General features: G+C 72.8%; 97 protein-coding genes, 2 tRNA genes and 1 pseudogene. 72 read left to right on the top strand and 28 right to left on the bottom strand.

Annotated elements, in window-relative coordinates:
- From K7787_RS11390 to K7787_RS11450, 13 genes are all read left to right on the top strand, one after another.
- On the top strand, positions 1-3,692 hold a 3,692-nt coding region (locus tag K7787_RS11390; protein WP_223001339.1), incomplete at its 5' end, for an Rne/Rng family ribonuclease.
- 458 nt (positions 3,693-4,150) lie between these two features.
- Positions 4,151-4,471 (top strand): 50S ribosomal protein L21, encoded by a 321-nt coding sequence (gene rplU / locus K7787_RS11395; protein ID WP_009188585.1) that lies wholly within the window; start codon positions 4,151-4,153, stop codon positions 4,469-4,471.
- Positions 4,472-4,485: 14 nt separating this feature from the next.
- Positions 4,486-4,740 (top strand): 50S ribosomal protein L27, encoded by a 255-nt coding sequence (gene rpmA / locus K7787_RS11400; RefSeq protein ID WP_009188584.1) that lies wholly within the window; start codon positions 4,486-4,488, stop codon positions 4,738-4,740.
- A 103-nt stretch (positions 4,741-4,843) separates the two neighbouring features.
- Positions 4,844-6,280, top strand: coding sequence for a GTPase ObgE (obgE, locus tag K7787_RS11405; RefSeq protein ID WP_223001340.1), 1,437 nt, complete (start codon positions 4,844-4,846; stop codon positions 6,278-6,280).
- A gap of 277 nt (positions 6,281-6,557) precedes the next feature.
- Positions 6,558-8,312 (top strand): stealth family protein, encoded by a 1,755-nt coding sequence (locus tag K7787_RS11410; RefSeq protein ID WP_169439282.1) that lies wholly within the window; start codon positions 6,558-6,560, stop codon positions 8,310-8,312.
- Positions 8,312-9,307 carry a hypothetical protein gene (locus tag K7787_RS11415; protein ID WP_231573724.1) on the top strand — a complete coding sequence of 332 codons (996 nt, stop codon included), beginning with the start codon at positions 8,312-8,314 and terminating at the stop codon, positions 9,305-9,307. Before K7787_RS11410 ends, K7787_RS11415 begins: the two co-directional genes overlap by 1 nt.
- 8 nt (positions 9,308-9,315) lie before the next feature.
- Positions 9,316-12,141: a stealth family protein gene (locus K7787_RS11420; protein WP_223001341.1), complete on the top strand. Its 2,826-nt coding sequence runs from the start codon at positions 9,316-9,318 to the stop codon at positions 12,139-12,141.
- A 228-nt stretch (positions 12,142-12,369) separates the two neighbouring features.
- Positions 12,370-13,341 carry a UDP-glucose 4-epimerase GalE gene (galE, locus tag K7787_RS11425; RefSeq protein ID WP_223001342.1) on the top strand — a complete coding sequence of 324 codons (972 nt, stop codon included), beginning with the start codon at positions 12,370-12,372 and terminating at the stop codon, positions 13,339-13,341.
- Positions 13,342-13,561: 220 nt separating this feature from the next.
- Positions 13,562-14,668, top strand: coding sequence for a glutamate 5-kinase (gene proB, locus K7787_RS11430; protein ID WP_019982348.1), 1,107 nt, complete (start codon positions 13,562-13,564; stop codon positions 14,666-14,668).
- Between the two features lie 133 nt (positions 14,669-14,801).
- The gene (locus K7787_RS11435) at positions 14,802-15,389 is read left to right on the top strand and encodes a DUF8830 family protein (RefSeq protein WP_164388888.1); all 588 of its coding nucleotides are present in this window, start codon (positions 14,802-14,804) and stop codon (positions 15,387-15,389) included.
- A gap of 253 nt (positions 15,390-15,642) precedes the next feature.
- The gene (locus tag K7787_RS11440; protein WP_019982346.1) at positions 15,643-16,929 is read left to right on the top strand and encodes a glutamate-5-semialdehyde dehydrogenase; all 1,287 of its coding nucleotides are present in this window, start codon (positions 15,643-15,645) and stop codon (positions 16,927-16,929) included.
- Positions 16,930-17,052: 123 nt separating this feature from the next.
- Positions 17,053-17,613, top strand: coding sequence for an SCO2584 family spore wall biosynthesis protein (locus K7787_RS11445; RefSeq protein WP_019982345.1), 561 nt, complete (start codon positions 17,053-17,055; stop codon positions 17,611-17,613).
- Positions 17,614-17,724: 111 nt separating this feature from the next.
- On the top strand, positions 17,725-18,795 hold the full coding sequence (locus tag K7787_RS11450; protein ID WP_009188575.1) for an SCO2583 family membrane protein: 1,071 nt from the start codon (positions 17,725-17,727) through the stop codon (positions 18,793-18,795).
- Positions 18,796-19,060: 265 nt separating this feature from the next.
- On the opposite strand, the pseudogene K7787_RS11455 reads toward K7787_RS11450, so the two are convergent.
- Positions 19,061-20,204 (bottom strand): annotated as a pseudogene (locus tag K7787_RS11455) (M48 family metallopeptidase).
- A 190-nt stretch (positions 20,205-20,394) separates the two neighbouring features.
- Here K7787_RS11455 and K7787_RS11460 point away from each other — a divergent pair.
- From K7787_RS11460 to K7787_RS11490, 7 genes are all read left to right on the top strand, one after another.
- On the top strand, positions 20,395-20,559 hold the full coding sequence (locus K7787_RS11460; protein WP_019982342.1) for a hypothetical protein: 165 nt from the start codon (positions 20,395-20,397) through the stop codon (positions 20,557-20,559).
- 148 nt (positions 20,560-20,707) lie between these two features.
- Entirely contained in the window at positions 20,708-20,857 is a 150-nt protein-coding gene (locus tag K7787_RS11465; protein ID WP_019982341.1) for a hypothetical protein, read from the top strand.
- A gap of 91 nt (positions 20,858-20,948) precedes the next feature.
- Positions 20,949-21,623, top strand: coding sequence for a nicotinate-nucleotide adenylyltransferase (gene nadD / locus K7787_RS11470; protein WP_009188571.1), 675 nt, complete (start codon positions 20,949-20,951; stop codon positions 21,621-21,623).
- A gap of 16 nt (positions 21,624-21,639) precedes the next feature.
- Entirely contained in the window at positions 21,640-23,583 is a 1,944-nt protein-coding gene (locus K7787_RS11475; RefSeq protein WP_223001343.1) for an LCP family glycopolymer transferase, read from the top strand.
- A gap of 76 nt (positions 23,584-23,659) precedes the next feature.
- Positions 23,660-24,106 carry a ribosome silencing factor gene (gene rsfS, locus K7787_RS11480; protein ID WP_009188569.1) on the top strand — a complete coding sequence of 149 codons (447 nt, stop codon included), beginning with the start codon at positions 23,660-23,662 and terminating at the stop codon, positions 24,104-24,106.
- Positions 24,097-24,774, top strand: coding sequence for a histidine phosphatase family protein (locus K7787_RS11485; RefSeq protein WP_019982338.1), 678 nt, complete (start codon positions 24,097-24,099; stop codon positions 24,772-24,774). Before rsfS ends, K7787_RS11485 begins: the two co-directional genes overlap by 10 nt.
- 127 nt (positions 24,775-24,901) lie before the next feature.
- Positions 24,902-24,974, top strand: a tRNA-Ala gene (locus K7787_RS11490).
- A gap of 23 nt (positions 24,975-24,997) precedes the next feature.
- Here the strand turns inward: K7787_RS11490 and K7787_RS11495 are convergent.
- On the bottom strand, positions 24,998-25,975 hold the full coding sequence (locus tag K7787_RS11495) for a helix-turn-helix transcriptional regulator (protein WP_247720785.1): 978 nt from the start codon (positions 25,973-25,975) through the stop codon (positions 24,998-25,000).
- Positions 25,976-26,236: 261 nt separating this feature from the next.
- Here K7787_RS11495 and K7787_RS11500 point away from each other — a divergent pair, with 261 nt between their 5' ends.
- The 4 genes from K7787_RS11500 to K7787_RS11515 all read left to right on the top strand — a co-directional run bounded on the left by K7787_RS11500 (position 26,237) and on the right by K7787_RS11515 (position 28,356).
- On the top strand, positions 26,237-27,646 hold the full coding sequence (locus K7787_RS11500) for an MFS transporter (protein WP_223001384.1): 1,410 nt from the start codon (positions 26,237-26,239) through the stop codon (positions 27,644-27,646).
- 69 nt (positions 27,647-27,715) lie between these two features.
- Complete coding sequence (locus K7787_RS11505) at positions 27,716-27,889, top strand: hypothetical protein (RefSeq protein WP_019982335.1); 174 nt, start codon at positions 27,716-27,718, stop codon at positions 27,887-27,889.
- Between the two features lie 3 nt (positions 27,890-27,892).
- Positions 27,893-28,126, top strand: a complete 234-nt coding sequence (locus tag K7787_RS11510; RefSeq protein WP_003976229.1) for a hypothetical protein — start codon at positions 27,893-27,895, stop codon at positions 28,124-28,126.
- Between the two features lie 157 nt (positions 28,127-28,283).
- Positions 28,284-28,356 (top strand) — tRNA-Ala (locus K7787_RS11515).
- A 139-nt stretch (positions 28,357-28,495) separates the two neighbouring features.
- Here K7787_RS11515 and K7787_RS11520 read toward each other — a convergent pair.
- Together K7787_RS11520 and K7787_RS11525 are read right to left on the bottom strand one after the other, a co-directional pair.
- The gene (locus K7787_RS11520) at positions 28,496-30,106 is read right to left on the bottom strand and encodes an NADH-quinone oxidoreductase subunit NuoF family protein (protein WP_019982333.1); all 1,611 of its coding nucleotides are present in this window, start codon (positions 30,104-30,106) and stop codon (positions 28,496-28,498) included.
- Complete coding sequence (locus K7787_RS11525; RefSeq protein WP_223001344.1) at positions 30,103-31,386, bottom strand: ferric reductase-like transmembrane domain-containing protein; 1,284 nt, start codon at positions 31,384-31,386, stop codon at positions 30,103-30,105. Before K7787_RS11525 ends, K7787_RS11520 begins: the two co-directional genes overlap by 4 nt.
- Before the next feature lie 440 nt (positions 31,387-31,826).
- On the opposite strand from K7787_RS11525, the gene leuS reads away from it, so the two are divergent.
- From leuS to holA, 15 genes are all read left to right on the top strand, one after another.
- A complete protein-coding gene (gene leuS, locus K7787_RS11530) occupies positions 31,827-34,709 on the top strand; it encodes a leucine--tRNA ligase (protein ID WP_019982331.1) in 2,883 nt (960 codons plus the stop codon).
- Between the two features lie 381 nt (positions 34,710-35,090).
- Entirely contained in the window at positions 35,091-35,873 is a 783-nt protein-coding gene (locus tag K7787_RS11535) for a hypothetical protein (protein ID WP_223001345.1), read from the top strand.
- Between the two features lie 71 nt (positions 35,874-35,944).
- Positions 35,945-36,790, top strand: a complete 846-nt coding sequence (locus K7787_RS11540; RefSeq protein WP_009188561.1) for a DegV family protein — start codon at positions 35,945-35,947, stop codon at positions 36,788-36,790.
- A gap of 613 nt (positions 36,791-37,403) precedes the next feature.
- Positions 37,404-38,198 carry a ComEA family DNA-binding protein gene (locus tag K7787_RS32420; RefSeq protein ID WP_372456636.1) on the top strand — a complete coding sequence of 265 codons (795 nt, stop codon included), beginning with the start codon at positions 37,404-37,406 and terminating at the stop codon, positions 38,196-38,198.
- Positions 38,195-40,762: a ComEC/Rec2 family competence protein gene (locus K7787_RS11550; protein ID WP_247720787.1), complete on the top strand. Its 2,568-nt coding sequence runs from the start codon at positions 38,195-38,197 to the stop codon at positions 40,760-40,762. Before K7787_RS32420 ends, K7787_RS11550 begins: the two co-directional genes overlap by 4 nt.
- Before the next feature lie 65 nt (positions 40,763-40,827).
- Positions 40,828-42,078, top strand: coding sequence for a helix-turn-helix transcriptional regulator (locus tag K7787_RS11555; protein ID WP_197073760.1), 1,251 nt, complete (start codon positions 40,828-40,830; stop codon positions 42,076-42,078).
- Positions 42,079-42,405: 327 nt separating this feature from the next.
- On the top strand, positions 42,406-42,966 hold the full coding sequence (locus K7787_RS11560) for a hypothetical protein (protein ID WP_223001348.1): 561 nt from the start codon (positions 42,406-42,408) through the stop codon (positions 42,964-42,966).
- Complete coding sequence (locus tag K7787_RS11565) at positions 42,956-43,321, top strand: DUF6415 family natural product biosynthesis protein (protein WP_223001349.1); 366 nt, start codon at positions 42,956-42,958, stop codon at positions 43,319-43,321. The genes K7787_RS11560 and K7787_RS11565 overlap by 11 nt, the downstream gene beginning before the upstream one ends.
- A gap of 109 nt (positions 43,322-43,430) precedes the next feature.
- On the top strand, positions 43,431-43,649 hold the full coding sequence (gene tgmA, locus K7787_RS11570) for a putative ATP-grasp-modified RiPP (RefSeq protein ID WP_308036330.1): 219 nt from the start codon (positions 43,431-43,433) through the stop codon (positions 43,647-43,649).
- Positions 43,646-44,596, top strand: coding sequence for an ATP-grasp ribosomal peptide maturase (gene tgmB / locus K7787_RS11575; protein WP_223001350.1), 951 nt, complete (start codon positions 43,646-43,648; stop codon positions 44,594-44,596). The genes tgmA and tgmB overlap by 4 nt, the downstream gene beginning before the upstream one ends.
- Positions 44,589-45,707 carry an ATP-grasp peptide maturase system methyltransferase gene (gene tgmC / locus K7787_RS11580; protein WP_223001351.1) on the top strand — a complete coding sequence of 373 codons (1,119 nt, stop codon included), beginning with the start codon at positions 44,589-44,591 and terminating at the stop codon, positions 45,705-45,707. Before tgmB ends, tgmC begins: the two co-directional genes overlap by 8 nt.
- Positions 45,708-45,781: 74 nt before the next feature.
- Positions 45,782-46,606 (top strand): arylamine N-acetyltransferase family protein, encoded by an 825-nt coding sequence (locus tag K7787_RS11585; RefSeq protein WP_223001352.1) that lies wholly within the window; start codon positions 45,782-45,784, stop codon positions 46,604-46,606.
- A gap of 156 nt (positions 46,607-46,762) precedes the next feature.
- Positions 46,763-47,644: a YceI family protein gene (locus K7787_RS11590; protein ID WP_169439569.1), complete on the top strand. Its 882-nt coding sequence runs from the start codon at positions 46,763-46,765 to the stop codon at positions 47,642-47,644.
- 53 nt (positions 47,645-47,697) lie between these two features.
- On the top strand, positions 47,698-47,952 hold the full coding sequence (locus tag K7787_RS11595; RefSeq protein WP_197073759.1) for a hypothetical protein: 255 nt from the start codon (positions 47,698-47,700) through the stop codon (positions 47,950-47,952).
- A gap of 209 nt (positions 47,953-48,161) precedes the next feature.
- Positions 48,162-49,151, top strand: coding sequence for a DNA polymerase III subunit delta (holA, locus tag K7787_RS11600; protein ID WP_223001353.1), 990 nt, complete (start codon positions 48,162-48,164; stop codon positions 49,149-49,151).
- 285 nt (positions 49,152-49,436) lie between these two features.
- Here holA and rpsT read toward each other — a convergent pair whose 3' ends face one another.
- The gene (gene rpsT, locus K7787_RS11605; protein WP_009188551.1) at positions 49,437-49,703 is read right to left on the bottom strand and encodes a 30S ribosomal protein S20; all 267 of its coding nucleotides are present in this window, start codon (positions 49,701-49,703) and stop codon (positions 49,437-49,439) included.
- Between the two features lie 365 nt (positions 49,704-50,068).
- On the opposite strand from rpsT, the gene lepA reads away from it, so the two are divergent.
- The 4 genes from lepA to hemW all read left to right on the top strand — a co-directional run bounded on the left by lepA (position 50,069) and on the right by hemW (position 57,674).
- Positions 50,069-51,937, top strand: coding sequence for a translation elongation factor 4 (lepA, locus tag K7787_RS11610; RefSeq protein WP_009188550.1), 1,869 nt, complete (start codon positions 50,069-50,071; stop codon positions 51,935-51,937).
- 320 nt (positions 51,938-52,257) lie between these two features.
- On the top strand, positions 52,258-54,132 hold the full coding sequence (locus K7787_RS11615; RefSeq protein ID WP_043260815.1) for an AMP-dependent synthetase/ligase: 1,875 nt from the start codon (positions 52,258-52,260) through the stop codon (positions 54,130-54,132).
- A 353-nt stretch (positions 54,133-54,485) separates the two neighbouring features.
- A complete protein-coding gene (locus K7787_RS11620) occupies positions 54,486-56,375 on the top strand; it encodes an ATP-binding SpoIIE family protein phosphatase (protein ID WP_043260814.1) in 1,890 nt (629 codons plus the stop codon).
- Between the two features lie 66 nt (positions 56,376-56,441).
- The gene (gene hemW, locus K7787_RS11625; RefSeq protein ID WP_169439575.1) at positions 56,442-57,674 is read left to right on the top strand and encodes a radical SAM family heme chaperone HemW; all 1,233 of its coding nucleotides are present in this window, start codon (positions 56,442-56,444) and stop codon (positions 57,672-57,674) included.
- A gap of 108 nt (positions 57,675-57,782) precedes the next feature.
- Here hemW and K7787_RS11630 read toward each other — a convergent pair whose 3' ends face one another.
- Complete coding sequence (locus tag K7787_RS11630) at positions 57,783-58,601, bottom strand: DUF3097 domain-containing protein (protein ID WP_223001354.1); 819 nt, start codon at positions 58,599-58,601, stop codon at positions 57,783-57,785.
- Between the two features lie 31 nt (positions 58,602-58,632).
- Complete coding sequence (locus K7787_RS11635) at positions 58,633-59,364, bottom strand: MBL fold metallo-hydrolase (RefSeq protein WP_223001355.1); 732 nt, start codon at positions 59,362-59,364, stop codon at positions 58,633-58,635.
- Positions 59,365-59,501: 137 nt separating this feature from the next.
- On the opposite strand from K7787_RS11635, the gene hrcA reads away from it, so the two are divergent.
- From hrcA to K7787_RS11695, 12 genes are all read left to right on the top strand, one after another.
- Positions 59,502-60,518, top strand: coding sequence for a heat-inducible transcriptional repressor HrcA (gene hrcA / locus K7787_RS11640; RefSeq protein ID WP_009188544.1), 1,017 nt, complete (start codon positions 59,502-59,504; stop codon positions 60,516-60,518).
- Positions 60,519-61,655, top strand: coding sequence for a molecular chaperone DnaJ (gene dnaJ, locus K7787_RS11645; RefSeq protein ID WP_009188543.1), 1,137 nt, complete (start codon positions 60,519-60,521; stop codon positions 61,653-61,655). It abuts the gene before it with no gap.
- 145 nt (positions 61,656-61,800) lie between these two features.
- Complete coding sequence (locus K7787_RS11650) at positions 61,801-62,892, top strand: nitronate monooxygenase (protein ID WP_223001356.1); 1,092 nt, start codon at positions 61,801-61,803, stop codon at positions 62,890-62,892.
- The gene (locus K7787_RS11655; protein WP_164391792.1) at positions 62,889-63,647 is read left to right on the top strand and encodes a 16S rRNA (uracil(1498)-N(3))-methyltransferase; all 759 of its coding nucleotides are present in this window, start codon (positions 62,889-62,891) and stop codon (positions 63,645-63,647) included. The genes K7787_RS11650 and K7787_RS11655 overlap by 4 nt, the downstream gene beginning before the upstream one ends.
- Positions 63,648-63,683: 36 nt before the next feature.
- A complete protein-coding gene (locus K7787_RS11660; RefSeq protein WP_009188540.1) occupies positions 63,684-64,076 on the top strand; it encodes a VOC family protein in 393 nt (130 codons plus the stop codon).
- Positions 64,077-64,242: 166 nt separating this feature from the next.
- Complete coding sequence (locus K7787_RS11665) at positions 64,243-67,452, top strand: S41 family peptidase (protein WP_308036331.1); 3,210 nt, start codon at positions 64,243-64,245, stop codon at positions 67,450-67,452.
- 136 nt (positions 67,453-67,588) lie between these two features.
- A complete protein-coding gene (locus K7787_RS11670; RefSeq protein WP_009188538.1) occupies positions 67,589-67,942 on the top strand; it encodes a histidine triad nucleotide-binding protein in 354 nt (117 codons plus the stop codon).
- A gap of 6 nt (positions 67,943-67,948) precedes the next feature.
- Entirely contained in the window at positions 67,949-68,854 is a 906-nt protein-coding gene (locus tag K7787_RS11675) for a ribonuclease Z (RefSeq protein ID WP_223001357.1), read from the top strand.
- Positions 68,855-68,874: 20 nt separating this feature from the next.
- The gene (locus tag K7787_RS11680) at positions 68,875-69,867 is read left to right on the top strand and encodes an adenosine deaminase (protein ID WP_223001358.1); all 993 of its coding nucleotides are present in this window, start codon (positions 68,875-68,877) and stop codon (positions 69,865-69,867) included.
- Between the two features lie 212 nt (positions 69,868-70,079).
- Entirely contained in the window at positions 70,080-71,369 is a 1,290-nt protein-coding gene (locus K7787_RS11685) for a glucarate dehydratase family protein (RefSeq protein WP_223001359.1), read from the top strand.
- 189 nt (positions 71,370-71,558) lie between these two features.
- Positions 71,559-72,905 carry a carbohydrate kinase family protein gene (locus tag K7787_RS11690; protein WP_223001360.1) on the top strand — a complete coding sequence of 449 codons (1,347 nt, stop codon included), beginning with the start codon at positions 71,559-71,561 and terminating at the stop codon, positions 72,903-72,905.
- Positions 72,906-73,153: 248 nt separating this feature from the next.
- Positions 73,154-75,244, top strand: coding sequence for a glycoside hydrolase family 31 protein (locus K7787_RS11695; RefSeq protein ID WP_308036332.1), 2,091 nt, complete (start codon positions 73,154-73,156; stop codon positions 75,242-75,244).
- Between the two features lie 71 nt (positions 75,245-75,315).
- Here K7787_RS11695 and era read toward each other — a convergent pair whose 3' ends face one another.
- Positions 75,316-76,269 (bottom strand): GTPase Era, encoded by a 954-nt coding sequence (era, locus tag K7787_RS11700; protein ID WP_027758134.1) that lies wholly within the window; start codon positions 76,267-76,269, stop codon positions 75,316-75,318.
- 345 nt (positions 76,270-76,614) lie between these two features.
- On the opposite strand from era, the gene K7787_RS11705 reads away from it, so the two are divergent.
- On the top strand, positions 76,615-77,907 hold the full coding sequence (locus K7787_RS11705) for an ammonium transporter (RefSeq protein WP_223001387.1): 1,293 nt from the start codon (positions 76,615-76,617) through the stop codon (positions 77,905-77,907).
- Complete coding sequence (locus K7787_RS11710; protein WP_019982297.1) at positions 77,904-78,242, top strand: P-II family nitrogen regulator; 339 nt, start codon at positions 77,904-77,906, stop codon at positions 78,240-78,242. The genes K7787_RS11705 and K7787_RS11710 overlap by 4 nt, the downstream gene beginning before the upstream one ends.
- Before the next feature lie 63 nt (positions 78,243-78,305).
- On the opposite strand, the gene K7787_RS11715 is transcribed toward K7787_RS11710, so the two are convergent.
- Together K7787_RS11715 and K7787_RS11720 are read right to left on the bottom strand one after the other, a co-directional pair.
- Positions 78,306-78,659: a cytidine deaminase-like protein gene (locus K7787_RS11715; protein WP_009188529.1), complete on the bottom strand. Its 354-nt coding sequence runs from the start codon at positions 78,657-78,659 to the stop codon at positions 78,306-78,308.
- Positions 78,660-78,797: 138 nt separating this feature from the next.
- Positions 78,798-79,619 carry a helix-turn-helix transcriptional regulator gene (locus tag K7787_RS11720; RefSeq protein ID WP_199294348.1) on the bottom strand — a complete coding sequence of 274 codons (822 nt, stop codon included), beginning with the start codon at positions 79,617-79,619 and terminating at the stop codon, positions 78,798-78,800.
- Positions 79,620-79,767: 148 nt separating this feature from the next.
- Here K7787_RS11720 and K7787_RS11725 point away from each other — a divergent pair, with 148 nt between their 5' ends.
- The gene (locus tag K7787_RS11725) at positions 79,768-81,204 is read left to right on the top strand and encodes an MFS transporter (protein WP_009188527.1); all 1,437 of its coding nucleotides are present in this window, start codon (positions 79,768-79,770) and stop codon (positions 81,202-81,204) included.
- A 140-nt stretch (positions 81,205-81,344) separates the two neighbouring features.
- Here the strand turns inward: K7787_RS11725 and K7787_RS11730 are convergent, their stop codons facing one another.
- From K7787_RS11730 to K7787_RS11770, 9 genes are all read right to left on the bottom strand, one after another.
- A complete protein-coding gene (locus K7787_RS11730; RefSeq protein ID WP_009188526.1) occupies positions 81,345-81,704 on the bottom strand; it encodes an MmcQ/YjbR family DNA-binding protein in 360 nt (119 codons plus the stop codon).
- Positions 81,701-83,014 carry a hemolysin family protein gene (locus K7787_RS11735; protein WP_009188525.1) on the bottom strand — a complete coding sequence of 438 codons (1,314 nt, stop codon included), beginning with the start codon at positions 83,012-83,014 and terminating at the stop codon, positions 81,701-81,703. The genes K7787_RS11730 and K7787_RS11735 overlap by 4 nt, the downstream gene beginning before the upstream one ends.
- 7 nt (positions 83,015-83,021) lie before the next feature.
- On the bottom strand, positions 83,022-83,519 hold the full coding sequence (gene ybeY, locus K7787_RS11740; RefSeq protein ID WP_009188524.1) for an rRNA maturation RNase YbeY: 498 nt from the start codon (positions 83,517-83,519) through the stop codon (positions 83,022-83,024).
- 12 nt (positions 83,520-83,531) lie between these two features.
- Positions 83,532-84,611 (bottom strand): PhoH family protein, encoded by a 1,080-nt coding sequence (locus K7787_RS11745; RefSeq protein ID WP_009188523.1) that lies wholly within the window; start codon positions 84,609-84,611, stop codon positions 83,532-83,534.
- A 129-nt stretch (positions 84,612-84,740) separates the two neighbouring features.
- A complete protein-coding gene (locus K7787_RS11750) occupies positions 84,741-85,139 on the bottom strand; it encodes a PIN domain-containing protein (protein WP_223001361.1) in 399 nt (132 codons plus the stop codon).
- Positions 85,136-85,375: a type II toxin-antitoxin system CcdA family antitoxin gene (locus K7787_RS11755; protein ID WP_223001362.1), complete on the bottom strand. Its 240-nt coding sequence runs from the start codon at positions 85,373-85,375 to the stop codon at positions 85,136-85,138. Before K7787_RS11755 ends, K7787_RS11750 begins: the two co-directional genes overlap by 4 nt.
- 186 nt (positions 85,376-85,561) lie before the next feature.
- A complete protein-coding gene (locus K7787_RS11760; RefSeq protein ID WP_223001363.1) occupies positions 85,562-86,884 on the bottom strand; it encodes a GH1 family beta-glucosidase in 1,323 nt (440 codons plus the stop codon).
- A gap of 90 nt (positions 86,885-86,974) precedes the next feature.
- Entirely contained in the window at positions 86,975-87,241 is a 267-nt protein-coding gene (locus K7787_RS11765; RefSeq protein WP_009188519.1) for a protealysin inhibitor emfourin, read from the bottom strand.
- Between the two features lie 21 nt (positions 87,242-87,262).
- Positions 87,263-88,336 (bottom strand): M4 family metallopeptidase, encoded by a 1,074-nt coding sequence (locus K7787_RS11770; RefSeq protein ID WP_009188518.1) that lies wholly within the window; start codon positions 88,334-88,336, stop codon positions 87,263-87,265.
- Positions 88,337-88,725: 389 nt separating this feature from the next.
- On the opposite strand from K7787_RS11770, the gene leuA reads away from it, so the two are divergent.
- Complete coding sequence (leuA, locus tag K7787_RS11775; RefSeq protein ID WP_009188517.1) at positions 88,726-90,447, top strand: 2-isopropylmalate synthase; 1,722 nt, start codon at positions 88,726-88,728, stop codon at positions 90,445-90,447.
- A 183-nt stretch (positions 90,448-90,630) separates the two neighbouring features.
- On the top strand, positions 90,631-91,329 hold the full coding sequence (locus K7787_RS11780; protein WP_223001364.1) for a tellurite resistance TerB family protein: 699 nt from the start codon (positions 90,631-90,633) through the stop codon (positions 91,327-91,329).
- A gap of 51 nt (positions 91,330-91,380) precedes the next feature.
- Here K7787_RS11780 and K7787_RS11785 read toward each other — a convergent pair whose 3' ends face one another.
- The gene (locus K7787_RS11785; protein WP_027758133.1) at positions 91,381-91,941 is read right to left on the bottom strand and encodes a GNAT family N-acetyltransferase; all 561 of its coding nucleotides are present in this window, start codon (positions 91,939-91,941) and stop codon (positions 91,381-91,383) included.
- A 335-nt stretch (positions 91,942-92,276) separates the two neighbouring features.
- On the opposite strand from K7787_RS11785, the gene K7787_RS11790 reads away from it, so the two are divergent.
- The 6 genes from K7787_RS11790 to K7787_RS11815 all read left to right on the top strand — a co-directional run bounded on the left by K7787_RS11790 (position 92,277) and on the right by K7787_RS11815 (position 99,214).
- Positions 92,277-93,029: an SCO2525 family SAM-dependent methyltransferase gene (locus K7787_RS11790; RefSeq protein WP_043260807.1), complete on the top strand. Its 753-nt coding sequence runs from the start codon at positions 92,277-92,279 to the stop codon at positions 93,027-93,029.
- A 97-nt stretch (positions 93,030-93,126) separates the two neighbouring features.
- Positions 93,127-94,971 (top strand): SCO2524 family protein, encoded by a 1,845-nt coding sequence (locus K7787_RS11795; RefSeq protein ID WP_223001365.1) that lies wholly within the window; start codon positions 93,127-93,129, stop codon positions 94,969-94,971.
- Between the two features lie 3 nt (positions 94,972-94,974).
- Positions 94,975-95,892 carry an SCO2523 family variant P-loop protein gene (locus K7787_RS11800; protein ID WP_019982285.1) on the top strand — a complete coding sequence of 306 codons (918 nt, stop codon included), beginning with the start codon at positions 94,975-94,977 and terminating at the stop codon, positions 95,890-95,892.
- A 22-nt stretch (positions 95,893-95,914) separates the two neighbouring features.
- A complete protein-coding gene (locus K7787_RS11805) occupies positions 95,915-96,880 on the top strand; it encodes an SCO2522 family protein (RefSeq protein ID WP_223001366.1) in 966 nt (321 codons plus the stop codon).
- A gap of 1 nt (position 96,881) precedes the next feature.
- On the top strand, positions 96,882-97,895 hold the full coding sequence (locus tag K7787_RS11810) for an SCO2521 family protein (RefSeq protein ID WP_223001367.1): 1,014 nt from the start codon (positions 96,882-96,884) through the stop codon (positions 97,893-97,895).
- A gap of 74 nt (positions 97,896-97,969) precedes the next feature.
- Complete coding sequence (locus K7787_RS11815) at positions 97,970-99,214, top strand: apolipoprotein A1/A4/E family protein (RefSeq protein ID WP_223001368.1); 1,245 nt, start codon at positions 97,970-97,972, stop codon at positions 99,212-99,214.
- A gap of 185 nt (positions 99,215-99,399) precedes the next feature.
- Here the strand turns inward: K7787_RS11815 and K7787_RS11820 are convergent, their stop codons facing one another.
- The gene (locus tag K7787_RS11820; RefSeq protein WP_223001369.1) at positions 99,400-100,956 is read right to left on the bottom strand and encodes an alpha/beta hydrolase; all 1,557 of its coding nucleotides are present in this window, start codon (positions 100,954-100,956) and stop codon (positions 99,400-99,402) included.
- 190 nt (positions 100,957-101,146) lie between these two features.
- Here K7787_RS11820 and recO point away from each other — a divergent pair, with 190 nt between their 5' ends.
- Complete coding sequence (gene recO, locus K7787_RS11825) at positions 101,147-101,893, top strand: DNA repair protein RecO (RefSeq protein WP_019982280.1); 747 nt, start codon at positions 101,147-101,149, stop codon at positions 101,891-101,893.
- A 25-nt stretch (positions 101,894-101,918) separates the two neighbouring features.
- Positions 101,919-102,758, top strand: a complete 840-nt coding sequence (locus K7787_RS11830) for an isoprenyl transferase (protein WP_009188506.1) — start codon at positions 101,919-101,921, stop codon at positions 102,756-102,758.
- Positions 102,759-102,946: 188 nt separating this feature from the next.
- On the opposite strand, the gene K7787_RS11835 is transcribed toward K7787_RS11830, so the two are convergent.
- The 4 genes from K7787_RS11835 to K7787_RS11850 all read right to left on the bottom strand — a co-directional run bounded on the left by K7787_RS11835 (position 102,947) and on the right by K7787_RS11850 (position 106,078).
- Positions 102,947-103,357: a Fur family transcriptional regulator gene (locus K7787_RS11835; protein WP_009188505.1), complete on the bottom strand. Its 411-nt coding sequence runs from the start codon at positions 103,355-103,357 to the stop codon at positions 102,947-102,949.
- A gap of 62 nt (positions 103,358-103,419) precedes the next feature.
- Positions 103,420-104,322, bottom strand: a complete 903-nt coding sequence (locus K7787_RS11840; RefSeq protein ID WP_019982278.1) for a metal ABC transporter permease — start codon at positions 104,320-104,322, stop codon at positions 103,420-103,422.
- Complete coding sequence (locus K7787_RS11845; RefSeq protein ID WP_223001370.1) at positions 104,322-105,083, bottom strand: metal ABC transporter ATP-binding protein; 762 nt, start codon at positions 105,081-105,083, stop codon at positions 104,322-104,324. Before K7787_RS11845 ends, K7787_RS11840 begins: the two co-directional genes overlap by 1 nt.
- Before the next feature lie 35 nt (positions 105,084-105,118).
- Complete coding sequence (locus K7787_RS11850; protein WP_223001371.1) at positions 105,119-106,078, bottom strand: metal ABC transporter substrate-binding protein; 960 nt, start codon at positions 106,076-106,078, stop codon at positions 105,119-105,121.
- 239 nt (positions 106,079-106,317) lie between these two features.
- Here K7787_RS11850 and K7787_RS11855 point away from each other — a divergent pair, with 239 nt between their 5' ends.
- On the top strand, positions 106,318-107,700 hold the full coding sequence (locus K7787_RS11855) for a glycine--tRNA ligase (RefSeq protein WP_019982275.1): 1,383 nt from the start codon (positions 106,318-106,320) through the stop codon (positions 107,698-107,700).
- A 177-nt stretch (positions 107,701-107,877) separates the two neighbouring features.
- Here the strand turns inward: K7787_RS11855 and K7787_RS11860 are convergent, their stop codons facing one another.
- Positions 107,878-108,969 (bottom strand): chitinase, encoded by a 1,092-nt coding sequence (locus tag K7787_RS11860; RefSeq protein WP_223001372.1) that lies wholly within the window; start codon positions 108,967-108,969, stop codon positions 107,878-107,880.
- Between the two features lie 182 nt (positions 108,970-109,151).
- On the opposite strand from K7787_RS11860, the gene K7787_RS11865 reads away from it, so the two are divergent.
- Both K7787_RS11865 and K7787_RS11870 read left to right on the top strand, forming a co-directional pair.
- Complete coding sequence (locus K7787_RS11865) at positions 109,152-110,162, top strand: aldo/keto reductase (RefSeq protein WP_223001373.1); 1,011 nt, start codon at positions 109,152-109,154, stop codon at positions 110,160-110,162.
- Positions 110,163-110,757: 595 nt separating this feature from the next.
- Complete coding sequence (locus K7787_RS11870; RefSeq protein WP_223001374.1) at positions 110,758-111,345, top strand: TetR/AcrR family transcriptional regulator; 588 nt, start codon at positions 110,758-110,760, stop codon at positions 111,343-111,345.
- A gap of 74 nt (positions 111,346-111,419) precedes the next feature.
- Here K7787_RS11870 and K7787_RS11875 read toward each other — a convergent pair whose 3' ends face one another.
- The gene (locus K7787_RS11875; protein WP_223001375.1) at positions 111,420-112,571 is read right to left on the bottom strand and encodes a serine hydrolase domain-containing protein; all 1,152 of its coding nucleotides are present in this window, start codon (positions 112,569-112,571) and stop codon (positions 111,420-111,422) included.
- 185 nt (positions 112,572-112,756) lie between these two features.
- Positions 112,757-114,187 (bottom strand): MFS transporter, encoded by a 1,431-nt coding sequence (locus K7787_RS11880; RefSeq protein WP_223001376.1) that lies wholly within the window; start codon positions 114,185-114,187, stop codon positions 112,757-112,759.
- A gap of 101 nt (positions 114,188-114,288) precedes the next feature.
- On the opposite strand from K7787_RS11880, the gene K7787_RS11885 reads away from it, so the two are divergent.
- On the top strand, positions 114,289-115,260 hold the full coding sequence (locus K7787_RS11885) for a helix-turn-helix transcriptional regulator (protein WP_247720790.1): 972 nt from the start codon (positions 114,289-114,291) through the stop codon (positions 115,258-115,260).
- Positions 115,261-115,343 lie beyond the last annotated feature (83 nt).

Here is a 115,343-nt window from a genome sequence, read left to right on the forward strand (position 1 = left end):
AGACTCCGGCCGCGCCCGTCGAGGCCGCCGCCGAAACGCCGGCCGCCGAGGCCCCCGCCGCTGTCGCCGAGGCCCCCGCCGAAGAGGCCGCGCCCAAGGGCCGTACGCGCCGCCGGGCCACCCGCAAGACGGCCGCGCCCGCCGACCAGCCGGTGACCGAGGCCCCGCAGGCCCCCGCCGCCGAGGCCGCCGAGCCCGTGACCGAGGCCCCCGCCGCCGCGGAACCCGCGGCCGAGGAGCCCGCCGCCGAGGCCGCCCCGACGCGCACCCGCCGCCGCGCCACGCGCCGCGCCACCGCGCCGGCCGGTACGCCGGAGACCGCCGCGGGCGAGCAGGCCCCCGCCGCGGAGGCCGCCGAGCCCGTGACCGAGGCCCCCGCCGCCGAAGCCCCGCAGGCCGTCAAGGCCCCCGAGGCCGCGCCCGTCGAGGCCGCGGCCCAGGAGCCCGCCGAGGACGCCGGGCCGCGGCGCGGCCGCCGCCGGGTCGTACGGCGTGCGGCGACCGGGTTCTCCGAGCCCGCCGCCAAGACCGCCGCCGCGCGGGCCGAGGCCGCCGAGGCCGACTCGCCGCGCCGTCCGGCGCGCCCGTCCGTGGCCGTGTTCCAGCCGCCTGTCTTCGCCGAGCCGAAGTTCCAGACCCCGCAGCGCGCCGCCGCCGAAGCGGCCGCCGAGGCCGCGGAGACCGAGGAGCCGGAGGAGACCGAAGAGGTCGCGCAGGTCGCACAGGAGCAGGCGGAGCAGCCCGAGCAGACCGGGACCCGGCGTCGCCGCCGGCGTCGTGGCGCCGCGCAGGACGAGGAGCCCGAGGCCGCCCCGGTTACGGCCCCGGCCGTCGCGGCGGACGAGCCCGAGGCCGAGGAAGCCGACGAGACCGAGGAGCCCGAGGACGCCGCCGAGGGCGAGGACGGCGAGGAGGGCGCCTCGCGCCGCCGTCGCCGTCGTGGCGGCCGTCGCCGCCGCCGGGGCGAGAGCGCCGAGGCCGGCGGTGACGAGGACGCCGAGGAGAGCGGGGAACTCGCCGCCACGCAGGCCGCCGAGGACGCGGAGGACACCGCCGAGCAGATCGAGGAGGACGCCGAGGACGCCGAGGAGTCCGCCGACGACGAGGACCACGCGGGCGGCGGCAGCAACAGCAGCCGGCGTCGCCGCCGGCGCCGTCGCCGCGCCGGTGACAGCGCCCCGGAGGCCGAGCCGTCCGCCGACGACCCCGAGCGCACCGTCGTCAAGGTCCGCGAGCCGCGCAAGAAGGACGAGCGGCCCTCCGACGAGGTGCAGTCCATCAAGGGCTCGACGCGGCTGGAGGCCAAGAAGCAGCGCCGCCGCGAGGGGCGCGAGCAGGGCCGCCGCCGGGTGCCGATCATCACCGAGGCCGAGTTCCTGGCCCGCCGCGAGGCCGTCGAGCGCGTGATGGTGGTCCGCCAGCACGGCGACCGCACCCAGATCGGCGTCCTCGAGGACGACGTGCTCGTCGAGCACTACGTCAACAAGGAGCAGGCCGTCTCCTACGTCGGCAACGTCTACCTCGGCAAGGTGCAGAACGTCCTGCCGTCGATGGAGGCCGCCTTCATCGACATCGGCAAGGGCCGCAACGCCGTGCTGTACGCGGGCGAGGTCAACTTCGAGGCGCTCGGCATGTCCGGCGGCCCGCGCCGGATCGAGTCCGCGCTGAAGTCCGGCCAGTCGGTGCTGGTGCAGGTCACCAAGGACCCGATCGGCCACAAGGGCGCCCGCCTCACCAGCCAGGTCTCCCTGCCGGGCCGCTACCTCGTGTACGTGCCCGAGGGCTCGATGACCGGCATCAGCCGCAAGCTGCCCGACACCGAACGGGCCCGGCTGAAGACCATCCTCAAGAAGATCGTCCCCGAGGACGCGGGCGTCATCGTGCGCACCGCCGCCGAGGGCGCGAGCGAGGAGGAGCTGCGCCGGGACGTCGAGCGGCTCCAGGCGCAGTGGGAGGAGATCAAGAAGAAGTCGAAGAACGGCGGCAGCGCGCCGACGCTGCTGTACGGCGAGCCGGACATGACCGTCCGGGTCGTGCGCGACATCTTCAACGAGGACTTCTCCAAGGTCATCGTCAGCGGCGACGAGGCGTGGGAGACCATCCACGGCTACGTCTCGCACGTCGCCCCCGACCTCGCCCCGCGTCTGTCGCGCTGGACGAGCGAGGTGGACGTCTTCGCCACGTACCGGATCGACGAGCAGCTCGCCAAGGCGCTGGACCGCAAGGTCTGGCTGCCGAGCGGCGGTTCGCTGGTGATCGACCGGACCGAGGCGATGGTCGTCATCGACGTCAACACCGGCAAGTTCACCGGCCAGGGCGGCAACCTGGAGGAGACGGTCACCAGGAACAACCTGGAGGCGGCCGAGGAGATCGTGCGCCAGCTCAGGCTGCGCGACCTCGGCGGCATCATCGTGATCGACTTCATCGACATGGTGCTGGAGTCCAACCGGGACCTGGTGCTGCGCCGGCTGCTGGAGTGCCTGGGCCGGGACCGGACCAAGCACCAGGTGGCCGAGGTGACCTCGCTGGGCCTGGTGCAGATGACCCGCAAGCGGGTCGGCCAGGGTCTGCTGGAGTCCTTCTCCGAGACCTGCGTCCACTGCAACGGCCGCGGTGTCATCGTCCACCTGGACCAGCCCTCGGCCGGTGCGGCGGGCGGCAAGCGCCGCAAGCGCGCCCGGGCCGGCGCCGAACCGCACGAGCACGAGGCCGTGACGGCCGCCCCGGTGAGCGCCGAGGAGGAGGCCGAGACGGAGGCGGAGGTCGCCGCCGAGGTCGCCGAGCCGGCCGCGCTGCCCGCGCCCGAGATGGCGCCGGACGAGGAGCTGTACAGCAGCATCGCCGAGGCGGAGGCGGCGGCCTCCCGGGGCCGTGGCCGGCGCCGGGCGAGCCGTCGGGCGTCCGCTCCGGCGGGTGCGCCGAGGGCCCTGGCCGACGGCGCCGCCCCGGCGCCCGCGGCGCGGGAGGTCACCGCGGAGCGGGAGGCCGAGCGCCCGGTGCGGCCGGAGCAGGCCGCCGAGGCGCAGACCGAGCCGGTGGCCGTCGAGGACCCGGTGGTCCCGGCCGCCGTGACCGAGGCGACCGAGGCGACCGAGGCGCCCGCCGAGGAGGCCGCGCCGAAGGGCCGTACGCGCCGTCGGGCGACCCGCAAGGTGTCGGCGCCGGCCGGTTCCCCGGCGGGGGCCGAGGCGGCGGTCGTGACGGTGCCGGAGACGGCCCGTCCGCAGGAGGCCCCCGAGGCCCCGGCGGAGCCCGAGGCGTCGCAGGCCGTGACGGAGGCCGTGGCCGAGCCGGTGGCCGAGGCCGCCGCCCCGGCGCGTCCGCGCCGCCGGGCGGTGCGCAAGGCGACCGCGCCGACCGCGCCCGAGGAGACGGCCGTCGTGGTCGTCCCGTCGGCGCCGGCGGAGGTCCGGCCGGAGCCCGAGCCGGAGCCGGCCGAGGCCACCGAGGCCACCGAGGCCGGTGACGAGGACGCCGCCCCGGCCAAGAAGACGGCCCGCAAGGTCGCCAAGAAGGCCACGGCGAAGAAGGCCGCCACCAAGAAGACGGCGGCCAAGAAGACGGCCGCGAAGAAGACCACGGCCAAGAAGGCGGCGAAGACCGCCAAGACGGCCACGGCCGCGAAGAAGTCGGCGGCGAAGAAGACGGCGGCGGCGCAGTCGGCGTCCGTCCCGTCCTCGGCCGACGAGTGACCGGCTGAGCGACACGCCCACGGCGGGCCCGGGACGCACACCGTCCCGGGCCCGCCGCGGTTCACGGCCGCGAGGGCGGCCGTGGTGCGGGCGCCGACACGGGCATAGGCACAGGCACGGGCACGGGCGCGGGCACAGGCACGGCTCGGTGGGGCACGGGTCGCCGGGGCTCCTGGCCCCGCACAGCACCTGCGGCGCCCGCGAGCCCGCGAGGTCCGGCGTCCGCGGCGTCCGCCGCGCGTCCCCGCGTGAGCAGCCGCACACCCGCCGCGCCTCGCCCGGTTTGACCCCCGAGTGGGCGGGCCCGTAACCTTGACCGTCGGCGTGTCCGTTGCACATGCCACATCCCCGTAAACCTCTTCCTCCCGGGCACACGGCTGGCCGGGAGAGGTCGCCCGTGTGTTTCAGGGCGGCTGGCCTGCGGGGGTGCCGTTTCTTCGAGCGAAAGAGAGATCCGCGTGTACGCCATCGTGCGCAGCGGTGGTCGCCAGCACAAGGTTGCTGTCGGCGACATCGTTGAGGTTGACAAGATTTCCACCGCCAAGGTTGGCGACACGGTCGAGCTCTCGACCCTGCTCGTTGTCGACGGCGACGCTGTGACCAGCGACCCGTGGGTGCTGGCCGGCATCAAGGTCCAGGCCGAGGTCGTGGACCACCACAAGGGCCAGAAGATCGACATTCTGCGCTACAAGAACAAGACCGGCTACCGCCGTCGGCAGGGCCACCGCCAGCAGTACACGGCGATCAAGGTCACGTCGATCCCCACGGCTGCGAAGTAAGGGACTGAGGAGACATGGCACACAAGAAGGGCGCATCGTCCACCCGGAACGGTCGCGACTCCAATGCCCAGCGGCTCGGCGTGAAGCGCTTCGGCGGTCAGGTCGTGAACGCCGGTGAGATCATCGTCCGCCAGCGCGGCACCCACTTCCACCCCGGCGCGGGCGTCGGCCGTGGCGGCGACGACACGCTGTTCGCGCTGCAGGCCGGTGCGGTGGAGTTCGGCTCCCACCGCGGCCGCAAGGTCGTGAACATCGTCCCGGTCGCCTGACCGGAGGCTTTCGCGAGGCGGACCTCACTTCCCGGTCGGGAAGGCGGGTCCGCCTTTCGCGTGTTACGCAAGAGACATCCCCGTAGTTCTGGAGGCACCTACCATGACCACCTTCGTGGACCGCGTCGAGTTGCACGTCGCCGCGGGTAACGGAGGCCACGGCTGTGCCTCCGTACACCGCGAGAAGTTCAAGCCGCTCGGCGGCCCGGACGGCGGCAACGGCGGGCGCGGCGGCGACGTGATCCTCACCGTCGACCAGTCCGTGACCACGCTGCTCGACTACCACCACTCGCCGCACCGCAAGGCCACCAACGGCAAGCCCGGCGAGGGCGGCAACCGCTCCGGCAAGGACGGCGCCGATCTGGTCCTGCCGGTGCCGGACGGCACCGTCGTGCTGGACCGGGCGGGCAACGTCCTCGCCGACCTGGTCGGCCACGGCACCTCCTACGTCGCCGCGCAGGGCGGCCGCGGCGGCCTCGGCAACGCGGCGCTGGCCTCGGCCCGCCGCAAGGCCCCCGGCTTCGCGCTGCTCGGCGAGCCGGGCGACGTCGGCGACATCGTCCTGGAGCTGAAGACCGTCGCCGACGTGGCCCTCGTCGGCTACCCGAGCGCCGGCAAGTCCTCACTGATCTCGGTGCTGAGCGCGGCCAAGCCGAAGATCGCCGACTACCCGTTCACCACCCTGGTGCCCAACCTCGGTGTGGTGACGGCCGGTTCGACCGTCTACACGGTCGCCGACGTGCCCGGTCTGATCCCGGGCGCCAGCCAGGGCCGGGGCCTGGGCCTGGAGTTCCTGCGCCATGTGGAGCGGTGCAGCGTCCTCGTGCACGTCCTGGACACCGCGACCCTGGAGTCCGACCGCGACCCGGTCTCCGACCTCGACGTCATCGAGGAGGAGCTGCGGCAGTACGGCGGCCTGGGCAACCGCCCGCGCATCGTCGTCCTGAACAAGATCGACGTCCCGGACGGCAAGGACCTCGCGGAGATGGTCCGCCCGGACCTGGAGTCGCGCGGCTACCGCGTCTTCGAGGTGTCGGCGGTGGCGCACATCGGCCTCAAGGAGCTGTCGTACGCGCTGGCCGAACTGGTCGCCGGCGCGCGTGCCGCCCGCCCCAAGGAAGAGGCGACGCGGATCGTCATCCGGCCCAAGGCCGTGGACGACGCCGGTTTCACCGTCACCCGCGAGGAGGACGGCCTCTACCGCGTGCGCGGCGAGAAGCCCGAACGCTGGGTGCACCAGACCGACTTCAACAACGACGAGGCCGTCGGCTATCTCGCCGACCGCCTGAGCCGCCTCGGTGTCGAGGAGGAGCTGATGAAGGCGGGCGCCCGCTCCGGCGACGGCGTCGCCATCGGCCCCGAGGACAACGCGGTCGTCTTCGACTGGGAGCCCTCGGTGATGGCCGGTGCGGAGATGCTGGGCCGCCGCGGTGAGGACCACCGCTTCGAGGCGCCCCGGCCGGCCGCGCAGCGCCGCCGCGACCGGGAGGCCGAACGGGACGAGGCCCAGCAGGAGTTCGACGGCTTCGAGCCGTTCTAGCCGCCGGCTCCCGGCGGGGAATTCGCAGGCCGTGCCTGCCGGGGCCGTCCAGACCGCGTACGCAGCCGCCTCGCCGATGTCCGGCGGGGCGGCTGTGACTTACTCAACGCCCGGCGTGCGGTATGTCGGTTACGCGGCATTCGAGGCAGTTGAGGGTATGGCACAGTCATGCAGACGTGAGGTAAACACACTGCATACTTGGTATCGCCTTATTTTTGCCTCATGGCCTAGGGGAGCGGGCCGTTCGCCAAGCCGTTCCCGTCAAGGAGTACCCGCAGTGCGAAATCCTGAAGCATCCCGATTGGTCGGTGTGTACCGGCGGGCGGTTCCGGTGGGTGCGCGACGTGTCATCGCCGAGCACGTCGGCACCGACTTCCGGGAGCAGCTGAAGTCGGGAATCGCCGCCGCCGCCGAGATGCGCAACCAGGCCAAGCGGGTACGGGTCGTGCGCCGGAACCGGGAGCTGCTGGCTCGCCACGACCGGCAGGTCGTCACCGTGGACGGTGCGCCGCGCATCGCCCATGTCGTCCCCGACGTCACTCCGCTCCAGGCCCGCAGGGCGAACCGTGACGAGGTGGCCGCCGCGCTGCGCGCCGCCGGCGTCGATTTCTTCTGCGTGCGCGCCTCCTCCGAGACGTCGGCCGCGATAGCCGTCCGCGCGGACGACCGGGAGCGGGTCCTCACCGCGCTGCGCCAGGCGTGCCGAATAAGACCCGGATACGTGGTCCCGATCCGCAAGGGCCAGCCGCACGAGGAGGCCGCACTGCCCGGCTACGGGCCCGGTCCGTGGAAACGGGTCGCCAACGCCGACGTCTTCCGCTGCACCTGGTACCTCACCGACCAGACCGGCCGGCTGATACTCGGCCTGCGCTACGGCTGCGACATCGAGTTCTGGCGGCAGGAGGGCGACCGGCTGGTCTCGCCCCGGCGCAACGCCGTCGCCGACTCCGTGCCCCTCCACGAGGCGGCGGTGGAGGCGGACGACAGCCTCTTCACCGATCTCGCACCGCTGCCCGAGCAGGAGAGGGAACCGGTGCGAGTACGCACCCGCCCCGCCTTCGCCGCAGCGGCCGTCGGGCGCAGGACCTTCCCCATCGACGTCGTGTACACCTGGGTGGACGGCTCCGATCCGGAGTGGCTGCGCCAGCGGGCCAGCTTCTCCGACATCCCGTACCACGACGAGGCGGCCAACGCCGCGCGCTACCTCAGCCGGGACGAGCTGCGCTACTCACTGCGCTCGCTGCACCTGTACGCGCCCTGGGTGCGCAACATCTACCTCGTCACCGCCGACCAGACACCGCCGTGGCTGAACACGGACCACCCGCGGATCAAGGTCGTCAGCCACAAGGACATCTTCCGGGACCCGGCGTCGCTGCCGACGTTCAACTCGCACGCCATCGAGAGCCAGCTGCACCACATCGACGGCCTCTCCGAGCACTTCCTGTACTTCAACGACGACGTGATGCTCGGCCAGGAGATCCTGCCGCAGCAGTTCTTCCTGCCCAACGGCCTCGGCAAGTTCTACCTCTCGCCCGCCCTCGTCCCCTTCGGCGACCCCTCCCCGGAGGACCCGCCCGTGGCGGCGGCCGGCAAGAACAACCGCAGGCTGATCGCGGAGCGCTTCGGCGACAACATCTTCCAGAAGATGAAGCACGTCCCGCACGCTCTGCACCGCAGCGTTCTGGAGGAGATCGAGCGGGAGTTCCCCGAGGAGCACCGGCGCACCGAGGCGAGCCGGTTCCGCAGCACCGGCGACATCTCGGTGGCCTCCTCCCTCCACCACTACTACGCGTTCCACACGCAGCGTTCCTTCTCTGGCGAGGGGCTGGTCTACCGGTACTGCGACGTCGGCAAGCCCGGCGTCGAACGGGTGCTGGGCCGGCTGCTGGCCGCCCGTGACGCGCATGTGTTCTGCCTCAACGACACGACCTCCACGGAGGCCGAACTCAGCCGGCAGCAGTCCCTCATGGCCCGCTTCCTGGACGAGTACTTCCCCTTCCCCAGCCCCTACGAGCGTGGTGCGGACAACTGATGAGACAACTTCCTACCCCGCACAAGGTGATGCGCAAGGGGTACGACGTGGTGCGCTCGGCACGGTCGCGACTGGACAGTCTCGTTCTGGTACCGCCGAGCGCCGATGACTGGCCGCGGGTCACCGCCGAGCACCTCTCCCTGCTGGACGGCCGGACCCTCAACTTCTGCGTCCGCGTCCCCGAGGGGATCTCCGTCTCGGCGGCCTCCCTGCTGCTGGGCGGCTCCTCCTCCCCGGTCGTCGTGCCGCTGACGCTCGTCCAGCGCGGTGACGGCTCCGTCGAGGCCTCGGGCACCGCCGTCCTCGATCTGATGGAGGCGGACGCCGACCCGCACCGGCCGGTGCCGGTGCCCGCCGGGGTGCGCAGGTTCCTGCTGGCCTCCGGGCAGTGGCGGCTGTCCGTCGTCTTCACGGACGCCTCCGGGGAGGACCGCCGGTTCGCCGTCGCCAAGGCGCCGCGGATCATGCCCGACGGCCCGACCGACCCGGAGCCGGTCCGCGAGGACGGCACCTACTGCCGGCTCATCGCCTCCGGCACCGGCCGCGCCTACGTCTCCCTGGGCCGGGGCGACGCCGAGGCCGAGCTGATCGCCGTACGGATCGGCTGGTCCGAGGTGACCGTCGAGGGCCGGCTCGTCAACGCGCCGGCCGACGAGTGCCACGGCGACATCGAACTGGTGCGCAGGAACGGCCGGATCACCCGCGTCGTGCCGGCCACCTGGCAGGGCGACACCTTCGTCTGCTCGATCCGTGCGGCCGACTTCGGCGACTTCAGCACCAAGGAGCAGATCTTCGACGTACGGCTGCAGCGCCCGCGCCGCCGGTCGCTGAAGGTGTCCCGGCAGCGCACCGACGTACGCAGCCCGCGCGACGTCTTCCGGATGCCGCACCGGCTGCTGACCTCGGAGGGCGACGACGCCGTGCTGAGGATCAACCCGTATTACACGCCCATCGGAAGCCTGGCCTTCCGTGCGGCCCACCTCCCCACTGGATGATGACACCAATGAAGATCACGTTTCTGCTCACCTGGGGCGACGAGATGGGCGGCACGGAGCAGGCCGCCTACACCCAGGCGGCGCACCTGGCGCCCCGGCACACCGTCGAGGTGCTGAGCGTCTACAAGACGCGCGAACGTCCCTTCTTCGCCGTGGACGAGCAGGTCTCGGTGCGGTACCTGGTGGACCGCACCGGCAAGACCCAGCGCCCGGTGCGTGAGAGCGATCTGAGCCCCGAGGAGTGCCGCCGGCTGGCCGGGCTGCCGAGCGAGCTGATCAGCCCCAAGTGGGAGGGCACCTTCGACGCCCTCTCCGACGTCGAGATGAGCCGCGCCCTGCGCACCATCGACACCGACGTCCTCATCAGCACCACGCCCGCCCTGATGTCCGCCGTCGCCGACCTGGCGCCCTCCCGGGTGATCACCATCCACCAGGAGCACCGGTCCTCGCAGTCGCGCGGCAGCACGGGCGAGCCGCTGCTGCAGCGCGCCCCCGAACTGGACGCGCTCGTGGTGCTGACGGAACGCACCAAGGAGTGGCTGGAGGAGTCGCTCGGCAAGGCCGCCCCGCGGCTGGCGGCCATCCCGAACGCCGTCCCCGAGGGCTTCCGGCCCCGCTCCAGCCTCACCGGCAAGAGCATCGTGATGCCGAGCCGGCTCGTTCCCGAGAAGCAGGTCGACCACGCCATCCAGGCCTTCGCCAAGGCCCTGCCCGACTGTCCCGGCTGGCGGCTGCGCATCTTCGGCGACGGCCCGCAGATGTCCCGGCTACGCAACCTGGTCCAGGGCCTCGGGGTGCACGACTCCGTCGAGATCCTCGGCTCCACCCAGCACATGACCGCGGAGTGGGCCAAGGCGAGCATCGCCCTGCTCTCCTCCAAGGGCGAGGCGTTCCCGCTGGTGCTCCTGGAGGCCTTCGCAGCCGGCGTCCCAGCGGTGGCGTACGACGTCGTCACCGGGCCGGCGGAGATCATCCGGCACGGCGTGGACGGACTGCTCGTCCCGCCCGGCGACACCGAGAGCCTCACCGCGGCGATCACCACGCTGATGACGGATGAGGACCTGCTGCGCTCCTACGGCGAGCAGGCCTACGAGGGCTCGTCGCGTTTCGCCGCCGACGTGGTCGTCAAGCAGTGGGAAGAGCTGTTCACCGAACTCGTGCTGCGCCGCGACGACCCCAAGCGGATGGCGGAGCGCGCCGACCGCATGGCCCACCGCGTCACCCACGGCGGGGCCGGGCGCTTCCACGTGGCGGTCACCGCGGACCGCACCGCCCCCTCCACCGGCGACCAGCGCGCCCGCGAGCTGGTGATCGGCGCCGCCAACCGCTCCCTGGTCCGGGCCAGCGGCCGGCTCTCCGAGGTCCGCGACGACCTCCAGGGCGCGGACATCCTGCAGCGAAACTTCGAGACGGTCGTCGCCGCGCTGGAACACCACGACGTCCCCTACGTGCTGCTGCGCGGCGGTGACGACATCCAGCGCTACCGCGTGGCCGTGGACGCCAAGCACCAGCTGCGCACCCGCAAGGCGCTCGCCGCCGAGTACGAGGGCAAGGCGGTCTACGCCGAACTCCTCAAGCCCCGCACGCACGCCCCCGGCGTGCTCCTGGCCGAACGCCTCGAACCCGTCGGCGACGTGGCCGGGTTCCGGGTGTTCCGTCCCGTCGTGACCTCCAGCCGGACGCTGCGCTTCGGCCCCGCCTACGGCTGCGACATCGAGTTCTGGCGCCAGGTGCCCGAGGAGGAGGGCGGCGACGGCCAGTTCGTCGCGCCGCTGCGGCCCAGCGCGGCCGGCTCCCGGCTGCCGTCGCTGACCGCGGACGCCCGGCTGCGCGTCCGCGACCGCGAGTACCCCACACTGGAGCCGTTCACCAAGAAGCTGGTGAACGACATCACCTTCCCCATCGACGTCGTCTACACCTGGGTCGACGACACCGACCCGGCGTGGGCCGAACGGCGCGCCCGGCGGCGTGCGGACCTCGGGCTCGCCCCCGCGGCGTCCGGCGACGAGGCGGCCCGGTTCCGCAACCGTGACGAACTGCGCTACTCGCTGCGCTCGCTCGCGATGTTCGCGCCCTGGGTGCGCAAGGTCTACCTCGTCACCGACGACCAGCAGCCCGCCTGGCTGAACACCGCGCACCCGGGCATCGAGGTGGTCTCGCACCGCGACATCTTCTCCGACCCGAGCTGCCTGCCGAGCTTCAACTCGCACGCCATCGAGAGCCAGCTGCACCACATCGACGGCCTGGCCGAGCAGTTCCTGTACCTCAACGACGACTTCTTCATCGGCCGCCCGATCGGCCCGCAGAAGTTTTTCCAGTCCAACGGCAGGACCCGCTTCTTCTGGACCTCGACCACGGTCCCGATCGGCGAGGCGACCGAGGAGGACGAGGGCTACTTCGCCGCGGCGAAGAACAACCGCCGGCTGCTGGAGGAGCGCTTCGGGGTCACGGTCACCAACAGCTTCGCGCACGCCCCCTACGCCCTGCGCAGGAGCGTGCTGGAGCAGATCGAGGCGGACTTCCCGGAGAGCGTGGCACGCACCGCGGCCAACCCGATGCGCGGCTGGCAGGACGTGTCCATGGTGTCGTCGCTGCACCACCACTACGGCTACCTCACCGGGACGGCGGTGCCCAGCGGCATCCGATGCGCCTACATCGACGTCGGCAGCTACGACCGCCACCCCGAGCTGACGCGTCTGCTGACGGCTCGCGGGCACGACGTGTTCTGCCTCGCCGAGTCGCCGACCGCCGAGGTGCCCGCGGAGGAGCAGGCCCGCATCATCGAGGCGTTCCTGCGCGCCTACTTCCCGGTGAAGAGCCCCTACGAACTCTGAGGGAACCCTCGCGTACAAGGGCGTTGCCCCGGCACCGGACAGGTGCCGGGGCAACGCCCGTTCCTCCGGTCGCGTGAACCCGGCCGTCCGGTTGCGTGAAACGGCGGAGAGGTTCTTCACAGCGACCTTCGAGCGATTCGTCACGCAATGCCCTGGTGTGCGGAATTCGATTTTCCCCGGGCCATCGGCCAAGGTGGTCGAAACGGTACGGACAGAGGAGACGGGACCATGAACTGGCTGGTCACGGGAGGCGCCGGTTACATCGGGGCGCACGTGGTACGCGCCCTCACCGAGGGCGGCGAGAGCGTGGTCGTCTACGACGACCTGTCGACCGGCTCGGCCGACCGCGTGCCCGACGGCGTGCCGCTGGTCGTGGGCACCGTGCTGGACGCGGAGCTCCTGGAGCGCACCCTGCGCGACCACGACGTCTCCGGTGTCGTGCACATCGCGGCCAAGAAGCAGGTGGGGGAGTCCGTCGAGCGGCCCCTCTACTACTACCGGGAGAACGTCACCGGTCTGCAGACCCTGCTGGCCGCCATGACCGCCACCGGCGTCGACCGGATCGTCTTCTCCTCCTCCGCCGCGGTGTACGGCATGCCGGACGTGGACCTCGTCACCGAGGACACCCCCTGCGTGCCCATGAGCCCCTACGGCGAGACCAAGCTGGTCGGCGAGTGGCTGATCGCCGCCGCCGCCCGGGCGCACGGCCTCAAGGCCGCCGCCCTGCGCTACTTCAACGTGGCCGGCGCCGCCACGCCCGAGCTGTCCGACTCGGGCGCCTTCAACCTCGTCCCGATGGTGTTCGAGCGGCTGGAGGCCGGCCGTGCGCCCCTGATCTTCGGCGACGACTACGCCACGCCGGACGGCACCTGCGTACGCGACTACATCCACGTCCAGGACATCGCCTCCGCCCACCTGGCCGCCGCCCGCCGCCTCGCCGACGCCCCCGAGGGCACCTCGCTCGTCCTCAACATCGGCCGGGGCGAGGGCAGTTCGGTGCGCGAGATGGTGGACCTCATCCTCAAGACGACCGGCCGGGAGGACATCGCCCCCGAGGTGACCGACCGCCGCCCCGGCGACCCGGCGCGCGTCGTCGCCTCGGCCGACCGCATCCGCGCGGAACTGGGCTGGAGCGCCCGGCACGGCCTGACCGACATGATCGAGTCCGCCTGGCAGGGCTGGCGCCACCGGCACGGCTGAGACGCCGCGTGTTCCGTTGTCGTCTCTGAGGCACGTGGCCGGCAGACCGGCAGCCGATGGCCCGGGGGCCGATGGTCCGGTGGTTGAAACGGACGGGCGTCGGCCCACCCCCTTCGCGTAGATTCGGCGTGGACTGCCGGTGCGGCGGCCGGATCGACGCGAAGGGCAAGAGGACAAGGTGGCAGGGGCAAGGCAGGGCGGGACCGCGGCCAGGCAGCCGGTGGTCGGGGCCCGCAGGATCGTCGTCAAGGTGGGCTCCTCGTCGCTGACCACCGCGGCCGGCGGCCTGGACGCCGACCGCGTGGACGCGCTCGTGGACGTGCTCGCCAAGAGCCGGGACGGCGGCGAGAAGGAGATCGTCCTCGTCTCCTCCGGCGCCATCGCCGCCGGACTCGCCCCGCTGGGGCTGCGCCGCCGCCCCAAGGACCTCGCCCGCCAGCAGGCCGCGGCCAGCGTCGGCCAGGGCCTGCTCGTCGCCCGCTACACCGCCTCCTTCGCCCGCTACGGCGTCCGCGTCGGCCAGGTGCTGCTGACCGGCGACGACACCAGCCGCCGCGCCCACCACCGCAACGCCTCCCGCACCCTGGACAAGCTGCTGGCGATGGGCGCCCTGCCCGTCGTCAACGAGAACGACACCGTCGCCACCGACGAGATCCGCTTCGGCGACAACGACCGCCTCGCCGCCCTCGTCGCCCACCTCGTCCACGCCGACCTGCTCGTCCTGCTCTCCGACGTCGACGGCGTCTACGACGGCGACCCCAGCAGGCCCGGCACCTCCCGGATAGCCGAGGTGCGCGGCCCCGCCGACCTGGCCGGCGTCGAGATCGGCAGCGCGGGCAAGGCCGGCGTCGGCACCGGCGGCATGGTCACCAAGGTCGAGGCGGCCCGGATCGCCGCCGCCGCCGGCATCCCCGTGGTGCTCACCAGCGCCGTCCACGCCGCCGACGCCCTGTCCGGCGGCGACACCGGCACCTACTTCCACCCCACCGGCAAGCGCTCCGCCGACCGGCTGCTCTGGCTCCAGCACGCCTCCACCCCGCAGGGCTCGCTCACCCTCGACGACGGGGCGGTCCGCGCGGTCGTCGAGGGCCGCAAGTCGCTGCTGCCGGCCGGCATCGCCGCCGTCGAGGGCGACTTCACCGCCGGCGACCCGGTCGAGCTGCGCGACGGGCGGGGGCGCGCGGTGGCCCGCGGCCTCGTCAACTTCGACGCCAAGGAGATCCCCCGGCTGATCGGCCGCTCCACCCGCGAACTCGCCCGCGAGCTGGGACCGGCGTACGAACGCGAGGTCGTACACAGGGACGGTCTGGTGGTCCTGGAGCCGTAATGCCCCGAAACGTCCGGACAGCCGGGCGTGGAATGCGGGGACGTTCCGTAAAACCGCCCCATGAAGCCGTGCGGGCTGCTGCACTTTGTCCGAGGGACACATTCCGCACGAGCACTGGGTGAAGGAGGCCGTCGTGAGACGAGTACGCCCTGGGGCGGCGGCGTCCCGCGGTGGTGCCGGCGGGTCCCCCTCCCGTACGACCGGCGGGGAACGCGCCCTGACCAGCGTGGCGACCGGCGACCGCCACGACCAGGAGCGCGAGGCCGGCCAGCCGCGCGGCCCGGAGCGCACCGCCGAGGACGCGCGGGAGGCGCGCGAGCCGGGCCGGACGGCGCACGAGACGGGACCGGCGTGCGACGGCCGCGCACAACCGGCGGACCTGCCCCGGCTGTGGCACATCACCCTGCGGGTCTCCGGCGCCCGGACCCCGGTCCAGGAGGTCCGGCGCGGTCTGGAGCAGCTCGCCCACGACCACCCCTTCCTGCTGACCAGCCGCTACGCCGACGACCACGCGGAGGTCCGCTACTGGGAGGAGGCCCGCGACCTGCACGACGCCGCCGCCGTCGCCCTCCGGCTGTGGGGCGAGCACCGGCGCACCGCCCAGCTGCCGCCCTGGGAGATCGTCGGTCTGGAGGTCGTCGACCGCGACGCCTACCACCAGCGTCTCGCCGAGGGCTACGGCCCGCCCCCGGCCACCCCGGTCGGCGTCCACCCCTTCTGAGGGCGCGAGCAGGCAGCCCGGCTTCTCGGGGCGCACGCCGGTGGCCCGGCTTCTGGGGGCGCACGCCGGTCGCCCGGCTTCTGGGGGCGCGCCGGTCGCCCGGCTCCTGGGGGCGCGCGCCGGTCGCCCGGCTTCCGGGAGCGCGCGCCGGTGGCCCGGACGTCTCCCGCCGGTCCCTTTTGACCCGTCTCGCGGCGTCTCGGGGTGTGGGACGTCCGGTGAACGGGCGCGCGCCGCGCACTACCCTTCCCCCATGACCACGCTCTCGCCGTACGACTCGATGTCCCCGGTCGCCCAGGCCGCCTACCGGGCCAAGGCCGCCGCCGCCGACCTCGCGCCGCTGCCGCGCGCCGAGAAGGACGACGCGCTGCTCGCGGTCGCGGACGCCCTGGAGGTCCGCACCGGCGAGATCGTCGAGGCCAACGCCAAGGACGTCGCCAAGGCCCGCGCGGCCGGCACCGGCGAGGCCATCGTGGACCGGCTCACGCTCACCCCGGAGCGGGTGCGGGCCATCGCCGCCGACGTGCGCGACGTGGTGGCGCTGCCCGACCCGGTCGGCGAGGTGGTCCGCGGCTCCACCCTGCCCAACGGGCTCGACCTGCGCCAGGTCCGCGTCCCGCTCGGCGTGGTCGGCATCATCTACGAGGCCCGCCCCAACGTCACCGTCGACGCCGCCGCCCTGTGCCTGAAGTCGGGCAACGCGGTGCTGCTGCGCGGCTCCGCCTCCGCCTACGAGTCGAACACCGCCCTGGTCCGGGTGATCCGCGACGCGGTCGGCGGTGCCGGGCTGCCCGCCGACGCCGTGCAGCTGGTGCCCGGCGAGAGCCGGGACAGCGTGCGCGAGCTGATGCGCGCCCGCGGCCTGGTCGACGTGCTGATCCCGCGCGGCGGCGCCTCCCTGATCCGGACCGTCGTCAACGAGTCCACCGTCCCGGTGATCGAGACCGGCACCGGCAACTGCCACGTCTACGTCGACGCCCAGGCCGACCTCGACATGGCCGTGGACATCCTGGTCAACTCCAAGGCGCAGCGCCCCAGCGTCTGCAACGCCGCCGAGACCCTCCTCGTCCACCAGGACATCGCCGCCGAGTTCCTGCCGCGGGCCCTGGACGCGCTCGCCGACGCCGGGGTCACCGTGCACGCCGACGAGCGGGTGATGGCGTACGCCAAGGACTCCCGGGCCACGGTCGTCGAGGCCACCCCGGAGGACTGGGACACCGAGTACCTGTCCTACGACATCGCCGCCGCCGTCGTGGACTCGCTTGACCGGGCCGTCGCGCACATCCGGCTGTGGTCCTCCGGCCACACCGAGGCGATCGTCACCACCTCGCAGCAGGCCGCCCGCCGGTTCACCCAGCTGGTCGACTCCACCACGGTCGCCGTGAACGCCTCCACCCGCTTCACCGACGGCGGCCAGTTCGGCTTCGGCGCGGAGATCGGCATCTCCACGCAGAAGCTGCACGCCCGCGGCCCGATGGGGCTGCCCGAGCTGACCAGCACGAAGTACATCGTCACCGGCGACGGGCACATCCGCCGCTGACGGTCCGGGGCCGCGAGGGGCCGCCGGACGGCCCGCCGGCGACGGCCGGAAACCGCGTCTCAGCAGGTGGATGAATTTCCGTACCGTCTGCCCAAATTGACCCCCCAGGTCTACTCTGGGTCTGTGCCGGAGGACGTGGGGGGCACGCCGTTCCCTGACGGCTGGGAGCCCGACGACGACCACGACCGCGGGGTGTCGGACGAAGAGTTCGCCTCCGTGGTCTTCGACGAGGCCTTCGTACAGGCGGCCGTGATCCACGAGCCGACCGCCGTGGAACGCCTCCTGGCCGCCGCGCAGGCCAGAGCCGAGGCCTCCGAGGCCGAGGCCCGAAGAGCCCACGCCCGCGGCGAGCGCTACGACGACGCCTACGGCCGCCGCGGCTACGGACCCGAACACGATTTCGACGACCTGGACGATCCCGACGTCCTCGACGGCCCCTACGGCGGCCCGGGAGCCTTCGGGAAGCAGGTCCGCTGGCATCGCCCCGTCGCCTGGGTGCTCGCCCTGGTGATGGGCATCGGCATGGTCGCGCTGGCCTTCGCCGCGGTCTACCGGGGCGGTTCCTCCGGCGACCGGGACCAGGTGCCGCCGCCCGCCTCCGCCGGCCTGGAGCAGGGCACCGCCGCCGCGCCCTCCGCCGGCCACTCGCGGCCGCCCGTCCCGGCGGCGCCGCCCACCCGCTGACGGCCGGGGCGCGGTCCCGGGGGAGCCGGGCCGTCGTCTGGGTGAGGGCATGTCAGAAGTTGGCCTGCGGTGGGGTGTTTACCCGCGCTGCGCGGAACCCACCCTGAAAGTATGGGAGGGCGTGGAGAGCCGCCCGATGGGCCCCCCGAGGGCGCCTTCTCGGGCGCGGAGGACGAATACCGGTCCGTCGTCTTCGACGAGTCGTTCGTCCGTGCTGCCCGCCTCCAGGAGTACTCCGCCCAGGAGCGGACGATCGACCACACGCCCGCCGTGCGCCGCCGCCGCACCCCGCACACCGGGCTGTCCCGGCAGGCGCTGGCCCTCCTGCTGGTGATCGCGCTCGCCTTCGCCACCGCGATCTTCATGGGCATCCGCACCCCCTACCGCAGCACCCTGGCCGAACGGCCCGTGGAGGAGCTGCGCACGACCGTCGTCCCGCTCGCCCCGCAGGGCCCGGTGCCCGGCGCCGCCGACCCCCAGGAACTGTACGCGCACAGCCGGGCCGCCGACTTCGAGGTCGGCGCCGAGGGCATCCCGTGGCCCGCCCACGGGAGCACCGCCCACTTCTCCGACAGCCAGGTCGTCGCCGCGCTGACCTACGCGCGGGACTACATCGTCGCCTCGTCCCTCGACCCGGCGGTGCTCGCCGGCGGCTCCCCGGACGCCGTGCGCTCGCTGCTCGACCCGGGGCAGCTCGACCAGTTCGACCAGAGCTTCGCGCACCCCGCCGCCGACGGCCGGCATCTGCCCACCGGCTGGCTCGTCCGCTTCGACCCGGCCCGCGTCCGGCTCGCCGACCCGCGGATCCGGATGCGGGGCAGCCTGCGGACAGCGGAGACCGACGCCGACACCCTGGAGGTCGCCGCGGACCCCACGGTCGTCTACGCGCTGAGGCCGGCCGGCGCCGCCGCCGACGCGCGGGCCTCGCTGTTCACCGTGCGGCGCGAGCTGCTGTTCCGCTTCGACCGCGACGACCTGCGGCTGCACCAGGTCCAGCTGGTCTCCAGCAGCGTCCAGGCCGGGCCGCTGTCCTGCCCCGGGGACAGCGCCGAGCGCTTCCGGCCGCTGCTGGCCGGGCAGAGCGCGCAGGCGGGCGGCCCCGCTGCCACGGACCCGTACGCCCCGGACGCCGCCCCAGCCCTGTGCGGCGCCCTGGCCCCGGACGCCGAACCGAAGCCGTGAGGCCGCGCGGCGGGGAGCGCGGCGCTTGTCACCCGGTCGCGGGCCGGCCGTCGCGGGCCGGCCGTCGCGGGCCGGCCGACCGGGCGCGGTCGGGGGGCCGGGGGAGCCCCAGGGGCCCGGAGACCCGGGGAGTCCCGGAGGCCCGGGGGAGGCCCGGGACCCGCAGGTCGGAGACCCCGGCCCGCAGGCCCGGGACCCGCAGGCCCGGCCCGCAGGTCCGGGACCCGGAGGCCCGGCCCGGGGGTCCGGCCCGGAGGTCCGGTGGTCAGTCCCGGTCGTCGGACGGGGTGCCGTCCGTGGGCGGCCGGTCCTTCGGGCCGGCCTCGGGGCCGTCCCCGGAGTCGCCCTCGGCGCTGCCCTTGGGCGGGGCCGACGCGAAGCCCTCGAACCCGCGCCGCACCCGGCCGCCCAAGTCACCGGCCCCGCCCGCCAGATCGCTGACCAGCTTCATCAGCGGGTCCTTGGAGCTCTTCACATGGTTGGCGTAGTGCGCGGCCGACTCGCGGAACGAGTCGCCGACCGAGGTGTCCTTGTCCTCGTTGCGCCGCGGGTAGTGGCCGTCCAGGATCCGCTGGTAGTCGCGCGACTCCGACCACTTTTTCAGCTCGGCCGCCCGCACGGTGGCGAACGGGTGGCTCCGGGGCAGCACGTTGAGGATCTTCAGCACGGAGTCGCGCAGGTCGCCGGCCTCCTCGTACTCCTCGGCCTGGCGCAGGAACGCGTCCACGTTCATCTCGTGCAGATGGTTGCCGCCCGCGATCTTCATCAGACCGCGCATGGAGGCCCGTGGGTCCTGCCCGACCAGCAGCCCGGCCCGGTCCGCCGACAGCTCCGACTTGCGGAACCACTCGCGCAGCGCCGTCACGATCGCCGTGATCGCCAGAGTGCCCAGCGGGATCCACGCCACCCGGACGGCCAGGCTGGTCAGGAACAGCAGGATCGTGCGGTACACCGCGTGGCCGGACAGGGCGTGCCACCTCGTGCCCGATGACCGCCCGCATCTCCTCCTCGTCGAGCAGTTCCACCAGACCGGTGGTCACGACGATGACCGGCTCGTCCAGACCGACGCACATGGCGTTGGGCTGCGGGTCCTGGTTGACGTACATCGGCGGGACCTTCTCCAGGTCCAGGATGTAGCAGGCGTCCAGCAGCATGTCGTGGAGGTGGGTGAACTGCTGGTCGGAGACGCGCACCGAGTCCGACAGGAACAGCAGCCGCAGGCTGCGCTCGGGCAGCAGACCGCTGAGCGCCTTGAACACCGTGTCGAAGCCGCTCAGCTTGCGCAGCGCGACCAGCGCGGACCGGTCGGCCGGGTGCTCGTACGCACGCGAGGAGATCCCCGGGAAGCGGCTGCGCCGCCGGCTCGGCACCTTCTCGTGCCCGTTGTGCTGGCGACCGTCGTCGGACATGTCATCCCCCATGTGCGTCAGATGCGTCTGTGTGTACGCCTGTGTACGTGTATGTGTGGCCGTGTACGGCTGTACGGCCGCTGTAAGGCATGTGCGGCCCTTTGCCGCTCATGTCGCCGATGCGCCCCCGAGGCGGGAGCCGGCCCGGGCGGGGATACCGTGGACGGGCAGTCAGCGAAGGAGTCCCGCCATGGAGCACCATCCCGCAGTCGTCCGGCTCACCGAGGCCGCGAACACCACGGCCCAGCATCAGGGATCGGGGGACCTCCTTCGGATCGTCCTGGTCGTGATGGTCCTGGGGTGCGTACTGACCGGCTGGTTCCTGTTGCGCGGCTACAAGCGCAACGACGACTGAGCCGCCCGGAAGGTTCCCCTCCGCCGACGGCCGCCGCCCGGGACCCTGTGCGGGCCGCAACGGCGGAGTCGGCGTGAGCGGTGCGGAGGGGGCCGCTTACGATGGGCCGACATCTTTATCCCGCCCACACCTGGATAGGTCTGCCGAGATGAGCCTCCACCGCGCCGCCGCCCCGCTGGTCAACCTCGCCGAGGGCGGCAACCACGAAAGTCTCAACCCCGCGGTGACCGGCGGAGCCGCGCTCGTCATCCTGCTGCTCCTGCTGTGGATCACCACCCGCTTCAACCGCGACCGCTGAGCACCGCCGCAGCCCCTGCCGGGCCGGGCGGAACCGCTCCCGGTGATCTCCCGGACGGGGACTACAGGCCGGGCCGGTAGGGTCTGCACGCATGGGAGAGCAGGACATGCCTACCGGTCCGGCGAGTGACACGGTGAAACACCCCGGACCCGGGCCCGGCGGCGGCCCCGCGACGTCGGGCAAGCGCCGCCTCGGCGTCATGGGCGGAACGTTTGACCCGATCCACCACGGCCACCTCGTGGCGGCCAGCGAGGTCGTCGCGCAGTTCGACCTGGACGAGGTGGTGTTCGTCCCCACCGGCCAGCCCTGGCAGAAGAGCCACCGCCAGGTCTCCCTGGCCGAGGACCGCTACCTGATGACGGTCATCGCGACCGCCGAGAACCCGCAGTTCTCCGTCAGCCGTATCGACATCGACCGCGGCGGCCCCACCTACACCGTCGACACCCTGCGCGACCTGCGCGCCCTCAACCCGGACACGGATCTGTTCTTCATCACCGGCGCCGACGCGCTCGGCCAGATCCTGACCTGGCGCGACTCCGAGGAACTCTTCTCCCTCGCGCACTTCATCGGCGTCACCCGGCCCGGCCACCACCTCAGCGACCCCGGCCTGCCCGAGGGCGGCGTCTCGCTGGTCGAGGTCCCGGCCCTCGCCATCTCCTCCACGGACTGCCGTGCGAGAGTCGCCAAGGGCGACCCCATCTGGTACATGGTGCCGGACGGAGTCGTGCGCTACATCGCCAAGCGCCAGCTGTACCGCGGCGAGTGAGCCGAGAGGGGCACCGGTGAACGACCGATACGACGCTGGGTACGGGGGCGACGCGGGGTACGGCGGCGAGGAGTACGAACTCGTCGGCTACGACGAGTACGGCCGGCCGGTCTACCGCCCGGTCCCCGCACAGCAGACCCCCGAGCAGACGTACGACGCGTACGGGCAGCAGGGCTACGGCCAGCAGAACCACCCACAGCAGTCCTACGGCTACGACCCGTACGCGACGGGCGGGCAGCAGCAGGGCGCGCCGTCCGGCTACGGCGGCTACGACACCGGTCAGCAGGCCCCCGTCCCCGCCTACGACCCCTACGGCGCCCACACCGCCCAGGGCACGCACACCGGCTACGACCCCTACGGGACCGCCGCCCCCGCCGCCCCGTACGACCCCTACGGCCAGAACGCAGGCGGGCAGCAGCCGCGCCCCGGCGGCCAGACCGCGCACATCCCGCAGCAGACCGGCCCGGCGCAGCACCCCGGCCCGGCCCAGCCCTACGCCCCGGCCGGGACGCACGGGACGGCCGACGACGACCGGACGGCCGCCGGAACCGAGGGCGCCGACCGCTTCGGGACCGACGGCGCCGACCGCTTCGGGACGGACGGCGCCGACCGCCTCGGGGACGGCCGCGCCGGCGACGGCCCGGAGGAGTCCGGTCCCGGCGAACCGGACTACCGCACCGAGCAGTTCGCCTTCGTCGAGGAGCCGACCGACGACTCCGAGGACGTCATCGACTGGCTGAAGTTCACCGAGAACCGCACCGAGCGCCGCGAGGAGGCCCGCCGCCGCGCCCGCAGCCGCGTCATCGCCCTGGTCGTCGTGCTGGCCCTGGTCGCGGTCGGCGGCGTCGGCTACCTCTGGTACGCCGGGAAGCTGCCCGGACTGTCCTCCGGCGGCTCCAAGACCGGCGCCGCCACCGCCGCCGGCGCCCAGAAGCGCGACGTGGTCGTCGTCCACCTGCACGACACCGCCAAGGGCGGCACCTCCACGGCGCTGCTCGTCGACAACACCACCACCAAACAGGGCACCACCGTCCTGCTGCCCAACTCCCTCGCGCTGACGGGCGACGACGGCACCACCACGACGCTGGCCAAGTCCGTCCAGGACGACGGCTCCTCCGGGACCCGCGACCAGCTCGGCGCGGTCCTCGGCACCGACATCGAGGGCACCTGGCGCCTGGACACCCCCTACCTCCAGAACCTGGTGGACCTGGTCGGCGACATCGAGGTCGACACCGACGCCGACGTACCCGACCCGGACGCGAAGAAGTCGGACGCGAAGAAGACCGGCGCCGCCGTGCTCGTGCACCGGGGCCAGGACCAGACCCTGAGCGGCAAGATGGCCGTCGCCTACGCCACCTACCGCGCCCCGGGCGAGTCCGAGACCGCCCAGCTCCAGCGGTTCGGCCAGGTGATGCAGGGCGTGCTGCGCAAGCTGTCCTCCGACCCGCAGGCCGCCACCGTCACCGTGCAGACGCTGGCGCAGATCCTCGACCCCTCGCTCACCGACAAGGACCTCGGCTCCTTCCTGGCCAAGCTCGCCGAGCTGGCCAAGGGCGGCGACTACAAGTCGGCGCTGCTGCCGGTCCAGCCCGACGGCACGCTGAGCGCCCAGACCAGCGACAGCGTCGTCAAGGAGATCCTCGGCGGCACCGCCAAGAGCCCCGACCAGGGCTCGGCCGTGCGCGTCTCGGTCCGTAACGCCTCCGGCGTCAAGGACGACACCGAGAAGGCCCGCGTGGTCCTGCTCAACGGCGGCTTCACCTTCCTGGAGGGCGGCACCGCCACCACCCGGTCCGCCTCCCAGGTCCTCTACGCCGACGACGAGGACAAGCAGAACGCCACCGAGGTCGCCAAGACCCTCGGCCTGCCCACCGGCTCCGTGACGAAGGGCACGGTCACCGGAAACGCCGACGTCTCCGTCGTCCTCGGCCGGGACTACAAGCCCGCCGACGGGCAGTGATCGCTTTATCGCGTGGGACGCCGTCGGCGGTCGTGAGACCCTTGGTGTCAAGTGACCGCCGACGGAAAGCCATGCAGTGACCGCGACCGACCGCTCCATCGAGCTGATCAACACCGCCGCCCAGGCGGCCGCCGACAAGCTCGCGCACGACATCATCGCCTACGACGTCAGCGACGTCCTGTCGATCACGGACGCCTTCCTCCTGGCGTCCGCACCCAACGACCGCCAGGTCAAGGCCATCGTCGACGAGATCGAGGAGCGGCTCCACAAGGAGCTGGGGGCCAAGCCGGTGCGCCGCGAGGGCGACCGCGAGGCCCGCTGGGTCCTGCTCGACTACGTCGACATCGTCGTCCACGTCCAGCACAGCGAGGAGCGCGTCTTCTACGCCCTGGAGCGGCTGTGGAAGGACTGCCCCGAACTCGACCTGCCCGCCGACGCCAAGGCCACCCGGGGCAAGGCCGAGGAGCACGCCAAGCTGCAGGCCGCCGAGGAGTCGGCGGAGCCGGACGGTGAGTGGCGGTGACCGGCGCCGGTGAGGGGGCCGGCCGCACCCCTGGCCGGGGCCGCCGCGTCATCCTGTGGCGGCACGGCCAGACCGCGTGGAACGTGGAGCGCCGCTTCCAGGGCTCCACGGACGTCGAGCTGACTGAGACCGGCATCGGCCAGGCCCGCCGGGCTGCCCGCCTGCTGGCCTCCCTCGGGCCCGACGCGATCGTCTCCTCGGACCTTCGGCGGGCCGCCGCGACGGCCGCCGAGCTGGCCGCCCTCACCGGCCTGGAGGTCACCCGCGACGAGGGCCTGCGCGAGACCTACGCCGGCGTCTGGCAGGGCCTGACGCACGAGGAGATCATCGCCCGGCACGGCGCCGAGTACGCCGCGTGGAAGCGCGGTGAGCCGGTGCGCCGCGGCGGCGGCGAACTGGAGACCGAGGTCGCCGACCGCGCCGCCCCCGTGGTGCTGCGGCACGTCGAGAAGCTGCCCGAGGACGGCACCCTCGTGGTGGTCAGCCACGGCGGCACCATCCGCACCACCATCGGACGCCTCCTCGGCCTGGAGGCCCACCACTGGGAGAGCCTCGGCGGCCTCTCCAACTGCTGCTGGTCCGTCCTCGGCGAGGGCGCCCGCGGCTGGCGGCTGCTGGAGCACAACGCGGGCACCCTGCCGGAGCCCGTCCTCGGCGACGACACCTGAGCCGCCCCGGGCCGGGTCCGGCCCCCGCCGGACCCGATTTCACTTTCCGGCAGGTCGCAGGCTAAAGTTCTTCTTGTTCGCCCCGCCGAGCGGGAAGAACGCCAAGCGGCTCAGCTGCTTGGAGCGAGGGGCTATAGCTCAGTTGGTAGAGCGCCTGCATGGCATGCAGGAGGTCAGGAGTTCAATTCTCCTTAGCTCCACGGATCGGCACTCTGTTGAGTTGTCAAAGATCGGTGATGAGAATCCCGTCCCCCCAGGGGACGGGATTCTCTGCGTTCCACCCCTGGGCGAATGCTTCGGCCTCCTCCTGTGTCGGAGACCACAACCGCTCCCTCCTGCCTCTGAGCAGCGCGACCTTCGCGCTCGTCTCGGCGTCGTCCGGTATGTAGGTGACGATGCGGCACTCCGGCAGCCCGTCGATCGACAGGGAGACGGCGGTCATCCGCAGCTCGCCCACTGACTCCTGCCGGAACGTCTTCACCCGCGGCCCCGGCGGTATCACCTCGCAGCTCGCCCACAGCCGTGCGAAGCAGTCGCTGACGGCCGACAGGGCGCGGATGAAGTCCTCCCACGCCGGCTCGCCCACATGCCGGCCGTAGTTGGACCGCAGCGTCGCCACCATCACCGGCAGCTCCCGCTCCCGGTGCACCACCGGGCAGGTGTCCGCCGGGCCGGTGAACAGCGACCACAGCACGTTCGGCACGCCCGTCCCGCGCATCGCGGGCAGCGCGTACAGATCGCGGTAGGCCGCGTTGGCCGCCAGCACGTCGTACCGCGAGTTGTAGACCACCGCCGGATTCGGGTCGAGGGCGTCCAGCACGAGCTGCACCTCCGGCCCCACCCGCTGCACCGGCGGCTCCGGAACCGGGTCGAAGGGCACCTCCGCCAGCCGGTACAGATGCTCCCGCTCCGGCGGGTCCAGCCGCAGTGTGCGCGCCACCGCGTCCAGCACCTGCGCGGAGGCGTTGATCGGCCGGCCCTGTTCGAGCCAGGTGTACCAGGTGACGCCGACCCCCGAGAGGTGGGCGACCTCCTCGCGGCGCAGCCCGGGAGTGCGCCGCCGCAGTCCCGGCGGCATCCCCACGTCGGCGGGCGTCACCCGCGCCCGTCTGCTGCGCAGGAACGCCGCCAGCTCCGGCCTGCGGCGCTGCGCCGCCCGCGCCCGCGCATCCCCCGTCCTCCGTGCGTCCCCCGTCGGCATCAGGTCACCCCCACGTCCCCCGTCGACATACCGCCACCCCGTCGTCCCCTTCTCATCGTCGGCGTCCGGCCCCTTCCTTGCCAGGTGCTGTCAGTACCAGCATCGTCGGGCACTCGGCACCCGTATCCGGGCGCGGCCAGGCTCGGCGGCATGACCACCACACCCCGGACGGGACTGGATCCCTCCGTGCGTCCGTCCTCACTCTCTGTCACCAGTGAAGCACCCGCCACTGACAATCGGTCCCGGCCGCTGCTCGCCACCGTGCTCGCCGCCCAGTTCATGGCGCTCCTCGACGTGTTCATCGTCAACGTCGCCGCCCCGACCATCGGCGCCGACCTGCACGCCTCGGGCGGCGATCTCCAACTGGTGATCGCCGGATACGCCATCACCTACTCGGTCCTGCTGATCACCGGCGCCCGGCTCGGCGACCGGTTCGGGCCCGGCCGGGTGCACCTCGCCGAACTGGCCCTGTTCACCGCCGCCTCGCTCGCCTGCGGCCTGGCCCAGGGGGCCACCGAGCTGATCGTCTTCCGGCTGGTCCAGGGCGCCGGCGCGGCGCTGATGATCCCGCAGGTGCTCAGCCTGATCCAGCGCACCTTCACCGGCGAGGCCCGGGCGCGGGCGCTCGGCGCGTACTCGGCGGTCATCGCGGTCGGCGCGGCGGCCGGGCAGATCGTGGGCGGGGTGCTGGTCGCCGCGGACCTGTTCGGCACGGGCTGGCGGCCGGTCTTCCTCGTCAACGTGCCGGTGGGCGCCGTACTCCTGGTCGTGGGCCGCCGCGTCCTGCCGCGCGGGGCGGAGGCCGTGGGAGAGGGCCCGGGGAAGCGCTCCGGCGGGGCGTCCGCCGGCGCGGGCGCCCGGCCGCGCGGCCTGGACCTGCCCGGCCTGGTGTTGCTCGGCGCGGCCGTCTCGCTGCTGACGGTGCCGCTGGTGCTAGGGCAGGAGGAGGACTGGCCGCTGTGGTCCTGGCTGTCGCTGGCCGCCTCCGCGGTGCTGTTCGCGGTCTTCGGAGGGTACGAGTCGCGGCTCGCCCGGCGCGGCGGCGCGCCGCTCATCACGCCCCGGGTGCTGCGCCACCCCGGCATGGGCCGCGCCGTCTTCCAGATCCTGGCGGTGATGGCCGTCAACGGCGGCTTCCTGTTCGCGCTCACCCTGCATGTGCAGGGCGGCCTCGGCTACAGCGCGCTGCGGGCCGGCCTCACCTTCGTGCCGACCGCGGTCGTCTTCGGCCTGGTCGGGCTGACCTGGCGCCGATGGCCCGCCCGGTGTCAGCGATGGCTGGCCCCGGCCGGGTTCGCGCTGGCGGCGCTGTCGGTGACCGGCGTCGCCCTGGCGTTCCGGGGCGGCGGCGACGGCGGCGCGCTCGTCCACCTCTCGTTCGCCGGCGTGGGCGGCGGGCTCGCGCTCGGCTTCAGCCCCACGCTCACCGGCGCGCTGGCCGCCGTACGGCCCGAGGACGCGGCGGACGCCAGCGGGCTGCTCGCCACCGTCGCGCAGCTCGGTCAGCTCATCGGAGTGGCGGCGTTCGGCACACTGTTCCTGGGCCGGCTTGAGTCGCTCGGGGGTCTGGGAGCGTATACCTCTGCGCGGGCGCTCTCGGTGTGCATGTTCGCGCTGGCCGGGACGGCGGCGGCGGGCGCCGTGGCCGGACTGGTACCGAGGCGTCGCTGACCGTATCGGCCCGGCCGTGGCAGAATCAAACGGCCGGAAGGGGGCGCGGCCCGACGGGAGGGAGTACCGATGCCTGCGAGCATCCTCGAGGAGGTCGGTCGCCTCCTCGGCGCGGCGTTGCCGGGGAACACGGCCACCCGCCTCCTGTGCCCCTCCTGCGGCAGTCTCCATGTGGCCCAAGTCCTCGGTGACAACGGCGGCATCTCGTACGTCTGTACGGCCTGCGGCCACAGCTGGAGCTGAGTGATGGGTGCACACAGGCGGAAGTGCGACTGGTGCGGCAGCGGTACGCCGATCGTCCGCGACATGGAGCCGGTCAACCCCGACTACCAGTACTGGTGCGAGGAGTGCGCGCGGGCGCTGATCATAAAAGGCGACCCGATCGAGACGTACCGCGAGCTGGAGGGCGAGCCGATCTACGGCCGGCTCCTGGAGGAGCACTGCACCCTCAAGCGCTTCTATTCGTTCGTCACGGCGTGACACGCGCTGTCGACCGTCGGCCGGGGTCCTGCGCGGACCCCGGCCGAAGTCGTGCACAGCGGTCATACGGGGCACACCGGAAACCGATTTGGTGGATCACCCCCTCGACCGTGTAATGTTGGCATCGCCGCCGGGGAAACCGGGCGGAACACCGCGAGGGGCTATAGCTCAGTTGGTAGAGCGCCTGCATGGCATGCAGGAGGTCAGGAGTTCAATTCTCCTTAGCTCCACAGTAGTCGAGGGCGGATCATTCGATCGGATGATCCGCCCTCGGTGTTTTCCCCAACGCTTCCCGTCCGCCGCGCACTTCGCGCGTCGCACGGCCGAACGGCGGGCCACCCCGGGAAGGGTGACCCGCCGTGGCGGACGTCAGCGGCCGAGGGCCCGCCGGCCCCGCCCCTGGGAGAGGACCGGCAGGTTCCGGGCCGGCGCCTGCGCGCGGGTGTCCTCCTCCAGGCGCAGCGCCAGCGCGGGGCAGCGGCGCACGGCGCGCAGCGCCTTGGCCTCGGCGTAGCGCGGCACCTGCGCCTGCGCGACGGTCGGGAAGCCGTCGGCGCCCAGTTCGAAGACCTCCGGGAGGATGTCCGCGCACAGGCCGTGGCCTCGGCACAGCGTCCAGTCGACGTAGATCTTCTGGCGGCTCGGGCCGGTCTCCTCGGCCTCGCCGCCGCCCGGGATGCCCGTGGGCGCCCTGCCCCCCTCGAAGAGCGGCAGCACGCCCTCCACGGGGCGTCCGCAGCCGTTGCCGAGGACATGGGCGGCCAGGTCGTCGGTGAACGCCTTGACGGTCGACTCCAGGAACATCGCCGAGCCGTCCGGGTGCGAGCACGCGCCGCGCCGCTTGACGTTCCGGGCGACCTGCTTGAGCGCCTCCAGGGCGGCCGGACCGCCGCCGTTCAGGATGTCCTCCATGCCGCGCGCGGCGGCCGGCAGGCCGAGGTAGCAGGGGCCGCACTGGCCCGCGCTCTCCTCCGCCAGCCACTTGGCGACCTGGAGCGACTCGCCCAGCGGGCAGGTGTTCTGGCTGATCGGCAGGATCGCCCCGGCGCCGAGCGAACCGCCCACCGCGTCCAGCGAGTTGCGCGAGACGATCGCCTCGTCGACGGTCGCCGCGTCGATCCACTTGCCGTGGTAGCCGCCGGTCAGCACGCCCTGCGGCACCGGCGGCGCGCCGGCCAGCTGCAGGACGTAGCGCAGCGGCACGCCCGTGGGGACCTCGATCACCATGGGGCGGGCGACGGCGCCGGAGACCGTGAGCATCACGGTGCCCGGCTCGTCGTACAGGCCGGTGTTGCCGTAGCGCTCGGGGCCGATGCGGGCGGCGATGGCCAGCTGTGCGAACGTCTCCGCGTTGGACAGCAGGGTGGGCGCGCCGCCCACGCCGGTCTGCGAGGCGCTGACCTTGCGGCCCGGCGGGATGGCGGGGCCGCCGTCGATGGAGCGGATCAGCGAGGCGGCGGCGCCGGTGACCATGCGCACCGGATTGCGCTGCACGCGCGCGCGTAGCGCCGATCGGCGGCCGTTGCTGAGGCCGCGCTCGGCGAGGGCGGCCTCCATGGAGCGCTGGGTGGACTCCCGGGTGACCCCCACCACGAGCGTGCGGGCGCCCAGGGCCTCGGCGCACAGCAGGGCGCCGTCCAGGATGAGGTGCGGGGCACGGTTGATGAGCACCGTGTCCTTGCGGCAGGCCGGTTCGTCCTCGCTGCCGTTGACGACGACGACCGGCCGTACGCCGCGCTTGATCGCCGATTCGGCGACCGAGCGCAGCTTCTTGTGGAAGGGGAAGCCCGCGCCGCCGCGGCCCCTGAGGTTGATGGCCTCGGCGAGCTGTGCGAGCTGCTCGCCGCCCAGCGGTTCGAGCGGCCCGTGCACCTTGAGGTGCATGGGCAGATCGAGTCGTTCGACAAGGTCGAAGCCCGACGTGAGCTGAGGAAGGCCGACGACGCGGACTTCCGGGACGTCGGGCAGGGCCTCGTTCACCTATGGCCTCCGGAAGGCATGTTCCAGGGTTCGCCCGGACCCGGCGCGTCGAAGGAGGCGCCGGGGGGTGGTTCAGTGGCGGGACCGCTCGTGTACGTGTCTGTGGAGTTGTACGCGCCGTACAGCGGGTTCGTCTCACCGGTGTCGTACACGTCACGTCCGCCGTAGGCGGCCGCGCCCGGATTGTTGTAGGCGGGGATGGTGTGTCCCGTGTCGGTCAGGGGGTCGTAGGCCGACGGAGGAGCCTCGCCGACGGGCGGCGGGGACGGCACGGGCCAGCCGCCCGCCGGGCCGCCGGGGCTCTCCACGCGCGGCATCTGCTCCGTGGCCCGCAGGTCGTACGGCGTGCCGGGGTACGCCGTACGGTCCGGCTGCGGGGTCGAGACGGCCCGGTAGGCGGCCGCGAATCCGGCGGCGGGCTCCGCTGCGGCCGGGGCGCCGTAGGCCGGCGACGCGGCGGGCGGCACGCGCGGCAGGGGACCGGTGCCGGCGGCGCGGGAGGGGCGGCCCTCCGCCGCGCTCTCGTAGCCCGGCAGCGTGGACCGGTCCGCCCGGGCGCGGCTCGCGTCCAGGTCGTCGAGCTCGGGGCGGTCGCCGCCGCCGAGGAGGTTCACCAGCCGGTCGGCGATCCTGCGCTTGACCGGGCGCGGCGCCGCGCGCAGCGCCAGCGCGCCCATGACGCCGAGCAGGGACAGGCTGTAGAGGATCACGAAGACCGGCTTGGCCTGGCGGCCCGCGTACAGGCCGTGGACCAGGGCCGCGCACCAGGCGGGATAGGCCAGCATGTGCATGGCCCGCCAGCGGGCGGCGACCGGCGCGGGGGTGGCGAAGTTGCTGCGCAGCGCGCCGGTGATGCCCACGAAGACCATCAGCAGCCCGGCCAGGGAGCCGAGGCCGATCAGGCCGGCGCTGCCGGTGACGCCGAGGGAGAACGGGATGACCGCGGCGATCACCTGGGTGTGGTCCAGGGCGATCTTGGTGGTGATGTGCAGCAGCAGGAAGGCGATCGAGGCGACCGCGGTGGTGCGGTGCACGGCCTGGCCGACGATCCGCTGGCGGGTGTTGAGGAAGATGCGGTCCTGGGCGACCAGGCCCCAGATCACCGAGCAGCTGAGGGAGACCAGGGAGAGGACGCCCGCGCCGAAGTTCAGGAACTCGCGGAACTGGCTTCCTCCCACCAGTACGGCCACGGGTATCAGGAGCAGGACGACAGCGGACGCCACCCCGTAGGCCGAGCGGCCCGGTTTGGGAAGCGAGCTGTTACTGCGACGACGGTTCATGGGGGCGACTCCGAGCGGTTCGGGTGAGCGGTCCCGAGAGGACGAACTCTAAGCGGCTCCAAACCGGTCAGTACGCGGTTTGAGTTATTGCCTTGTTATCTACGTGGCGGAGGGGCTTTCCGTTGTCCTCATAGGGATCGTTACGCCCGGTAATCTTTGAACTTCGTTCAGCTTTTCCGGTCCTCCACAACCGGATCACCGCCCTCCCGGGTGGTCCGGCGTGGTCCGGCGAAGCTCCGTCGCGGCGCGCTCGACGGCTGCGGTACCCTGACGCCATGCGTGCCGTACGCCTTCTGCTTAGCGAGCCGCGCTGATCAGTCCCGACCGCCGACGATGCGGGTGGTCGGAATCGGCGCGGCGTCCCCTCCTGTGCGAGGGGATTTTTCGTTTCCGAAAGTCGCAGCCGTCGGCAGAGTCGATCTGATGGAGCTTTGAGGATCATGAGCGAGACGAACCCCGCCACCACCGCCGCCGCGTCGGCGGAGGCGGCGCCGCACCGCTACACGGCCGCGACGGCGGCCGAGATCGAGGCACGCTGGCAGGACTTCTGGGACGCCGACGGGACGTACGCCGCGCCGAACCCCAAGGGCGACCTGGCCGGCGACCCCGCGGTGGTGGCCCGCCCCAAGAAGTTCATCATGGACATGTTCCCGTACCCCTCCGGTGCGGGCCTGCACGTCGGCCACCCCCTGGGCTACATCGCCACCGATGTATACGCCCGGTTCCAGCGGATGACCGGCCACAACGTCCTGCACACCCTGGGCTTCGACGCCTTCGGCCTGCCCGCCGAGCAGTACGCCGTGCAGACCGGCACGCACCCGCGCGTGTCCACCGAGGCCAACATGGAGAACATGAAGGCCCAGCTGCGCCGGCTGGGCCTGGGCCACGACAAGCGCCGGTCGTTCGCCACGATCGACCCGGAGTACTACAAGTGGACCCAGTGGATCTTCCTGCAGATCTTCAACTCCTGGTACGACGACAAGGCGAACAAGGCCCGCCCGATCGCCGAGCTGGTCGCGCAGTTCGAGTCCGGTGAGCGCCCCGTGCCCGGGCACACGCGCGCGTGGAGCGAGCTGACCGCCGCCGAGCGCGCCGACGTCCTGGGCGAGTTCCGCCTGGCCTACGCCTCCGACGCGCCCGTCAACTGGTGCCCCGGCCTGGGCACCGTACTGGCCAACGAGGAGGTCACCGCCGACGGCCGCTCCGAGCGCGGCAACTTCCCCGTCTTCAAGGCCAAGCTGCGCCAGTGGAACATGCGCATCACCGCCTACGCCGACCGGCTGCTGGAGGACCTGGAGGAGCTGGACTGGCCCGAGGCCATCAAGCTGCAGCAGCGCAACTGGATCGGCCGCTCCGAGGGCGCCCGCGTCGACTTCCCGATCGACGGCGAGCGCATCACCGTCTTCACCACCCGCCCCGACACCCTGTTCGGCGCCACCTACATGGTGCTGGCGCCCGAGCACCCGCTGGTCGAGAAGTTCACCCCCGAGGCCTGGCCCGAGGGCACCCACGAGGTGTGGACCGGCGGCCACGCCAGCCCCGCCGAGGCCGTCGCCGCCTACCGCGCGCGGGCCGCCTCCAAGTCCGACGTCGAACGCCAGGCCGAGGCCAAGGACAAGACGGGCGTCTTCATCGGCGCGTACGCCACCAACCCGGTCAACGGCGAGCGGATCCCGGTCTTCATCGCCGACTACGTGCTGATGGGCTACGGCACCGGCGCGATCATGGCCGTCCCCGCGGGCGACCAGCGCGACTTCGAGTTCGCGCGCGCCTTCGAACTGCCCATCCGCTGCGTGGTCGAGCCCACCGACGGCCGCGGCACCGACACCTCCACCTGGGAGGACGCCTTCGGGTCGTACGACGCGAAGATCATCAACTCCGCCAACGACCAGGTCTCCCTGGACGGCCTGGGCGTCACCGAGGCCAAGGCGCGGATCACCGAGTGGCTGGAGCGCGCCGGCGTCGGCGAGGGCACCGTCAACTTCCGGCTGCGCGACTGGCTGTTCAGCCGCCAGCGCTACTGGGGCGAGCCCTTCCCGATCGTCTACGACGAGGACGGCATCGCCCACCCGCTGCCCGAGTCGATGCTGCCCCTGGAGCTGCCCGAGGTCGAGGACTACTCGCCGCGCACCTTCGACCCGGACGACGCCGACACCCAGCCCGAGACCCCGCTGTCGCGCAACGAGGACTGGGTCAACGTCACCCTGGACCTGGGCGACGGCCCCAAGAAGTACCGCCGCGAGACCAACACCATGCCCAACTGGGCCGGCTCCTGCTGGTACGAGCTGCGCTACCTGGACCCGCACAACGACCGGCAGCTGGTCGACCCGGAGATCGAGCAGTACTGGATGGGCCCGCGCGAGGGCCAGCCGCACGGCGGCGTCGACCTGTACGTCGGCGGCGCCGAGCACGCCGTGCTGCACCTGCTGTACGCGCGCTTCTGGTCCAAGGTCCTGTACGACCTGGGGCACGTCTCCTCCGCGGAGCCGTTCCACAAGCTGTTCAACCAGGGCATGATCCAGGCCTACGTCTACCGCGACAGCCGCGGCATCGCGGTGCCCGCCGCCGAGGTCGAGGAGCGCGACGGCGCCTACTACTACCAGGGCGAGAAGGTCTCCCGGCTGCTGGGCAAGATGGGCAAGTCCCTGAAGAACGCCGTCACGCCGGACGAGATCTGCGCCGAGTACGGCGCCGACACGCTGCGCCTGTACGAGATGGCGATGGGCCCGCTGGACGTGTCCCGGCCGTGGGACACGCGCGCGGTGGTGGGCCAGTTCCGGCTGCTGCAGCGGCTGTGGCGCAACATCGTCGACGAGACCACCGGCGAGGTCACCGTCACCGACGCCGAGCCGGACGAGGAGACGCTGCGCGCCCTGCACAAGGCGATCGACGGCGTCCGCCAGGACCTGGAGGGCCTGCGCTTCAACACGGCCATCGCCAAGGTCACCGAGCTGAACAACCACCTGACCAAGGCGGGCGGCCCGGTGCCCCGGTCGGTCGCCGAGCCGCTGGTGCTGATGGTCGCCCCGCTGGCCCCGCACGTCGCCGAGGAGCTGTGGCGCCGCCTGGGCCACACCGACTCGGTCGTCCACCAGGACTTCCCGGTCGCCGACCCGGCCTACGTCGTGGACGAGACGGTGACCTGCGTCGTCCAGATCAAGGGCAAGGTCAAGGCGCGCCTGGAGGTGCCCCCGTCGATCTCCGAGGAGGACCTGGAGAAGACGGCGCTGGCCGACGAGAAGGTCGTCGCGGCGCTGGGCGGGGCGGGCATCCGCAAGGTGATCGTGCGGGCGCCGAAGCTGGTGAACATCGTTCCGGCGTGAGCCCTGTACGACGGCGGAGCGCGTCGCGGGTCGCCGCGCGGTGCGGGTGGTGCGGGCGGTGCGCTTCGCGCGGGGCTCTCGCGCAGGTCTTCGCGCGCGGGCGCGCGGGGCGGTGCCGACGACGGTCGGCATCGCGAAGGGCGGGAACTCTTCGCGCGCGGGCGCGCGGGGCGGTGACCGGGGCGCTGCGCGCGCGGTGCGGCGCGGTGGCGCGAGCGTGCGGGCCGGGGCGGATCGCCGTCCCGGACGACACGTGAGGTGACCGTCTCCGGGTAGTCCCCTACGGGCAGGTTCGGGGTTTTTCGGAACCCAGGGCCTGCCCGCTGCGTTTACCGTTGAAGAGCGGCGCGGCCCGTGCCGCCGAGCCCGAGGAGGAGCGTCGTGGAAGCAGTCGTCGCAGTCTTCGCCCTGCTCTTCCTGCTCTGCCTGGCGTTCGGCGCCTACGCCACGGTCAAAGCGGTCGGCGCGGCCAAGCGCGGTGTGGACCGCACCATCAGCCAGGCCCGCCGCACGGTGGAGGACCACACCCTGCGGGCCAGGTCCCTCGCCCAGCCGGGACCCGCGGGCGAGCTGGCCGAGCTGCGGCTCACCCTGCGCACCTCGATGCGCGCCACCCAGGACGCCCTGTACGCCGGCGCGGCCGAGGACGAGTCCCTCAAGGAGTCCCTCGGCCTGTTCGAGCGCCTCAGCGCGCACGGCCACGAACTCGACGGCGAACTCAAGCGCCTGGAGTCCGAACCGGACCGTGCCACCCTCGCCGCCCGGCTCCCGGACCTGCGCGCCCGCACCCGCCGCATCACCCAGTCCGCCGACTCCCTGCGGTGGGCGGCCCGCGACCGCGCCCGCCGCTTCGCCGACGACGACCTGGACGCGCTGAGCGCGCAGATCGACGTCGAGGCCGGCGCGCTGCGTCACTGGACGAGGGCGGAGCCGCCCGCCGGTACCCCGCAGGAGTCCCCGTCCGCCGGTCACGAATGGCGGGCCGACCCGGGAACCGCGGCCTCGGACCCCGCCCGCTCGGAGGCGGCGGGATCGCACTCGGCGCACCCGGACGCCACCGCCTCGGGCTCCGCAGCGCAGTCCGAGCGCCCCGCCATCACCCCGCCGACCCGCCGCCCCGTCTACTCCTGGAACAAGAAGCCCCGCCCCGAGAGCACCACCTGATCCGGCCACGGAACACCCGGTCAGAGGGGCTGGGCTGCCGTCCGGGCGCTACGGCAGGTAACCTCCAGCTCATGTCCCGCCATGTCGCGATCGTCACCGATTCAACGGCCTACCTGCCGCCGCGGACGATGGAGCGCCACGGCATCACCGCGGTCCCGCTGACCGTCGTCCTCGGCGACCGGGCCCTCGAAGAGGGCACCGAGATCTCCACCCGCTCGCTCGCCCAGGCCCTCCAGAAGCGACGGTCCGTCACCACCTCCCGCCCCAGCCCCCAAGTCTTCGCCGAGACCTACCGCAAGGCCGCGGAGTCCGGCGCGAGCGGCATCGTCTCCCTGCACCTTTCCGCGGAACTGTCCGGCACCTACGACGCCGCGGTGCTCGCCGCCCGCGAAGCCCCCGTGCCGGTACGGGTCGTGGACACCGGCATGGTCGCGATGGCCCTCGGCTTCAGCGCCCTGGCCGCCGCCGAGACCGCCGAGAGCGGCGGCACGATGGACGAGGCGGTGACCGCCGCGGAGAAGCGCGCCGGGAGCACCTCCGCCCACTTCTACGTCGACACGCTCGACTATCTGCGCCGCGGCGGCCGGATCGGCGCCGCGCAGGCCCTGCTCGGCTCCGCCCTCGCCGTGAAGCCGCTGCTCCAGCTCCAGGGCGGCCGTATCGAACTGCTGGAGAAGGTGCGGACGGCGTCCAGGGCGATCGCCCGGCTGGAGGAGATCGCCGCGGAGCGGGCGACCGGGGCCGGCATCGACATCGCCGTCCACCATCTCGCCGCCCCCGAGCGGGCGGCGGCCCTGGCCGACCGGCTCCGGGCCCGGGTGACCGGCCTGGCCGATCTGCATGTGAGCGAGGTCGGAGCGGTGATCGGGGCCCACACCGGTCCGGGGCTGCTGGGGGTCGTGGTCTCGCCGCGGTGACCGGACGCCGCAGCGTGGCCGGGTGGCGCAGCGTGGCCGGGTGTCGCGGCGCGGCCGCCTGGCGCGGCCATAGTGACTCGTGTGGGTGACGGAGTTATCCACAACCAGCCGGTTGTCCCCGGATTTCGACCAAGATCATCGCGAATGCGCCGGTCTGCCCCATGCTCGGCCCATGGCACTTCGATCACGCTCACGCACAGCGACCGCGACCAGCGGGCCGGGACGGGTCCCCGGCTCGGACGGCCGCACCCGCCACCGCCGGCCGCCCGGCGGGCGCGGGGACGGCCGTGGAGCTGAAGGCGCATTCGGCCGCCGGGCCGGGCGCCGGGACGCGGGAGGCCGGCACGCGTCGGCCGAGGATCTGCGCAGACGCGCGCATGTGCTGTTCGCCGAACATCCGGAGGCGGCGGGGGAGTCGGACACCGAGGTGGGGGAGCCGACCGCCGACCGCCCCTGGGCGGGGGCCGCCGGAGAGCACAACCCCGCCCCGGCCGGAGCGGACCACTCGTTCACCCGGGCCGACGAAAACCGTGGCCGAGGTGCCATGACGGACCCGCCCCCGCCGAGGGCGGCACCAGCGACACCAGCGGCACCAGCGGTGTCGACGGCGGCGATGGCATCGGCCGCGCAGGCGCTGCCCGCCTGGCGCGAGCGGGCCGGAGCCGCGCTGCGGGACCGCATGCCGCTGTGGCTGCAGACCCGCTGCGCACTGGAGCGCAGGAACGTGGTCGCCCTCACGGTGGTGCTGGCCGTCGCCGCGGCCGTGGCCCTCCAGCACTTCTGGACGGGCCGCACCGAGACGGTACGGGCGCCCGAGGCCGTCCGCGCCGTGGCCCCGTACCCGAGCCGGGAACCGGGCGGGAGGACAGGAGGGAAGACGGACGGGGAGACCGAGCCGGGAGGCTCCGCATCCCAGCCGTCCACCGGAGCCGCCGGCGGCACGGCCCCGTCCGGCCCGGAGATCGTCGTGGACGTCAGCGGCAAGGTCCGGCGTCCGGGGATCCACCGCCTCCCGGCGGGCTCCCGGGTCGTCGACGCGCTGCGGGCGGCGGGCGGCACCCGGCCCGGCACCGACCTCGGCGGGCTGAACCGGGCGAGGTTCCTGGTGGACGGCGAACAGGTGGTCGTGGGCGGCCCCGCCCTGGCGGCAGGCCCCGCCGTAACGGGAACAGCCGCCGGAGGAGCGTCCGGCTCGGGCGGGGCGGCCGGCCCGGCGGCCCCGGTCTCCCTCAGCACCGCCACGGTCGACCAGTTGGAGACCCTGCCGGGCGTCGGGCCGGTGCTGGCCCAGCACATCGTGGACTACCGCACCCGGCACGGCGGATTCCGCTCGGTGGACCAACTGCGCGAGGTGAACGGCATCGGCGACCGCCGCTTCGCCGACCTCCGACCGCTGGTCAGGCCATGAACGTCCCGCCGACCACCACAGAGGAGCCCCCGACCTCGACCGCCCCGCCCCGTCCCCGCGCGGAGGTGCACGCCGCCTCCGGAAGCCGGCTCGGCGCGGCCCACCCCCGGCAGAAAGGACCGACCGACTTACGACTCGTCCCCCCGGCGCTCGCGGCATGGGCGACGGCGGCCCTGGCGCTGGACGCCCCCGCAGGATGGGTGACGGGCTTCACGGCCGTGTGCCTGACCGCTGCCGCCGCACTCCTGCTCGTCGGCCGAAGGCACCGGAGACGAGGAACCCGCACAGGCGCCTGGGCGCGTACGACCGTGGCCGCCGTGCTGCTCGGCGCGTCGGCGGCCGCCGCGTCCGCGGGACTGCACGGGGCGGACGTACGGCGCGGCCCGGTGCCCGCGCTGGCACGGCAGTTCGCCACCGTGACCGCCGAGGTGGAGCTGACCGCGGACCCCCGGCTCACCCGCCCCCGGGTCAGCGGCGACCACATGGCGCCGGTCTCGGTGCTGATCCAGGCGGAGGTACAGCGCGTCGAAGGTCCGGGCACGACGGGCGCCGCGGTGACCCGCACGCCGGTCCTGATCCTCGTCAACACGAGAACACGCACAGGAGGGAAGGCCGACGCGGAACGAAGCTCACCCTGGCTGGCCCTGCTGCCGTCCACCCGGCTGAGGGTCACGGCACGGCTGTCACCGCCTCTGATGGGCGGTGACGAGATCGCGGCGGTACTGCGGGTCCGGGACCGGGCGGCGCCCGAGGTGATCGGAGAACCGTCCGCCGTCCAGCGACTGGCCGGACGGCTGAGAACCGGACTGCGCACGGCGACCGACGAACTCCCTGCGGACGCGCGGGCGCTGCTGCCGGGGCTGGTGGTCGGAGACACCTCGCGGATCACACCCGAACTGGACGAGGCCTTCGAGGACACGGATCTCGCGCACACCCTGGCGGTCTCCGGGAGCAACCTGACGATCCTGCTGGCCCTGCTCGTCGGCCCGCCCGGTCTGGCCCAGCAGGTCGAGCGCCGCGGCCTGGCCCCGAGACTCGGCCTGACGCTGCGGACCACCGCGCTGGCGGGCGGCGTGCTCACGCTGGGGTTCGTCGTGGTGTGCCGGCCGGACCCGAGTGTGCTGCGGGCCGCGGCCTGCGGAGCCGTCGCCCTGCTGGCCCTGGCGACCGGCCGCCGCAGATCGCTGCTCCCGGCCCTGGCGACGGCCGTCCTGCTGCTGGTGCTCTACGACCCGTGGCTGGCCCGCAGTTACGGCTTCCTGCTGTCGGTGCTGGCGACCGGCGCGCTGCTCACCCTCGCGCCCCGCTGGAGTGAGACGCTGCGACGACGCCGGGTGCCCGCCCGACTGGCGGAGGCGCTGGCCGCGGCCGCCGCTGCGCAGGCGGTGTGCGCACCGGTCATCGTCCTGCTGTCGGCCCGGGTGAGCCTGGTCGCGGTGCCGTGCAACCTGCTGGCGGAGATCGCGGTCGCCCCCGCCACGGTGCTGGGTTTCGCGGCGCTGGTGACGGCGCCGTTCGCCATGCCGGCGGCCAAGGCGCTGGCATGGTGCGCGGGTTGGCCCACCGGGTGGCTGGCGAAGGTGGCCCGCACCGGGGCGTCGCTGCCCGGCGGGGCGGTGGGCTGGCCGGGCGGCTGGACGGGCGCGCTGCTGCTGGCCGTGCTCACGGTGCTCCTCGTCCTGTCGGGCAGACGACTGCTGAAGCACCCCTGGCTGTGCGGGGTCTGCGGGGCGCTGCTCCTGCTGGTCGTGCTGCAACCGCCGCCGCTGACCCGGGTGGTGACGGGGTGGCCGCCGCCGGGCTGGCGGTTCGCGATGTGCGACGTGGGCCAGGGCGACGCGACGGTGCTCGCGGCGGGCCGGGGCGCGGGGGTGGTGGTGGACGCGGGTCCCGACCCGAAACCGGTGGACCGCTGCCTGCGCACCCTGGGCATCACCAGGGTCCCGCTCCTGGTGCTGACCCACTTCCACGCGGACCACGTGGCCGGCCTGCCGGGCGTGCTGAGGGGGCGTTCGGTGGGCGCGATCGAGACGACCGGGTTCGAGGAGCCCGCGGACCAGGCGGAGTTCGTCCACAGGGAGGCGAAGAGGCACGGTGTCCCGCTCATCAGAGCCGTGGCCGGGGAGGAGCGACGGCTCGGTGACCTGACCTGGCGGGTCCTGTGGCCCCCGCCGGCCCCGGCCTCACCTCCGGACGGCCCGAACGACGCGAGCGTCGTCCTGCTGGTCCGGTCGGGCGCCCTGCGCCTGCTGCTCCTGGGCGACCTCGAACCCCCGTCCCAGCAGGCCCTGCTGCACTCGCAGGCCGCGGCGAGCCTGACCCACGTGGACGTCCTGAAGGTCGCCCATCACGGCTCGGCGTATCAGGACCCGGACCTGCTCCACCTGACGGCCCCCCGCCTGGCCCTCATCTCCTGCGGCCCGGACAACCCCTACGGCCACCCCGCCCCCCGCACGGTCACATCCCTGCGCACCCAGGGCGCGGCGGTGCTCCGCACGGACGAGGACGGCCCGATCGCGGTGACGGGAGAGGGCACGGGCCTACGGGCGGTGGTGCGAGAGTGAGGGCATGGAGCCGACCGTGCCCCTACTCTGGCGGTGACGAAGCTGCTAGGAGGGGCAAGGCCGTGATGTCTCAAGACGCTACCCCGGACCCGTACGTGAACTCACTGAAGTTCGGCCAGCGAGTGCAGATCCTCCGGGAGCGGCGCGGGCTGACACAGGCCCAGCTCGCCGACTTCGTCGGGATCTCGCCGCACACCATGAGGAAGATCGAGAACGGCCAGCAGAAGGCGCCCGGCCTCGACATGGTGCTGAGGATCGCCGAGGCGCTGCGGGTCCGTGACCTGGCGGATCTGACGGGCCGCCCTGAGGCGCACGTCGATCTGTTCGTCGGGCCGGGGCATCCCCGGCTGGCCGCGGTGAAGGCCGCCGTCGACTCGTTCGAGCTGGCGCACGCCGTGGAGCCGCCGCGGGTCGGGCACCTGGAAGCCCGACTGCACGCGGCATGGCGGGCCAGGCACCAGGCGCCGAACCACCGCGAGGCCATCGGCAAGCTGCTTCCCGACCTCATCCGCGACGCCCGAGCCCTCGTGCGGCACGCGGAGACGGGCGTGGACCGGCGTGCCGCGCAGTCACTGCTCGCGCAGACCTACTCGCTGTCGCAGTTCTTCATCGCCTACCAGCCGGACAGCTCGCTGCTCTGGCGCGTCGCCGAACGCGGCATGATCGCGGCGCAGGAGAGCGAGGACCCTCACGCGATCGGCGTGGCCGCGTGGCTGCTGGCGCAGGCCCACCGGGACTCGGGCTCCCACCACTTCGACGCGGCGGACGCGGTCAACCGGGAGGCGGTCACCTTCCTGGAACCCCTGCTGCCCGACGCGTCGGACGATGTGCTCGCCATCGCGGGAGCCCTGGAGTTCGAACTCGGATACACCGCGGCCCGCCGACGCGAGACGGGCACGGCCTGGCGGCACTGGGACAGGGCCAACACGATGGCCGAGCGGCTGCCGGGCGACTACTACCATCCGGTCACCTCGTTCTCCCGGGCGGTGATGGGGGCTCACGCCGTCACCGTCGCAGTGGAACTGCACCAGGGCGGCGAGTCCGTCCGCCAGGCCGCACGCGCGGACAAGGCCGTCATCAGGTCCCACCCCAGGCGGGCCAGGCACCGGATCGAAGAAGCCCGCGGTTACCAGCTCGACAACCAGCCGGAAGCGGCCATCGCCTCCCTGCAGAAGGCATTCGAGGCCGCGCCGGAGACGATCCGCTACAACGGCTACGCCAAGACGATCATCCTCGAGGAGATCGAGTCGACGCAGGCCCCACGTCGCCGTCGTGCCGCCGACCTGGCGACCAGGATCGGCATGCTCGCCGCCTGAGCGTAGCGACCGGATCACGGTCGGCGATGCTGTCGCGGTGCTCCTACCGTCGAAGCGTCAGTCCCCGACGAGGTGGTGAGACCTCGTCGGGGTGCCCACGCTGCACAGGAGCGCCGACACGATGAACGGTACTGCCCCCATCGGACCGCCCCCACCCGGTGCCAAGATGACCATCCGGGTCTACACGGTCACCCGTGAGGGGACCGTGAGACCGCCGCGCGCCGTCGTGACCGTCCCGCACGCGCGCGAGGCCGCGCCGCCGGTTCCCCTGGACCGGGACTTCCCGCCCTGCGCGTGCCCGCGGTGCCGTCAGGCGGGGGAGGCGCGGTGAACGCGGACACGCCGACGGCCGGGACCCTCCTGCCCTCGCGGCAGCGGAGTCAGGAAGCCGTGACCGCCTGGCTGCTGATCTGCGCCGCGCACAGCGTCGAGCGCGCACGCGGGGAGTGGGACGACACCGGCATCGCACTCCTGCGGTGCGGCGCGCTGTTCTCGGCGGTGCGGATCTCCGCCGGCCTCGTGCACGCCGCTGCCGCGTCCGAGGACCGCGAACAGATCGCCGGGTTCCTCGGCCGCGCGCTGCACGGCGGGCCGGTCTTCGTCCACCGCGACGGCAGCCGCTACTACGCGCTGGTCCCGCCCGGTGCCGCTGATCTGCACGCCTGGCACGGCCGACGGCACGCCAACGACGTCGAGTTCCTCGGGCTCGGTTCCTACCTCGGGGTGCCGCGGCCGAGGAGCGACGACGAGGACGACGAGGCGCGGGGCGCGCACTGGGTGGTGCCCATGGACGAGCCCGGCGCGCTGTGCCAGGCGGACGCCGTCGCGCAGCTCGTGGAGCGAGGACGGTTCCGGCTCGCCGGCGAGGACACGGGCCGTGGGGACTGAGCAGGAGCAGGACGAGTCCGCCGGGACCATGCGGGACGTGCTGCAACGCGCACTGTGGTCCCCGCCCCTCCGCGACGCGGACGAACTGAGGACGATGATCGCCACCGTCGAAGGCTACGTACGGCGGCTCGGCCCGCGACTGGCGGCCCTGGCACCACGGATGCGCGGCGAGCGGCAGGCCACGGCGCTCGTCGTGCTGCGCCACGTGGACGACGTACTCAGCGGGCCGACGCAGGGTTCGACCCTCGCGGACCGCCTCCACGACCTGAGCGTGGTGGCCCGCTCCACCCTGACCATGCTCGAACACCCCGGCCCACTGGAGAAGCCCCGCTCCACCGCCAGCACCCTCACCTGACCGGCAACCGGAAACATCAGAAAAGGAGTTCACCGTGTTCGTCCACACCGATCGATTCCCTGCCTCGTCGCCACTGCCGTCCGGTGCCCGGACCCTTGCGCCCTGGGGGGTGAGCCGCATGGCCCCCTACCCCACGACAGCCCCCGGCTACGCACGCGCCGAACTCGACCCGGTGACCCAGGCGACCGTGTTCTTCGACGAAGCCGGGCAGGTCATGGAGATGCCGGGGCACGGCACCAGCACCAACACCAGCCCCGCGACCGGCACCAGCCCCGACGGCAACGGCACCACGCAGGACAGTGACACGGGGAGCGACGGCGACCAGTGAACGCCGCGCGTCCGGTGCTGGTCGTCACCACCTTGTACGACCCCACCGCCGACGTGGTGATCCGCGAGCTGCACGACCGGAACGTCCCGGTCGTGCGGCTCGACTCCGGGGACTTTCCCGCATCACTGTCGGTGGCGGCCGAGATCACCGGGAGCGGCCTCCGGGGCCGGGTCTCCACACCGTTCCGTACGGCGGACCTGGCTCGGGTCCGTTCCCTCTACTACCGACGCCCCTCCGGCTTCGCGTTCCCGCACCTGAGCGCGCAGGACGCGCGGTTCGCCGTCACGCAGGCCAGGTACGGCCTCGGGGGCGTACTGGCCTCACTGCCCGGCTGCCTGTACGTCAACCACCCGCACCGCATGGGGGACGCCGAATTCAAGCCCTCGGGGCTGGCCGCGGCCGTGGAGGCAGGCTTCGACGTGCCACCCACACTCATCACCTCGGACCCTGATGCCGCCAGGTCCTTCATCAAGCGCAACGGTCCGGTGATCTACAAGCCGTTGCACAACCCGGCGTACCTGGTCGACGGCGTCCCCTCGGTCGTCAGGGGCGCCGATGCGGCTGCCGAAGACATCGATGACAGCGTGGCCGGAACGGCGCATCTGTTCCAGAAGCGTGTCCCCAAGACGGCTGACGTACGAGTGACCGTCATCGGCGCACGGGTGTTCTGCGTGCGCATCGACTCCGACCTTCTGGACTGGCGCACGGACTACGGCCGGCTCTCCTACGCCCCCGTCGAAGCGCCTCCGGACATCGAGCGAGGAATTCGCCGGTACCTGGCCCACTTCGGGCTGGTTTTCGGGGCTTTCGACTTCTGTGTGGGCGAGGACGGGCGATGGTGGTTCCTGGAGTGCAATCCATCCGGTCAGTGGTACTGGCTGGAGACCGAGACCGGCCTGCCGATGTGCGCGGCGCTGGCAGACCTTCTGGAGAGCGGACGTGACTGATCAGGCCCAGCTCCTGAAGGGGCTCGTCGAGACGCTGGTCGCGAACGGCAGTGTGCGGAGTGAGGCGTGGAGGAAGGTGGCTGAGACCGTTCCGCGGCACGAGTTCCTGCGGGGCGGGTTCTTCCGCCGGGTCGAGGGTGCGGTGCCCACGGCATGGGAACCCGTTCTCGAAGAGGACGGCGGATGGCTCGAAGGCTGTTACGAGGACCAGTCACTGGTGACCCAGATCGCGGGCACCATCGTGCCGTCGGACGTCCGAGGGCGGATCGCACGTGAGCCGACCAGTTCCAGCACCCTGCCCTCCCTCGTCCTGCGCATGCTGGAAGACCTTCAGATCGAACCAGGTGTGCGGGTACTGGAGATCGGCACCGGCACCGGATACTCGACCGCTCTGCTCTGCCGGCGGCTGGGCGAGCGGAACGTCACCTCGATCGAGTACGACGCCGACGTGGCCGCGAGGGCGCGCAGCGCTCTCCGGCGGCTCGGGGCGCACCCCCTGCTCGTCACCGGCGACGGGCTCCGAGGTCACCCCGACGGAGCGCCGTACGACCGAGTCGTCGCCACCTGCGGTGTACGAACGGTGCCCGCGGCATGGGTCGAGCAGACCCGGCCCGGCGGCCTGATCCTGACGACGATCGGCGGCTGGCTCGGCGCGTCGGAACTCGCGCGGCTGACCGTGCACGACGACGGCACGGCGTCCGGGCCGTTGCTGGGCGGCCAGGTCGGCTTCATGCTCGCCCGCCCGCATCTGCCGCCCCCGCTCGGTCTCCTCCCGGACCTCACCGCAGGGCAGGAGCGCGAGGCCCGCGCCGGAGCCGGCGTCCTGGACGACTGGACGACCCGCTTCGTCGTGCAGTCCGCGGCGCCTGGTGCGCAGCGGGTGAGCATCGACCGGGACGGGTGCCAGGAGGATGTCCTCATCGACGTCGAGTCCGGATCCTGGGCTGCCCTCCGCGACGAGCGCGGGCGTCACATCGTGCGGCAGGGAGGGTCCGGCGTCCTCTGGGACGCAGTCGAGCACGAGCTTGCCCGATGGCGCTCCGCCGGCGCCCCCGCTCTGCGCGATTTCACCGTCCGTGTCACCCCGGAAGGGCACAGCTACCACTGGTAGGGCCGTGAGCCGGGCCGGGCAGGAGGAGCCGGGTTCGGGCCGTGGTGCGTGGGGCGGCGCGCGAGACTGGTCGTATGGAATCCGCTGAGGTCGATGCCTATCTTCGCCGTATCGGGGCCGAGTGGCCCAGCTCGGCCACGGGGGCCGCGTTGCGGGAGTTGCAGGTGCGGCATCTTCGGGCCGTGCCCTTCGAGAACCTGTCGATCCACCTCGGCGAGGAGATCGTGCTGGCGGAGGAGCCGCTGGTGGAGAAGGTGGTGGGGGCGCGGCGGGGCGGGTTCTGCTACGAACTCAACGGCGCGTTCGGCGCGTTGCTCACGGCGCTCGGATTCGAGGTGACCGTGCTGGCCGCGCGGGTGCACGGAGAGGCGGGGCGGCTCGGGATCCCGTACGACCACATGGCGCTGCGGGTGCGTACGGCCGACGGCGGCGACTGGCTGGCCGACGTGGGGTTCGGGGCGCACAGCCACTTCCCGCTGGCCTTCGGGGAGCGGGGGGAACAGGCCGATCCCGCAGGGACGTTCGCCGTCGTCGAGGTCCAGGGCGTGGGGCGTGCGGACGCGTCCCCCGTCGATGACCTCGATGTCCTCCGCGACGGTACGCCGCAGTACCGGCTGGAGACGCGGCCCCGGGTGCTGGAGGACTTCGTCGCCGGGGCCTGGTGGCACCGCACCTCGCCCGACTCGCACTTCACGCGGTCCCTGGTGTGCTCCCGGCTCACCGAGGACGGCGGGCGGATCACCCTCAGCGGGCGCACCCTGACCACGACCGGCGCCGACGGGGCGCGCGACGTGCGGGAACTGGGTTCGGACGACGAGGTGCTCTCGGTCTACCGGGAGCGGTTCGGCATCCGCCTCGACCGGGTGCCGGCGGTGCGAAATCCGGACGTCGGCGGGTGATTCGTGGCACACGCCTCCAGCGGTATCACTCGGGGGCAGTCCCAGCACTTGTGCCGGATTGGCTCGATGTACCCCCGTGTTGCCTCGAAAGCCTCATCGATGATCGAATGCGTCATTGACAACAGTTGTTCTCACGTGGTGCAGAAGGTGTCGTAGATGATCGGCCGCTTGTTCGGAAGCCGAGCGAAGCACGTGCAACGGACGAGTCCTCTGGCGCAGGTGCCCACGCCGCCGGACGCCGGGGCGCTGAGTTGCCGGGTGCTCGATCCGGTCGGCCAGCCCGTGCCACAGGCGGAGTTCACCGTCACCGACACCGCCGGGCGCAAGGTGGTCGGCGGCTGGACGGACCCCTACGGGTCCTTCGTCGCGACCGTGCCCGAGGGGGAGTACCGGCTCGCCGTGTCCGCCGAGGGATACGCGCCCCACCGGGCCGCCGCCACCGTCGCGCCGGACACGCTCACCGCGCTCGGCGATGTGACGCTCCAGGTCTCCCAGCCGCCGCAGCTGCCCGCGCCCGGCGACTGGGAGATCGACCCGACGCATTCCTCGATCGGCTTCAGCGCCCGGCACATCGGGCTGGCCCGCATCCACGGCCGGTTCAACTCCTTCGCCGGGGCGGTGCGGATCTCCCCGGAGATGGAGCACTCGGCGATGCACGTCGTGATCGACGCGGCCTCCATCGACACCAACGTCCGGATGCGCGACGACCACCTGCGCTCGCCGGACTTCCTCGACGTGGCCCGCTTCCCGACCCTGGAGTTCTACAGCGACCGGTTCGCGCATCGCGGCGGCAACCGGTGGGCCGTCACCGGCGCGCTGTCCCTGCACGGCGTGACCCGCACGGTCACCCTCGACGCCGAGTACCTCGGGCTCGGCAACGGCATGGAGGGCGAGGCGCGGGCGGCCTGCCGGGCCACCACCGAACTGCACCGCGACGACTACACCATGAGCTGGCAGTCGATGCTGGCGCGCGGGATCGCGGCGGTCGGCCCCACCATCGAGGTCGAACTCGACATCCAGGTCGTGCCCAAGAGCTGACCCGCTTCACCTTCCCCCGCCGGGGTGCGGGCGCCTCCGCCCGGTGCCGGACAATGGCTCGCGTGAGTGATGTGAGACATGTGCTGGTGCTGCCCGACCGCGACGCCGCGGAGGAGGTGGCCGAGGCGCTGGGGGAGCGGTTCGGGATCGACGAGGAGCCCCGGCTCGTACGGGACGCGCTGGCCGGGGAGGACGACGCCGAGGACGCCCAGTGGCTCGTCGTCCTCGGCGACGAGGAGGAACGGCTCGATCCCGGCGAGCTGGACGAGTTCGCGGCCCGGTGGGACGGCTGGCGGGAGGAGCCGTAGCCCACCGCGCGGCCGGAGGTCCGTAGGACCGGGAGCCCGTAGGGCCGGAAGCCCGCACGGCTCGGCGGCCCGTAGCCCGTACGGGACGGCCCGCAGTCCGTACGGGACGGCCCGTAGCCCGTACGGCACCGCCCGCCGCCGCCCGTGCGCCCGTCGCCCCGCCGCGACCGCGGCCCCCGTTGTCAGTGGCCCGTGGGATGCTGGACGCGATGGCCAGGAAGACTGCGAACGACGACCCTCTCGCCCCGGTGACGCTTGCCGTGGGCCAGGAGGACCTGCTCCTCGACCGTGCCGTGCAGGAGGTGGTGGCCGCCGCCCGCGCCGTCGACGCCGACACGGACGTACGGGACCTCACCCCCGACCAGTTGCAGCCCGGCACCCTCGCCGAGCTGACCAGCCCGTCGCTCTTCGCCGAGCGCAAGGTCGTCGTCGTGCGCAACGCGCAGGACCTCTCGGCCGACACGGTCAAGGACGTGAAGGGGTATCTCGGCGCGCCCGCCGAGGAGATCACCCTCGTGCTGCTGCACGCGGGCGGCGCCAAGGGCAAGGGGCTGCTGGACGCCGCGCGCAAGGCGGGGGCGCGGGAGGTGGCCTGCCCGAAGATGACGAAGCCGGCCGACCGGCTCGCCTTCGTGCGCGGCGAGTTCCGCGCGCTGGGGCGTTCGGCGACGCCCGAGGCCTGCCAGGCGCTGGTCGACGCGATCGGCAGCGATCTGCGCGAGCTGGCGTCGGCGGTGTCGCAGCTGGTCGCCGACGTGGAGGGCACGATCGACGAGGCCGTCGTCGGGCGTTACTACACCGGCCGCGCCGAGGCCTCCAGCTTCACCGTCGCCGACCGGGCCGTCGAAGGACGGGCCGCGGAGGCCCTGGAGGCGCTGCGCTGGTCGCTCGCCACGGGCGTCGCGCCGGTGCTGATCACCAGCGCGCTGGCGCAGGGCGTACGGGCGATCGGGAAGCTGTCCTCCGCGCGCGGCGGCCGGCCCGCCGATCTCGCCCGGGAGCTGGGCATGCCGCCGTGGAAGATCGACCGGGTGCGGCAGCAGATGCGTGGCTGGACGCCGGACGGGGTCGCCGTGGCGCTGCGCGCGGTCGCCGAGGCGGACGCGGGCGTGAAGGGCGGCGGCGACGACCCGGAGTACGCCCTGGAGAAGGCCGTCGTGACCATCGCCCGCGCGGCGCGGTCGCGGGGGCGCGGCTAGCCGACGCCGGGTACGCCGTTCCCGTACGGCACAACCCCACCGGCCAGAGCCCGAGGCCGGGCGTCAGCCGTCCGTCGGCCGTGCCGCGGTCGGCGGTACGGCGTGCGGGCAGGCCGAAGGCCCCGGCGGTCTCCCTGGGGAAGGGACGGCTGCCGGGGCCTTCGGTTCACGCTGCTTGGACCCGTGCCCGCGTGGCGAACGCAGGCCGCGCACAGGTCCGGGGTGCCGGTCGGGGGCGGATGAGAGAGGGCCCGCCCGGGTCCGCCCGGCGTCAAGTCGGAAAACTCAGCCCTTGAGGGCCGCGACCTTCGAAGCAAGCGCCGACTTCTTGTTGGCGGCCTGGTTCTTGTGGATGACGCCCTTCGAGACGGCCTTGTCGAGCTGACGCGCGGCGGCGCGCTGGTACTCGGTGGCCTTCTCGACGTCACCCGCGGCAGCGGCCTCGCGGGCCTTGCGGATCGCGGTCTTCAGGGAGGACTTGACGGCCTTGTTGCGCAGCCGGGCCTTCTCGTTGGTCTTGATCCGCTTGATCTGGGACTTGATGTTCGCCACGAATGAGCCTTCTCAGGTTCTGGCACGGGGCCGCGACGGTCCCGTAGCCGGTGATTTCTTGAGGTGTGCCTCCTGCAGAGAGGGCATGAGACACAGCGCCCCACACTACCAGCGGCCCGTTCCCCGCCCAAAACCGCCCGTCCGCCGCCCGCCGGCCACTCGTCGGCCAGCCGCCGACCGGCCCCGGGCCGCCCCTGAACCGGCCCCCGGTCACCCGTCGGGACCACAGTCCCCGGCGGCGGCCGCCCCCACCCGATCCGCGCTCCCCGCCGGACATGGGACCATGGAGACTACGTATAGATCCGACCCGAGACCGCAGACGGACAAGCACACGTGTGCGGACGCCTCAAGAATCAGGACCCTGCGTGCCCGCGACCCCTAGCCATGTGCCCGAGCCGAGCCGTACCGACCCGGCGCTGATCCGCAACTTCTGCATCATCGCGCACATCGACCACGGCAAGTCCACGCTCGCCGACCGGATGCTCCAGCTGACCGGGGTGGTCGAGCAGCGGCAGATGCGCGCTCAGTACCTCGACCGCATGGACATCGAGCGCGAGCGCGGCATCACGATCAAGTCCCAGGCGGTGCGACTGCCGTGGGCGCCCACCCACGACAAGACCAGCACGCACATCCTCAACATGATCGACACCCCGGGGCACGTCGACTTCACCTACGAGGTCTCCCGGTCGCTGGCCGCCTGCGAGGGCACCATCCTCCTGGTCGACGCGGCCCAGGGCATCGAGGCGCAGACCCTCGCCAACCTCTACCTGGCGATGGAGAACGACCTCACGATCATCCCGGTCCTGAACAAGATCGACCTGCCGGCCGCCCAGCCGGAGAAGTTCGCCGACGAGCTGGCCAACCTCATCGGCTGCGACCCCGCCGAGGTGCTGAAGGTCTCCGCCAAGACCGGCCTCGGCGTCGAGGCGCTGCTCGACCGGGTGGTCGAGAAGATCCCCGCCCCGGTCGGCGTCGCCGACGCCCCCGCCCGCGCGATGATCTTCGACTCGGTCTACGACTCCTACCGGGGCGTCGTGACGTACGTCCGGGTGATTGACGGCCAGCTCAACAAGCGCGAGCGCATCAGGATGATGTCCACCGGCGCCACCCACGAGCTGCTGGAGATCGGCACCAACTCGCCCGAGATGCTGCCGGCCGACGGCCTCGGCGTCGGCGAGGTGGGCTACCTCATCACCGGTGTGAAGGACGTGCGCCAGTCCAAGGTCGGCGACACCGTCACCAGCCAGGCCAAGGGCGCCACCGAGGCCCTCGGCGGCTACAAGGACCCCAAGCCCATGGTCTTCTCGGGCCTGTATCCGCTGGACGGGTCCGACTACCCGGAGCTGCGCGAGGCGCTGGACAAGCTCCAGCTCAACGACGCCGCGCTCGTCTACGAGCCGGAGACCTCCGCCGCCCTCGGCTTCGGCTTCCGCGTCGGCTTCCTCGGCCTGCTGCACCTGGACGTGATCCGGGAGCGGCTGGAGCGCGAGTTCGGCCTCGACCTGATCGCCACCGCGCCCAACGTGGTCTACCGCGTGATCATGGAGGACGGCGCCGAGATCACGGTCACCAACCCGAGCGAGTTCCCCGAGGGCAAGATCGCGGAGGTGTACGAGCCGGTCGTGCGCGCCACGATCCTCGCGCCCACCGAGTTCATCGGCGCGATCATGGAGCTGTGCCAGACCCGGCGCGGCACCCTGCTCGGCATGGACTACCTCTCCGAGGACCGGGTCGAGATCCGCTACACCCTGCCGCTGGCGGAGATCGTCTTCGACTTCTTCGACCAGCTGAAGTCCAAGACCCGCGGCTACGCCTCCCTGGACTACGAGCCCACCGGCGAGCAGTCCAGCTCCCTGGTCAAGGTCGACATCCTGCTGCACGGCGACAAGGTGGACGCCTTCTCGGCGATCACCCACAAGGACCAGGCGTACGGGTACGGCGTGCGGCTCGTCGCCAAGCTCAAGGAGCTGATCCCGCGGCAGAACTTCGAGGTGCCCGTCCAGGCCGCCATCGGTTCGCGCGTGATCGCCCGCGAGACCATCCGCGCCATCCGCAAGGACGTCCTCGCCAAGTGCTACGGCGGCGACATCTCCCGTAAGCGCAAGCTGCTGGAGAAGCAGAAGGAGGGCAAGAAGCGCATGAAGATGGTGGGTTCCGTGGAAGTTCCGCAGGAGGCCTTCATCGCGGTGCTCTCCAGCGACGACGGCGCGAGTTCGGCCAAGAGCAAGAAGTGACCGCCCGCCCGACGCCGTCGGCGCGGCAAAGCGGGTGAAAAGGGGGCCTGTCGCACGCGAGTGCGGCGGGCCCCCGCGCGTGTGCGGGGCGGTGCTTCGTGGGAAATGACAGGCCACAGCCCCTTACGCGGTGGCCGGTCGCGCTTTACCCTGATGCCTGCTCGCTAGTTACTCGTGAGTTAAACAGTGGCCCGGTCAACCGCCGGGCCGGCACCCCGAACGACCACCCGAACCCCCCGCACCACCCCACCCGAGAGTCACCCCAGCCGTACTTGAGCCAGCCGCTAGCCAGCCGCGATGCCGCGGGCCCGGAGGATGTCGTGAGCGACGCACAGACCCTGATCGAGAATCGTCCGCCGTCGGTGGCGGCCCTCTTCCTGGAGCGCGTGGCGGCCACACCGGACGCCGAGGCCTACCGCTACCCGGTGCCACCAGCGGCGGGCGAGGGCCCCGACGACTGGAAGTCGCTGACCTGGGCCGAGGCCGCCGAGCGGGTCTACGCCATCGCCGCCGGACTGATCGAGCTGGGCGTCCACCCCGAGGAGCGGGTCGCGCTCGCCGCCTCCACGCGCGTGGAATGGGTCCTCGCCGACCTCGGCATCATGTGCGCGGGCGCCGCCACCACCACGATCTACCCGCAGACCAACGCCGACGAGTCCGCCTTCATCCTCGCCGACTCCGAGAGCAAGGTCCTCATCGCGGAGAACGCCGGCCAGCTGGCCAAGGCCCTGGAGAAGCGCGCCGAGCTGCCCGACCTGCACCACGTCGTCGTCATCGACCCGGCGGGCGTGGAGAGCGGCGACTGGGTGCTCACCCTCGCCGAGCTGGAGGAGCGCGGCGCCGCCTACCTGGAGAAGCACCCCGAGCTGATCAAGGAGCGGGTCGGCGCGATCACCAAGGACCAGCTCGCCACCCTGATCTACACCTCCGGTACCACCGGCCGCCCCAAGGGCGTGCGCCTGCCGCACGACAACTGGTCGTACATGGCCAAGGCGATCGCCGCCACCGGTCTGCTCGGCCCGGAGGACGTGCAGTACCTGTGGCTGCCGCTCGCCCACGTCTTCGGCAAGGTCCTCACCTCCGGCCAGATCGAGCTGGGGCACATCACCGCCGTGGACGGGCGCGTCGACAAGATCATCGAGAATCTGCCGGTCGTCCAGCCCACCTACATGGCCGCCGTGCCGCGCATCTTCGAGAAGGTCTACAACGGCGTCGCCGCCAAGGCCCGCGCCGGCGGCAACGCCAAGTACAAGATCTTCCAGTGGGCCGCCGAGGTCGCCCGAGAGTACGCCAAGGTCACCCAGGACAACTTCCAGCGCACCGGCGTCCACTCCGCCCCCTTCGGCCTGGCCGCCAAGCACAAGGTCGCCGACGCCCTCGTCTACTCCAAGATCCGCGAGGCCTTCGGCGGCCGGCTGCGCGCCTGCGTCTCCGGCAGCGCCGCGCTCGCCCCGGAGATCGGCTACTTCTTCGCCGGCGCCGGCATCCACGTCCTGGAGGGCTACGGCCTCACCGAGTCCTCCGCGGCCTCCTTCGTCAACCCCGGCGAGGCCTACCGCACCGGCACGGTCGGCAAGCCGCTGCCCGGCACCGAGGTCCGCATCGCCGACGACGGCGAGATCCTGCTGCGCGGCCCCGGCATCATGCAGGGCTACCACAAGCTGCCCGAGAAGACCGACGAGGTGCTGGAGTCCGACGGCTGGTTCCACACCGGCGACATCGGCGAGCTGTCCCCGGACGGCTACCTGCGCATCACCGACCGCAAGAAGGACCTGATCAAAACGTCCGGCGGCAAGTACATCGCGCCCGCCGAGGTCGAGGGCCAGTTCAAGGCGGTGTGTCCGTACGTCTCCAACATCCTCGTGCACGGCGCCGACCGGAACTTCTGCACCGCCCTGATCGCCCTGGACGAGCTCGCGATCGAGGAGTGGGCCAAGGAGAACGGCCTGGAGGGCAAGCCGTACGCCGAGATCGTGGCCGCGCCGCAGACCGTCGAGATGGTCGAGGGCTACGTCAAGCAGCTCAACGAGGGCCTGCAGCGCTGGCAGACGATCAAGAAGTTCCGGCTGCTGCCGCGCGACCTCGACGTCGAGCACGGCGAGATCACGCCGAGCCTGAAGCTGAAGCGGCCCGTGGTGGAGCGGGAGTACAAGCATCTGATCGACGAGATGTACGCGGGGACGCGGGAGGCGTAGCGCGGGGCGCTCCGCGGGGTGCGGGGGACTCGGGTGCGGTGCGGTCGGTCTTCGGCCGCGGGTCGTGGCCGGCCGGGCACGCGGTTCCCCGCGCCCCTGGGGTTCTCCCCTCACCCGAGGGGAGACCTGCTCCTTCTCACTCGAGGGCAGACCTGCCCGTTCTCACCCGAGGGGAGACCTGCCCGTTCGGACGCGTACCGGTCCTGTCCGTCTCTGAGTGGTGCTAGCACAGTTCGCGTGAAAAACGGGTCACTTCGGTGACTCCATGCTTATGGGTGCAGTCGGTCTGTCACCCTGTCCGCATCGACCGAACCGAATCGACCACGATTCGGGCGAATGCTCGGGAGCTGCGGATGGGAGCCATTCCGACGCAACGGGAGACCGTTCCGCGAGCCTCCGGCGTCCCCGCGCCCCCGTGCGCCGGGGCGCACACCGAGGCGCACACGACGCTGCCCGGCGGCCCCCTCGCACCGGGCTCCGCCCGCGCGCTGGCCCGCGCGACGCTCGCCGAGTGGCGCGGACGCGGTCTGACCGTCGCCGACCGGCTCGCCGACGACGTCCTGGTCGTCGTCAGCGAACTCGTCACCAACGCGGTCGTGCACGCGGGCACCGACGTGGAGCTGATCCTGCGGCTGGAGCCGGACACCGGCGCGTGCGTGGTGGAGGTCGCCGACCAGCACCCCTCGCGCGCCCCCCGCGACCACCGCGCCCCCACGCCGTACGAACCGCCGGAGTACGGGCGCGGGCTGCGGCTGGTCGCCGCCCTCGCCGAGGCCTGGGGCATCACCTACCGGCCCGGCGTCAAGACCGTGTGGGCCCGGCTGCCCGCCGAGGACCCCGCCGGCGACGGGGAGGACGCCTGCGACGCGGCGTACGGGCTCGGCGTCGCCGAGATCCTCGCCCCCGAACCGCAGCGCGCCGAACGCGACCGCGAGTGGCTGGGCCGCGGCGCCCTCACCTTCCTCGCCGAGGCCTCCGACCTGCTCGCCGGGCAGCTCGACGAGGACCTGGTCGCCGCCCTCACCGGCCAGCTGATCGTGCCCCGGCTCGCCGACTGGTGCGCGGTGTGGCTGGAGGACGAGTCCACCGCGCGCGGCGGCTGGAGCGACGGCGTCGGGGCCGCCGGGCCGCGGCTCGCCCGGGTCTGGCACAGCAGCGAGAACCGCATCGACGAACTCCGCCAGGCCCTGGAGAAGGACCCGCCGCACCCCGTGGACGGACTGCACTCCGGTCCCGACCCCTACCCCTGGCCCGGCCACGCGCTCGGTGCGCGCGCCGCGGACGGCTCGGCGCTGGCGTACCGCCTGATCGCCGGCGGGCGCCCGCTCGGCACGCTCGTCATCGGCCGGGCCGGCCCGATCGGGTTCCCCGACGAGATCACCGGACTGGTCGAGGATCTCAGCCGGCGGGTGGCGCTCGGCATCGGCGCGGCCCGGCAGTACGCCCGCCAGGCCACCATCAGCGCCGTCCTCCAGCGCGGACTGCTGCCCGGCGCGGTCGCCGAGATCCCCGGCGTGCGCAGCGCCCTCGTCTACGAACCGTGCGACCAGGGCGGCCCCAGCGGCGACTTCTACGACATCTTCCCGGCCGGCGACGGCCGCTGGTGCTTCGCCGTGGGCGACGTCCAGGGCAAGGGGCCCGAGGCCGCCGTGGTCATCGGGCTCGCCCGGCCCTGGCTGCGGCTGCTGGCCCGCGAGGGCTACGGCGTCGCCGATGTCCTGGACCGCCTCAACCAGCTCCTGCTGGACGACGCCACCGAGGCCGCCGACGCCGCCGCCCGCGTCCTGGTCGCCGCCGGCGGGCGGGGCCCCGCGCCCGGCGACGGACCGCAGACCCGCTTCCTGTCCCTGCTCTACGGCGAGCTGGCCCCCTACGAGGGCGGAGTGCGCTGCACGCTCGCCAGCGCCGGGCATCCGCTGCCGCTGGTCCTCGGCCGCGACGGGGGCGTGCGCGCCGTCGCCCGCCCGCAGACGCTGCTCGGCGTCATCGAGGACGAGACGTACACCTGCGACACCTTCGACCTCACGCCCGGCGACAGCCTGCTGTGCGTCACCGACGGCATCACCGAGCGGCGCTCGGGCTCCCGCCAGTTCGACGACGCCGACGGGCTCGCCACCGTCCTCGCGGGCTGCGCCGGCCTCGACGCGGAACTGATCGCCGAACGCATCCAGCGCCTCGTCCACGAGTTCGGCGAACGGCCCCCGGAGGACGACCTCGCCCTGCTGGTGCTCCAGGCGGAGTGAGGGCGAGGGCGGGGCCGCGGTACGCGGGGCGGACGGTGTGCGGCGCGGTGCTGGACAATGGAAGGCATGCCTTCCGCACTTCCCGACGGCGAGCCCGTCCCCGCCGACGGCGCGCTGCCCGCGTCCGCGCTGGCCGGGGCGGCCGACCGGCCCCTCGGGTTCTATCTGCACGTCCCGTACTGCGCCACCCGCTGCGGCTACTGCGACTTCAACACCTACACCGCCACCGAGCTGCGCGGCACCGGCGGCGTCCTCGCCTCCCGCGACAACTACGCCGACACCCTCGCCGACGAGGTCCGCCTCGCCCGCAAGGTCCTCGGCGACGACCCGCGCGAGGTCCGCACGGTCTTCGTCGGCGGCGGCACGCCCACCCTGCTCGCCGCCGCCGACCTGGTACGGATGCTGCACGCGATCCGCGACGAGTTCGGGCTCGCGCCCGACGCGGAGATCACCACCGAGGCCAACCCGGAGACCGTCGACCCCGCGTACCTCGCGGCGCTGCGCGAGGGCGGCTTCAACCGGATCTCCTTCGGCATGCAGAGCGCCAGGCCGCACGTCCTGAGGATCCTCGACCGCACGCACACCCCCGGGCGGCCCGAGGCGTGCGTCGCCGAGGCCCGCGCGGCCGGCTTCGAGCACGTCAACCTCGACCTGATCTACGGCACCCCCGGCGAGTCGGACGACGACTGGCGGGCCTCGCTGGACGCGGCCCTCGGGGCCGGCCCCGACCATGTGTCGGCGTACGCGCTGATCGTGGAGGAGGGCACGCAGCTCGCCCGCCGGATCCGGCGCGGTGAGGTGCCCATGACCGACGACGACGTGCACGCCGACCGGTATCTGATCGCCGAGGAGGTGCTGTCGGGGGCCGGGTTCGAGTGGTACGAGGTGTCCAACTGGGCGACCTCGGCGGCGGGGCGGTGCCTGCACAACGAGCTGTACTGGCGGGGCGCCGACTGGTGGGGGGCCGGGCCGGGGGCGCACTCGCACGTGGGCGGGGTGCGGTGGTGGAACGTGAAGCATCCCGGGGCGTACGCGGGGGCGCTGGCGGAGGGGCGGTCGCCGGGGGCGGGGCGCGAGGTGCTGTCCGGCGAGGACCGGCGGGTGGAGCGGATTCTGCTGGAGCTGCGGCTGCGGGAGGGGGCGCCGCTGTCGCTGCTGCGGGAGGAGGGGCTCGCCGCTGCCCGGCGGGCGCTGTCGGAAGGACTGCTGGAGGCGGGACCGTACGAGGCCGGACGGGCCGTGCTCACGCTGCGCGGGCGGCTGCTGGCGGACGCGGTGGTGCGGGACCTGGTGGACTGAGGGGCTACCCCCGCTTACGCGGGGACGACGAACTGCTCGGCCGCGTCGACCAGCTGATCGAGGGAACACCTCCGCTCCGGCGGAGACAGCCCACCAGGCTCGATGGGATCAACGACGTGGCGCTTCCCAGGGCACGGTCACGTGGTCGATGAGACGCTCCACACACCGCAGCAGCTCCGGCTCCAGGTCCTTGTACGAGCGCACCCTCGACAGGATGTGCTGCCAGGCCGCCCCCGTGTTGGGCGGCCAGCCCAGGGACCGGCAGACGCCCGTCTTCCAGTCCTGCCCGCGAGGGACCCGCGGCCACGCCGCGATCCCCACCGACGACGGCTTCACGGCCTCCCAGATGTCGATGTACGGGTGGCCGACGACCAGCGCGTGGTCACTGGTCACCGCCTCGGCGATCCGCCACTCCTTGGACCCCGGCACCAGATGGTCCACCAGGACCCCCAGCCGCGCGTCCGGCCCCGGCGCGAACTCCTCGACGATCGACGGGAGGTCGTCCACGCCTTCCAGGTACTCCACGACCACGCCCTCGATGCGCAGGTCGTCGCCCCACACCTTCTCGACCAGCTCCGCGTCGTGCCGGCCCTCGACGTAGATCCGCCCGGCGCGGGCCACGCGCGCGCGTGCGCCGGGGACGGCGACCGAGCCGGACGCCGTACGGGTGGGCCGTACCGGACCGGAGGACGGCTTGACCAGCGTCACCGTACGGCCCTCCAGCAGGAAGCCGCCGGGCTGGAGCGGGAAGACGCGGTGCTTGCCGAAGCGGTCCTCCAGGGTCACCGTGCCCGCCTCGCAGCCGATCACCGCCCCGCAGAAACCGGTGCCCGGCTCCTCCACGACCAGCCCCGGCTCGGCCGCGATCTCCGGCACGGCCTTCGGCTTCTTCCACGGGGGCGTGAGGTCGGCTGAGTACTGGCGCATTCGAGTGACGATAGGAGAAGTCCGCGGCCGATCAGGGCGACACGCCGAAGCGTCGCGCCAGGGCGTCGCGCTGGGCCCGGACGAAGTCCGCGTCCACCACCGCCCCGTGCCCGGGCACGTACACGGCGTCCGGGCCGCCCAGCTCCAGCAGCCGGTCCAGCGCGGCCGGCCACCGGGACGGCACGGCGTCGGGGCCGGCCTGGGGTTCGCCGGACTCCTCGACCAGGTCGCCGCAGAACACCACCGGCCGCTCGCCGGGCACCAGCACGGCGAGGTCGTGCGCGGTGTGGCCGGGACCGGCGTTCGCGAGCAGCGCCTCGCGGCCACGGCCGAGCGGCAGGGCGAGCACGTCGGCGACCTCGCGGCCGGGCCGTACCAGGGCGGTGGCCGCCTCGTCGGCCTCGCGCGGGTCCAGACCGTGGCGTACCGCGTCCTCGCGCAGCTCCGTGCGCTCGCGTGCGTCGTCGTACACGGCGTGCGAGCCCGCCGCGGCGAACACCTCGGCGGCCGGGAACGCCGCCGCTCCGAGGACGTGGTCGAAGTGCGGGTGCGTCAGCGCGAGAAGTGTCACATCCGTGCCCGCGAGGCGGGCCGCGTCGGCGCGCAGCCGGGCGCCCTCCGCCAGGCTGGAGCCGGCGTCCACGAGCAGCGCGGCGCCCGCCCCGGCCACCAGCCCGATCGTGCAGTCCCATCCCGGCAGCCGGACGCGCCCGACCCCGTCGGCCAGCCGCTCCCACCCCAGCTCTTCCCAAGTCACCGTCATGCCCCGACGCTAGCGTTACCCGGGACCGGCCTTGCCCTCGGTGCACCTGACAGCCGTACACTGGGCCGGGGAGAACTGGCACTCGTATGCGCCGAGTGCCAAACGGGAGCCGAGGGACGACTCTGGAGGTGTACGCGATGCTCAGTGAGCGAAGACTTCAGGTGCTGCGTGCCATCGTCCAGGACTACGTCGGCACCGAGGAGCCGGTCGGCTCCAAGGCCCTCACCGAGCGGCACAACCTCGGCGTCTCCCCGGCCACCGTCCGCAACGACATGGCGGCCCTGGAGGACGAGGGGTACATCGCCCAGCCGCACACCAGCGCCGGCCGCATCCCCACCGACAAGGGGTACCGCCTCTTCGTCGACAAGCTGGCCGGGGTCAAGCCGATGACCGCGCCCGAGCGGCGCGCCATCCAGAACTTCCTCGACGGCGCCGTCGACCTGGACGACGTCGTGGCCCGCACGGTGCGGCTGCTCGCGCAGCTCACCCGGCAGGTCGCGGTGGTGCAGTACCCGTCGCTGACGCGTTCGACGGTGCGGCACGTGGAACTGCTGTCGCTCGCTCCCGCGCGGGTGATGCTCGTGCTGATCACGGACACCGGGCGGGTCGAGCAGCGGATGATCGACTGCCCGGCCCCGTTCGGGGAGACCTCGCTCGCCGATCTGCGGGCGCGGCTCAACAGCCGGGTCGCCGGCCGCCGGTTCACGGACGTGCCGCAGCTGGTGGAGGACCTGGCCGACGGCTTCGACCCCGAGGACCGCGGTACGGTCTCGACGGTGCTGTCCACGCTCCTGGAAACCCTCGTCGAGGAGAACGAGGAGCGGCTGATGATCGGCGGCACCGCCAACCTCACCCGCTTCGGACACGACTTCCCCCTCACCATCCGGCCCGTGCTGGAGGCCCTGGAGGAGCAGGTCGTCCTGCTGAAGCTGCTCGGTGAGACACAGGATCCGGGCATGACCGTGCGCATCGGTCACGAGAACGCCCACGAAGGACTCAACTCCACGTCCATCGTGTCGGTGGGCTACGGTTCGGGCGGCGAGGCTGTCGCCAAGCTCGGCGTGGTCGGACCGACCCGCATGGACTACCCGGGAACGATGGGAGCGGTACGCGCAGTGGCACGGTACGTCGGACAGATCCTGGCGGAGTCGTAGGTGGCCACGGACTACTACGCCGTTCTCGGCGTGCGCCGCGACGCGTCGCAGGATGAGATCAAGAAGGCGTTCCGGCGGCTCGCGCGCGAGCTGCACCCGGACGTCAATCCCGATCCGAAGACCCAGGAGCGGTTCAAGGAGATCAACGCCGCCTACGAGGTGCTGTCGGACCCGCAGAAGAAGCAGGTCTACGACCTCGGCGGCGACCCGCTCTCGCAGTCCGGCGGCGCCGGCGCGGGCGGCTTCGGCGCGGGCGCGTTCGGCAACTTCTCCGACATCATGGACGCGTTCTTCGGCACGGCGTCGCAGCGCGGGCCGCGCTCGCGCACCCGCCGGGGCCAGGACGCCATGATCCGGCTGGAGATCGAGCTGGACGAGGCGGCCTTCGGCACCACGAAGGACATCCAGGTCGACACGGCCGTCGTCTGCAACACCTGCAACGGCGAGGGCGCGGCCCCGGGCACCACCGCGCAGACCTGCGACATGTGCCGCGGCCGCGGTGAGGTCTCGCAGGTCACCCGGTCCTTCCTGGGCCAGGTCATGACCTCCCGGCCCTGCCCGCAGTGCCAGGGCTTCGGCACGGTCGTGCCGACCCCGTGCCCCGAGTGCGCGGGCGACGGGCGGATCCGGGCCCGGCGCAGCCTGACGGTGAAGATCCCGGCCGGTGTGGACAACGGCACGCGGATCCAGCTCGCGGGCGAGGGCGAGGTCGGCCCCGGCGGCGGTCCGGCCGGCGATCTGTACGTCGAGATCCACGAGCTGCCGCACCCGACCTTCCAGCGGCGCGGGGACGACCTGCACTGCACGGTCACCCTCCCGATGACCGCGGCGTCGCTCGGCACCAAGGTGCCGCTGGAGACCCTGGACGGCATGGAGGAGGTCGACATCCGCCCGGGCACCCAGTCCGGCCAGTCGATCCCGCTGCACGGGCGGGGCGTCACGCATCTGCGCGGCGGCGGCCGGGGCGACCTCATCGTGCACGTCGAGGTGCAGACCCCGACCAAGCTCGACCCCGAGCAGGAGCGGCTGCTGCGCGAACTCGCCAAGCTCCGCGGCGAGGAACGACCCCAGGGCCAGTTCCAGCCGGGGCAGCAGGGGCTGTTCTCGCGGTTGAAGGACGCGTTCAACGGGCGCTGAGGCGGAGTGGCCTCGGCCGGGTTTCGAGAAGCTTCTTCCCGGCTCGGCCCGGGCCGCCTCCCGAGTCCGGGAACCCGCTGCCTCTGGCATATGCCGGAGGACGCCCGGATTCGGAGTCGTGCGGAGGACGTGACACCATGCGGTCATGTCCTCCGCATTGTCCGCGCTGACCGATCTCTTCCCCATCCCGATCGTGCAGGCCCCGATGGCGGGCGGCCCCTCCGGCCCGCAGCTCGCCGCGGCGGTGACCGAGGCCGGCGGGCTCGGTTTCCTCGCCGCGGGCTACAAGACCGCGGACGGCATGTACCAGGAGATCAAGCAGGTGCGCGGGCTGACCGGCGGCCCCTTCGGCGTGAACGTGTTTATGCCGCAGCCGGACCACGCGGAGTCCGGCGCCGTCGATCTGTACGCCCAGCAGCTCGCCGGCGAGGCCGTCTGGTACCAGACCGAGCTGGGTGAGCCGGACCACGGAAGCGACGACGGCTACGAGATCAAGATCGCCGCGCTCGTGGACGACCCGGTCCCGGTGGTCTCCTTCCACTTCGGCGTCCCCACCCGCGAGGTGATCGACTCGCTGCACCGCGTCGGCACCTTCACCCTGGTCACCGCGACCACCGTCGAGGAGGCCCTGGCGGTGGAGCGCGCGGGCGCGGACGCGGTGATCGCGCAGGGCATCGAGGCCGGCGGCCACCAGGGCACCCACCGCGACCAGCCGGAGAACGACTGCGCCGCTCTCGGCGTGCTCTCCCTGGTCGCCCAGGTCCGCGAGGCGGTGGGCCTGCCGGTCGTCGCCGCCGGCGGCATCATGCGCGGCAGCCAGATCGCGGCCGTCCTCGCCGCCGGGGCCAGCGCCGCCCAGCTGGGGACGGCGTTCCTCGCCACCCCCGAGTCCGGCGCGCACGCCCTGCACAAGCAGGCCCTGACCGACCCCCTCTACCCCCACACCGAGCTGACCCGCGCCTTCTCGGGGCGGCCGGCCCGAGGCCTGGTCAACCGCTTCATGCGCGAGCACGGCCCCTACGCGCCCGCCGCCTACCCCGAGGTCCACCATCTCACCGCCCCGCTGCGCAAGGCCGCCGCCGTGGCGGGCGACCCGCAGGGCATGGCGCTGTGGGCCGGACAGGGCCACCGGATGGCCCGCGACCTGCCCGCCGGACAGCTGGTGGAGGTGCTCGCGGCGGAACTCGAAGCGGCGACGGAGGCCCTGCCGGGCCGCCGGGCGGGAGGTGCGCGATGACGGCGCCGGTGTTCGTGATCGACTCGCTGGAGCGGGCCGACCTCAAGGGCGGGGAGTTCGTCCTCGACGGCCCCGAGGGCCGGCACGCGGTCTCCGTGAAGCGGCTGCGGCCCGGCGAGGACGTGGTCCTCACCGACGGGCACGGCCGCTGGGCGGAAGGCGTGGTCAAGGCCGCCGAGGGCAAGGACCGCCTGGTGATCACGGACCTGGAGTCCGTCGTCGAGGAGCCGCCCGAGCAGCCCCGCATCACCGTCGTGCAGGCCCTGCCCAAGGGCGACCGGGGCGAACTGGCCGTGGAGACCATGACCGAGGTCGGCGTGGACGCGATCGTGCCCTGGCAGGCCGCCCGCTGCATCACCCAGTGGAAGGGCGACCGGGGGCTGAAGGCGCTCGGCAAGTGGCGGGCCACCGCGCGCGAGGCCGGCAAGCAGTCCCGCCGGGTGCGCTTCCCGGAGGTCGCGGAGGCGGCGACGACCAAGCAGGTCGCCGCGCTGCTGGCGAAGGCCGACTTCGCCGCCGTGCTGCACTCGGACTTCGAGTACGGCAGCGAGCCCCTCGCCACCGCCGAACTCCCCGCCGAGGGCGAGATCGTGTTGGTCGTCGGCCCCGAAGGCGGCGTGTCCTCCGACGAGTTGGCGCAGTTCCGGGAGGCGGGCGCGCGGGCGTACGTCCTCGGGCGTAGCGTGCTGCGTACCTCGACCGCGGGGACGGCCGCCGCCGCGCTCCTCCTGGGACGCACCGGCCGCTGGTCCTGACCCGGCGGCCGCACCCGACGTCTCAAGGGGGTTGACGTGGAACTCGCCCAAGTCCGGCTGCTCGTCACCGACTTCGCCGCCTGCTACCGCTTCTACGCCGATGTCCTCGGCCTGAAGCCGCAGTCGGGCGCGGAGCGGGGGCCGTACGAGAAGTTCAGCCCGGCCACCGGTTCGGCGGGGATCGCCCTGCAGGACCGGGCGATGATGGCTCAAATCCTGGGCGAACTGGGCGAGACGGTCGCGGGACACCGCTCGCTGGTGGTGCTGCGCGTGGACGACCTCGACGCGTACTGCGCCGGCGTCACCGCCCGCGGCGCGACTCTGCTGCACGGCCCGGCGCCCATGACGGACCGGATGCGCGTCGCCCACCTCAAGGACCCCGAGGGCAATGTGGTGGAACTCCAGGAGTGGCTGCTGCTGCGTACCTGAGCACTGCTCAACTTCTTTGCGGTGAAGTGCTGTTGGCGGTTGTTTTCTGAACCGGCGTTCAGCGTGAGGTGACTGGCGGGGCGGGCCGGGCGTGACGTGCGGGTGCGGCGGGAAGGATGCGCTGCGCCCCCTGTTCGTCACCGCCGCCGCTGCGTAGGGTGATCAGGTGACTCAGTCCGCATCGTCTGCCTATCTCCGGTTTCCGCATCCGCACGGCGAGTTGGTCGCCTTCACCGCCGAGGACGACGTGTGGCTCGCCCCGCTGGACGGTGGCCGAGCCTGGCGGGTGAGCGCCGACAACGTGCCGGTGAACCACCCCCGTATCTCGCCCGACGGCGCCACCGTCGCCTGGACCTCCACCCGCGACGGGGCGCCCGAGGCGCACATCGCCCCGGTGGAGGGCGGCCCCGCCAGACGCCTCACCCACTGGGGGAGCTGGCGCACCCAGGTGCGCGGCTGGACCCCCGACGGGCAGGTCCTCGCGATCAGCACCCAGGGCCAGGCCAGCCTGCGCCGCAGCTGGGCCCGGTCCGTCCCGCTGGACGGCGGCCCGGCCACCACCCTGCCGTACGGGCCGGTCGGCGACGTCGCCCACGGCCCGCACACCGTGCTGCTGTCGGCCACGATGGGCCGCGAGGCGGCCTGGTGGAAGCGGTACCGGGGCGGCACCGCGGGCAAGCTGTGGATCGACCGCGAGGGCGAGGGCGAGTTCGTCCGGCTGCACGCGGAGCTGGACGGCAACATCGAATATCCGCTGTGGGTCGGGGACCGGGTCGCGTTCCTCTCCGACCACGAGGGCACCGGCGCCCTGTACTCCTCCCTCGCCGACGGCTCCGACCTGCGCCGGCACACCCCCCTCGGCGGCTTCTACGCCCGCCACGCCGCCACCGACGGCGCCCGCGTCGTCTACTCCAGCGCGGGCGAACTGTGGCTGCTGGACGACCTCGACGGCGCCGAGCCGCGCCGCCTGGACATCCGCCTCGGCGGGCCGCGCGTGGACCTCCAGCCGCATCCGGTCAACGCCGCCCGCTGGTTCGGCTCCGCCGCCCCCGACCACACCGCCCGCGGCAGCGCGGTCGCCGTGCGCGGCGCCGTCCACTGGGTCACCCACCGCGCCGGGCCCGCCCGCGCCCTGGCCGCCGAACCGGGCGTACGGGCCCGGCTGCCGCGCACCTTCCGCGCCGACGGCGAGGAATGGGTGGTGTGGGTGACCGACGCCGAGGGCGACGACGCCCTGGAGTTCGCGCCCGCCACCGGCGTCGCCCCCGGCGCCACCCCGCGCCGGCTCGCCGCCGGCCGGCTCGGCCGGGTGCTGGAACTGGCCATGGCCCCCGACGGCAGCCGCGCCGCCGTCGCCTCGCACGACGGCCGGCTGCTGCTCGTGGAACGCGAGAGCGGCGAGGTCCGCGAGGTGGACCGCAGCGACAACGGCGACGTCTCCGGACTTGTCTTCTCGCCCGACTCCGGCTGGCTCGCCTGGTCCCATCCCGGACCGCGCCCGCTCAGCCAGCTCCGCCTGGCCAACACCACCGACCTGTCGGTCACCGAGGCCACCCCGCTGCGCTTCCAGGACTACGCCCCCGCCTTCACCCTCGACGGCAAGCACCTGGCGTTCCTCTCCCACCGCTCCTTCGACCCCGTCTACGACGAACACGTCTTCGACCTGGCGTTCGTGGAGAGCAGCCGCCCGTACCTGATCACGCTCGCCGCGACCACGCCCTCGCCGTTCGGGCCGCAGCGGCACGGCCGCGCCTTCGAGGTGTCCGACAAGGAGGAGACCCCGGACAGCGAGGGCGCCCCGGCGACCCGCATCGACCTCGACGGGCTCGCCGACCGCATCGTGCCCTTCCCGGTCGAGGCCGCCCGCTACTCCGGCCTGCGCGCCGCCCGCGACGGCGTGCTGTGGCTGCGCCACCCGGTGACCGGAGTGCTCGGCGCGGCCCGCGCCACCCCCGACGACCCGGACCCCAAGACCGAGCTGGAGCGCTACGACCTCGCCCAGCAGCGCCTGGAACACCTCGCCGCCGACGCCGACCACTTCGAGGTCAGCGGCGACGGCAAGCGGGTCCTGCTGTGGACCGACCACAAGCTGAAGGTGGTCCCCAGCGACCGGCGCGCCTCGAACGACGAGGACAGCGACTCGAACATCACCGTCGACCTCGGCCGCGTCCGGCAGACGGTCGACCCGGCCGCGGAGTGGCGGCAGATGTACGAGGAGACCGGCCGCATCATGCGGGACCACTTCTGGCGGCCCGACATGGGCGGCGTCGACTGGGACGGCGTCCTCGACCGCTACCGGCCCGTCCTCGCCCGCCTGGCCACCCACGACGACCTGATGGACCTGCTGTGGGAGGTGCACGGCGAACTCGGCACCTCGCACGCCTACGTCACCCCCTACGGCGGCTTCGGCAACGGCCCCCGGCAGGGCCTGCTCGGCGCGGACGTCTCGCGGCACGAGGACGGCGACTGGCGCGTCGACCGCGTCCTGCCCTCGGAGACCTCCGACCCCGACGCGCGCAGCCCGCTGGCCGCGCCCGGCGTGGCGGTGCGCGCCGGGGACGCGATCCTCGCGGTCGGCGGCCGGCCCGTCGACCCGGTCGCCGGTCCCGCCCCGCTGCTGGTCGGCACGGCCGGCAAACCGGTCGAGCTGACCGTCTCGCCGGCCGGCGGGGGAGAGGTGCGGCACGCGGTGGTGGTGCCGCTGGCCGACGAGGAGCCGCTGCGCTACCACGCCTGGGTCGCCGACCGCCGCGCCTACGTCCACGAGAGGTCCGGCGGCCGGCTCGGCTACCTGCACGTGCCGGACATGCAGGCCCCCGGCTGGGCGCAGATCCACCGCGACCTCAGGGTGGAGGTGGCCCGCGAGGGCCTGGTCGTGGACGTGCGGGAGAACCGCGGCGGCCACACCTCGCAGCTGGTGGTGGAGAAGCTGGCCCGCCGGATCGTCGGCTGGGACCTGCCGCGCGGCATGCGCCCGCACAGCTATCCGCAGGACGCCCCCCGGGGCCCGGTGGTCGCCGTCGCCAACGAGTTCTCCGGCTCGGACGGCGACATCGTCAACGCGGCGATCAAGGCGCTGGGCATCGGGCCGGTCGTCGGCACCCGCACCTGGGGCGGCGTCATCGGCATCGACAGCCGCTACCGCCTGGTCGACGGCACCCTGATCACCCAGCCGAAGTACGCGTTCTGGCTGGAGGGCCAGGGCTGGGGCGTGGAGAACCACGGCGTGGACCCGGACGTGGAGGTCCTCCAGCGCCCCCAGGACCACGCGGCGGGCCGCGACCCGCAACTGGACGAGGCGATCCGCCTCGCCCTGGAGGCCCTGGAGACGACCCCGGCGAAGACACCGCCGGAGCTGCCGCCGCTGCGGTCGTAGCGGCTCAGCCGCGGGCAGGGGACGGACGGCGGCCGGGGGGCCGCCGTCCGTGCGCCGGGCGTCAGGACACGCGGGGGCGCTCCGGAACGCGGCGTCGGTACGATGCCCGTACTAGATCCACTCCGGAGGAGGCCACGTGGCAGGGGAACCGCAAGAGGACTGCCTGTTCTGCAAGATCGTCGCGGGCCAGGTCCCCGCGACGGTCGTCCGGGAGACGGAGACGACCCTCGCCTTCCGCGACATAAACCCCCAGGCGCCCACCCACGTCCTGGTGATCCCCAAGGCGCACTACAAGGACGCCGCCGCCCTCGCCGCCGGCGCCCCGCAGCTCGCCGCGGACGTGCTGCGCGAGACGCAGGCCGTCGCCGACGACGAGAAGCTGGACAGCTACCGCACCGTCTTCAACACCGGTTCCGGCGCCGGCCAGACCGTCTGGCACGCGCACGCCCACGTCGTCGGCGGCCGCGGCCTGCAGTGGCCCCCCGGGTAGGCAGCCGTGTCCGTCCGTGAACTCGTCGTCCTCGGCACCGCCAGCCAGGTCCCGACCCGGCACCGCAACCACAACGGCTATCTGCTGCGCTGGGACGGCGAGGGCATCCTGTTCGACCCCGGCGAGGGCACCCAGCGGCAGATGCTGCGCGCCGGGGTCGCCGCCCACGACCTGAACCGGATCTGCGTCACCCACTTCCACGGCGACCACTGCCTCGGCCTCGCCGGGGTGATCCAGCGCATCAACCTCGACCAGGTGCCGCACGAGATCACCGCGCACTACCCGCGCTCGGGCAAACGCTTCTTCGACCGCCTCCGGTACGCCACCGCCTACCGCGAGACGGTCGCCCTCACCGAGGTCCCGGCCGACTCCGACGGCGTCCTCGCGACGACGCCGTCGTACATGCTTCAGGCCCGCCGCCTCTCGCACCCGGTCGAGTCCTACGGCTACCGGCTGACCGAGCCCGACGGCCGCCGGATGCTGCCCGACCGGCTCGCCGCGCACGGGATCGCGGGCCCGGACGTGGGCCGCATCCAGCGCGAGGGCTCGCTGAACGGCGTCCCGCTGGAGGCGGTGAGCGAGGTGCGGCGCGGCCAGCGCTTCGCCTTCGTCATGGACACCCGCCTGTGCCCCGGCGTGCACGCCCTCGCCGAGGGCTGCGACCTGCTGGTCATCGAGTCCACCTTCCTCGACGAGGACGAGTCCCTGGCCGTCGAGCACGGCCACCTCACCGCCGGCCAGGCCGCCCGCGTCGCCCGCGAGGCCGGCGTACGGCACCTCGTCCTCACCCACTTCAGCCAGCGCTACTCCGACCCCGAGGAGTTCGAGCGCCAGGCCCGCGCGGCCGGCTTCGAGGGGGAACTGACCGTGGCCCGCGACCTACAGCGCGTACCGGTTCCGAAACGTCGGTGAACAGGCCGTACGATGCTCTGATGCCCCTGCCCAAAGCCGAACTGCACCTCCACATCGAAGGCACGCTGGAGCCCGAGCTGGCCTTCGAGCTGGCCGCCCGCAACGGCGTCGAGCTGCCCTACGCGGACACCGACGCCCTGCGCGAGGCCTACCGGTTCGAGGACCTCCAGTCGTTCCTGAACCTGTACTACGAGCTGATGGCCGTCCTGCGCACCGAGCGCGACTTCGCGGACCTCGCCGACGCCTATCTCGCGCGGGCCGCCGCGCAGGGCGTACGGCACGCGGAGATCTTCTTCGACCCGCAGGCTCACCTCGCACGCGGCGTGGACATGGGCACGGTGGTCGAGGGCCTGTGGCGGGCGCTCGGTCGCAGCGAGGAGAGGCACGGCGTCTCCACCCGGCTGATCATGTGCTTCCTGCGCGACGAGTCCGCCGAGTCGGCGCTCGCCACCCTGGACGCCGCGAGGCCGTACCTGGACCGGATCACCGGCGTCGGCCTGGACTCCGCCGAGGTCGGGCACCCGCCGGTGAAGTTCCGCGAGGTGTACGAGGCCGCCGCCGCCCTCGGCCTCAGGCGCGTCGCGCACGCCGGCGAGGAGGGCCCGCCCGCCTACATCACCGAGGCCCTGGACGTCCTCGGCATCGAACGCGTCGACCACGGGCTGCGCTGCGTGGAGGACCCCGCGCTGGTCGACCGCCTGGTGCGCGAGCGGATACCGCTGACCCTGTGCCCGCTGTCGAACGTCCGGCTGCGCACCGTCGACACCCTCGCCGACCATCCGCTGCCCGCCATGCTGGACGCCGGCCTGCTCTGCACGGTCAACTCCGACGACCCCGCCTACTTCGGCGGCTACGCCGGCGACAACTTCGACGCCGTCCAGCGCACCCTCGGCCTGACCGAGGACCGGCTGCGCGCACTCGCCCGCAACTCCTTCCTCGCCGCCTTCCTGGAGGACGACGAGCCGCGGCGCGAGCGGTACTTGGCCGAGGTGGAGGCGTACGAGTTCCCGTAGGCCCCGCCTCTTCTCCCCGTGCCCCAGGGCGCGTTCGGCTCCGGCCGGGCGCGCCCTGCCGCGTTGCGGGGGCGTGATCCATTGACGGGCGCGGTGCGGATATCTAGGCTCGGTGCGCCGAAGTTCTTGTACATGACGGTAGTTCGAGTACATGAACAATGGCTGCCGTCGGGCATCGCACCCGCCCGCCCCCGACCCGTAGGAGCCGCCCCGTGACCCGCGACCTCGCCATCGCCGAGGTACGGCTGACGCCGATCCTGGTCGCCGACCCGCCGCTGCTCAACACCCAGGGCGTCCACCAGCCGTACACCCCGCGCCTGATCGTGGAGGTGGTGACGGCCGACGGGATCACCGGGCTCGGCGAGACCTACGGCGACACCAAGTACCTGGAACTCGCCCGCCCGCTCGCCGACCGGCTCGTCGGCCACCGGGTCAGCGAGCTGAACGCCCTGCACGCGCTGGACGTCGCCGTGGCCGCCGACCGGGTGGCGGACGCCGTCGACGTGGGCGGGCTGCGGGGCGTGCAGACCGCCGACAAGCTGCGCCTGTCCGTCGTCTCCGCCTTTGAGGTCGCCTGCCTCGACGCCCTCGGCAAGGCGCTCGGCCTGCCCGTGCACGCACTGCTCGGCGGCAAGGTGCGCGACTCGGTCGAGTACAGCGCCTACCTCTTCTACAAGTGGGCCGCCCACCCCGAGGCCGCCGGCGGCGAGAAGGACGACTGGGGCGCCGCCCTCGACCCGGCGGGCGTGGTCGAACAGGCGCGCACCTTCACCGAACGGCACGGCTTCACCTCGTTCAAGCTCAAGGGCGGTGTCTTCCCGCCGGACCAGGAGGTGGCCGCCGTACGGGCGCTGGCCGAGGCGTTCCCCGGACACCCGCTGCGCCTGGACCCCAACGGGGCCTGGTCGGTGGAGACCTCGGTGCGCGTCGCGCGCGAACTCGCGGACGTGCTGGAGTACCTGGAGGACCCCGCGCTCGGCACCCGCGCGATGGCCGAGGTGGCGGCGCGCACCGACGTGCCGCTGGCCACCAACATGTGCGTGACGACCTTCGGCGAGATACCGGAGGCGTTCGCCGAGGGCGCGGTCCAGGTGGTGCTCTCCGACCACCACTACTGGGGCGGCCTGCGCAACACCCAGCATCTGGCGGCCCTCTGCGCCGCCTTCGGCGTCGGCGTGTCCATGCACTCCAACACCCATCTCGGCATCAGCCTGGCCGCGATGACCCACGTGGCGTCCACCGTGCCTAACCTGCGCCACGCCTGCGACAGCCACTACCCCTGGCAGTCGGAGGACGTCCTCACCGAGCGCCTGGTCTTCGACGGCGGCCGGGTGACCGTCGGGGACGCGCCCGGCCTCGGGATCGCACTCGACCGGGACGCGCTGGAGCGGCTGCACCGCCGGTGGCTCGATGACGACGGCACGCTGCGCGACCGCGACGACGCGGCGGCGATGCGGGTCGCCGAGCCGGGGTGGGCGACACCCGCGACGCCGCGCTGGTGACAGCCGCACGATGCTCCTGGTGACGGGCGTACGACGCTCCTGGTGACGGGCGTACGACGCCGTCGGCGGCCGCCGTGCGACACCCCGTCGGCGACCGCCGCCCGGCCGGGTTCCGCGGCGTGAGTGCCGACGCGTTGTCAGTCCTCTGGTGCACACTGGCCTGATCCGCACCATGCCAGGGAGCGCACCGTGACCGCGTCCAGCACGTCCGCCGGAGAGGGACCGGAGTACCGGGACGACCGGGAACACCCGCAGGGGCCGCCGCGCCCGGAAGCAGCGGTGTCCGTCGAGGGTCAGCCGTCCGCCGAGGGTCAGCCGTCCGTCGAGGGTCAGCCGTCCCCGGCGGATGACATGCCGTCCGCCGGGGATGCGCCGTCGCCGGCCGACGGGGAGTACCCGAGCGACCGCGAGTACATCGTGGGCGCGCCGCACGCGCCCCTCGGCCCGCAGGTGGACCCGCTGGCCGCCCTGCGCACCACGGACGACCCGCCCTGGGACGTCTACCTCACGGGCACCGTCTTCCTCGACATCATCTTCACCGGCCTCGACTCGGCCCCCGTGCGCGGCACCGAGTCCTGGGCGCGGGGGATGGGGTCGAGCCCCGGCGGCGTCGCCAACATGGCCACCGCCCTGGCCCGCCTCGGCCTGCGCACCTCCCTGGCCGCCGCCTTCGGCGACGACCACTACGGCGAGTACTGCTGGGACGCGCTGGAGCAGGGCGAGGGCATCGACCTCTCCCCGTCCCGCACCGTCCCCGGCTGGCACTCGCCGGTCACCGTCTCCATGGCCTACGAGGGCGAGCGCACGATGGTCTCCCACGGCCACGAACCGCCCCCCGAGGACGTGCTCGTCCAGGAGGTCGCCCCGCAACTCCTGCCCCGCGCCCGGGCCGCCGTCGCCTCCCTGACCCCGGGCCGCAGCGCGCCCTGGATCGCCGAGGCCGCCCGCAAGGGCACGCGCGTCTTCGGCGACGTGGGCTGGGACGACACCGGCGCCTGGGACCTGGCCGGCCTCACCGACCTGGCGCACTGCGAGGCGTTCCTGCCCAACGCCGAGGAGGCGATGCGCTACACGCGCACCGACTGCCCGCGCACCGCCGCCCACGCGCTCACCGAACATGTGCCGGTCGCGGTCGTCACCCTCGGCGCGGAGGGCGCGTACGCGGTGGACCGGCGTACGGGGGAGAGCGCCGAGGTGCCCGCCATCGCGGTCGAGGCGCTGGACCCCACGGGGGCGGGCGACGTCTTCGTGGCCGGTTTCGTCACCGGCTCCCTGGCCGGCTGGCCGCTGGCCGACCGTCTCGCCTTCGCCGGACTCACCGCCGCGCTGTCCGTGCAGGAGTTCGGCGGTTCGCTCTCCGCGCCCGGCTGGTCGGAGATCGCCGCCTGGTGGCGCCGGGTCCAGTCGGTGCCCGGCCAGGACCCGGCGGCGCTCAGGCGGTACGCCTTCCTGGACGCCCTGCTGCCGGCGGCGAGCGTCGAGCCGTGGCCCCGGCGCAGGGCCGTGCCGACCATCGGCTTCGGCAGGTCGGCGTGAGCGCGCGCCGTCCGCGCACGAGGGCGAACTGTCCGCTGCGCATACCCGGTCGACGGGAGTCCCGGACCCGTACCGCCATTGACAGGTGACGTTTCCTGCTCAATCATCGGCGGAATCAAGCACGTTCGTGCACAGGCGTCTTCCGTGTGCGGGCGTGCGCGTGCAGCAGCGCGATCGTGCACGGGCTCCCGCACTTCCCGACCCATGACCGACTCCTGACCGACTCCTTTCGTCGAAGGACATGCGTCGTGCGCAGACCATCACGCAGATCCGGGGTGCTCCTCGCCGCCCTCGCCCTCCCCGCGGCCCTCGCCGCGACACCGGGACCGGCGCAGGCGCAGGCCGACGCCGCCCCCGGCCCCCACGCCCCCCGGCTCACCCGGTCCGCCGGCGAACTCACCCTGACCGTCCCGGGCGGCCGCACCACCCCCGGCTACCAGTTGCGGGTGACGACCGGTCAACTCGCCCTCACCACACGCCGTTCGGGCGCCACGGTCCTGGCCACGCCCACCGGCGACACCGGCGCCCTGCGCTTCCGCACCGCGGGCGCCTGGCAGCACGCCACCCGCGTCACCGGCTGGACATGGAAGAACGGCGCCCTGACCCTGACCGCCGCCACCACCGCGCCCGGCGCCACGGTCCGGGCCCGGATCACCCCGCAGGCCGACCGCTACCAGCTCGACTGGCAGGTCGAGGGCGCCGCGCCCGAACGCCTCGGCCTCGCCTACGACCTGAAGTCCGCCGGCCACTGGTACGGCCACGGCGAGGCGCAGACCCCGGACGGCGGCCCGGGCACCGCGCAGCCCTGGCCGCTCGACAGCGGACAGGTCGTCCACCCCGCCTTCGGACCCGCGTCCTACTACATGATCGACCCGTTCTGGTACACGTCCGCGGCGACCGGTCTGCGCGTGGACACCGGCCAGACGATGGACGTGGCGATCAACCAGGACAAGGACGGACTCGGCCGCTTCGACATCGAGTCGGCGGACGCCTACAAGGCGACGGTCTTCGTGGAGTCCACCCCGCTGGACGTCTACCGCGACTACGTCGGCATCGTCGGCAAGCCCGCCCAGTCGGACGCGACCTACCGGCAGTACGCCGAGCCGGTGTGGAACTCGTGGGCGCAGTTCTACACCCACGTCGACCAGGCGAAACTCCTCGACTACGCGCAGGACCTGCACGACGCCGGCATCACGGGCCACGCCCTCCAACTGGACGACAAGTGGGAGTCGAACTACGGGAACATGACCTTCGACGCGAAGGCGTACCCCGACCCCAAGGCCATGTCGGACAAGATCCACGACCTCGGCTTCGACTTCGGCCTCTGGGTCACCCTCTGGATCAACCTCGACTCCGACCAGTACCGCTACGCCGCCGACCACGGCTATCTGCTCAGGGACGCCGCCGACACCGCCAAGCCTTGCACGGTCACCTGGTGGAACGGCACGGCCGGCATCGTGGACCTCGGCAACCCGGACGCGAAAGCCTGGTACGAGGGCCGCCTCAAGTCCCTCATGAGCGCCTACGGCATCGACGGCCTGAAGTTCGACACCCGCTTCTTCGACGAGAAGTGCGCGCCGCACGAGGGCTACAAGCCCACCGACTACCAGCGGCTCGGCGCCGAACTCGCCGACGAGTACGACCTGCAGGGCGTCGGCATCCGGGTCCACTGGGACGCCGCCGCCCACCGGGCCGGGTTCGTCACCCGCCAGGTGGACAAGGGCACCGGCTGGAACTCCCTGCGCGCCTCGGTCACCCAGAACCTGGCCATCTCCACCATCGGCTACCCGTTCGTCGCCACCGACATGATCGGCGGCTCCAGCGGCCAGCCGGCCCCGACGAAGGAGGTCCTGGTCCGCTGGGCGCAGTCGGCCGCGCTGATGCCGCTGATGTACGCCTCCACGTCCCCGGTCGACACCATCGACCCGACGACGGGCAAGAAGGTGGTCTACGACGCGCAGACGACCGCCCTCTACCGCGAGGCGATCGCCCGTCACGCCCGCCTCGCCCCCTACCTCTGGGACCAGGTCCAGCACACCCTGAAGACCGGCGACCCGATCATGCGCCCCCTCTTCTTCGACCACCCGCAGGACAAGGCGGCGTACACGGTCGAGGACGAGTGGATGCTGGGCCCGGCGATCCTGGCGGCCCCCCAGCTCACCGCCGCACCCTCCCGCCCGATCCACCTCCCCCCGGGCCAGTGGTACGACGTGACCCACGGAAAGACCCTCCAGGGCAACACAACCCTGCCCGCCTACGCCACCCCCCTGGGCACGACCCCGATCTTCGTGAAACTCGGAACGGAAGGATCGGACAAGGCACTGAGGGCACTGCGCTGAGGGCTCGGGTGTGGGGGCGGAGCCCCGGGAGGGCTCCGCCCCCGTACCGAGTCAGGTGGGGAAAAGAACCGTCAGAAGCCGAGGCGGCGCAGTTGCTTGGGGTCTCGTTGCCAGTCCTTTGCGACCTTCACATGGAGGTCGAGGAAGACCGGTGTGCCCAGCAGCGCCTCGATCTGCTTGCGGGACTTGATCCCGACCTCCTTGAGCCGCTTGCCCTTGGGGCCGATGATGATCCCCTTCTGGCTCGGCCGTTCGATGAAAACGTTCGCGTGGATGTCCAGCAGCGGCTTGTCCGCCGGCCGGTCCTCCCGCGGCAGCATCTCCTCCACGACCACCGCGATGGAGTGCGGCAGCTCGTCCCGCACCCCCTCCAGCGCGGCCTCCCGGATCAGCTCGGCCACCATCACCTGCTCGGGCTCGTCCGTCAGGTCGCCCTCGGGGTACAGGGCCGGCCCTTCCGGCAGCAGCGGGATCAGCAGATCGGCCAGCAGATCCACCTGCTTGCCGGCCGTAGCCGACACCGGCACGATCTCCGCCCAGGTGATCCCCAGCTCCTTGCCGAGCTGGTCGATCGCGATCAGCTGCTCGGCCAGCGCCTTGGAGTCCACCAGGTCCGTCTTGGTGACGATCGCGACCTTCGGGGTCCGCTTGATCCCGGCGAGTTCCTTGGCGATGAACCGGTCGCCCGGCCCGATCTTCTGGTCGGCCGGCAGGCAGAAGCCGATCACGTCGACCTCCGCCCACGTCGCGCGCACCACGTCGTTCAGCCGCTCGCCCAGCAGCGTGCGCGGCTTGTGCAGTCCCGGCGTGTCCACCAGGATCAGCTGCGCGTCCGGCCGGTGCACGATGCCCCGCACGGTGTGCCGGGTGGTCTGCGGCCGGTTCGAGGTGATCGCGACCTTCTGCCCGACCAGAGCGTTCGTGAGGGTGGACTTGCCCGCGTTGGGGCGTCCCACGAAGCAGGCGAAGCCCGCCCGGTGGACCATGTCGCCGGGCTGCTCGGATGACTGGGTGCGAACGCTCATGGCGCCCATTGTCCCTGATCGACGAAGCCCCCACGCACGCCCCCACGCCCGCCCGCCCGCCGACCGGCCCCCGGCGACGCCCCGGTGAGGTCCCGGAAACCCCCGCGCAACACGAAACGTCACGGAAACGCACCCGTACGCGACCGGAAACGCGTACCGGTGACTCTCTGACGAGCCCCCACCGCGAGCCCCCACCGCGAGGAGACGCCGCCCGTGGAGTCCGTCACCCTGGCCGCCACCCAAGCCGTACACGCCGTACACGCCCTGCACGCGGCGCCGGCCGCGCACACCGCACCCGCCGCCCGAGCCGTACACGCCCTCCAGACGGCCGCCGCGGCCCCCCGCATCGACACCGGCGACACCGCCTGGCTGCTCGCCGCCACCGCCCTGGTGCTGCTGATGACCCCGGGCCTCGCCCTCTTCTACGGCGGCATGGTGCGCACCAAGAGCGTCCTCAACATGCTCATGATGAGCTTCGTGTCGATCGCCCTGGTCACCGTCGTCTGGCTGGCCTGCGGCTACTCCCTCGCCTTCGGCGGCGACACGGCGGCCGGCCTGATCGGCGGTCTGGACGAGGCCGGCCTCACCGGCATCGGCCCCGCCTCCGTGCACGGCAGCGTCCCCACCCTGCTGTTCGCCACCTTCCAGCTCACCTTCGCGATCATCACCGCCGCCCTGATCAGCGGCGCGATCGCCGACCGGGCGAAGTTCGCCGCCTGGCTGGTCTTCGTGCCCCTCTGGGCGCTCGTCGTATACGTGCCCGTCGCCCACTGGGTGTGGGGACCGGGCGGCTGGATCGGCCACGGCCTCGGCGCGCTGGACTTCGCCGGCGGACTGCCCGTGGAGATCACCTCCGGCGCCTCCGGCCTCGCCCTGTGCCTGGTCCTCGGCCCGCGCCTCGGGTTCAAGAAGGACGCCATGCGCCCGCACAACCTGCCCATGGTGATGCTCGGCGCGGGACTGCTCTGGTTCGGCTGGTTCGGCTTCAACGCGGGCTCCGCGATGGGCGCGACCGGCCTGGCCGCCGCGGCCTTCCTCAACACGCTCGCCGCCGGCTGCACCGGCCTGCTCGGCTGGCTGTTCGTGGAACACCGGCGCGACGGCCACCCCACGACCCTGGGCGCGGCCTCCGGCGCGGTCGCCGGCCTGGTCGCCATCACCCCGTCCTGCGGCACCGTCTCGCTGCTCGGCGCCCTCGTCGTCGGCCTCGCCGCGGGCGTCGTCTGCTCGTACGCCGTCGGCTGGAAGTTCCGGCTGAACTACGACGACTCCCTCGACGTCGTCGGCGTCCACCTGGTCGGCGGCGTCATCGGCACCGCGCTCATCGGCCTGTTCGCCGAGCGCGCGATGACCGGCGGCCCCGAGGGCCTGCTCTACGGTGGCGGACTCGCCCCGCTCGGGCGGCAACTGCTCGCGGTGGCGGCCGTGGGGGCGTACGCCTTCGCCGTGACGTACGGGCTCGGCCGGCTGCTGGACCGGACGATGGGCCTGCGCGCGAGCGAGGAGCAGGAGCACACCGGACTGGACCTTACGGTGCACGCCGAGACGGCCTACGATCACGGAGTCCTGGGGCACGGCGCCCCGGTCGGCGCGTCCCCCGCCCTCTCCTCCGTCCAGAAGGCCAAGACCCAGGCATGAAGCTCATCACCGCGATCATCAAGCCGTACCGCCTCGACGAGGTGAAGACCGCGCTGCAGGAGCTGGGCGTGCACGGGCTGACCGTCACCGAGGCCAGCGGCTACGGGCGCCAGCGCGGCCACACGGAGGTGTACCGCGGCGCCGAGTACCGCGTCGACCTCGTGCCCAAGGTCCGGATCGAGGTGGTCGTGGAGGACGCCGACGCGGACGCCGTCATCGACGCCGTGGTGCGCGCCGCGCAGACCGGGAAGATCGGCGACGGCAAGGTGTGGGCGGTGCCCGTCGAGACGGTCGTACGGGTCCGCACGGGCGAACGCGGCCCCGACGCCCTCTGAGAGACCGGCGACGAGGCTCCGACGCCCGCCGAGGCGTCGGAGCCTGCTCGCTTCACCGTCGGACTACCGCGCCGGTTCCGTCAGCCGTACGGCCCCGTCCGGTCCGGCCAGCAGCACCGGCGTCCCGGCCCCGCCGAGGTCCCGCACCGCGGCCAGGTCCTCGGGCGCGAGCCCCTCCGCCTCGCCGACCACCGCCGCGGCCTCCAGCGAGGTCGCGCCGGACGCCACCGCCATCGCCACCGCCGTCCGCAGGGCGCTGAGCTGGAGCGAGGCCAGGTCCACCGACCCGGCGGCGTACGTACGGCCGGTCTCGTCGCGTACGGCCGCGCCCTCGGGCACGCCGTTGCGCGCCCGCACCGAGCGGGCCAGGGTGACGATCTTGCGGTCCTCGGGGTCGAGCCCGTTGCTGTCGGTCATGATCCGAGCATACGGAGCCGTGCCGCGCGCCCCACGGCGGGAGCACCCCGCCCGGCCCGCCCGGCCCGGTCCGTGACGCCCCGCGCGCCCCGCACCCCGCTCAGCCCGGCCCATGACGCCCCGCCCGCCCCGCACCGCTCAGCCCGCCACCGGGTACATCGCCCCGCGCCGCCCCTCCGGCGAGGACAGCCACTCCATCTTGGCGGCGGTGTTCGCCTCGTCCAGCGGGGTGTGCAGCACGACCATCAGATCCGGCCGGGCCGGCACCCTCATCGCCGTCGTCTCCACGCACAGCAGCCCCACCAGCGGATGCTCCAGCTCCTTGCGGATCTGCCCGTGGTCCTCGATGTCCCGCTCCTCCCACAGCGCGGTGAACTCCTCGCTGGCCTCGGAGACCTGGGACAGCACCGCCTGGAAACCCTCGTCGTCGGGACGGGCGGCGCACGCGGCCCGGAACTGCGCGACGACCGAGCGCGCGTTGCGCTCCCAGCTCGTGGAGCGCGAGCGGTACAGCGGGTCGGTGAAGAAGTCGACCAGGCAGTTCTGCGTGGTGTCGGCCCGCATGCCCAGCACCACCGCGGCCGCGTCGTTGTACATCACGCAGTTGTAGTAGATGTCCATGATGTGCGCCGGATACGGCATCCAGGTGTCGATCAGCCGCCGCAGCCCGTCGCACATGTCCCGCCTCTCCGGCGCCACTTCGGGCGTGGGCGGGTTCAGCCCGGCCAGCAGGTACAGATGGCGCCGCTCGGCGTCGCTCAGCCTCAGCACCCGCCCCACCGCGTCCAGGACCTGCGGCGACACCGAGATGTCCCGGCCCTGCTCCAGCCACTGGTACCAGGACACCCCCACCCCGGCGAGGACCGCGACCTCCTCGCGCCGCAGGCCGGGGGTGCGGCGCCGGGCGCCGCCCGCCGGCAGCCCCGCCTCCGCCGGGCTCACCCGGGCCCGCCTGCTCATCAGGAACTCGCGCAGCTCCCGCCGCCGATGACTCTTGAACGCGTCCGCCTCACGCACGTCCGGCTCCCCCTCGACCTGTCTGGTGGTGGCACCACCACCATAAGTTGCGACTCCCCACGGCTGTTCCGATCGCACGAAGCTCATCACCATGGCGATCGACACCACCACCTCATCCGCTCCCGCCCCCGCTCCTCCCGTCGGGGAACCCGAACCGCTCGGCGCCCCACGGCTGTCGACGCGCGACAAGCTGGTCCTGTTCGTCCTGTGTGCGGCGCAGTTCATGGTCGCCCTGGACTTCTCGGTGCTGAACGTGGCGCTGCCCGAGCTGGGCGCCGACCTCGGCATGAGCCGGTCCGCGCTCCAGTGGGCGGTCACCGCGTTCGCGCTGCCCTCCGGCGGCTTCCTGCTGCTGTTCGGCCGCATGGGCGACCTGTACGGCCGCCGCAAGCTGTTCCTGGCCGGCCTCGCCCTGTTCGGCGCGGCCTCGCTGCTGGCCACCCTCGCCTGGGACCCGGCGTCCTTCCTGGCCGGCCGGGCCCTGCAGGGCCTCGGCGCGGCGGCGATCGTGCCGACCGGCATGTCCCTGCTGACCACCACCTTCCCCGAGGGCCCCGCCCGCGACCGCGCCCTCGGCATCTCGGGCACACTGCTGTCGCTCGGCTTCACCGTCGGCATGGTCGCCGGCGGCGTCCTCACGGACGCCCTCGGCTGGCGCTCCACGATGGCGCTGCTCACCGTGTTCGCGCTGATCGTGCTCCCCCTCGCCCCGGGCCTGCTGCCCGAGTCCCGCACCCCTGAGCGCCCCCGCCTGGACGTGCCCGGCGCGGTCGCCGTCACCGGCGGTCTGCTGTCGCTGATCTACGCCCTGTCCACCGCCGCCGACCACGGCTTCGGCCGCGCCGACGTCCTCGTCACCCTCGTCGCCGGGCTCGCCCTGCTCACCGCCTTCGCGGTCGTCGAGTCCCGCAGCCAGGCGCCCCTGGTCTCGCTGCCGATGCTGCGCCGCCGCACGGTGGCCTGGGGCAACCTGGGCGGACTGGTCACCTTCTCGATGATGTCGACGGTCATCTTCGCGCTGACCCTGTACCTCCAGGAGATCCTGCACCTGTCGGCCTTCCGGACGGGCCTGGTCTTCGGCGTCCAGGGCATCCTGTCGGCAGTCGCCGGCTCCTGCGCCGCGAAGGTCATCGGCCGCTTCGGCGCCCGCCGCACCCTGGTGGCCTCACTGGCCGGACAGGGACTGCTGATCGCCGCGCTGCTCGGCCTCGACACGCACGGCTGGTCGGTGTGGCTGGCCACCGCCGCCGTCTCGCTGGCCAGCATGTGCCACCTGGGCGCGATCATCTCCTACGGACTGACCGTCACCTCCGGCGTGCCCGACCAGGAGCAGGGCCTGGCCACCGGCCTGGTCACCTCCACCCAGCAGATCGGCATGACGGTCGGCATCCCGCTGCTGGGCGTGCTGGCCACCACCTCCGACGACCTGATGGCGGGCGTGCACACCGTCCTCGGCCTGGACGCGCTGATCGTCCTCGCCGCGGCGGCCCTGATCGGGCTGGGCCTGCGCACCCGCCGGACGGCGTGAGCACGGGATGCGGGCCTCTCCCGGGTCCGGGGAGCGCGGGGGGCCTCCCGGGCCCGGGAGATCTGCACACGGAGCCAGGGCCGGGGCCGGGGCCGGAGGCGGAGAAGGAGCCGGGGACGCGGCCGGCCGCCGCCTCGGGCCTACGGCCGGTCCAGACGGAGGCGCTCGGCGCGCGGCAGCCCGGCCACCACCAGGTCGTACGAGTCCTCCACCAGCTCCCGGACCAGCCGGTCCGGGAGTCCGCCGTCGGCCGTGACCGTGTTCCAGTGCCGCTTGTTCATGTGCCAGCCCGGCACGATCAGCCCCGGATGCTCGCCGCGCAGCCGCACCGCGTCCTCCGGATCGCACTTGAGGTTGACGGTCAGGGGCCGCGCGTCCAGGGCCGTGAGCGCGAAGAGCTTGCCCCGCACCTTGAAGACGGAGGTCTCCGGGGTGAAGGGGAAGTCCTCGACGGCGGCGTTGAAGGACAGACAGAGGGCGCGCAGCTCCTGCGGGGTCACTCCGGCTTCTTCTCCTCGTCGTCGGCGCCGGCCGCGTCGGCCGGCACCGGCTCCACCAGCACGGTCACGATCTTGTTCCGGCGGCCGGCCGCCGCCTCGGCGGTCAGCCGCAGCGCCCGCTCGTCGGGCAGCTCCACCACGGCGGACGCCCCGGCGATGGGCACCCGGCCGAGCGCCTTCGCGAGCAGCCCGCCGACCGTCTCCACGTCCTCGTCGTCGTACTCCTCCAGGCCGTACAGCTCGCCCAGGTCGGTGATGTCGAGGCGGGCGGTGACGCGGTAGCGGCCCTCGCCGAGGTCCTCCACCGGGGGCAGCTCGCGGTCGTACTCGTCGGTGATCTCGCCGACGATCTCCTCGAGGATGTCCTCGATGGTGACGATGCCGGCCGTGCCGCCGTACTCGTCGATGACGACGGCGACGTGGTTGCGCTCCTTCTGCATCTCGCGCAGCAGATCGCCGGCGTTCTTGGTGTCGGGCACGAACACGGCCGGGCGCATCGCCGTGGAGACCAGGTCGTTCTCCGCGTCCCGGCTGATGTGGGTGCGGCGGGCCAGGTCCTTGAGGTAGACGATGCCGACGATGTCGTCCTCGCTCTCGCCGGTGACCGGGATGCGCGAGAAACCCGAGCGCAGGGCGAGCGTGAGGGCCTGCCGGATGGTCTTGTACCGCTCGATGACGACGAGGTCGGTGCGCGGCACCATGACCTCCCGCACCAGGGTGTCGCCCAGCTCGAAGACCGAGTGCACCATCCGGCGCTCCTCGTCCTCGATCAGCGACTCCTGCTCGGCCAGGTCCACCAGCGCCCGCAGCTCCGCCTCCGAGGCGAACGGGCCGCGCCGGAAGCCCTTGCCCGGGGTGAGCGCGTTGCCGATGAGGATCAGCAGCGACGGGATCGGGCCCATGATCCGGGCCAGCGGCACCAGCACGTACGCCGCCACCGTCGCCGTGTTCAGCGGGTGCTGGCGGCCGATGGTGCGCGGGGAGACCCCGACGGCGACGTAGGAGACGAGGACCATGACCGCGATCGCGACCACCAGCGCCTCGGCGGTGCCGTCGAACGCCTCCAGACACGCGTACGTCACCAGCGACGCGGCCGCCATCTCGCAGGCGACGCGCACCAGCAGCGCCACGTTCAGATAGCGGGTCGGGTCGGCGGCGACCTGGGCGAGTTTGGCGGCGCCCCGGCGGCCGGCCTTCGCGGCCTCCTCGGCCCGGAAGCTCGACATCCGGGCGAGGCCCGCCTCCGCGCAGGCGGCGAGCCACGCCACGACGACCAGGGCCACCGCCCCGACGACGATCTGAGGACTCATCGGCGGCTTACGAGACGGTGGGCGCCGGAGACGGGCCGGTCAGGCCCTTCTCGGCCCGCCAGTCGTCCACGATCGCGGCCTGGAGGCCGAACATCTCGGCCTTCTCGTCCGGCTCCTCGTGGTCGTAGCCGAGCAGATGCAGCACGCCGTGCACGGTGAGCAGCTGCAGCTCCTCGTCCATGGAGTGCTGCGTCGGGGCCTCGGCGCCCTGCTTGGCGGCGACCTCCGGGCACAGCACGATGTCGCCGAGGAGGCCCTGCGGGGGCTCCTCCTCGTCCTTGCCCGGCGGCCGCAGCTCGTCCATCGGGAACGACATGACGTCCGTGGGCCCCGGCAGGTCCATCCACTGGATGTGCAGCTGCTCCATGGCATCGGCGTCCACGACGATCACCGAGAGCTCGGAGAGCGGGTGGATGCGCATCCGCGCGAGCGCGTAGCGGGCGATGTCGAGGATCGCCTGCTCGTCGACCTCGGTTCCGGACTCGTTGTTGACGTCGATCGACATGGTCGTGCTGGTCTACTTCCCCTTGTGCCCGTGCCCGGCGGCCTTGGGGCGGGTCTTCGCCGCGCCGCCGTTCTCGGTGCCGTGCGTGTTGTCGTACTTCTCGTACGCGTCGACGATACGGCCCACGAGCTTGTGGCGTACGACGTCCTGCGACGACAGGCGGGAGAAGTGCACGTCCTCGACGCCGTCCAGGATGTCCTGCACCTGGCGCAGACCGCTCTTGGTGCCGCCGGGCAGGTCCACCTGCGTGACGTCACCGGTGATCACGATCTTCGAGTCGAAGCCGAGCCGGGTGAGGAACATCTTCATCTGCTCGGGGCTGGTGTTCTGAGCCTCGTCCAGGATGATGAAGGCGTCATTGAGCGTCCTTCCCCGCATATATGCCAGCGGGGCGACCTCGATGGTCCCGGCGGCCATCAGGCGCGGGATGGAGTCGGGGTCGATCATGTCGTGCAGCGCGTCGTACAGCGGGCGCAGATAGGGGTCGATCTTCTCGTAGAGCGTGCCCGGCAGGAAGCCGAGGCGCTCGCCGGCCTCGACCGCCGGGCGGGTCAGGATGATGCGGTTGACCTGCTTGGACTGCAGGGCCTGCACCGCCTTGGCCATCGCCAGGTAGGTCTTGCCGGTACCGGCGGGGCCGATGCCGAAGACGATCGTGTGCTTGTCGATCGCGTCGACGTAGCGCTTCTGGTTGAGCGTCTTGGGGCGGATGGTGCGGCCGCGCGAGGACAGGATGTTCTGCGTCAGCACCTCGGCCGGGGTCTCCTGGCCGTCGCTCTCCCCGTTCTCGCTCGCCTTGAGCATGGCGATCGAGCGTTCCACTGCGTCCTCCGTCATCGGCTGCCCGGTGCGGAGCACCAGCATCATCTCGTCGAACACGCGCTGGATCAGGGCGACGTCCGCCGTGTCGCCGACCGCGCTGATCTCATTGCCCCGGACATGGATGTCGGCTGCCGGGAAGGCCTTCTCGATGACGCGCAGAAGGGAGTCGCCGGACCCCAGGACGGTCACCATGGGGTGCTGGGCGGGGACGGTGAACTCTGCTCTCGCCTGCCCCTGCGCGGGGGTGTTGGCTGCGGATGTCTGAGTCATGGGCCGGCGCTCGACGCCTGCGATTCCTCCTCGTCACGGCCGCACAGCTGAGGGCGGCCTCGCGCTTCCCAGGGTACGACGGGCGGGTGACAACGCCGTAAGTGTTTTCGGCTGACCGGGAGGGCCGCCTCAGAGGCGGATCACCTTGACCCGGGGACCGCAGAGCTTGCGCAGGTCGTCGGCGTCGGAGGTGAGCACCGCCACCGGGGGCGGCTGGCGCAGGGCCGTCTCGGCGACGGTGGCGTCGATGGCGTACTTGTGGCCGTGCAGACCGGCCTGCTTGAGGAGCTTCGCCGCCGCCTTGGCGGACTGCTCGGTGACGGGTTCGATCTTCGTCCGCGACAGGGCCCAGTTCAGCCGGGCCATGCTGGTTCCCCCGTGGGAGACCTCGATGATGGTGTTGGCGGAGACGACGAGGTCCCCGCCGCTGATCTCCAGCGCCTTGAACAAGGCCGCCGTCTTCCGGTCCTGGGCCATCCAGGCCGAGAGGCCCTCGGAGTCGAGGACAAGGGTGGCGATGTGTGTCACGCAGCTTCCTGTTCCGCTTCGTCGTCACCGGTGAGGCGGGCGAACGCCTCCGCCAGCTCCTCTTCGGTGAACGCACCGTGCTCTTCCTGGTGGCGCCGCAGATCCTCGGCGAGCAGTTCACGCCGGATCCTCGACGCCAGCGCCTCCGTGGCGAACCCGGAGATGTTGTCGGTGAGGCCGCGCGCTGCCTCCACGAGTTCCTCCGGGACGGTGATGGTGATCTTCTTGGTGGCCATAGGGGCACCATACTGCGATATGGCGTTCCGTGTCTCCGGCTTCATTCCACCGGGCGAACGCCCGTCCGCCGCCGACCCGGCCCGCTCATCCGATCAACGCCCCGGCCGGGCAAAGGACACGGGCAATTGCCACACGCGCCGTCGCCGGACCCCGCGCTCGCGCTCTGCCCACGCCCCGCGCGCCGGTCACCGCTGGGCGCGCAACGCCTCCTTGAACCACTCGTACGAGGCCTTCGGCGTGCGCCTCTGGGTCGCGTAGTCGACGTGGACCAGGCCGAAGCGGCGGGTGTAGCCCTCCGCCCACTCCCAGTTGTCCAGCAGGGACCACACGAAGTAGCCGCGCACGTCCACGCCCGCCGTCAGGGCGCGGTGCAGGGCGCGCAGGTGGCCGTCCAGGTAGGCGATCCGGTCCTGGTCGTCCAGGCCCTCGTAGGCGCAGCCGTTCTCGGTGACGACGACGGGCGGGAGGCGGTCGCCGTAGCGGTCGCGGAAGCCGGTCAGCAGCTCGGTGAGCCCCTCCGGGACGACCGGCCAGCCGAAGTCGGTGACCGGGTACCCCTCGATCTCGCGCAGCGTGAAGGGCAGCCCGGCGGGGACGCGGACCCCGCCGATCTCGGTCTCCGCGTCCTGCGGGGCGCCCACGCGGGCGGGGGCGTAGTAGTTGATCCCGTACCAGTCCAACGGCTCCGCGATGATCTCCAGGTCCGCCGCCACGTCGCCCGGCATCAGCTCGCCGAGCCCGGACGGGTAGCGCCTGAGGAGCAGCGGATCGGCGAAGAGGCGGTTGAGCAGGATGTCGTAGGAGTCGGCCGCCGCCATGTCCGTCTCCGCCCGCGACGCCGCCCAGGTCGGGCCGTGCGAGTTGGCGATGCCGATGTCGCGGGCCCCGGCCGCGCGCAGCGCCCGCACCGCGAGGCCGTGCGCGAGGAGCTGGTGGTGGGCGACCGGGAGCGCGTCGAACAGCAGCCGCTCGCCGGGGGCGTGCACGCCGAGCGCGTGGCCGAGCAGGGTGTGCTCGGCCGGCTCGTTGAGGGTGATCCACTTGTGGACGCGGTCGCCCAGCCGTTCGGCGACCGTCGTCACGTACGCGGCGAACCGCGCCGCCGTGTCCCGCTCCCGCCAGTCCAGCCGGGCCGGCAGGTCCCAGTGGAAGAGGGTGGGGACGGGGCGCACCCCGGCCGCGCACAGGTCGTCCACGAGCCGGTCGTAGAAGTCGAGCCCGCCGGGGGCCAGGACGCGGGGCCAGGAGACGGAGAAGCGGTAGGCGTCCACGCCGAGTCCGGCCAGCAGGGCCACGTCCTCCCGGTGCCGGTGCACGTGGTCGCAGGCGACCGCCGCCGTGGAGCCGTCCCTGATCCGGCCCGGCCCGGCGGCGAAGGCGTCCCACACGGACGGTTCGCGCTCGTCGGCCGCGCCCTCGATCTGGTGGGCCGAGGTGGACACGCCCCACAGGAAGCCGTCCGGGAACCGGGGGAGCGGGCTGGGCGGGACGCCTGCGTCAGTGGCCATGCGCGGATCATCCGTACCGTCGGCGGGGGAAGTCAACGCCCTTGCACGCGGCGGGAGTTACCCTCTCCCCTCAGTTCTGTGGCCCCTTGGTCACGCTCCTTCCTTGAGCACGCGGGAGATCAGCTCGCGCTGGTCCTCGGTGAGGCGGGGATCGGCGGCGCGGATCGTGCGGCCGTCCACGGTGATCTCGTAGCTGAAGCCGTCCGGGACCACCGCGGGCGGTGTGCTGTGGCCCGCGGCCAGCACCTTCTCGGCCAGGGACCGCCACTCCTGGGCGTCGGGCCGCCCGGTGACGTCCACCTCGGCGCGCCGCTCGATGCCCGCGAACCCGCCCGTACGCCGTACCTGAATACGCATGGCCCCGTGTCTAGTACGGATTCACGCCGTCCGCACCCCTACCTGTTCCCATGCCTTCTTCACGCCCTCGAGTTCGTCCCCCGCGCCGTACCTCTCCCGGGCCGCCTTGACGGTGAGGGTGGCGAAGTCCGCGAACTGGGCGTCCGACTTGAGCTTGCCGCCGGTCAGCACGTCGTACCAGATCTGGCCCGCCTTCTCCCAGGCGTGGCCGCCGAGCGCGGTGGCGGCGAGGTAGAAGGCGTGGTTGGGGATGCCGGAGTTGATGTGCACGCCGCCGTTGTCGCTGCCGGTGTGGACGTAGTGGTCCATGGTGGCCGGCTGCGGGTCCTTGCCGAGGACGTCGTCGTCGTAGGCGGTGCCGGGCGCCTTCATGGAGCGCAGCGCCTTGCCGGTGACGCGCGGGGCGAGCAGGCCCGCGCCGATCAGCCAGTCGGCCTGGGCGGCGGTCTGGCCGAGGGTGTACTGCTTGATCAGCGAGCCGAAGACATCGGAGACCGATTCGTTGAGCGCGCCGGACTGGCCCTGGTACTCCAGGTTGGCGGTGTGCTGGGTGACGCCGTGCGTCAGCTCGTGGCCGATCACGTCCACCGGGATGGTGAAGTCGAGGAAGATCTCGCCGTCGCCGTCGCCGAACACCATCTGCTCGCCGTTCCAGAAGGCGTTGTTGTACTTCTCGTCGTAGTGCACGGACGCGTCCAGCGGCAGTCCGCGGCCGTCGATGGAGTCGCGCTTGTAGGCCTTCAGATACAGCTCGAAGGTGGCGCCGAGGCCGGAGTAGGCGCGGTTGACGCTGGCGTCCTTGCCCGGCTGCTGCCCCTCCGAGCGGACCTTGCGGCCGGGCAGGTCGGTGCCGTGTCCGGCGTCGTAGACCGTGCGGTGCGGCTGGCCGGCCTGCTTGCCGGCGGGCGGGGTCACGGCGGCGGCGCCGGTGACGGTGGTCAGATGGCGCCGGGTGCGCTCCATGGCGTCGCGCTGGAGGGTGCGGCGCGCCGGGCCGTGCAGCGCGGGGTCCTCGTTGCGGGCGAGGCGGTCGAGGACGTGCGGCGGGACGATGGTGCAGAAGACGGGCTCGAAGCCCCCGTGAGTCGTCGTCATGCTTCGACCATTGCACTGCGTTACGCCAATGTCACTACCTGCAACCTTGATTGGTGAAATACCGGGTCAAGGCGGTTGCGGGACGGCCGCGCAGGGTAAAGGGCGGTTGCGTGGAGTGACCCCGGGGTGATCCCGGCGGCCGGCCGGCGTGACCTCGCACACGTTTTGTCCGGTTCGTCCCCCCGGTTTCGCATACTGGACGAGGCCCGCGCGTCCGGCGCGGCTCGGCTAAGGTGCACAGCATCATGCTTTTCGGGCTGCTTCTCCTTAGCTGCCGCGGCGAGGGCCTGTAGTCGAGGCCGACCCCCTCCCCGCGGAGTCTGGCGTTGCGCCGTCGGCCGCCTTTCCGGCCCCGCACCCTGCGGACTTCCCGAGGAGCCCACGCCACCATGGTCAACCGCCAGCAGCCCAGCCCCATGCCGGTCCACAAGTACGGCCGCTACGACCAGGTCGACATCCCCGACCGCACCTGGCCCGAGAAGCGGATCACCGCCGCCCCCCGCTGGCTGTCCACCGATCTGCGCGACGGCAACCAGGCCCTGATCGACCCGATGTCGCCCGCCCGCAAGCGCGCGATGTTCGACCTGCTGGTCAAGATGGGCTACAAGGAGATCGAGGTCGGCTTCCCGGCCTCCGGCCAGACCGACTTCGACTTCGTGCGCTCCATCATCGAGGAGGAGGGCGCGATTCCGGACGACGTCACGATCTCCGTACTGACCCAGGCCCGCGAGGACCTGATCGAGCGGACCGTGGAGTCCCTGAAGGGCGCCCGGCGGGCCACCGTCCACCTGTACAACGCCACCGCGCCGGTCTTCCGCCGGGTCGTCTTCCGCGGCTCCAAGGACGACATCAAGCAGATCGCCGTCGACGGCACCCGCCTGGTGATGGAGTACGCCGAGAAGCTGCTGGGCCCGGAGACGGAATTCGGCTACCAGTACAGCCCGGAGATCTTCACCGACACCGAGCTGGACTTCGCGCTGGAGGTCTGCGAGGCGGTCATGGACGTCTACCAGCCGGGCCCGGGCCGCGAGATCATCCTCAACCTGCCCGCCACGGTGGAGCGGTCCGCCCCCTCCACGCACGCGGACCGCTTCGAGTGGATGCACCGCAACCTGTCCCGCCGCGAGTACGTCTGCCTGTCCGCGCACCCGCACAACGACCGCGGCACGGCCGTCGCCGCCGCCGAGCTGGCCGTCATGGCCGGCGCCGACCGCGTCGAGGGCTGCCTGTTCGGGCAGGGCGAGCGCACCGGCAACGTCGACCTGGTCACCCTGGGCATGAACCTGTTCTCGCAGGGCGTCGACCCGCAGATCGACTTCTCCGACATCGACGAGATCCGCCGTACGTGGGAGTACTGCAACCAGATGGAGGTCCACCCGCGCCACCCGTACGTGGGCGACCTGGTCTACACGTCCTTCTCCGGCTCCCACCAGGACGCCATCAAGAAGGGCTTCGACGCCATGGAGGCCGACGCCGCGGCCAAGGGCGTCACGGTCGACGACATCGAGTGGGCCGTGCCGTACCTGCCCATCGACCCCAAGGACGTCGGCCGCTCCTACGAGGCCGTCATCCGCGTCAACTCCCAGTCCGGCAAGGGCGGCATCGCCTACGTCCTGAAGAACGACCACAAGCTGGACCTGCCGCGCCGGATGCAGATCGAGTTCTCGAAGATCATCCAGGCCAAGACGGACGCCGAGGGCGGCGAGGTCACGCCCAAGGAGATCTGGTCGGTCTTCCAGGACGAGTACCTGCCCAACCCGGACAACCCCTGGGGCCGCATCCAGGTCAAGAACGGCCAGTCCACCACCGACACCGACGGCGTGGACAGCCTGACCGTCGAGGCCCAGGTGGACGGCGAGGACACCGTCCTGACCGGCTCCGGCAACGGCCCGATCTCCGCGTTCTTCGACGCCCTGCACTCCATCGGCGTGGACGTACGCCTGCTGGACTACCAGGAGCACACGATGAGCGAGGGCGCCTCCGCGCTGGCCGCCTCGTACATCGAATGCGCGATCGAGGACAAGGTCCTGTGGGGCATCGGCATCGATGCGAACACGACACGTGCGTCGCTGAAGGCGGTCGTCTCGGCCGTCAACCGCGCCGCGCGCTGACCGCACTGACCGGTGCTTTCCGGGCTCCGGCCGCCTCCACGGGCGGCCGGAGCCCGTTCTTCACGGCATCGGTAACCGGCCAGGTCACGGAAAGGTCTCGTCCGGGGTACTGACTCAGCCTCACCGATGTGGCTAACATCACGCCAGCGCGGCGATGTTGCCGCGAGGTTACGGAGGTGCGACGTGCTGCCAGTACGGGGACGAAACGGCCGTGCCGCCGGGCTTGCCCGCATCCTGGGCACCCGCACCTCGTGGACGCCGGTCGGCGACGGCGAGTTCTTCTGCCCCGGCTGCGGCGGCGACCGCAACTACCAGCGACTGAGCGGCAAGCGGCGCTTCACCGTCCTCGGGATGCCCGTGCTGCCGCGCGGCGCGGCCGGACCGGTCGTGGAGTGCGCCGCCTGCCGCGGCCACTTCGGCACCGACGCCCTGGACCATCCGACCACCAGCCGCTTCTCCGCGATGCTCCGCGACGCCGTGCACACCGTCGCCCTCGCCGTGCTCTGCGCGGGCGGCGCCGGCTCCCGTACGGCGCTGGAGACCGCGGCGGCCGCCGCCCGCGCCGCCGGGGTCGCCGACTGCTCCGAGGAGCAGCTGGCGGCCCTGGTGGAGGCGCTGGACGCGGACACCGGCCGGGTCTACGAGGAGCAGGCCTGCGCCACGGGCCTGGCCATAGAGCTGCACGAGGCGCTGGACCCGCTGGCCCCGCACCTGGCCGCCGCCGGCCGTGAGTCGATCCTGCTCCAGGCCGCCCGGATCGCCCTCGCGGACGGCCCGTACACCCCGGCCGAACGCGACGCCCTCGCCACCGTCGGGGCGGCGCTGACCATCTGCGCGGACGACGTGAGCCGCCTGCTGGCGGCGGCCCGCACGCCGTCCTGAGCCCCGGCCGGTTCCTCGGGGTGCGATTTCGACGGCGTGGGGCGGGCGGCCTCAGCGGGCCGGCGTCAGCTCCAGACGCAGCACCTGGCGGTCCATGCCGGGCCCGAAGTAGTCCCGGCGCAGGCCACCGTCCGGCTCCTCGGGGCGAAAGCCCAGCGAGCGGTAGAGCAGGATCGCGGCCCGGTTGGCGGGCTCCACGGTGAGCCGGACCCGCTCGATCCCGCCGCGCCGCAGCCGGGCCAGCACCTCGACCATCAGCTCCCGGCCGAATCCGTTGCGGCGGCGGTCGTGGGTCACGCACAGGCCGAGGATCCAGCTGTCGCGGTCCAGCGCCGTGGTGCCGGCCAGCACATAGCCGCGCAGCCGGCCGGCGCCGTCGTCCAGGACCAGGAAGTGCTCGCCGTACATGTCGAAGAGCTGGCGCAGCAGGAAGCCCGGATAGGCGACCTCCTGGAAGACCTCCTCGTCAAGACGCTGCAGCTCGGGCAGATCGGACTCCCGGGCCGTGCGCAGGACCGGCGGCCGGGGTTCGGGGAACGGCGCCTGTGCCGCGAGCCGCTCGCGGCGGTCCGAAGGGCGTTCCAGGGATCGTTCCATCGGCTCGGCTGTCATTCGCCACCCCCAGTCGGACGTACAGGCGTCAACGCGACGGACACCGGCGTAACCCGAAGGGAGGAGTCGAGGTTCGGTAGCGGCCGGTGGCTCGTTCTCGCTAGAGTGGGCCGCCCAACTCCTCATATGCAAGGGCGAGTTAGCGTGTGCGCCCAGATGTGCTGACATGCGCCCGGGTGCCCCCTGCACATGGGGAGTGGCGCGTTCCCGGCTTTCTGCGCTCCCCTCGTGGGCCTACCGTGCGGGGAACGGGGATGCCGCTTCATTCGCCGATGTCCATGGCTCGCGAACGGCACACGGACTTGCTCGGAAGACGAACGGAACGCGGCAGGGTGATGATGGATCGCAACGCTGACGCCCCTTGGTCGAAGTTCGATCCAGAGGTGTACGTCGACAACAACTACCGCACGCCGCTGGAGGCGGACCTCCAGATCGTGCGGCTGCTGCGCGACCACTTCGGCCGGTGTCTCGCCGACGTCGCCCCGCGGTCGCTGCGCGGCGTCGACGTCGGGGCCGGCGCGAACCTCTACCCGGCGCTCTCCATGCTCCCCTGGTGCGCCAAGGTCCTGCTGCTCGAATACGCCGAGCCGAACGTCGAGTACCTGGAGAAGCAGACCTCCCCGGCCGGCTTCGACCTCGCCTGGGACGCGTTCTGGGACGTGCTCAGGGAAGGCCCCGCCTACCGGGACGTCGAGCCCAGGGGCCGGGTGAGCGAGATCGTCCGGGTCGAGCGGCTCAACCTGTTCGACCTCGACGGACAGCGCCGCTGGGACATCGGGACGATGTTCTTCGTCGCCGACTCCATGTCCGAGTGCCCCGAGGAGTTCGCGCGCGGCGTGTCCTGCTTCATGAACGCGCTGGAGCAGGACGCGCCCTTCGCCGTCGCCTTCATGAAGGAGTCCGTCGGCTACGACGTCGGCGAGCACCGCTACCCCGCCTACCGGGTGAACAAGGCGGTGGCCACCGAGAGCCTGGCCCCCTTCAGCGCCGAGCTGGAGATCCACGATCTCGACCACGTCGTGCGGCCCGGCCACGAGGGCATGCTGCTCGCCCTGGGGCGGCGGAATTCGGAGGTCGCCGTCCCCTAGGAGGGAGATTGCCGCCCCCTGGGAACGGGGACCATGACGGGGCGGGGGCGGGGAGCGGTTCAAGGCAGGCATCGGGATCTGTACGAGGGGTGCGGGGATGCAGATCAAGCCACGGCAGCATCTGCTGGACATCTGGCGGGCCATGGCCCGGCATTCGTTCGACGACGGAAAGCTCGTCCTGGAGGCCACCGACGGGCTGAGCAGCGTCGCCGACGCCGAGCGCCTGCTCTGCCTGCTGTACCCCGCCACCGAGGTCCCCGCCTTCCGCCTCGACCAGCCCGACACCACCGAACGGGACGTGCTGCGCGCCCTGGAGGGGGTCGGCAGCCGGCTGGAGATCCCGCCCAACCTGATCACCGCGCTGACCCAGTTCATGCGCACCCACACCGGCCCGGACGACAGCCCCACCTTCGCCGGCGGCCACTACTTCAAACCGTCCGACCCCAAGCTCGAACTCACGTATGAGCAGAGTCAGTTAGGCGTCGTCGACTCCTACTCGATGTCCGTCACGCTCTGCCTGGCCACCCTCGGCTTCCTCAAGGTCTACGAGGGCACCACCAGCCGCCCCGAGGTGCTGCGGGCCATCGCGGAACTGCGCGAGGCCACCAACGCCCGGCTGACCTCCGCGATGATCAGCCTGCTGCGCTCCTTCACGGTCAACGTCTTCGACGCCGAGTCCGAACAGGGCCGCCGGCTGATCCAGGTCATCGGGCAGAACAGACAGTCCGAGCGGGCCGTCCTGCAGCAGTTCTCCCGCCGGTTCCGCCCCCTGCGCGCCACCATCATCGAGAGCCTCAGCCGCGGCATCCAGGTCGACGAGAGCATCCGCGACGAGACCCAGCTCTTCGAGTGCGGCTGGGCCTGGGGCGTGGTGCAGGACGCGCCCAAGATCACCGACCTGGACACCGAGGTCCCCGGCCAGCCCGACGGCATCGCCGACCGGCTCCCGTACGTGTACTTCACCGTGGTCGCCCTCGACGGCATCCAGGACCTGTTCTCCGAGCGCACCCTCACCCTCGGCCTGCTCGACGCCGACCAGCAGAAACTCGCCGAGGCGCTGCGCCTGCGCTGGGAGCTGAGCCAGCAGTACTGGTCGGCCGTCGCCCGCTTCGGCAGCGAACGCTGGCCGCTGGAGGACCTGCCCTGGCAGACCACCGGACTGCGCCTGGAGTCCGAGTACTTCTCGCTGACCGTCGCCGCCATCCTCGTGCACGACCTGATCCGCCGGAAGGCCACCGACGACGACCTCACCCGCACCGTCGCCATCATGGAGCGCCTGGCCGACCGCGGCCGGGTCACCAGCCGGATGACCAAGGAGGACCCCATCCTCCGTATGCACAGCTCCGGCGTCACCATGCCGCTGGCCGGCTCCGACCGCTCCGGCGGACTGCTCCTGTGGCGGATGACCGACTTCTCCGCCCAGCTGCTCAAGCGGACCGTCCAGCTCGCCACGCTCTCCCGCAACATCGACGCCCAGGACCGCCTGCTGCGCCTGGCCGAACAGGTCTTCGAGCACCTGTGGGACCGGCGCATCCAGGAGGGCGACGGCCTCGAACTCTGGGACGACGTCCGGGCCGTCTACCCCGAGGCGCGCGGCGTCGGCCCCCGGCTGTCCTGGAGCATCACCGAGCGCCTCACCGAATGCCTCGTCGCCGCCCGCAACCTCTACGAACAGCAGCCCATCCGCAGCCCCGAACTCGCCCAGCTGGCCCGGGACCTGCTCAGCGAGGCCACCCACCTGTTCGGCAAGGAGCAACTGGAGGCGTCCGCCACCGGGGACGGCAACCGGGCCCGGACCATGCGCAGCATCGAAAGCCGCCTCGACCGCGCCCGCGTCCTCCTGGACGAGCGGCCCGCCACCGCCTTCGCGCTCGCCCTGCCCGTGCTCCAGGAACTCGACACCCTGGCCCAGGCCAGGGGCGCCGCGACACAGGAGGTGTGAGCCGTGCTCGTCTTCGCCGCCTCCGACAAGGGAGGCACCGGCCGCTCGGTGACCAGCGCCAACCTGGCCTACCAGCGCGCCCTCACCGGCGACCACGTCGCCTACGTCGACTTCGACTTCGGCTCGCCGACCGCCGCCGCCGTCTTCGACGTGCCCAGCGCGATGCGCGGCGCCGAGGAACGCGGACTGCACTCCTATCTGGAGGGCGAGATCGCCGAACCGGTCCGGATCGACGTCTGGCGGCAGACCGAGCACCCGCTGCTGCGCGCCCGGCCCAACCAGTCCGGCCGCCTCGTCCTGCTCCCCGGCGACGCCGGCGGCGGCGAGTTCGCCACCGGCGAGGAGGCCCTGGAGCGCTGCATCGACCTGCTGCTGCGGCTCAACGGCGAGTTCGACCTGATCGTGGTCGACCTCAGCGCCGGCCGCAGCTACGCCGTCGACATGGTCCTCGCGGCCACCGCCCACCCCCGGATGCGCAACGTCCCCTTCCGCTGGCTGGTCTTCCACCGCTGGACCCGCCAGCACGTGATCGCCGCCGCCGGACTGGTCCACAAGGCGCACGGCATCATCAAGGGCGGCGTGGAGCGCGGCCACGACGAGGACGCGCTGCGCGCCGCGATCCGCTTCGTCCGGGCCGCCGTGCCCGACCCCGAGTCGCCGGTGTGGGCGCAGGGCTCGCCCGCCCAGGCCGCCTGGATGCAGGCCTGCGACGAGACGTTGCGCCGGCTCGCCGCCGAACAGCGCATCGGCGACAGCGTCGTCCTCGGCATCGTCCCCCTGGAGCCCATCCTCCAGTGGCGCGAGCAGCTCATCACCGAGGAGGACGTGCTCTCCACCCAGATAGCCAACAAGGAGACGCTGGAGGCCCTGGAGGAGATCGCCCGGCGGCTGACCGACGACTCCTACTGGGGGCGGCCATGAACCGGCCTTACGGAGGGCGGCGATGACGGAGGCAGTGTTCCGCGAGACGACCGCCGAACCGCGCACCCAGTCGGTGCCGCTGTCCCACCTCTCCCTGGAGCTGGGGCACCTCTACATGGAGGACTTCGAGGCCGGGCCGCGCCGGCTGCGCGAACACTTCGCCCAGGTCGGCCCCTGGGTGGCGGCCGCCCGCGCCGCCGCCGAGGCCCGCGCCGGCGGCCGCCGCCCCCGGATCAGCACCTGCTTCCTCATCGACGACTACTTCACGCGCTTCTCCAGCCCCGCCGAACTCGTCCCGCTGCTGCTCGCCGAGGCCGACCGGGCCGGACTCGAGATCGACTACCTGGCCCGCGAGTCCGGCTGCGCCGTCACCGGCACGGTGCCCGTCGCCCAGGCGGTGGCCGCCCGCATCGTCGAGTCGCCGCCGCCCGGCAGCTACGGCAACCGCCCGCCCGCCGCCCAGACCGGCTGGCTGGCCAACGGCGAGCGCAGCCCCGTGGCCCGCGCCCCGCAGGCGATGAAACCGGCCGCCGCCTGGCAGCCGCCCCAGGAGACCGCCGCCCGCCGCCACTCCGTCTTCCTCGACGTCGAACTGTGGAGCGAGGACGCCGACGGGCGCCGCACCTGGTCCTGCCCCTTCCTCGCCGCCGTGTGGCAGCTCGCCCGGCTCGGACTGCTGCGCGCCGAGGGCGAACCCCTCTTCACCCCCGATCCGCACCCCGGCGGCGACTTCCCCGACGACTGGGACGAGCTGCCCTCGCTGGTCCGGCTCAACGCCCGCGCGGACCCGTTCGCCGCCTACCGGACCTGCTCGGTGCTGCCCAACCGGTTCCTGCCCGTCGAGCACGCCGTCCGCGTCGTCCTCGACCAGACCGAGGTGGACACGGCGGCGCTGCGCCAGATCGCCGAACGCTCCGCCCACGAGGGCGTGCCCGTGCCCGACTCGGTCGCCGACCGGGTCTCCTACGTCTTCTACGCGGGGCCCTGACATGGCGGGGCCGGGAGTGGAGGAGAGCGCACCGAGCGCCGTACTCGCCTGCGGCGAGATCCGCACCTGCCTGCTGCCCACCCGGCAGGCGCTCGACATCCGCGCCGCCGCCCAGCTCCTCGGCCTGCGCGCCGACGAACGCGTCCTGCTCTCCGAACGCCCCAACCTCTACGCCCGCTCGCCCGACACCCTCACCGGCGTCGACTGCCCGCTGCCCAGCGCCAACGGCGCCCGGGTCCGCGCGGTCGGCACCGTCGCCGCCCGGGCCGCCCTCACCGAGGGCCGCGTCCTGCAGACCTCCGCCTACTTCCGCCTCCCCGCCACCGGCCCCGACCAGCGCCGGCCCTGGGGCCACTACCTGGTACGGCCCGGAGTTCTGGAACCCTTCGGCAAACTGCCCCACGAGGCGGTCGCCCAGGGCGTCCTCGACGGCGGCCGGCCCGGCGACCTCGACGTGGGGCTCATCGCCGACGGGCTGCTCACCCGGTTGCTGCGCCACCCGCTGCTCGACCACTGCCCGCCGCTGCGCTCGCGCCCCACCCGGCTGCGGTGGGCCGCGCTGCCCGCACACCCCGGCGACGGCCCCACCCTCGAACGCTTCACCCTCGCCGAGGACGAGCTGCGCACGGTACGGCTCAGGGTGCCCGAGGGCACCGACAGCGCCGAGATCGCCGGGCTCTGCGACGACCTCGCCCTGCACGACTGGCTGCTGACCACCGTGGTCCGCATGCTCGACGGCATCGCCCTCGGCTCCGGGGCGCCGCCCGCCCGCACGAGACCCGGCGCCGAGGACCGCCCCGCCGTCCTCACCACGCTCCGCCCCGCCGTCGACCACCTGCTGCACCTGTGGATGCCACGGGCCCGGGTGGCCGCCGCACTGGCCCCGCTGTGGGAGGCGCTGGAGGAGCGGCCCGGCTTCACCCGGCAGTGGCGGACGCTGGTGCAGCGCATCCGCGACCAGCTCGCCCTGCACGCCGTTCCCGCGCTGTACCGGGAGGTGGAGCCGGCTCCCTGAGCGGACGCCCGACCAGGTCACGCACGTCCCCGCATCCCGATTCCGACGCGTATCCCAACGGGGGGAGAAGCGAGATGAGCACGGCACAGTCACCCCAGCCCGAGCAGACGGCCGGACCGGCGGCCACAGCGGGACCGGAGGTCCTCAGGCCGCCGGGCGGATCACCGCCCACCGCCGCCGGCGGCCTGAGGCGAGCCCTCACGGCGGACGCCGACCGGTCCCGGTGGACCCGCCGGGTGACGGCCGGCGTCGTCCTCGGCGGCCTCGCCTGGGGCGTCGCCGCGCTGCTCGGCCCGGACACCGCGCCACTGCGGCAGTTCGCGACCGGGCTGCTGTGCGCCGCCGCCGCGGTGATCGTCCAGGCTGTCCTGGGCCTCGACCGCCGGGTGGAGGAGCACACCCGACGCACCGAGAACCTGCTGACCGGGACCGCCGCCGCGGTGCGCGACAGCCTCCAGCGGCTCGAACGGCACGACGAGGAACTGCGCGGCGGCCTCACCCGCCAGTCCGAGGAACTGCGCTCGGGCCTGACCCGGCAGTCCGAGGAACTGCGCGGCGCGCTGAACCGGCACACCGAGCACATCGGGCAGCTGGTGGAGAGCCGGGTCGCCGAGGTGGCGCGCCCCGCCGACCCCTACCCCGGGCCGGACCGGGTCCGCATCGACAGCGTGCCCGAGCTGGCCAAGAGCTTCGCCGAGGTGCTGGCGCCCCAGCCGCCGATCCTCTACACGTTCGTCCGCCTGGAGATGAAGCGGGTGGTCGGGCACATGAGCGACCTGACCAATCTGAGCGCCGAGTGCCCCGGCGAGAACCACGACTGGATGCTCTCCCTGACCCGCGCCGCCGAGCAGTCCGTCTGCGCCACCAGCACCTCCGTCGACCGCCAGTTCTGGAACAGCGAGCCCGCCAGCCGCTACCTCCAGGCGCAGCACGAGGCGATCGAGGAGCGCGGGGTGAGCGTGCGCCGGGTGTTCCTGCTGGAGAGCGCCCGCGAACTGGACGACCGGCTGCTGCGGCTGTGCGAGGAGCAGGAGCTGCTGCGCATCGAGGTGCGCGTCGCGGTCCTGCCCGAGCTGCCTCCGCATCTCCAGCGCGGCACCACCAACGACTTCATCGTCTACGACGAGGAGGCGTCCTTCGAGATCGACCAGGACCTGCGCGACGTCAACGTCCGCACCCGGCTCATCGCCCGCCAGGATCACGTCCAGGACCGGATGAAGCGGTTCCGGGAGCTGTGGGACGCGGGGATGGGCGTGCGCGAGCTGGAGGTGCGCGTGGACGACGAGGAGGACGGCACCTGGATGGTGGACCGCGGCTGACCCGGCCCGCGCCGGTCAGCCGGCGCCGACCCGTCCCGCACCACACGACGGCGCCGACCCGTCCCGCGCCACACAGCGGGGCTGACCAGGCCGGCGTTCCGCGGCCGGGCTGACCCTGCCCGCGTTCCGCGGCCGGGCCGACCCGGCCCGCGTCACGCGCCCCGCACCGCAGCGGAGGCCGCGTGTCAGCGGCAGTACAGGTCCGCCGCCGGGCGCGTCCCGTCCGCCAGGAAGCGGGAGACGACGCGGTCGCCGCAGGCGTTGCCGTTGGCGAGGTAGGCGTCGTGGCCGGTGGAGTTCACGGTCACCATGACCGCGCGCCCGCCGAACGCCTCCCGCAGTTTCAGCGCGCCGCTGAGCGGGGTGGCGACATCGCGCCGGTTCTGCACCATGAGGATGTTGGCGGGACCGTCGCCGGTGATGCGCACCGGCGGCTCCTTCGGCGGGAAGGGCCAGGCGGCGCACAGCATCGCGTTGCGCGGCATGCCCGCGGTCAGCGGGAACTCCTTGCGGCTCGCGGCCACGTCCTTCTCGTACGCGGCGGCGTCGTGCGGCCAGGCGACGTCGTCGCATATGGTCCCGGCGGCGACGGCGGTGACGTTCTGGAGCACGGCCTCCGGCGGGCTCGCGGGGGCGGGCGGCACGGTGCCCCGCTCCGCGGCCCGGATCAGCTTCGCCAGGGCCGGGTACTTGGCCGGGGCGTAGAGGCTGTCCAGCATGGTCTGGCGCAGCACGTTGCCGTTCAGCTCCTCGGGGTTGGCGCCGGGCCAGGGGAGGGGCGCGCGGTCGAGGCGGGCGGCGAGCCGCAGGAACAGCGGCCGTACGTCGGCGGCCCGCTCGGCCACCCGGTCCGGGTTGGCGGGGTCGGCGGCCCAGGCGGCGAAGTCGGGGAAGACGTCCTCCACGCCCTGCTCGTGGGCGGCGAGCCAGGCGCGGTTGACGCGGTCCGGATCGGGGTTGTCGTTGCTGTCCAGGACGATCCGGTCGGTGCGCTGCGGGAACAGCCGGCTGTAGACCGCGCCGACGTACGTGCCGTAGGAGACGCCCCAGGCGGAGATCTTCCGTTCGCCGAGGGCGGCGCGCAGGCGGTCGAGGTCGCGGGCCTCGTTGCCGGTGCCGAGGTGCCGGATCAGCTCGCCGCCGTTGCGCGCGCAGGCGTCGGACATGCGGCGGGCGGTGGCGAGGTCGCCGTCGATGGAGCCGTCCGGGGCGGGCCAGGGGCGCAGCCGGGAGGTGGCGAGGTCGGCGTGGTCGAGGCCGCAGTCGACGGCGGTGGAGGGGGCCAGGCCGCGCGGGGCGAAGCCGATCAGGTCGTAGGCGTCGCGCACCTCCTGCGGCAGCTTCTGTCCCTTGCCGGACGGGTCGTCGAGGCTGGAGTTGCCGGGGCCGCCCGGGATCAGGAACAGCACTCCGCGCCGGGCGGTGGTCTTCTCGCTGGGGACGCGGGAGACGGCGATGTCGATGAGCGGGCTGTGCGGGTCGGCGTAGTCCATGGGGACCTTCAGGGTGGCGCACTGCTGGCGCGGGAGGGCGGTCGCGCCCGCGCACGTCGACCAGGTCAGGGAGTCGCGACCGGGGGAGCCGGCAGATCCGGAGCCGGAGCCGGAGCCGGAGCCGGAGCCGGAGCCGGAGGCGGTGGAGGCCGTGGCGGCGGGGGCGGTGAGGCCGAGGACGACGGCGCAGACGCCGGCGAGGGCGAGGGCGGCGCCGCGGCGGACACGGCTGCGTGTGGAGTGCGTCATGTGACGAGCCTCACCGATCGGGGCCGTCCGCCACATCCGGGCAACTGCCCGGATCTTCAGGGGGTTTACCCCCGTGGGTTCCCCTAAGGGAGCCGCCGGCGCCCGCCCGCGCCCCTGCCCCGCATCTGGTCCGGCCCCCTGTCCGCGTACGCGACAATGGGCGCATGAGTCAGTTCCGCGAAGGTGCGCGATGAGCCTGTTCCGCGACGACGGCATCGTGCTGCGCACCCAGAAGCTGGGTGAGGCGGACCGCATCATCACGCTGCTCACGCGCGGGCACGGACGGGTGCGGGCGGTGGCCCGGGGCGTGCGGCGGACGAAGTCGAAGTTCGGGGCCAGGCTGGAGCCGTTCTCGCACGTGGACGTGCAGTTCTTCGCCCGGGGCAGCGAGCTGATCGGGCGCGGGCTGCCGCTGTGCACGCAGAGCGAGACCATCGCGCCCTACGGCGGCGGCATCGTCACGGACTACGCCCGCTACACCGCGGGCACCGCCATGCTGGAGACCGCCGAGCGGTTCACCGACCACGAGGGCGAGCCGGCCGTGCAGCAGTATCTGCTGCTGGTGGGCGCCCTGCGCACGCTGGCCCGGGGCGAGCACGCCCCGCATCTGGTGCTGGACGCGTTCCTGCTGCGCTCGCTCGCGGTCAACGGCTACGCGCCGAGCTTCGGCGACTGCGCCCGGTGCGGGATGCCCGGGCCCAACCGGTTCTTCTCGGTGGCCTCCGGCGGCTCGGTCTGCGTCGACTGCCGGGCGCCCGGCAGTGTCGTACCCTCACCGCAGACGCTCGCCCTGCTCGGTGCGCTGCTCACCGGGGACTGGGCGACGGCGGACGCCTGCGAGCCGCGGTTCGTGCGGGAGGGCAGCGGGCTGGTGTCCGCCTACCTCCACTGGCACCTGGAGCGCGGACTGCGCTCGCTCAGGTACGTCGAGAAGTAAGCAACGCAAGGGAGACGAGGAGCACATGGCCGTACGCGGGATCCTTGGGGGACGGCGGCGCGAGTACCGGGCGCCGGAGCCGCATCCGTCCGGGGCCCGGCCGCCGAAGCTCCCCGGCGAGCTGGTCCCCGAGCACGTGGCGATCGTCATGGACGGCAACGGCCGCTGGGCCAAGGAGCGCGGCCTGCCGCGCACCGAGGGGCACAAGGTCGGCGCGGAGCGGGTGCTGGACGTGCTCCAGGGCTCGATCGAGATCGGCGTGCGCAACATCTCCCTGTACGCGTTCTCCACGGAGAACTGGAAGCGCTCGCCCGACGAGGTGCGCTTCCTGATGAACTTCAACCGCGACTTCATCCGCAGGACCCGCGACCAGCTCGACGAGCTGGGCATCCGGGTGCGCTGGGTGGGGCGGATGCCCCGGCTGTGGAAGTCGGTCGCCAAGGAGCTGCAGGTCGCACAGGAGCAGACCAAGGGCAACGACCTGCTGACGCTGTACTTCTGCATGAACTACGGCGGCCGGGCCGAGCTGGCGGACGCGGCCAAGGCGATGGCCGAGGACGTGGCGGCGGGCCGCCTGGACCCGTCCAAGGTCAGCGAGAAGACGATCCAGAAGTACCTGTACTACCCGGACATGCCGGACGTGGACCTGTTCCTGCGCCCGAGCGGCGAGCAGCGCACCTCCAACTACCTGCTGTGGCAGAGCGCGTACGCGGAGATGGTGTTCCAGGACGTGCTGTGGCCGGACTTCGACCGCCGCGACCTGTGGCGGGCCTGCCTGGAGTTCGCCTCCCGCGACCGCCGCTTCGGCGGCGCCATCCCGAACGAGCAGCTCCTCGCGATGGAGGGCCGCCCGGAGGAGGCCTGACCCCCGAACCGAGACCCGCGCCCCGAAAGGGGCGCGGGGAACTGCGCGCCCAGCCACCGAGGACCCGCACCCCGCGTCCTACAAGCGCCCCACGGCGGTCACGGGACCACCGAGGACCCGCACCCCCCAGCCGGCGAGCACCCCCGCGGCGCTCGCCGGGCGAGGCTCACCCCCTCGCCGGGCGAGGCTCACCCCGCGGAGCAGTCCGCGCAGGTGCCGAAGATCTCCACCGTGTGGGCGACGTTCACGAAGCCGTGTTCCGCGGCGATCGCCTCCGCCCACTTCTCCACCGCCGGGCCCTCGACCTCCACGGCCTTGCCGCAGACGCGGCAGACGAGGTGGTGGTGGTGCTCGCCGGTGGAGCAGCGCCGGTAGACGGACTCGCCGTCGGAGGTGCGCAGCACGTCGACCTCGCCGGCGTCGGCGAGGGACTGGAGCGTGCGGTAGACCGTGGTCAGGCCCACCGAGTCGCCCTTGTGCTTGAGCATGTCGTGCAGCTCCTGAGCGCTGCGGAACTCGTCGACCTCGTCGAGGGCCGCGGCGACGGCGGCGCGCTGCCGGGTGGCGCGGCCCTTCACGGGCGGTCCTGCGGTGGTCACCGGTTGCCTCCTCAATCCGCTGCGCCTGCCGGGGCCATTGTGCCAGCCCGGGCGGCGGGCGGTCAGACGCCGACCCCGTCGGACGGCTCCCGGGTGGCCGGAATCGCACACTCCGCCGGGTCCCCGGCGGGCCGGGCGGCGGCCAGGGCCCGGGCGCGGCGGCGGGCGAGCGGGGTGGCCAGGGCGGTGAGGACGAGGAACGCGGCGATGGTCAGCAGCACGATCGTCGGGCCGGGCGGCACGTCCTGGTAGTAGGAGGTGACGGTGCCGCCGACGGTCGAGCCGAGTCCGAGGGCGACGGCGATCGCGAAGGTGGCGGCGAAGGAGCGGGTGAGCTGCTGGGCGGCGGCCACGGGCACGACCATCAGCGCGGAGACCAGGATCAGGCCGACGACCCGCATCGCGACGGTGACGGTGACCGCGGCGGTGACGGCGACGAGCAGGTTCAGGGCGCGCACGGGCAGTCCCGTGACCCGGGCGAACTCCTCGTCCTGGCTGACCGCGAACAGCTGGCGGCGCAGCCCGAGGGTGACCGCGACGACGAACGCGGCCAGCACGGAGATCGCCGTGACGTCCTCGGGGGCGACCGTGGACAGGGAGCCGAAGAGGTAAGAGCTGAGGTTGGCGTTGGAGCCGCCGGGCGCCAGGTTCACGAACATCACGCCGCCGGCCATGCCGCCGTAGAAGAGCATGGCGAGGGCGATGTCGCCGCGGGTGCGGCCGTACCAGCGGATCAGTTCCATCAGGACCGCGCCGAGGGCGGAGACGGCGGTGGCCATCCACACCGGCGAGGTGTTCAGCAGGAAGCCGAGGCCGACGCCGGTCATGGCGACGTGGCCGATGCCGTCCCCCATCAGGGGCTGGCGGCGCTGGACGAGGTAGATGCCGATGGCGGGGCCGGTGACGCCGACCAGGACGGCGGCGAGCAGCGCCCGCTGCATGAAGGCGTGGTCCAGGAGTTCCATCAGCTCAGCAGTCCCGTGCGGATCGGATCGGCGGCGGCGTGGGGGTGTACATGGTCGTGGCCGGGCAGGGCATGCTGGCCGACGGCCTCGGGCGGGGGGCCGTCGTGGACGACGCAGCCGTCGCGCAGGACGACCGCGCGGTCGATCAGCGGCTCCAGGGGTCCGAGTTCGTGCAGCACCAGCAGGACCGTCGTCCCGGCCGCGACCTGCTCGCGCAGGGTGCCGGCCAGCACCTCCTGGCTGGCCAGGTCCACGCCGGCCATCGGCTCGTCCATGATCAGCAGCTCGGGTTCGCAGGCCAGGGCGCGGGCGATGAGGACGCGCTGCTGCTGGCCGCCGGAGAGGGCGAAGGCGGAGTCCGAGGCGCGGTCGGCCATGCCGACCTCCTCCAGGGCCCGTCGTACGGCCTCCCGGTCGGCCTTGCGGAACAGGCCGAAGCGGGTGCGGGCGAGGCGGCCGGCGGAGACGATCTCGGTGACCGTGGCCGGGACGCCGGAGGCGGCGGTGGTGCGCTGGGGGACGTAGCCCACCCGCGCCCACTCGCGGAAACGGTGGCGCGGGGTGCCGAACAGTTCGATCTCGCCGGCGGCGAGCGGCACCTGGCCGATCAGGCTGCGTACGGCGGTCGACTTGCCGGAGCCGTTGGCGCCGAGCAGCGCGACCACCTCGCCGCGGCGGACGGTGAGGTCGATGCCGCGCAGCACCGGACGGCCGCCGAGGTCGGCGCGCACCCCGCGCAGGGATATGACGGGCTCGCCCATGGCGCCCACGTCTCCTTCCGTGCCCGCCGTGGCGCTCATCGGGCGCCCAGGGCCTGGCGCAGGGCCTTGAGGTTGGCCTGCTGGACGGCGAGGTAGTCGGCGCCGCGGGACTTCTTCGTGATGCCCTCGATCGGGTCGAGGACGTCGGTGCGCAGGCCCGCGTCGCCGGCGACCGTCTTGGCGGTCTTGTCGCTGACGAGGGTCTCGTAGAAGACGGTGGTGACGCCGTCGGCCTTGGCCATCCGCTCCAGGTCCCTGATCCGGGCGATGCTCGGCTCGGACTCGGGGTCCAGGCCGTTGATGGCCTCCTCGGTCAGGCCGTAGCGCTCGGCGAGGTAGCCGAAGGCGGCGTGCGTGGTGATGAAGACCTTGCTCTTGGTGTGCGCGAGGCCGTCCCGGAACTGCTTGTCCAGGTCGTTCAGCTGCGCGACCAGGGCGGCGGTGTTCTTGCGGTAGTCGGCCGCGTGCCGGGGGTCGCCCTTCTCGAAGGCCTTGCCGACGCCTTCGGCGATCTGCGCGTAGCGCACCGGGTCGAGCCAGACGTGCGGGTCCTTGCCGCCGCTCTCCTCGCCCTCGTGGTCGTCGTGGGCGGTGGCGTGGCCGCCGACCTCGTTGCCGTGCTCCTCCAGCGTGGTGAGGGCGGCGGCGTCGATCCGCGTCTTCGGGCCCGACTGGTCGACGGCCTTGTCGACGGCGGGCTGGAGGCCCTTGAGGTAGAGGACGGCGTCGGAGTCCTCCAGCTGCCCGGTCTGGCGGGCGCTGATCTCCAGGTCGTGGGGTTCCTGGCCGGGCTCGGTGAGGCTGGTGACGTGGACGTGGTCGCCGCCGATGCGCTCGGCGAGGAAGGCCATCGGATAGAACGACGCGACGACGTCGTACTTGTCCGTGTTGCCCGCCGCGGCGTCGGCGGAGGAACAGGCGGTCAGGCCACCGAGGCCGAGGGCGGTGGCCGCCGCGACCGCGGTCCCGGATATGAGGCGTCGTCGTACGTTCATGACACTCATTTTCAACAAAAATGGAAACCGTTGTCAACAATCCCGGTGAGAGGTCCCGGAACGGCCCCGGAAGGCCCCGTAACCGGCACCGATTTGATTGAGGGGCGACCTGCGCCGGTACTCTGAAGCATTCGCTCTGAAGCGTCTCGCTTCGCCCGCCCGTCTCCCGACCACCACCCCCCATCGAGGCGCTTCGCGCCGCACCAGTCAGTCAACGTCGTCGTAATGAAGAGAGCACCGTGGCCGCCGACAAGATCGACACCATCGTCAGCCTGAGCAAGCGCCGTGGCTTCGTATTCCCCTGCAGTGAGATCTACGGCGGTCAGCGCGCCGCCTGGGACTACGGGCCGCTGGGTGTCGAGCTCAAGGAGAACCTCAAGCGCCAGTGGTGGCGCTACATGGTGACGTCCCGCGAGGACGTGGTCGGCATCGACTCGTCCGTGATCCTGGCCCCCGAGGTCTGGGTGGCCTCCGGTCACGTCGCCACCTTCACGGACCCGCTGACCGAGTGCACCGCCTGTCACAAGCGGTTCCGCGCGGACCACCTGGAAGAGGCGTACGAGGAGAAGAAGGGGCACGCCCCGGAGAACGGCCTCGCCGACCTCAACTGCCCCAACTGCGGCAACAAGGGCCAGTTCACCGAGCCCAAGCAGTTCTCCGGTCTGCTCTCCACCCACCTCGGCCCCACCCAGGACTCCGGCTCCGTCGCCTACCTGCGCCCGGAGACCGCCCAGGGCATCTTCACCAACTTCGCCCAGGTGCAGACCACTTCGCGCCGCAAGCCGCCGTTCGGCATCGCCCAGATGGGCAAGTCCTTCCGCAACGAGATCACGCCGGGCAACTTCATCTTCCGCACCCGCGAGTTCGAGCAGATGGAGATGGAGTTCTTCGTCAAGCCGGGCGAGGACGAGCAGTGGCAGGAATACTGGATGGAGCAGCGCTGGAACTGGTACACCGGTCTCGGCCTGCGTGAAGAGAACATGCGCTGGTACGAGCACCCCAAGGAGAAGCTCTCCCACTACTCCAAGCGCACCGCCGACATCGAGTACCGCTTCCAGTTCGGCGGCAGCGAGTGGGGCGAGCTCGAGGGTGTCGCCAACCGCACCGACTACGACCTCGGCGCCCACGCCAAGGCCTCCGGCCAGGACCTCTCCTACTTCGACCAGGAGGCCGGCGAGCGCTGGACGCCGTACGTCATCGAGCCCGCGGCCGGTGTCGGCCGGGCGATGCTCGCCTTCCTGCTCGACGCCTACGTCGAGGACGAGGCGCCCAACGCCAAGGGCAAGATGGAGAAGCGCACGGTGCTGCGCCTCGACCACCGCCTGGCCCCGGTGAAGGTCGCGGTGCTGCCGCTGTCCCGCAACCCGGAGCTGTCCCCGAAGGCCAAGGGCCTGGCCCAGGCGCTGCGGCAGAACTGGAACATCGAGTTCGACGACGCCGGCGCCATCGGCCGCCGCTACCGCCGCCAGGACGAGATCGGCACGCCGTTCTGCGTGACGGTCGACTTCGACACCCTCGAGGACAACGCGGTCACCGTCCGCGAGCGCGACTCGATGAAGCAGGAGCGGGTGTCCCTCGACCAGATCGAGGGCTACCTGGCGCAGCGTCTGGTGGGCTGCTGACCCACGGCTGTTCAGCGGGTCCGGGGCGCGTCCCGGACCCGCCGGCCCGGTGCCTGTGCCCGCGCCCCGTACGACTCGGTCGTACGGGGCGCGGGCGTTTCGCTGCCGGGGATCGGGCCGGCCCGGCCCGGTGGCGCGGCGCGGCCCGGAGGGCGGGCGGCTGTCGGCCGGTGGCGGTCAGCGGCCCTGGAGGGACCTCACGTTGTCGCCGAAGGTCCAGTTCTTCGAGCCGTCCCAGTTCACCGACCAGGTCATCAGGCCCTTGAGGGAGCCGCCGAAGTGGCTCCAGGCCTGGGAGACCAGCGAGGGCGACATGTAGCCGCCGCCCGCGCCGGACTGGGCCGGCAGGCCCGGGACCTGCTTGTCGTAGGGCACCTTGATCGTGGTGCCCTGGATCACCAGGCCCTTGTTCAGGCACTCCGTCTGGGCGGTGAAGCCCTGCACGGTGCCCGCGGAGTACGAGTCGCCGGAGCAGCCGTACATGCTGCCGTTGTAGTACTGCATGTTGAGCCACCACAGGCGGCCGTTGTCGGCGTACTTCTTGATGATCGGCAGGTAGGCGCCCCAGATCGAGCCGTAGACGATGCTGCCGCCGGTCACGTAGGCGGTCTCCGGTGCCATCGTCAGGCCGAAGTTGGACGGCATCTGGGCGAGGACGCCGTCGATGATGCGGATCAGGTTGGCCTGGGACGTGGACAGTTGGCCGATGCTGCCGCTGCCGGTCAGACCGGTCTCGATGTCGATGTCGATGCCGTCGAAGTTGTACTTCTTCAGGATCGGCACGATCGTCGCGACGAACCGGTCCGCCACCGTCTGCGAACTCAGGTCGATGCCGGCCGTCGCGCCGCCGATGGAGAGCAGGATCGTCTGCCCGGCCGCCTTGGCCGCGCACATCTCGGCGGGCGTGGGCACCTTCACCCCGCTGTCCATGCCGTCCTCCCACAGGGCCGTCCCGTCGGAGCGGATGACGGGGAAGGCCGCGTTGAGCACGTTGTAACCGTGCGCGGCGATACGGGAGTCGGTGATCGGGGTCCAGCCGAACGGCGGGTGGACGCCGTTGGCGGCGCCGTCCCAGTTCTCCCAGTAGCCCTGGAGGACCTTGCCGGCGGGCCGGGACTTCACGGCGCAGGTGTCGGCGGCGGGGGAAGCGGCGGGGGCGGGGGAGTGCGCGGGGGCGGCCGAGGCGGCGGGTGCGAGGGAGAGGGCGAGCGGGGCGAGACACGCGCTCGCCAGGGCGGCGGCGAGCAGACGGAGTCTGCGGCGGATCATGCGGGGCCTCCCGGTGGGGTGCGGTGAGGGGCAAGTCATGTCGCAGACATGACAGTGCTCTGGTCCAGACCTTTCGTCAAGAGGTCTGGACCAAAGTGCCCGGCGCGCCCTGACGGGCGTCGAATGACAAGTATCGAATGACAGATATTGAAATTTGTCAGCTGTCATGCCAGGCTGGACGCATGACGATGAACACCCGCACCCTCGGAACCACCGGCCCCCAGGTCTCCGCCCTCGGCCTCGGCTGCATGGGCATGTCCGGGATGTACGGCGACGCCGACCGCGCCGAGTCGATCGCCACCGTTCACGCCGCCCTGGACGCCGGCGTGACCCTCCTGGACACCGGCGACTTCTACGGCATGGGCCACAACGAACTGCTCATCGGCGAGGCGCTGCGCTCCGCCCCCGCCGCGCACCGCGACAACGCGCTGCTCAGCGTGAAGTTCGGCGCGCTGCGCGACCCCGACGGCGGCTGGGGCGGCTTCGACGGCCGGCCCGCCGCCGTGAAGAACTTCGCCGCCTACTCCCTCCAGCGCCTGGGCGTCGACCACCTCGACGTCTACCGCCTGGCCCGGCTCGACCCGGACGTGCCGATCGAGGAGACCGTCGGCGCCGTCGCCGAACTGGTCGAGAAGGGCTGGGTCCGGCACATCGGACTGAGCGAGGTCGGCGCCGAGACCATCCGCCGGGCCGCCGCCACCGCCCCGATCGCCGACCTCCAGATCGAGTACGCGCTGATCTCGCGCGGCCCCGAGAAGGAGATCCTGCCGACCCTGCGCGAACTGGGCATCGCCGTCACGGCGTACGGCGTGCTCTCGCGCGGTCTGCTGTCCGGCAGCGTCAGCGCCGACCAGCGGTTCGCCGCGACCGACTTCCGCGCCCACTCGCCCCGCTTCCAGGGCGACAACCTGCGGCACAACCTCGGCCTGGTCGACTCGCTGCGGCGGATCGCCGAGGAGAAGGGCGCCACCGTCGCGCAGATCGCCATCGCCTGGGTGCTCTCCCGCGGCGAGGACATCGTCCCGCTCGTCGGCGCGCGCACCCGCGAGCGGCTGAACGAGGCGCTGGGCGCCCTGGACGTGACCCTCACCGAGGCCGACCTCACCGCGATCGAGGCCGCCGTCCCCGCCGACGCGGTCGCGGGCGAGCGGTACGCGCCCGCGCAGATGGCGATGCTCGACAGCGAGCGCTGAGCACCGTGCCCGGGCCACGCCTGGCTCGGGCGGCCACGACCACCGCGCAGTGCCGTGGCGTCCGCCTGGCTCGGGTGGCGACGGGCACCGTGCAGTGCCGTGGCGTCCGCCCGGCTCGGGTGGCGACGGGCGCTGTGCCGGGCTGCGGCGGTCACGGCTCCGGTCCGCACCGGTCCCGGCTCCAGCGGTACGGGCGCGCCTTCCGGCGGCGGCACCGGGCACGGCTCTGGCGGTACGGGTCACTGCTCCGGTCCGCACCGGACCCGGCCCACGAGGGGCCGGACCCGGACTCCGCCGCCACCGGACTGGCCCCCGCCAGCACCGGGCACGGCTCTGGCGGTACGGGTCATTGCTCCGGTCCGTACCGGACCCGGCCCCCGGCGGACCGGCCCCGGACTCCGCCGCCACCGGACCCGGACTCCGCCGCCACCGGACCCGGCCCCCGCCAGCACCGGGCACGGACCCTCACGGCACCGGGCGCGGACCCCCACGGCGCCGGACGCGGCTTCCGCCGTCACCGGTCACCGCTCCGGCGCCGCCGTCACCGGTCACCGCTCCGGCGCCGCCGGACATCCCTCCAGGTACGGTCTATGACATGTCACCCACCACCGAGACCCTGACCGCCGAGCGCATCCTCGCGGCGACCGAGGAGGTGCTGCGCCGCCACGGCCCGGCCAAGGCCACCGTGGTGGACGTGGCCCGCGCGCTCGGCGTCAGCCACGGCAGCGTCTACCGCCACTTCCGCACCAAGGCGGCGCTGCGCGAGGCGGTGACCAAGCGGTGGCTGGACCGCACCTCGGACGCCCTGGCCGGTGTCGCCGCCGCCGACCGGGCCCCCGAGGAGCGGCTGCGGGACTGGTTCCAGACCCTGTTCGCCGCCAAGCGGCACAAGGCGGGCGACGACCCGGAGCTGTTCGCCACGTACTCGGTCCTCGCCGAGGAGAACGGCGAGGCGGTGAGCGCGCACGTCGACGAGCTGACCGGCCAGCTGACCGGGATCGTCGAGGCGGGCGTCGCCACGGGCGCGTTCACGACGGGCGATCCGGCCGCCACGGCCCGGGCCCTCTTCCACGCCACCGGCCGCTTCCACGACCCCTGTTACGCACGGGAGTGGACGCGGCCGGGAGTGGAGGACGAGTTCGACGCGGTCCTGGACCTGCTGCTGCGGGGACTGCGGGCGTAGCCGGCCCCGCCCCCCGCCTCCATACGTCCCCCGCCTCCCTACGCCCCCGCGCCCCCCTACGCCCCCGCGCTTCCTTACGCCGTCGCCCGCCAGAAGGCGCGCATCAGCGGGGGCGGCGTCGGGCTCGTCATCGACACCTGGGTCAGCAGGACGGTCACCTTGCCGTCGGCGGGGCGCGCGGCGGGGACGAGGTGGGCCGTGGTGCCGGTGCCGCCGACCCAGCCGTAGCGGCCGGGGACGTTCCACGGCTCGACGGGGGCGATGTCCACCGCGCCGCCGTAGCCCCAGCCCTGGCCCTCCAGGAAGAGGGCGGCGCGCTCGCGCTGGCCCCGGGTGAGGTGGTCCGTGGTCATCCGGCGCACCGACTCGGGGGCGAGCAGACGCCGGCCGTCCGCCGTGCCGCCGCCGAGCAGCATCCGGGCGAAGGCCAGCAGGTCGTCCGCCGTGGCGACCAGGCCGCCGCCGCCCGAGGGGAACGCGGGCGTACGCGTCCAGTCGCCGTCCGGCCCGTCCACCAGCTCCAGGCCGCCGCTCCCGTCCGGCCGGTAGAGGCTGGTGAACCGGTCCCGCTTGTCCGCCGGGACCTCGAACGCCGTGTCCCGCATGCCCAGCGGCGCGAAGATCCGCTCCGCCAGGAACTCGGGGAGCGCACGCCCCGAGGCACGGGCGGCCAGGACGCCCTGGAGGGCGGAGGAGGTGCCGTACAGCCAGGCCTCGCCCGGCTGGTGCAGCAGCGGGACCCGGGAGAGCCGGTCCAGCCAGACGTCCGGCTCCGGCCAGTCCTGCAGGGGCCGGCCGTGGTCCTGCACCTCGGTCAGGGCCCGGACGGCCGGGAGGGAGAAGTCGGCGGCCAGGCCCCAGCCGGTGCGCGAGCTGAGCAGGTCCTCCACCGTGATCGGGCGGGCGAGCGGCACCACGTCGTCCACCGGGCCCGCCGGATCCCGTACGACGACCGGCTCCGCCAGTTCCGGCAGCCATTTCGCCACCGGGTCGGCGAGGGCGAGCACCCCGTCCTCCACCAGCGTCAGCACGGCCGCCGCCATGACCGGCTTGGTGAGGGAGGCGATCCGGAAGAGCGTGTCCCGGGCCATCGGGGCGCTCCCGGCGGTGTCCACCGAGCCCACGGCGACCACCTCCACGTCGTCGCCGCGGGCCACCAGGCCCACCGCTCCCGGCACCGTCCCGTCGTCCACGTGCCGCCGCAGCATGTCGTGCAGAGCGCTCATCGTCCGGGCCCGCCTCTTCCTCTGGTCGCCGTCCGCCGGCCGCCGGCATGCGCCGGTCGCCGTCACGTACGTACGACTCCTGCCACCGCGGAAAGTCATCGCGCCGGGCGGGCGTCGCGCCGGGCGGGCGTCGCGCCGGGCGGGCGTCGCGCCGGGCGGGCGTCGCGCCCGGCGGGCTCGCGGGGTCAGCCGATCGTGCGGGGCAGGCGGAGGCTGAGCAGGCCCGTGAGGACGACCCCGGCCAGCTGGACCAGGAGCGTGATCACCAGGGCGTCGCCCATGCCCGTGGCGGGGACCAGGGACAGGAACAGGGTGCCGAGGGTGGCGACGCCCAGCGCCAGCGCCGACTGCTGGGTGGTCACCATGACCCCGCTGCCCACCCCGGCCCGCGCGGCCGGCACCTCGGACAGGACGATCCGGAAGATGATCGGCAGCTGGAGCGCCTGTCCCGCACCGGCCACGGCCGCGCCGGGCAGCAGCGCCAGGAGGCCGACGTGCGGCCAGGACGCGTGGACCGTGAGCGCCATCAGGCCCACGCCCACGAGCTGCACCACCGCTCCCGCCGCCACCACCCGGGTGCCGAACCGGGCGACCAGGCGCGGCCCGGCGAGCGAGACGAGGAAGAAGACGACGGCCATCGGCGCGAGCGCCAGCCCCGCGGAGACCGGGCCGAGACCCGCGCCCTGCTGGAGCGCCACCGCGATGACGAACATGAAGCCGCTGAAGCCGATCGAGAACGGCACGATCAGGGTGAGGCCGCGGCGCAGCGACACCAGGCGGAACAGGCTCGGCGGCACGAGCGGCGTCCGGCCGAGCCGGTCCGCGCGCCGCTCCACGGCGTAGAAGGCGGCCGTCACCAGCGGGAACGCGGCCAGGGACAGCCAGGTCCACAGCGGCCAGCCGGCCGCGCGGCCCTCGGTCAGCGGGGCGAGCAGGGTGAGCAGGGACAGCGCCAGCAGCACGGTGCCGGGGCCGTCGACCGGCTCCGGGCGCTCCGAGCGGGTCTCGGGGACGGCGCGGACCGCGAGCAGCAGACCGGCGACGACGACGGGCACGTTCACCAGGAACACCGAGCGCCAGCCGGTGCCCCACAGGTCGGCGGCGACCAGGACGCCGCCGAGGATCTGCCCGGCCACCATGGACAGGCCCGCCGTCGCGCCGTACAGGCCCATGGCCTTGGCCCGGCGCGGGCCGGCGGTGGTGGCCTGGATGGTGGCGAGCACCTGCGGCAGCATCGCGGCGGCCGACGCGCCCTGCGCCACCCGGGCCGCGACCAGCGTCCACGCGTCGGGCGCGAGTCCGCAGGCCAGCGAGGTCAGGCCGAAGGCCGCCATGCCGCCCAGGAAGAGCCGGCGGCGGCCGAACAGGTCGCCGAGCCGCCCGCCGAGGACGAGCAGCACGGCGTAGGCCACGCCGTAGCCGGCGACGACGAGTTCGAGGACGGCCTCGCCCGTGTGCAGGTCGCGGCCGATGCTGGGCAGGGCGACGTTGACGATGAAGAAGTCGATGAGGGGCAGTGCCGCGCCCAGCAGCACCGTGAACAGTCCGAGCCCGCCCAGGGTGGCGGTGGCCGCCGGGCGCCGGACGGTGCGGGAGGAGAGGGTTTGCGTGGTCACGGGTACGAGCCTGCGCCCGCGGCGAGACGGGTACCAGAGTGTTCTTATCCTGGTAGCGGAAGTACCTGGAAACAGGGTGCGGCGGGCGGCAAGCTGGAACCATGAGCACCATGGCCCAGGAGACGCCCACCCGCGACGCACAGCCCCCCGGCGGCCGGTCCGCGCAGGACGCCCAGGCAACGCGCGACGCCCAGGCCGCGCCCAGCGGTCAGGCCGCGACGTCGGCGATCCGGCGGCACGAACTCGCCGCCTTCCTCCGCCACCGCCGCGAGCACATCGCGCCCGAACGGGTCGGGCTGCCCCGCGGCCCGAGGCGCCGTACGCCCGGCCTGCGCCGCGAGGAGGTCGCCCACCTCTCCGCGGTCGGCGTCACCTGGTACACCTGGCTGGAACAGGGCCGGGACATCCAGGTGTCCGTGCAGGTGCTGGACGCCCTCGCCCGCACCCTGCTGCTCGACCCGGGCGAGCGCGCCTTCCTCTTCCAGCTGGCCGGCGCGACCGACCCGTCGCCGACGACGGTGTGCCCGTCGGTCACCCCGGCGCTGCGCGCGGTGCTGGAGCAACTGGAGCCGTTCCCGGCCTGCCTCCAGAACAGCCGGTACGACATCCTCGCCCACAACCGCACCTACGGCCTGCTCTTCTGCGACCTGGACGAGGTGCCGCCCGAGGACCGCAACTGCATGATCCTGTCGTACACGAACGAGGAGTGGCGCTCCTCGATCGTGCACCTGGAGGACGCCCTGCGGCACATGGCGGCCCGCTTCCGGGCGGCGATGGCCGGTCACCTCGGCGAGCCGGCCTGGAAGACGCTGCTGAAGCGGCTGCGCGACAGCTCCCCGGACTTCCGCGAGGCCTGGGACCGGCACGAGGTGGTCGGCCCGGCGATCAAGCGCAAGGAGTTCCGCAACGCCTTCGTCGGCCGCGTCACCGTCGACCACACCGACCTGTGGCTCAGCCCGGAGGTCGGCCCCCGCATGGTGACGTACGTCCCGGCGGACGAGGAGTCCCGGGAGCGGCTGGAGAAACTGCACGCGATCGCGCTGGAGCGGCGGCCGTCCCCGCCGCGGCCCTGACCGGCGGGTACGGCCCGGGGCCGGTGCGGGGGTCCGGTACGGCCCGGGGGTCCGGGACGGCCCGGAGGCCCGGAAGCCCGGGG

The sequence above is a fragment of the Streptomyces sennicomposti genome (genome assembly GCF_019890635.1).
GTDB lineage: Bacteria > Actinomycetota > Actinomycetes > Streptomycetales > Streptomycetaceae > Streptomyces > Streptomyces sennicomposti.

Coding starts and splice junctions, on each gene's coding strand:
- obgE (WP_223001340.1), top strand. CDS start 4,844: ATGACCACCTTCGTGGACCGCGTCGAGTTGCACGTCGCCGCGGGTAAC.
- K7787_RS11510 (WP_003976229.1), top strand. CDS start 27,893: ATGGGTGCACACAGGCGGAAGTGCGACTGGTGCGGCAGCGGTACGCCG.
- recO (WP_019982280.1), top strand. CDS start 101,147: ATGAGCCTGTTCCGCGACGACGGCATCGTGCTGCGCACCCAGAAGCTG.
- K7787_RS11655 (WP_164391792.1), top strand. CDS start 62,889: ATGACGGCGCCGGTGTTCGTGATCGACTCGCTGGAGCGGGCCGACCTC.
- K7787_RS11720 (WP_199294348.1), bottom strand. CDS start 79,619: ATGAGCAGGCGGGCCCGGGTGAGCCCGGCGGAGGCGGGGCTGCCGGCG.
- nadD (WP_009188571.1), top strand. CDS start 20,949: ATGGGAGAGCAGGACATGCCTACCGGTCCGGCGAGTGACACGGTGAAA.
- rpmA (WP_009188584.1), top strand. CDS start 4,486: ATGGCACACAAGAAGGGCGCATCGTCCACCCGGAACGGTCGCGACTCC.
- K7787_RS11450 (WP_009188575.1), top strand. CDS start 17,725: ATGGGAGGGCGTGGAGAGCCGCCCGATGGGCCCCCCGAGGGCGCCTTC.
- K7787_RS11590 (WP_169439569.1), top strand. CDS start 46,763: ATGATCGGCCGCTTGTTCGGAAGCCGAGCGAAGCACGTGCAACGGACG.
- K7787_RS11440 (WP_019982346.1), top strand. CDS start 15,643: ATGACCACGCTCTCGCCGTACGACTCGATGTCCCCGGTCGCCCAGGCC.
- K7787_RS11875 (WP_223001375.1), bottom strand. CDS start 112,571: ATGAGCGCTCTGCACGACATGCTGCGGCGGCACGTGGACGACGGGACG.
- holA (WP_223001353.1), top strand. CDS start 48,162: ATGGCCAGGAAGACTGCGAACGACGACCCTCTCGCCCCGGTGACGCTT.
- K7787_RS11830 (WP_009188506.1), top strand. CDS start 101,919: ATGGCCGTACGCGGGATCCTTGGGGGACGGCGGCGCGAGTACCGGGCG.
- K7787_RS11725 (WP_009188527.1), top strand. CDS start 79,768: ATGGCGATCGACACCACCACCTCATCCGCTCCCGCCCCCGCTCCTCCC.
- K7787_RS11715 (WP_009188529.1), bottom strand. CDS start 78,659: ATGACCGACAGCAACGGGCTCGACCCCGAGGACCGCAAGATCGTCACC.
- K7787_RS11815 (WP_223001368.1), top strand. CDS start 97,970: ATGAGCACGGCACAGTCACCCCAGCCCGAGCAGACGGCCGGACCGGCG.
- K7787_RS11620 (WP_043260814.1), top strand. CDS start 54,486: ATGGGAGCCATTCCGACGCAACGGGAGACCGTTCCGCGAGCCTCCGGC.
- K7787_RS11820 (WP_223001369.1), bottom strand. CDS start 100,956: ATGACGCACTCCACACGCAGCCGTGTCCGCCGCGGCGCCGCCCTCGCC.
- K7787_RS11540 (WP_009188561.1), top strand. CDS start 35,945: ATGTCCCGCCATGTCGCGATCGTCACCGATTCAACGGCCTACCTGCCG.
- K7787_RS11805 (WP_223001366.1), top strand. CDS start 95,915: ATGACGGAGGCAGTGTTCCGCGAGACGACCGCCGAACCGCGCACCCAG.
- K7787_RS32420 (WP_372456636.1), top strand. CDS start 37,404: ATGGCATCGGCCGCGCAGGCGCTGCCCGCCTGGCGCGAGCGGGCCGGA.
- ybeY (WP_009188524.1), bottom strand. CDS start 83,519: ATGTCGATCGACGTCAACAACGAGTCCGGAACCGAGGTCGACGAGCAG.
- K7787_RS11495 (WP_247720785.1), bottom strand. CDS start 25,975: ATGCCGACGGGGGACGCACGGAGGACGGGGGATGCGCGGGCGCGGGCG.
- hemW (WP_169439575.1), top strand. CDS start 56,442: ATGCCTTCCGCACTTCCCGACGGCGAGCCCGTCCCCGCCGACGGCGCG.
- K7787_RS11785 (WP_027758133.1), bottom strand. CDS start 91,941: ATGACAGCCGAGCCGATGGAACGATCCCTGGAACGCCCTTCGGACCGC.
- K7787_RS11765 (WP_009188519.1), bottom strand. CDS start 87,241: ATGCGTATTCAGGTACGGCGTACGGGCGGGTTCGCGGGCATCGAGCGG.
- K7787_RS11680 (WP_223001358.1), top strand. CDS start 68,875: ATGCCCCTGCCCAAAGCCGAACTGCACCTCCACATCGAAGGCACGCTG.
- K7787_RS11870 (WP_223001374.1), top strand. CDS start 110,758: ATGTCACCCACCACCGAGACCCTGACCGCCGAGCGCATCCTCGCGGCG.
- leuS (WP_019982331.1), top strand. CDS start 31,827: ATGAGCGAGACGAACCCCGCCACCACCGCCGCCGCGTCGGCGGAGGCG.
- K7787_RS11420 (WP_223001341.1), top strand. CDS start 9,316: ATGAAGATCACGTTTCTGCTCACCTGGGGCGACGAGATGGGCGGCACG.
- K7787_RS11850 (WP_223001371.1), bottom strand. CDS start 106,078: ATGAACGTACGACGACGCCTCATATCCGGGACCGCGGTCGCGGCGGCC.
- K7787_RS11735 (WP_009188525.1), bottom strand. CDS start 83,014: ATGAGTCCTCAGATCGTCGTCGGGGCGGTGGCCCTGGTCGTCGTGGCG.
- K7787_RS11585 (WP_223001352.1), top strand. CDS start 45,782: ATGGAATCCGCTGAGGTCGATGCCTATCTTCGCCGTATCGGGGCCGAG.
- K7787_RS11550 (WP_247720787.1), top strand. CDS start 38,195: ATGAACGTCCCGCCGACCACCACAGAGGAGCCCCCGACCTCGACCGCC.
- K7787_RS11415 (WP_231573724.1), top strand. CDS start 8,312: ATGAGACAACTTCCTACCCCGCACAAGGTGATGCGCAAGGGGTACGAC.
- K7787_RS11630 (WP_223001354.1), bottom strand. CDS start 58,601: ATGCGCCAGTACTCAGCCGACCTCACGCCCCCGTGGAAGAAGCCGAAG.
- hrcA (WP_009188544.1), top strand. CDS start 59,502: ATGCTCAGTGAGCGAAGACTTCAGGTGCTGCGTGCCATCGTCCAGGAC.
- K7787_RS11770 (WP_009188518.1), bottom strand. CDS start 88,336: ATGACGACGACTCACGGGGGCTTCGAGCCCGTCTTCTGCACCATCGTC.
- K7787_RS11840 (WP_019982278.1), bottom strand. CDS start 104,322: ATGGAACTCCTGGACCACGCCTTCATGCAGCGGGCGCTGCTCGCCGCC.
- K7787_RS11795 (WP_223001365.1), top strand. CDS start 93,127: ATGCAGATCAAGCCACGGCAGCATCTGCTGGACATCTGGCGGGCCATG.
- K7787_RS11505 (WP_019982335.1), top strand. CDS start 27,716: ATGCCTGCGAGCATCCTCGAGGAGGTCGGTCGCCTCCTCGGCGCGGCG.
- K7787_RS11710 (WP_019982297.1), top strand. CDS start 77,904: ATGAAGCTCATCACCGCGATCATCAAGCCGTACCGCCTCGACGAGGTG.
- K7787_RS11635 (WP_223001355.1), bottom strand. CDS start 59,364: ATGACGGTGACTTGGGAAGAGCTGGGGTGGGAGCGGCTGGCCGACGGG.
- K7787_RS11845 (WP_223001370.1), bottom strand. CDS start 105,083: ATGGGCGAGCCCGTCATATCCCTGCGCGGGGTGCGCGCCGACCTCGGC.
- K7787_RS11525 (WP_223001344.1), bottom strand. CDS start 31,386: ATGAACCGTCGTCGCAGTAACAGCTCGCTTCCCAAACCGGGCCGCTCG.
- galE (WP_223001342.1), top strand. CDS start 12,370: ATGAACTGGCTGGTCACGGGAGGCGCCGGTTACATCGGGGCGCACGTG.
- leuA (WP_009188517.1), top strand. CDS start 88,726: ATGGTCAACCGCCAGCAGCCCAGCCCCATGCCGGTCCACAAGTACGGC.
- K7787_RS11460 (WP_019982342.1), top strand. CDS start 20,395: ATGGAGCACCATCCCGCAGTCGTCCGGCTCACCGAGGCCGCGAACACC.
- K7787_RS11860 (WP_223001372.1), bottom strand. CDS start 108,969: ATGATCCGCCGCAGACTCCGTCTGCTCGCCGCCGCCCTGGCGAGCGCG.
- K7787_RS11760 (WP_223001363.1), bottom strand. CDS start 86,884: ATGGCCACTGACGCAGGCGTCCCGCCCAGCCCGCTCCCCCGGTTCCCG.
- K7787_RS11745 (WP_009188523.1), bottom strand. CDS start 84,611: ATGACTCAGACATCCGCAGCCAACACCCCCGCGCAGGGGCAGGCGAGA.
- K7787_RS11810 (WP_223001367.1), top strand. CDS start 96,882: ATGGCGGGGCCGGGAGTGGAGGAGAGCGCACCGAGCGCCGTACTCGCC.
- K7787_RS11865 (WP_223001373.1), top strand. CDS start 109,152: ATGACGATGAACACCCGCACCCTCGGAACCACCGGCCCCCAGGTCTCC.
- K7787_RS11650 (WP_223001356.1), top strand. CDS start 61,801: ATGTCCTCCGCATTGTCCGCGCTGACCGATCTCTTCCCCATCCCGATC.
- era (WP_027758134.1), bottom strand. CDS start 76,269: ATGAGCGTTCGCACCCAGTCATCCGAGCAGCCCGGCGACATGGTCCAC.
- K7787_RS11595 (WP_197073759.1), top strand. CDS start 47,698: ATGGCTCGCGTGAGTGATGTGAGACATGTGCTGGTGCTGCCCGACCGC.
- K7787_RS11465 (WP_019982341.1), top strand. CDS start 20,708: ATGAGCCTCCACCGCGCCGCCGCCCCGCTGGTCAACCTCGCCGAGGGC.
- K7787_RS11755 (WP_223001362.1), bottom strand. CDS start 85,375: ATGGCCACCAAGAAGATCACCATCACCGTCCCGGAGGAACTCGTGGAG.
- K7787_RS11790 (WP_043260807.1), top strand. CDS start 92,277: ATGATGGATCGCAACGCTGACGCCCCTTGGTCGAAGTTCGATCCAGAG.
- K7787_RS11885 (WP_247720790.1), top strand. CDS start 114,289: ATGAGCACCATGGCCCAGGAGACGCCCACCCGCGACGCACAGCCCCCC.
- K7787_RS11555 (WP_197073760.1), top strand. CDS start 40,828: ATGTCTCAAGACGCTACCCCGGACCCGTACGTGAACTCACTGAAGTTC.